Annotated in this window: 99 protein-coding genes and 1 riboswitch (1 of these 100 only partly in view); of the genes, 51 read left to right on the plus strand and 48 right to left on the minus strand. The window is 71.7% G+C overall.

Annotated features, from left to right (window positions below):
* The 4 genes from BMW88_RS23610 to BMW88_RS23625 all read left to right on the plus strand — a co-directional run.
* A protein-coding gene (locus tag BMW88_RS23610) for a S8 family peptidase (protein WP_425434680.1) crosses the window boundary here: on the plus strand, positions 1 to 1,136 show its 3' portion. It extends 34 nt beyond the left edge of the window; 1,136 of the gene's 1,170 nt are visible here — the last part of the coding sequence; its start codon lies beyond the left edge, outside the window; its stop codon occupies positions 1,134 to 1,136.
* A 256-nt stretch (positions 1,137 to 1,392) separates the two neighbouring features.
* Positions 1,393 to 3,177, plus strand: coding sequence for an aspartate--tRNA ligase (gene aspS, locus BMW88_RS23615; protein ID WP_089953905.1), 1,785 nt, complete (start codon positions 1,393 to 1,395; stop codon positions 3,175 to 3,177).
* Positions 3,178 to 3,462: 285 nt separating this feature from the next.
* Positions 3,463 to 4,635: a hypothetical protein gene (locus BMW88_RS23620; protein WP_089953907.1), complete on the plus strand. Its 1,173-nt coding sequence runs from the start codon at positions 3,463 to 3,465 to the stop codon at positions 4,633 to 4,635.
* Between the two features lie 53 nt (positions 4,636 to 4,688).
* Complete coding sequence (locus BMW88_RS23625) at positions 4,689 to 5,465, plus strand: SGNH/GDSL hydrolase family protein (protein WP_245778005.1); 777 nt, start codon at positions 4,689 to 4,691, stop codon at positions 5,463 to 5,465.
* 24 nt (positions 5,466 to 5,489) lie between these two features.
* On the opposite strand, the gene BMW88_RS23630 is transcribed toward BMW88_RS23625, so the two are convergent.
* Both BMW88_RS23630 and BMW88_RS23635 read right to left on the minus strand, forming a co-directional pair.
* Positions 5,490 to 6,881, minus strand: a complete 1,392-nt coding sequence (locus tag BMW88_RS23630; protein WP_089953909.1) for a sensor histidine kinase — start codon at positions 6,879 to 6,881, stop codon at positions 5,490 to 5,492.
* Positions 6,859 to 7,584 (minus strand): response regulator transcription factor, encoded by a 726-nt coding sequence (locus BMW88_RS23635; RefSeq protein WP_281249437.1) that lies wholly within the window; start codon positions 7,582 to 7,584, stop codon positions 6,859 to 6,861. Before BMW88_RS23635 ends, BMW88_RS23630 begins: the two co-directional genes overlap by 23 nt.
* A 171-nt stretch (positions 7,585 to 7,755) precedes the next feature.
* Between BMW88_RS23635 and BMW88_RS23640 the strand changes: the two genes are divergently transcribed.
* The 3 genes from BMW88_RS23640 (at position 7,756) to BMW88_RS23650 (ending at position 10,283) form a co-directional block, all read left to right on the plus strand.
* Positions 7,756 to 9,405, plus strand: a complete 1,650-nt coding sequence (locus BMW88_RS23640; RefSeq protein ID WP_483868434.1) for a bifunctional metallophosphatase/5'-nucleotidase — start codon at positions 7,756 to 7,758, stop codon at positions 9,403 to 9,405.
* A gap of 74 nt (positions 9,406 to 9,479) precedes the next feature.
* On the plus strand, positions 9,480 to 9,935 hold the full coding sequence (locus BMW88_RS23645) for a hypothetical protein (RefSeq protein WP_089953914.1): 456 nt from the start codon (positions 9,480 to 9,482) through the stop codon (positions 9,933 to 9,935).
* A 9-nt stretch (positions 9,936 to 9,944) separates the two neighbouring features.
* Complete coding sequence (locus tag BMW88_RS23650) at positions 9,945 to 10,283, plus strand: sunset domain-containing protein (protein ID WP_089953916.1); 339 nt, start codon at positions 9,945 to 9,947, stop codon at positions 10,281 to 10,283.
* Positions 10,284 to 10,564: 281 nt separating this feature from the next.
* On the opposite strand, the gene BMW88_RS23655 is transcribed toward BMW88_RS23650, so the two are convergent.
* Positions 10,565 to 11,053 (minus strand): HAD domain-containing protein, encoded by a 489-nt coding sequence (locus BMW88_RS23655; RefSeq protein ID WP_245778007.1) that lies wholly within the window; start codon positions 11,051 to 11,053, stop codon positions 10,565 to 10,567.
* A gap of 38 nt (positions 11,054 to 11,091) precedes the next feature.
* On the opposite strand from BMW88_RS23655, the gene mug reads away from it, so the two are divergent.
* Together mug and BMW88_RS23665 are read left to right on the plus strand one after the other, a co-directional pair.
* The gene (mug, locus tag BMW88_RS23660; protein ID WP_177221250.1) at positions 11,092 to 11,586 is read left to right on the plus strand and encodes a G/U mismatch-specific DNA glycosylase; all 495 of its coding nucleotides are present in this window, start codon (positions 11,092 to 11,094) and stop codon (positions 11,584 to 11,586) included.
* A 191-nt stretch (positions 11,587 to 11,777) separates the two neighbouring features.
* Complete coding sequence (locus BMW88_RS23665; protein ID WP_089953921.1) at positions 11,778 to 14,606, plus strand: AfsR/SARP family transcriptional regulator; 2,829 nt, start codon at positions 11,778 to 11,780, stop codon at positions 14,604 to 14,606.
* A 1-nt stretch (position 14,607) separates the two neighbouring features.
* Here BMW88_RS23665 and BMW88_RS42045 read toward each other — a convergent pair whose 3' ends face one another.
* The gene (locus BMW88_RS42045) at positions 14,608 to 14,751 is read right to left on the minus strand and encodes a hypothetical protein (protein WP_177221262.1); all 144 of its coding nucleotides are present in this window, start codon (positions 14,749 to 14,751) and stop codon (positions 14,608 to 14,610) included.
* Between the two features lie 166 nt (positions 14,752 to 14,917).
* On the opposite strand from BMW88_RS42045, the gene BMW88_RS23670 reads away from it, so the two are divergent.
* The 3 genes from BMW88_RS23670 (at position 14,918) to BMW88_RS23680 (ending at position 16,763) form a co-directional block, all read left to right on the plus strand.
* Entirely contained in the window at positions 14,918 to 15,388 is a 471-nt protein-coding gene (locus BMW88_RS23670) for a hypothetical protein (protein WP_089953923.1), read from the plus strand.
* Between the two features lie 44 nt (positions 15,389 to 15,432).
* Positions 15,433 to 16,191 carry an LLM class flavin-dependent oxidoreductase gene (locus BMW88_RS23675; RefSeq protein WP_089953924.1) on the plus strand — a complete coding sequence of 253 codons (759 nt, stop codon included), beginning with the start codon at positions 15,433 to 15,435 and terminating at the stop codon, positions 16,189 to 16,191.
* A 125-nt stretch (positions 16,192 to 16,316) separates the two neighbouring features.
* Positions 16,317 to 16,763, plus strand: coding sequence for an SRPBCC family protein (locus BMW88_RS23680; RefSeq protein ID WP_089953926.1), 447 nt, complete (start codon positions 16,317 to 16,319; stop codon positions 16,761 to 16,763).
* Between the two features lie 323 nt (positions 16,764 to 17,086).
* Here the strand turns inward: BMW88_RS23680 and BMW88_RS23685 are convergent, their stop codons facing one another.
* From BMW88_RS23685 to BMW88_RS23695, 3 genes are read right to left on the minus strand one after another with little or no spacing between them, the layout of a single operon-like run.
* Complete coding sequence (locus BMW88_RS23685) at positions 17,087 to 18,625, minus strand: phytoene desaturase family protein (protein WP_089953927.1); 1,539 nt, start codon at positions 18,623 to 18,625, stop codon at positions 17,087 to 17,089.
* Positions 18,622 to 19,485, minus strand: coding sequence for an NAD-dependent epimerase/dehydratase family protein (locus BMW88_RS23690; protein ID WP_089953929.1), 864 nt, complete (start codon positions 19,483 to 19,485; stop codon positions 18,622 to 18,624). The genes BMW88_RS23685 and BMW88_RS23690 overlap by 4 nt, the downstream gene beginning before the upstream one ends.
* Positions 19,482 to 20,021, minus strand: coding sequence for a hemerythrin domain-containing protein (locus BMW88_RS23695; protein WP_089953930.1), 540 nt, complete (start codon positions 20,019 to 20,021; stop codon positions 19,482 to 19,484). The genes BMW88_RS23690 and BMW88_RS23695 overlap by 4 nt, the downstream gene beginning before the upstream one ends.
* Before the next feature lie 239 nt (positions 20,022 to 20,260).
* Here BMW88_RS23695 and BMW88_RS23700 point away from each other — a divergent pair, with 239 nt between their 5' ends.
* Positions 20,261 to 21,466 carry an ABC transporter substrate-binding protein gene (locus tag BMW88_RS23700; RefSeq protein ID WP_177221263.1) on the plus strand — a complete coding sequence of 402 codons (1,206 nt, stop codon included), beginning with the start codon at positions 20,261 to 20,263 and terminating at the stop codon, positions 21,464 to 21,466.
* A 55-nt stretch (positions 21,467 to 21,521) separates the two neighbouring features.
* Here the strand turns inward: BMW88_RS23700 and BMW88_RS23705 are convergent, their stop codons facing one another.
* Complete coding sequence (locus BMW88_RS23705) at positions 21,522 to 23,840, minus strand: Tex family protein (protein ID WP_089953933.1); 2,319 nt, start codon at positions 23,838 to 23,840, stop codon at positions 21,522 to 21,524.
* Positions 23,841 to 23,888: 48 nt separating this feature from the next.
* On the opposite strand from BMW88_RS23705, the gene BMW88_RS23710 reads away from it, so the two are divergent.
* Together BMW88_RS23710 and BMW88_RS23715 are read left to right on the plus strand one after the other, a co-directional pair.
* Entirely contained in the window at positions 23,889 to 24,980 is a 1,092-nt protein-coding gene (locus BMW88_RS23710; RefSeq protein ID WP_245778008.1) for an alkaline phosphatase family protein, read from the plus strand.
* Positions 24,981 to 25,026: 46 nt separating this feature from the next.
* Positions 25,027 to 25,887, plus strand: coding sequence for a patatin-like phospholipase family protein (locus BMW88_RS23715; protein ID WP_245778009.1), 861 nt, complete (start codon positions 25,027 to 25,029; stop codon positions 25,885 to 25,887).
* Here the strand turns inward: BMW88_RS23715 and BMW88_RS23720 are convergent.
* Complete coding sequence (locus BMW88_RS23720; RefSeq protein ID WP_218148180.1) at positions 25,876 to 26,790, minus strand: aminoglycoside phosphotransferase; 915 nt, start codon at positions 26,788 to 26,790, stop codon at positions 25,876 to 25,878. The two genes, BMW88_RS23715 and BMW88_RS23720, sit on opposite strands and share 12 nt — an antisense overlap.
* A 69-nt stretch (positions 26,791 to 26,859) precedes the next feature.
* On the opposite strand from BMW88_RS23720, the gene BMW88_RS23725 reads away from it, so the two are divergent.
* Genes BMW88_RS23725 through BMW88_RS23735 form a run of 3 tightly spaced genes read left to right on the plus strand, consistent with a single transcriptional unit; the run spans position 26,860 to position 29,205 of the window.
* Positions 26,860 to 27,438, plus strand: coding sequence for an RNA polymerase sigma factor (locus BMW88_RS23725; protein WP_089953936.1), 579 nt, complete (start codon positions 26,860 to 26,862; stop codon positions 27,436 to 27,438).
* Positions 27,435 to 28,247 (plus strand): hypothetical protein, encoded by an 813-nt coding sequence (locus BMW88_RS23730; protein WP_089953938.1) that lies wholly within the window; start codon positions 27,435 to 27,437, stop codon positions 28,245 to 28,247. The genes BMW88_RS23725 and BMW88_RS23730 overlap by 4 nt, the downstream gene beginning before the upstream one ends.
* A 43-nt stretch (positions 28,248 to 28,290) precedes the next feature.
* Complete coding sequence (locus BMW88_RS23735; protein WP_089953939.1) at positions 28,291 to 29,205, plus strand: alpha/beta fold hydrolase; 915 nt, start codon at positions 28,291 to 28,293, stop codon at positions 29,203 to 29,205.
* An 11-nt stretch (positions 29,206 to 29,216) separates the two neighbouring features.
* On the opposite strand, the gene BMW88_RS23740 is transcribed toward BMW88_RS23735, so the two are convergent.
* Positions 29,217 to 30,803, minus strand: coding sequence for a WS/DGAT/MGAT family O-acyltransferase (locus tag BMW88_RS23740; protein ID WP_245778010.1), 1,587 nt, complete (start codon positions 30,801 to 30,803; stop codon positions 29,217 to 29,219).
* Between the two features lie 222 nt (positions 30,804 to 31,025).
* Between BMW88_RS23740 and BMW88_RS23745 the strand changes: the two genes are divergently transcribed.
* The gene (locus BMW88_RS23745) at positions 31,026 to 31,841 is read left to right on the plus strand and encodes an esterase/lipase family protein (RefSeq protein WP_089953943.1); all 816 of its coding nucleotides are present in this window, start codon (positions 31,026 to 31,028) and stop codon (positions 31,839 to 31,841) included.
* Positions 31,842 to 31,844: 3 nt separating this feature from the next.
* Here BMW88_RS23745 and BMW88_RS23750 read toward each other — a convergent pair whose 3' ends face one another.
* Complete coding sequence (locus BMW88_RS23750) at positions 31,845 to 32,633, minus strand: helix-turn-helix transcriptional regulator (protein WP_089953944.1); 789 nt, start codon at positions 32,631 to 32,633, stop codon at positions 31,845 to 31,847.
* Positions 32,634 to 32,701: 68 nt separating this feature from the next.
* Between BMW88_RS23750 and BMW88_RS23755 the strand changes: the two genes are divergently transcribed.
* Entirely contained in the window at positions 32,702 to 33,439 is a 738-nt protein-coding gene (locus BMW88_RS23755; protein WP_089953946.1) for an SDR family oxidoreductase, read from the plus strand.
* Between the two features lie 18 nt (positions 33,440 to 33,457).
* On the opposite strand, the gene BMW88_RS23760 is transcribed toward BMW88_RS23755, so the two are convergent.
* Together BMW88_RS23760 and BMW88_RS23765 are read right to left on the minus strand one after the other, a co-directional pair.
* Positions 33,458 to 33,724: a hypothetical protein gene (locus BMW88_RS23760; protein WP_089953947.1), complete on the minus strand. Its 267-nt coding sequence runs from the start codon at positions 33,722 to 33,724 to the stop codon at positions 33,458 to 33,460.
* Positions 33,725 to 33,790: 66 nt separating this feature from the next.
* Positions 33,791 to 34,759 carry a DUF2332 family protein gene (locus BMW88_RS23765; protein WP_089953949.1) on the minus strand — a complete coding sequence of 323 codons (969 nt, stop codon included), beginning with the start codon at positions 34,757 to 34,759 and terminating at the stop codon, positions 33,791 to 33,793.
* A gap of 102 nt (positions 34,760 to 34,861) precedes the next feature.
* Here BMW88_RS23765 and BMW88_RS23770 point away from each other — a divergent pair, with 102 nt between their 5' ends.
* Positions 34,862 to 35,620 carry an enoyl-CoA hydratase/isomerase family protein gene (locus tag BMW88_RS23770; protein WP_089953950.1) on the plus strand — a complete coding sequence of 253 codons (759 nt, stop codon included), beginning with the start codon at positions 34,862 to 34,864 and terminating at the stop codon, positions 35,618 to 35,620.
* Here the strand turns inward: BMW88_RS23770 and BMW88_RS23775 are convergent.
* The 7 genes from BMW88_RS23775 to trxA all read right to left on the minus strand — a co-directional run bounded on the left by BMW88_RS23775 (position 35,617) and on the right by trxA (position 39,241).
* A complete protein-coding gene (locus BMW88_RS23775; RefSeq protein WP_089953952.1) occupies positions 35,617 to 36,216 on the minus strand; it encodes an MBL fold metallo-hydrolase in 600 nt (199 codons plus the stop codon). The two genes, BMW88_RS23770 and BMW88_RS23775, sit on opposite strands and share 4 nt — an antisense overlap.
* Positions 36,216 to 37,304 carry an S-(hydroxymethyl)mycothiol dehydrogenase gene (locus BMW88_RS23780; protein WP_089953954.1) on the minus strand — a complete coding sequence of 363 codons (1,089 nt, stop codon included), beginning with the start codon at positions 37,302 to 37,304 and terminating at the stop codon, positions 36,216 to 36,218. The genes BMW88_RS23775 and BMW88_RS23780 overlap by 1 nt, the downstream gene beginning before the upstream one ends.
* Positions 37,305 to 37,317: 13 nt before the next feature.
* Positions 37,318 to 37,836 (minus strand): VOC family protein, encoded by a 519-nt coding sequence (locus BMW88_RS23785; RefSeq protein WP_089953955.1) that lies wholly within the window; start codon positions 37,834 to 37,836, stop codon positions 37,318 to 37,320.
* A 66-nt stretch (positions 37,837 to 37,902) separates the two neighbouring features.
* Positions 37,903 to 38,172 carry a DUF4235 domain-containing protein gene (locus BMW88_RS23790; RefSeq protein WP_089953957.1) on the minus strand — a complete coding sequence of 90 codons (270 nt, stop codon included), beginning with the start codon at positions 38,170 to 38,172 and terminating at the stop codon, positions 37,903 to 37,905.
* Positions 38,169 to 38,456: a DUF3618 domain-containing protein gene (locus BMW88_RS23795; protein ID WP_089953958.1), complete on the minus strand. Its 288-nt coding sequence runs from the start codon at positions 38,454 to 38,456 to the stop codon at positions 38,169 to 38,171. The genes BMW88_RS23790 and BMW88_RS23795 overlap by 4 nt, the downstream gene beginning before the upstream one ends.
* On the minus strand, positions 38,453 to 38,842 hold the full coding sequence (locus BMW88_RS23800) for a phage holin family protein (RefSeq protein ID WP_089953961.1): 390 nt from the start codon (positions 38,840 to 38,842) through the stop codon (positions 38,453 to 38,455). Before BMW88_RS23800 ends, BMW88_RS23795 begins: the two co-directional genes overlap by 4 nt.
* A 33-nt stretch (positions 38,843 to 38,875) precedes the next feature.
* Positions 38,876 to 39,241: a thioredoxin gene (gene trxA / locus BMW88_RS23805; protein ID WP_089953963.1), complete on the minus strand. Its 366-nt coding sequence runs from the start codon at positions 39,239 to 39,241 to the stop codon at positions 38,876 to 38,878.
* Between the two features lie 132 nt (positions 39,242 to 39,373).
* On the opposite strand from trxA, the gene BMW88_RS23810 reads away from it, so the two are divergent.
* Genes BMW88_RS23810 through BMW88_RS23825 form a run of 4 tightly spaced genes read left to right on the plus strand, consistent with a single transcriptional unit; the run spans position 39,374 to position 43,513 of the window.
* On the plus strand, positions 39,374 to 40,276 hold the full coding sequence (locus BMW88_RS23810) for an ABC transporter substrate-binding protein (protein ID WP_089953968.1): 903 nt from the start codon (positions 39,374 to 39,376) through the stop codon (positions 40,274 to 40,276).
* Complete coding sequence (locus tag BMW88_RS23815) at positions 40,266 to 41,102, plus strand: amino acid ABC transporter permease (RefSeq protein WP_089953970.1); 837 nt, start codon at positions 40,266 to 40,268, stop codon at positions 41,100 to 41,102. Before BMW88_RS23810 ends, BMW88_RS23815 begins: the two co-directional genes overlap by 11 nt.
* Positions 41,089 to 41,847 (plus strand): amino acid ABC transporter ATP-binding protein, encoded by a 759-nt coding sequence (locus BMW88_RS23820; protein WP_177221264.1) that lies wholly within the window; start codon positions 41,089 to 41,091, stop codon positions 41,845 to 41,847. The genes BMW88_RS23815 and BMW88_RS23820 overlap by 14 nt, the downstream gene beginning before the upstream one ends.
* 1 nt (position 41,848) lies before the next feature.
* Positions 41,849 to 43,513, plus strand: a complete 1,665-nt coding sequence (locus tag BMW88_RS23825; protein ID WP_089953976.1) for an aminotransferase class V-fold PLP-dependent enzyme — start codon at positions 41,849 to 41,851, stop codon at positions 43,511 to 43,513.
* Here the strand turns inward: BMW88_RS23825 and BMW88_RS23830 are convergent.
* From BMW88_RS23830 to BMW88_RS23840, 3 genes are read right to left on the minus strand one after another with little or no spacing between them, the layout of a single operon-like run.
* Positions 43,491 to 43,700, minus strand: a complete 210-nt coding sequence (locus BMW88_RS23830; protein ID WP_342715179.1) for a DUF397 domain-containing protein — start codon at positions 43,698 to 43,700, stop codon at positions 43,491 to 43,493. The two genes, BMW88_RS23825 and BMW88_RS23830, sit on opposite strands and share 23 nt — an antisense overlap.
* Positions 43,701 to 43,709: 9 nt before the next feature.
* The gene (locus tag BMW88_RS23835) at positions 43,710 to 43,892 is read right to left on the minus strand and encodes a DUF397 domain-containing protein (protein ID WP_089953978.1); all 183 of its coding nucleotides are present in this window, start codon (positions 43,890 to 43,892) and stop codon (positions 43,710 to 43,712) included.
* The gene (locus BMW88_RS23840) at positions 43,867 to 44,706 is read right to left on the minus strand and encodes a helix-turn-helix domain-containing protein (RefSeq protein WP_089953980.1); all 840 of its coding nucleotides are present in this window, start codon (positions 44,704 to 44,706) and stop codon (positions 43,867 to 43,869) included. Before BMW88_RS23840 ends, BMW88_RS23835 begins: the two co-directional genes overlap by 26 nt.
* A 168-nt stretch (positions 44,707 to 44,874) precedes the next feature.
* Here BMW88_RS23840 and BMW88_RS23845 point away from each other — a divergent pair, with 168 nt between their 5' ends.
* From BMW88_RS23845 to BMW88_RS23865, 5 genes are all read left to right on the plus strand, one after another.
* Positions 44,875 to 47,160 (plus strand): chitobiase/beta-hexosaminidase C-terminal domain-containing protein, encoded by a 2,286-nt coding sequence (locus tag BMW88_RS23845; protein ID WP_089953983.1) that lies wholly within the window; start codon positions 44,875 to 44,877, stop codon positions 47,158 to 47,160.
* Positions 47,161 to 47,230: 70 nt separating this feature from the next.
* On the plus strand, positions 47,231 to 47,620 hold the full coding sequence (locus BMW88_RS23850; protein WP_089954160.1) for a TIGR03618 family F420-dependent PPOX class oxidoreductase: 390 nt from the start codon (positions 47,231 to 47,233) through the stop codon (positions 47,618 to 47,620).
* A complete protein-coding gene (gene cbiE, locus BMW88_RS23855; protein WP_089953985.1) occupies positions 47,601 to 48,746 on the plus strand; it encodes a precorrin-6y C5,15-methyltransferase (decarboxylating) subunit CbiE in 1,146 nt (381 codons plus the stop codon). Before BMW88_RS23850 ends, cbiE begins: the two co-directional genes overlap by 20 nt.
* On the plus strand, positions 48,743 to 49,483 hold the full coding sequence (gene cobM, locus BMW88_RS23860) for a precorrin-4 C(11)-methyltransferase (RefSeq protein ID WP_089954158.1): 741 nt from the start codon (positions 48,743 to 48,745) through the stop codon (positions 49,481 to 49,483). Before cbiE ends, cobM begins: the two co-directional genes overlap by 4 nt.
* Entirely contained in the window at positions 49,480 to 50,190 is a 711-nt protein-coding gene (locus BMW88_RS23865) for a cobalt-precorrin-6A reductase (protein ID WP_089953988.1), read from the plus strand. The genes cobM and BMW88_RS23865 overlap by 4 nt, the downstream gene beginning before the upstream one ends.
* Here BMW88_RS23865 and BMW88_RS23870 read toward each other — a convergent pair.
* From BMW88_RS23870 to BMW88_RS23880, 3 genes are read right to left on the minus strand one after another with little or no spacing between them, the layout of a single operon-like run.
* On the minus strand, positions 50,162 to 51,613 hold the full coding sequence (locus BMW88_RS23870; protein WP_089953992.1) for a precorrin-2 C(20)-methyltransferase: 1,452 nt from the start codon (positions 51,611 to 51,613) through the stop codon (positions 50,162 to 50,164). The two genes, BMW88_RS23865 and BMW88_RS23870, sit on opposite strands and share 29 nt — an antisense overlap.
* Complete coding sequence (locus tag BMW88_RS23875) at positions 51,610 to 52,230, minus strand: precorrin-8X methylmutase (RefSeq protein ID WP_089953994.1); 621 nt, start codon at positions 52,228 to 52,230, stop codon at positions 51,610 to 51,612. The genes BMW88_RS23870 and BMW88_RS23875 overlap by 4 nt, the downstream gene beginning before the upstream one ends.
* Complete coding sequence (locus tag BMW88_RS23880) at positions 52,227 to 53,222, minus strand: hypothetical protein (protein ID WP_089953995.1); 996 nt, start codon at positions 53,220 to 53,222, stop codon at positions 52,227 to 52,229. The genes BMW88_RS23875 and BMW88_RS23880 overlap by 4 nt, the downstream gene beginning before the upstream one ends.
* Positions 53,223 to 53,230: 8 nt before the next feature.
* A riboswitch (cobalamin riboswitch) is annotated at positions 53,231 to 53,365 on the plus strand.
* A 35-nt stretch (positions 53,366 to 53,400) separates the two neighbouring features.
* Here BMW88_RS23880 and cobN point away from each other — a divergent pair.
* A complete protein-coding gene (cobN, locus tag BMW88_RS23885) occupies positions 53,401 to 56,964 on the plus strand; it encodes a cobaltochelatase subunit CobN (RefSeq protein WP_089953998.1) in 3,564 nt (1,187 codons plus the stop codon).
* Between the two features lie 85 nt (positions 56,965 to 57,049).
* Here the strand turns inward: cobN and BMW88_RS23890 are convergent, their stop codons facing one another.
* A complete protein-coding gene (locus BMW88_RS23890; protein ID WP_089954000.1) occupies positions 57,050 to 57,553 on the minus strand; it encodes an EF-hand domain-containing protein in 504 nt (167 codons plus the stop codon).
* Between the two features lie 408 nt (positions 57,554 to 57,961).
* Here BMW88_RS23890 and BMW88_RS23895 point away from each other — a divergent pair, with 408 nt between their 5' ends.
* A complete protein-coding gene (locus BMW88_RS23895; protein WP_143116212.1) occupies positions 57,962 to 60,586 on the plus strand; it encodes a helix-turn-helix transcriptional regulator in 2,625 nt (874 codons plus the stop codon).
* On the opposite strand, the gene BMW88_RS23900 is transcribed toward BMW88_RS23895, so the two are convergent.
* The 3 genes from BMW88_RS23900 to BMW88_RS23910 all read right to left on the minus strand — a co-directional run bounded on the left by BMW88_RS23900 (position 60,540) and on the right by BMW88_RS23910 (position 62,528).
* On the minus strand, positions 60,540 to 60,986 hold the full coding sequence (locus BMW88_RS23900) for a LapA family protein (RefSeq protein WP_245778011.1): 447 nt from the start codon (positions 60,984 to 60,986) through the stop codon (positions 60,540 to 60,542). The genes BMW88_RS23895 and BMW88_RS23900 overlap by 47 nt on opposite strands.
* A 51-nt stretch (positions 60,987 to 61,037) precedes the next feature.
* Positions 61,038 to 61,388 (minus strand): DUF742 domain-containing protein, encoded by a 351-nt coding sequence (locus BMW88_RS23905; RefSeq protein WP_177221265.1) that lies wholly within the window; start codon positions 61,386 to 61,388, stop codon positions 61,038 to 61,040.
* A gap of 216 nt (positions 61,389 to 61,604) precedes the next feature.
* Positions 61,605 to 62,528, minus strand: a complete 924-nt coding sequence (locus BMW88_RS23910; protein ID WP_089954007.1) for an anti-sigma factor RsbA family regulatory protein — start codon at positions 62,526 to 62,528, stop codon at positions 61,605 to 61,607.
* A 101-nt stretch (positions 62,529 to 62,629) separates the two neighbouring features.
* Here BMW88_RS23910 and BMW88_RS23915 point away from each other — a divergent pair, with 101 nt between their 5' ends.
* Positions 62,630 to 63,457: a MerR family transcriptional regulator gene (locus BMW88_RS23915; RefSeq protein ID WP_089954009.1), complete on the plus strand. Its 828-nt coding sequence runs from the start codon at positions 62,630 to 62,632 to the stop codon at positions 63,455 to 63,457.
* A gap of 30 nt (positions 63,458 to 63,487) precedes the next feature.
* Here BMW88_RS23915 and BMW88_RS23920 read toward each other — a convergent pair whose 3' ends face one another.
* From BMW88_RS23920 to BMW88_RS23930, 3 genes are read right to left on the minus strand one after another with little or no spacing between them, the layout of a single operon-like run.
* A complete protein-coding gene (locus tag BMW88_RS23920; RefSeq protein WP_245778012.1) occupies positions 63,488 to 64,120 on the minus strand; it encodes a GTP pyrophosphokinase in 633 nt (210 codons plus the stop codon).
* Between the two features lie 16 nt (positions 64,121 to 64,136).
* The gene (locus tag BMW88_RS23925; RefSeq protein ID WP_089954011.1) at positions 64,137 to 65,138 is read right to left on the minus strand and encodes a D-cysteine desulfhydrase family protein; all 1,002 of its coding nucleotides are present in this window, start codon (positions 65,136 to 65,138) and stop codon (positions 64,137 to 64,139) included.
* 19 nt (positions 65,139 to 65,157) lie between these two features.
* Positions 65,158 to 65,688 carry an NUDIX domain-containing protein gene (locus tag BMW88_RS23930; protein ID WP_089954015.1) on the minus strand — a complete coding sequence of 177 codons (531 nt, stop codon included), beginning with the start codon at positions 65,686 to 65,688 and terminating at the stop codon, positions 65,158 to 65,160.
* A 234-nt stretch (positions 65,689 to 65,922) separates the two neighbouring features.
* On the opposite strand from BMW88_RS23930, the gene BMW88_RS23935 reads away from it, so the two are divergent.
* The gene (locus BMW88_RS23935; protein WP_089954018.1) at positions 65,923 to 66,213 is read left to right on the plus strand and encodes a hypothetical protein; all 291 of its coding nucleotides are present in this window, start codon (positions 65,923 to 65,925) and stop codon (positions 66,211 to 66,213) included.
* Positions 66,214 to 66,440: 227 nt separating this feature from the next.
* Here the strand turns inward: BMW88_RS23935 and BMW88_RS23940 are convergent, their stop codons facing one another.
* Entirely contained in the window at positions 66,441 to 67,802 is a 1,362-nt protein-coding gene (locus BMW88_RS23940; RefSeq protein ID WP_089954020.1) for an IucA/IucC family protein, read from the minus strand.
* 22 nt (positions 67,803 to 67,824) lie between these two features.
* On the opposite strand from BMW88_RS23940, the gene BMW88_RS23945 reads away from it, so the two are divergent.
* A complete protein-coding gene (locus tag BMW88_RS23945) occupies positions 67,825 to 69,279 on the plus strand; it encodes an IucA/IucC family protein (RefSeq protein WP_089954023.1) in 1,455 nt (484 codons plus the stop codon).
* On the opposite strand, the gene BMW88_RS23950 is transcribed toward BMW88_RS23945, so the two are convergent.
* From BMW88_RS23950 to BMW88_RS42050, 3 genes are all read right to left on the minus strand, one after another.
* Positions 69,263 to 70,255: a methyltransferase gene (locus BMW88_RS23950; RefSeq protein WP_089954025.1), complete on the minus strand. Its 993-nt coding sequence runs from the start codon at positions 70,253 to 70,255 to the stop codon at positions 69,263 to 69,265. The genes BMW88_RS23945 and BMW88_RS23950 overlap by 17 nt on opposite strands.
* Before the next feature lie 95 nt (positions 70,256 to 70,350).
* A complete protein-coding gene (locus tag BMW88_RS23955; RefSeq protein WP_177221266.1) occupies positions 70,351 to 70,698 on the minus strand; it encodes an anti-sigma factor antagonist in 348 nt (115 codons plus the stop codon).
* A 248-nt stretch (positions 70,699 to 70,946) separates the two neighbouring features.
* On the minus strand, positions 70,947 to 71,510 hold the full coding sequence (locus BMW88_RS42050; protein ID WP_177221267.1) for a TetR/AcrR family transcriptional regulator: 564 nt from the start codon (positions 71,508 to 71,510) through the stop codon (positions 70,947 to 70,949).
* Positions 71,511 to 71,622: 112 nt separating this feature from the next.
* Between BMW88_RS42050 and BMW88_RS42055 the strand changes: the two genes are divergently transcribed.
* From BMW88_RS42055 to BMW88_RS23975, 4 genes are all read left to right on the plus strand, one after another.
* Positions 71,623 to 72,057: a DUF6069 family protein gene (locus BMW88_RS42055; protein ID WP_177221268.1), complete on the plus strand. Its 435-nt coding sequence runs from the start codon at positions 71,623 to 71,625 to the stop codon at positions 72,055 to 72,057.
* Positions 72,058 to 72,226: 169 nt separating this feature from the next.
* The gene (locus tag BMW88_RS23965; protein ID WP_089954033.1) at positions 72,227 to 72,817 is read left to right on the plus strand and encodes a (2Fe-2S)-binding protein; all 591 of its coding nucleotides are present in this window, start codon (positions 72,227 to 72,229) and stop codon (positions 72,815 to 72,817) included.
* Positions 72,814 to 73,788, plus strand: coding sequence for an FAD binding domain-containing protein (locus BMW88_RS23970; protein ID WP_089954035.1), 975 nt, complete (start codon positions 72,814 to 72,816; stop codon positions 73,786 to 73,788). Before BMW88_RS23965 ends, BMW88_RS23970 begins: the two co-directional genes overlap by 4 nt.
* Positions 73,785 to 75,959, plus strand: coding sequence for a xanthine dehydrogenase family protein molybdopterin-binding subunit (locus BMW88_RS23975; protein ID WP_089954038.1), 2,175 nt, complete (start codon positions 73,785 to 73,787; stop codon positions 75,957 to 75,959). The genes BMW88_RS23970 and BMW88_RS23975 overlap by 4 nt, the downstream gene beginning before the upstream one ends.
* 283 nt (positions 75,960 to 76,242) lie before the next feature.
* On the opposite strand, the gene BMW88_RS23980 is transcribed toward BMW88_RS23975, so the two are convergent.
* Entirely contained in the window at positions 76,243 to 76,692 is a 450-nt protein-coding gene (locus BMW88_RS23980; RefSeq protein WP_143116213.1) for an ATP-binding protein, read from the minus strand.
* A 176-nt stretch (positions 76,693 to 76,868) separates the two neighbouring features.
* Between BMW88_RS23980 and ligD the strand changes: the two genes are divergently transcribed.
* Complete coding sequence (gene ligD / locus BMW88_RS23985; RefSeq protein ID WP_342715180.1) at positions 76,869 to 77,864, plus strand: non-homologous end-joining DNA ligase; 996 nt, start codon at positions 76,869 to 76,871, stop codon at positions 77,862 to 77,864.
* 145 nt (positions 77,865 to 78,009) lie between these two features.
* Entirely contained in the window at positions 78,010 to 78,702 is a 693-nt protein-coding gene (locus BMW88_RS23990; RefSeq protein WP_245778013.1) for an ANTAR domain-containing protein, read from the plus strand.
* A gap of 46 nt (positions 78,703 to 78,748) precedes the next feature.
* Here the strand turns inward: BMW88_RS23990 and BMW88_RS23995 are convergent, their stop codons facing one another.
* From BMW88_RS23995 to BMW88_RS24015, 5 genes are all read right to left on the minus strand, one after another.
* Positions 78,749 to 79,480 carry a GAF and ANTAR domain-containing protein gene (locus tag BMW88_RS23995; protein WP_089954044.1) on the minus strand — a complete coding sequence of 244 codons (732 nt, stop codon included), beginning with the start codon at positions 79,478 to 79,480 and terminating at the stop codon, positions 78,749 to 78,751.
* A 40-nt stretch (positions 79,481 to 79,520) separates the two neighbouring features.
* Entirely contained in the window at positions 79,521 to 80,219 is a 699-nt protein-coding gene (locus BMW88_RS24000) for a GAF and ANTAR domain-containing protein (protein WP_177221269.1), read from the minus strand.
* 62 nt (positions 80,220 to 80,281) lie between these two features.
* Entirely contained in the window at positions 80,282 to 81,727 is a 1,446-nt protein-coding gene (locus BMW88_RS24005) for a sensor histidine kinase (protein WP_089954049.1), read from the minus strand.
* On the minus strand, positions 81,724 to 82,395 hold the full coding sequence (locus tag BMW88_RS24010; protein ID WP_089954052.1) for a response regulator: 672 nt from the start codon (positions 82,393 to 82,395) through the stop codon (positions 81,724 to 81,726). Before BMW88_RS24010 ends, BMW88_RS24005 begins: the two co-directional genes overlap by 4 nt.
* Before the next feature lie 432 nt (positions 82,396 to 82,827).
* A complete protein-coding gene (locus tag BMW88_RS24015) occupies positions 82,828 to 83,163 on the minus strand; it encodes a winged helix-turn-helix transcriptional regulator (RefSeq protein WP_089954174.1) in 336 nt (111 codons plus the stop codon).
* A gap of 380 nt (positions 83,164 to 83,543) precedes the next feature.
* On the opposite strand from BMW88_RS24015, the gene BMW88_RS24020 reads away from it, so the two are divergent.
* Positions 83,544 to 83,897 (plus strand): putative quinol monooxygenase, encoded by a 354-nt coding sequence (locus BMW88_RS24020; protein WP_177221270.1) that lies wholly within the window; start codon positions 83,544 to 83,546, stop codon positions 83,895 to 83,897.
* 50 nt (positions 83,898 to 83,947) lie between these two features.
* Here the strand turns inward: BMW88_RS24020 and BMW88_RS24025 are convergent, their stop codons facing one another.
* Complete coding sequence (locus tag BMW88_RS24025) at positions 83,948 to 84,304, minus strand: winged helix-turn-helix transcriptional regulator (RefSeq protein ID WP_177221271.1); 357 nt, start codon at positions 84,302 to 84,304, stop codon at positions 83,948 to 83,950.
* A 125-nt stretch (positions 84,305 to 84,429) separates the two neighbouring features.
* Entirely contained in the window at positions 84,430 to 84,768 is a 339-nt protein-coding gene (locus BMW88_RS24030) for a winged helix-turn-helix transcriptional regulator (protein ID WP_218148181.1), read from the minus strand.
* A gap of 65 nt (positions 84,769 to 84,833) precedes the next feature.
* Here BMW88_RS24030 and BMW88_RS24035 point away from each other — a divergent pair, with 65 nt between their 5' ends.
* The 6 genes from BMW88_RS24035 (at position 84,834) to BMW88_RS24060 (ending at position 89,893) form a co-directional block, all read left to right on the plus strand.
* The gene (locus BMW88_RS24035) at positions 84,834 to 85,910 is read left to right on the plus strand and encodes an alkene reductase (RefSeq protein WP_089954059.1); all 1,077 of its coding nucleotides are present in this window, start codon (positions 84,834 to 84,836) and stop codon (positions 85,908 to 85,910) included.
* Position 85,911: 1 nt separating this feature from the next.
* Positions 85,912 to 86,640, plus strand: a complete 729-nt coding sequence (locus tag BMW88_RS24040) for an SDR family NAD(P)-dependent oxidoreductase (RefSeq protein WP_089954062.1) — start codon at positions 85,912 to 85,914, stop codon at positions 86,638 to 86,640.
* A 142-nt stretch (positions 86,641 to 86,782) separates the two neighbouring features.
* Positions 86,783 to 87,010: a hypothetical protein gene (locus BMW88_RS24045; RefSeq protein ID WP_089954064.1), complete on the plus strand. Its 228-nt coding sequence runs from the start codon at positions 86,783 to 86,785 to the stop codon at positions 87,008 to 87,010.
* A gap of 214 nt (positions 87,011 to 87,224) precedes the next feature.
* Positions 87,225 to 88,925 carry an amidohydrolase gene (locus BMW88_RS24050; RefSeq protein WP_218148182.1) on the plus strand — a complete coding sequence of 567 codons (1,701 nt, stop codon included), beginning with the start codon at positions 87,225 to 87,227 and terminating at the stop codon, positions 88,923 to 88,925.
* A gap of 110 nt (positions 88,926 to 89,035) precedes the next feature.
* Entirely contained in the window at positions 89,036 to 89,380 is a 345-nt protein-coding gene (locus BMW88_RS24055) for a hypothetical protein (RefSeq protein WP_089954069.1), read from the plus strand.
* Between the two features lie 84 nt (positions 89,381 to 89,464).
* On the plus strand, positions 89,465 to 89,893 hold the full coding sequence (locus BMW88_RS24060; protein WP_089954072.1) for a nuclear transport factor 2 family protein: 429 nt from the start codon (positions 89,465 to 89,467) through the stop codon (positions 89,891 to 89,893).
* 70 nt (positions 89,894 to 89,963) lie between these two features.
* Here BMW88_RS24060 and BMW88_RS24065 read toward each other — a convergent pair whose 3' ends face one another.
* On the minus strand, positions 89,964 to 93,047 hold the full coding sequence (locus tag BMW88_RS24065) for an AfsR/SARP family transcriptional regulator (protein ID WP_089954074.1): 3,084 nt from the start codon (positions 93,045 to 93,047) through the stop codon (positions 89,964 to 89,966).
* Positions 93,048 to 93,194: 147 nt separating this feature from the next.
* Entirely contained in the window at positions 93,195 to 93,518 is a 324-nt protein-coding gene (locus tag BMW88_RS24070; protein ID WP_089954077.1) for a nuclear transport factor 2 family protein, read from the minus strand.
* Positions 93,519 to 93,605: 87 nt separating this feature from the next.
* On the opposite strand from BMW88_RS24070, the gene BMW88_RS24075 reads away from it, so the two are divergent.
* Both BMW88_RS24075 and BMW88_RS24080 read left to right on the plus strand, forming a co-directional pair.
* Positions 93,606 to 94,106, plus strand: a complete 501-nt coding sequence (locus BMW88_RS24075) for a winged helix-turn-helix transcriptional regulator (protein ID WP_089954080.1) — start codon at positions 93,606 to 93,608, stop codon at positions 94,104 to 94,106.
* Positions 94,107 to 94,317: 211 nt separating this feature from the next.
* Positions 94,318 to 95,523 (plus strand): amidohydrolase family protein, encoded by a 1,206-nt coding sequence (locus BMW88_RS24080; RefSeq protein ID WP_218148183.1) that lies wholly within the window; start codon positions 94,318 to 94,320, stop codon positions 95,521 to 95,523.
* A 60-nt stretch (positions 95,524 to 95,583) separates the two neighbouring features.
* On the opposite strand, the gene BMW88_RS24085 is transcribed toward BMW88_RS24080, so the two are convergent.
* The gene (locus BMW88_RS24085) at positions 95,584 to 96,258 is read right to left on the minus strand and encodes a LuxR C-terminal-related transcriptional regulator (RefSeq protein ID WP_177221272.1); all 675 of its coding nucleotides are present in this window, start codon (positions 96,256 to 96,258) and stop codon (positions 95,584 to 95,586) included.
* Positions 96,259 to 96,561: 303 nt separating this feature from the next.
* Here BMW88_RS24085 and BMW88_RS24090 point away from each other — a divergent pair, with 303 nt between their 5' ends.
* Positions 96,562 to 96,966, plus strand: a complete 405-nt coding sequence (locus BMW88_RS24090) for a hypothetical protein (RefSeq protein WP_143116214.1) — start codon at positions 96,562 to 96,564, stop codon at positions 96,964 to 96,966.
* Positions 96,967 to 97,126: the final 160 nt, after the last annotated feature.

Consider the following 97,126-nt stretch of genomic DNA (forward strand, 5'->3'; position numbering starts at 1 on the left):
GTGCGGCGAGCCTCGCCGTGTCGGTTCTGATGGTCCCCTCGGCCGCCGCGGCGGAGGGTGAGGTGCTCTCGCTCGCCTCGCCCGACAAGATCGCCGGCAGCTTCATCGTGAAGCTGAAGGAGGGCAAGGGATCCTCGCACTCCCTGGCGTCGCGGTTCGGCGCGACCGTCGAGCGCGACTACGCGAGCTTCGGCGGCTTCAACGTGAAGCTGTCGGAGAAGCAGGCCAAGCGCCTCGCCGCCGACCCGTCGGTCGAGTTCGTCGAGGCCGACCAGGTCGTGCGCACGCAGGCCACGCAGACGAACCCGCCGTCGTGGGGTCTCGACCGCGTCGACCAGCGCGACCTGCCGCTCAACCAGTCCTACAGCTACACCTCGACGGGCTCGGGCGTGACCGCCTACGTCGTCGACACCGGTGTGCGCATCAGCCACTCCACGTTCGGAGGCCGCGCCACCAACGGCCGTGACTTCGTCGACAACGACGCCGTCGCGCAGGACGGCAACGGCCACGGCACGCACGTCGCGGGCACCATCGCGGGCTCGCAGTACGGCGTCGCGAAGGCCGCGCGCATCGTCGCCGTCCGCGTGCTCGACAACAACGGCTCCGGCACCCTCGCGGGCGTCGCGGCCGGCATCGACTGGGTGGCGGCCAACGCGGTCAAGCCGGCCGTCGCGAACCTGTCGCTCGGCGGCGGCGCCAACACCACGCTCGACACGGCCGTGCGCAACGCCGTCGCCAAGGGCGTGACGTTCGCGGTCGCGGCGGGCAACTCCAACGCCAACGCGTCCGGCTTCTCCCCGGCCCGCGTCACCGAGGCGATCACGGTCGGCTCCACCGACCGCACCGACGCCCGGTCGTCGTTCTCGAACTACGGCACCGTGCTCGACATCTTCGCGCCCGGCCGCGACATCACCTCGTCGTGGCACACCTCCGACACCGCCACCAGCACCATCTCCGGCACGTCGATGGCCACCCCGCACGTCGCGGGCGCCGCGGCCCGCTACCTGTCGACCAACCCCGGTGCGACGCCGGCCCAGGTCTCCTCGTACCTGGTCGGGCAGTCGACGCCGTCGAAGGTGACGAACCCGGGTTCGGGCTCGCCGAACCGCCTGCTGCACCTCGCGCCGAGCGCGTGAGCTGACCGCACGGGGAGGGCCGCGACCGGAGGTCGCGGCCCTTTCCGCGTCGTGGGGCGGTTTCCGCGATGCCGGGCGGCACCGCGCTGATCCACGGGCCGCCGGAGGACCGTCGCCACCACGTCGCGCAGGCGGCCTCTGGCCGCCCGGGACGTGGGCGGAAGCGGGGCCCGCCATCCGCCCTGCCTGAAAATGTGTCGGTGGCTCCGGCTAGCCTTGACGGCAAAGCTGACTTCGTCTACAAGGAGCCACCACCGTGTTGCGCACGCACGAGGCCGGATCACTCCGGGCCGAGCACGCCGGGCAGTCCGTCACCCTCACCGGGTGGGTCGCCCGCCGGCGGGATCACGGCGGTGTCATCTTCATCGACCTGCGCGACGCGTCCGGTGTGGCCCAGGTCGTGTTCCGCGAGGGCGAGATGGCCGAGCGCGCGCACCGGCTGCGCTCCGAGTACGTCGTCAAGGTCACCGGCGAGGTGAGCAGGCGTCCCGAGGGCAGCGAGAACCCCGACCTCGCGACCGGCGCGATCGAGGTCTACGTGAGCGACCTCGAGGTCCTCAACGAGGCCGCGCCGCTGCCGTTCCAGGTCGAGGCGGAGGGCGAGATCGGCGAGGAGGCCCGCCTCAAGCACCGCTACCTCGACCTGCGCCGCAGCGGCCCCGCCAAGGCCATCCGGCTGCGCAGCGAGGTCAGCCGCATCGCCCGCGAGGTGCTGCACGGCGAGAAGTTCGTCGAGGTCGAGACCCCGACCCTGACCCGCTCCACGCCCGAGGGCGCGCGCGACTTCCTGGTGCCGGCGCGGCTGCGCCCCGGCTCCTGGTACGCGCTGCCGCAGTCGCCGCAGCTGTTCAAGCAGCTGCTCATGGTCGGCGGCCTGGAGCGCTACTACCAGATCGCGCGCTGCTACCGCGACGAGGACTTCCGCGCCGACCGCCAGCCGGAGTTCACCCAGCTCGACATCGAGATGAGCTTCGTCGAGCAGGACGACGTCATCGCGCTGACGGAGAAGCTGCTCGCCGCGATCTGGAAGGAGACCAAGGGCGTCGAGCTGCCGCTGCCGTTCCGCCGCGTCTCCTACGCCGAGGCGATGTCGAAGTACGGCTCGGACAAGCCCGACCTGCGCTTCGAGCTGGAGCTGACCGAGCTCACCGAGTACTTCAAGGACACGACGTTCCGCGTGTTCCAGGCGCCGTACGTCGGCGCCGTCGTCATGCCGGGCGGCGCCTCGCAGCCGCGCCGCACGCTCGACGCGTGGCAGGAGTTCGCGAAGCAGCGCGGCCACAAGGGTCTCGCGTACGTGCTCATCGCCGAGGACGGCACGCTGGGCGGCCCGGTGGCGAAGAACCTCACCGACGCCGAGCGCGACGGCCTGGCCAAGGCCGTCGGCGCCAACCCCGGCGACTGCGTCTTCTTCGCCGCGGGCGAGGCGCGCGACGCCCGTGCCCTGCTGGGTGCCGCCCGCGTCGAGATCGCGCACCGCGTCGGCCTGGTCGACGAGAACGCGTGGGCGTTCGCCTGGGTCGTCGACTTCCCGATGTTCGAGGCCGTCGACAAGCTCGAGGCGGGCGACGTCGCGGTCGGCGGTGGCAAGTGGACGGCGCTGCACCACGCGTTCACCTCGCCGACCCCGGAGTGGATCGACAACTTCGAGTCCGACCCGGGCAACGCGCTGGCCTACGCCTACGACGTGATCCTCAACGGCAACGAGCTCGGCGGTGGCTCCATCCGTATCCACCGCGCGGACGTGCAGCAGCGCGCGTTCACCGTGATGGGCATCGGCGCCGAGGAGGCGCAGGAGAAGTTCGGCTTCCTGCTCGACGCGTTCAAGTTCGGCGCTCCGCCGCACGGCGGCATCGCGCTCGGCTGGGACCGCCTGTGCATGCTGCTCGCGGGCGTCGACTCGATCCGCGAGGTCATCGCGTTCCCGAAGAGCGGCGGCGGCTACGACCCGCTGACCGCGGCCCCGGCGCCGATCACCGCCCAGCAGCGCAAGGAAGCGGGCGTCGACGCCAAGCCGCAGGACAAGTCCGAGAAGGCCTGACGATCTTTTTGACGCGCGGGAGCAACCCACCCGGTGCTCCCGCGCGTCCCAGAGCATGAGACCGGTTCGCCCGATCGAGCAGCTACTTGATCGGTATTGAGGTGTGCGCCGCGAGTCAGCCGCTTGATCGGTGCGCAGTGGACGGCGGAAGGTGTTTCCACACGTCCACACCTCGGCGGGAGATCCGGGAACGCGGCGAGCCGTTGTCAACCAGTGGTGGTGGTCGCAGCCTGGCCGGATTGGCGTCGGTCGGGCTCGGCGACATGGGGAGTAGGGTCGGAGGGGATGAGCGTGGAGATCACCGCGGGCTCTCCCGGAACGACTTCACCCGAGATCGTCGAAGCCGTCGGGGCCGCCGAGCGAGTACTGACCAGGCGACTGGGCGCACAGGTGCGCCTGGCGGACCCCGAGGCTCTCGGGGGTACCGGTCGTTCCGTCGTCATCCGCGTGAGAGTCGCCGCCTCGCCGTTCTCCATGCCCCGCACGCTGGTCGTGAAGCGCTACCCGGCCGCGTCCGGTGACCGCGATCCGTGGGCCCACGAGGCCGTCAGCCACCAGCTCCTCACCGCCCTTCCCGCGGAAGAGCGCGCCGCGCCGGAGCTCTTCGCCCACGACGCGACGTCGCGCCTGGTCGTGCTGGAGGACCTGGGCCGCGCGCCGCGGCTCTCCGAGAAGCTCGACGCCAAGGACGCGCGCGCCGCGGAACGTGGCCTGCTGTCGTGGGCGCACGCCATGGGCCGCCTGCACGCCACGACGGCGGGCCGGGACGCCGACTTCGACGCGTTGATGCGCCGGGCGGGCGCGCAGTGCTGCCAGGACCCGATCGCGGTCGACGTGCATGCGGCGATCGCGGGCTTACCGGCGCTGCTCTTCTCGACGCTGGGCGTCGAGATGTCCTCGCAGACCACCGACTTCGTCGCCGCTGCCGCCCGCGCGTTCAGCACCTCACGCCGCCGCGCGTTCAGCCCGTCGACGTCCTGCCCGGACAACCACCTGGTCACCTCGCGCGGTGTCCGGTTCGTCGACTTCGAGGGCGGCTGCGTCCGCGACATCGTGTTCGACGCCGCGGCCCTGCGGGTGCCGTTCCCGTCCTGCTGGTGCGCGTGGGGCCTGCCGCCGGGGATGTCCGAGGCCATGGTCGCCGCGTGGCGGGCGGAGGTCGGGTCGGTGTGGCCCGAGATGGACGACGACGCGGTGCTCTTGCCCCGGCTGCTGGAGGCCCAGCTCCTCTGGGTGTGGCTCGCGACGTGGCGGGCGCTCTCCAAGCCGATGCCGACCGTCGTGAACGCGCCGCCGCGCAGCGTCGTGCTGGCCGGCCGGTGGGTGCGGCTGCGGTCCGACGCGCTGGTCCTCGGCGAGAAGACGGTCGCCTCGCACGCGGACGCGGTCGTCGGCGCGCTGGTCGACCGCTACGGCGCCGAGGTGCTCGAACTCCCGCTTTACCCAGCATTTCGCTGAACCGTTCCCGCACGGTCATTCCGGGCTCACCGGGCCCGCTGATCCTGGGGTATGTGCTGGTGTTACTCGGTGACTCGACAGCCGTCGGGATAGGCGACCTCGTGCCCGGCGGCTGGCGCGGCTTCGGGCCGATCCTCGCGTCCGCCTTCGAGGACAACGGCTACCGCAACTACGCCGTCTCCGGCGCGCGGCTCGCCGACGTCCGGCGCGCCCAGCTGCCGCGGGCCCTGCGCGACAGGCCCAGCGCGGCCGTCGTCATCGCGGGCGTCAACGACACCCTGAGGTCGGACTTCTCCGTGCCGCGCATGCACGAGGACCTCGACCACATCTGCCGCGAGCTGACGGCCGCGGGCGTCTCCGTCGTGACGGTGCGCTTCCACGACCAGGGCCGCGTGTTCAAGCTGCCCGGCAGGCTGCGGCGGGTGCTCAAGGACCGCATCGACGAGTACAACCGCGTGATCGACGTCGTCGTCGCCCGGCACGGTGTCCGGTGCGTCGACCTGCACACGCTGCCCGGCGCCTACGAGCTCCGGACGTGGGCCGTCGACCGGCTGCACCCGTCCGAGCGCGGTCACCGGTTGCTGGCGAGGGCCTTCGCCGCCGAGCTGCGCGCGGCCGGGCACGCCGTCGGCGACGTCAGCCTGGAGTGCTCCGGCGGCCGTGAGCTGACGGTGTGGCACCACATGGCGTGGCTGCTGGTGAAGGGGGTCCCGTGGCTGTGGCGGCGGGGCGCGGACCTGCTGCCGTTGCTGTGGGCCGGCGAGGCCGTGGACGAGGTGGTGGGGCCGGTGCCGGGCGAGGTGCTCCCCGCCGACACCGGCCGCCTCTGAGGGGCTCTCCGGCCACGTGACGGCCTATCCCGGGCCGGTTGGGCGTTCGCGTGGTGCCGCTGCTCGCAGCGAGACGGTGAACGTCGTCCTGCCCGGTTCGCTCGTCACGGACACCTCGCCGTCGTGCGCGCCGACCACGGCGGCCACGATCGCGAGCCCCAGGCCGGTGCCGCCCGCGGCACGCGACCGCGAGCTGTCGCCGCGGGCGAACCGTTCGAACACCTCCAGGCCGTGGGGGATGCCCGGCCCGTCATCGGTGACGGTCAGGTGGGCGCGTCCGTTGTGGACGGCCAGCCCGGTGGTCACCGTGGTGCCCGGCGGGGTGTGGGCGCGGGCGTTGGACAGCAGGTTGCCGATCACCTGGTGCAGCCGCGGCACGTCACCGGGGACGACCACGGGGTCCCGCGGCAGCGCGAGCTTCCACCGGTGGTCCGGGCCCGCGATCCGGGCGTCGCCGACGACGTCCAGCACCAGCCGGGAGAGGTCGACCTCCTCGCTGGCGAGCGGGCGGCCCGCGTCGAGGCGGGCCAGCAGGAGCAGGTCCTCGACCAGCGAGGTCATCCGCAGCGCCTCCGACTCGACCCGGCCCATCGCGTGCGCGACCTGCGGGGGCACGTCCCCGGCGCTGCGCCGGCTCAGCTCGGCGTACCCGCGGATGGCGGCGAGCGGCGTCCTGAGCTCGTGCGAGGCGTCGGCGACGAACTGCCGGACCCTGGTCTCGCTGGCGTGCCTGGCCTTGAGGGCCTCGTCGACGTGGCCCAGCATCCGGTTCAGCGCGAGGCCGACCTTGCCGACCTCCGTCGCCGGATCGGTGTCCTCCTCCGGCACGCGGTCGGCGAGCGCGACCTCGCCCTCGTGCAGCGGGAGCTCGGCGACGCGGGCCGCGGTGGCGGCGACCCGGTCCAACGGCACCAGAGCGCGCCGCACGACCACCCGGCCCGCCAGCGCGACCACCACCGAGCCCGCCACGATGAGGCCGGCGAGGATCCGGACCATCTGCCACACGACGTCCGTCACGGGTGCCAGCGACAGGCCCTTGATCCTCAGCCGGTCGGTGACCACGCGGAACTCGCCCGCCTCGCCCAGGTCGGCGGTGTGCGGTCCCGGCGGCCCGGACACCAGCACCGCGATCTCGTCCTCGGTGAGCGGGCGCGGGCGCTGCCAGCCGGGCAGCTCGACCGTGCCCTCCACGGTGCCGTCGAGGTGGATGACCGCGTTGACACCGGGGGAAGAGAAGGACGAACCGGGCGGCGGCGGCCGGAGGTTCGTGACCTCGCGGTCGAGGTTGGCCAGCAGGAACGAGTGCAGGGCGAGCACCGCGACCCCGCCGATCACCAGGCACAGCGCGGTGAGCAGGACGATCTGGCCGCAGACCAGCTTCGCCCGCAGCGTCCTAGGTCGCAGGCTTGAGGACATAGCCGGCGCCCCGCATGGTGTGGATCATCGGAGCGCGCCCCGCGTCGATCTTCTTGCGCAGGTAGGAGATGTAGAGCTCGACGATGTTCGCCTGGCCGCCGAAGTCGTAGCTCCACACGCGGTCGAGGATCTGGGCCTTGCTCAGCACCACCCGCGGGTTGCGCATGAGGTAGCGCAGCAGCTCGAACTCCGTCGCGGTCAGCTCGATCGAGTCGCCGCCGCGGTCGACCTCGCGCGTCTCCTCGTTCAGCGACAGGTCGCCGACGAGGAGCCTGGTGCCCGCGCCGGCGCCGGTCACGCCGGTGCGCCGCAGCAGTGCGCGCAGCCGCAGCACGACCTCCTCCAGCGAGAACGGCTTGGTGACGTAGTCGTCGCCGCCCGCGGTGAGCCCGGCGATGCGGTCCTCCACCGCGTCCTTCGCGGTGAGGAACAGCACGGGCAGCACGGGGGACTCCACGCGCATCCGGCGCAGCACCTCGAAGCCGTCGAAGTCCGGCAGCATCACGTCGAGCACCACCACGTCCGGGCGGAACTCGCGCGCGGTCCGCACCGCCGTCCGGCCGTCCAGCGCCGTGCGGACGTCCCACTTCTCCATGCGCAGCGCCAGCGTCATCAGCTCGGCCAGAGTGGACTCGTCGTCCACCACGAGCACCCGCACGGGCTGCCCGTCCGCCCTGCGGAGATCGGTCTTCATCGCGCGCATGGCTCCCATCGTGAACGCCGATCCTGTGTACCACCTGTGCGCGCGACGCACAGGAACAGGCGGGCCACTGTCATGCGCTGGCTGCTTGGTCAAGTGTGAGTGGTTATGGTCGGGTTCAGGGCCCGACCACAACCGGAGGTGAGCGGTCTGCGCACGTTCACGCTGACTGTGTTGGGCACAACGGACCTGCACGGGAACCTCTTCAACTGGGACTACTACCTCGACCGCGAGTTCGACGACTTCGCGCACAACGACGTCGGGCTCGCCAAGATCTCGACGCTGGTCTCACAGGTGCGTGCCGATGTGGGGCGGCATCGGACGTTGGTGCTCGACGCCGGTGACACCATCCAGGGCACACCGCTCGCGTACTACTACGCGAAGGTCGAGCCGATCACGCGTGCCCACGTGCACCCGATGGCCGCCGCGATGAACGCGATCGGCTACACGGCCGCGGCCGTTGGCAACCACGAGTTCAACTACGGGCTGCGGGTCCTGCGGACGTTCGAGCGGCAGCTCGAGTTCCCGTTGCTCGCGGCGAACGCGGTCGACGTGACCACCGGGCTGCCCGCGTTCCAGCCGTACGTGGTCAAGACCGTGTGGCGGACGGGCGGGCCGCCGGTGCGGGTGGGGATCCTCGGGCTGACCAACCCCGGGATCGCGGTCTGGGACCGGGCACACGTCGAGGGGGTGCTGACCTTTCCCGGCCTGGTGGAGCAGGCGCTGCACTGGGTACCGGAGGTGCGGGCGAAGTCCGACCTGGTGGTCGTGGTGGCGCACTCGGGGGCCGACCTCTCGTCGTCGCTGGGCGACCAGGTGCCGTTCCCGGAGAACTGCGCGGAGCTGGTGGCCGAGACGGTGCCGGGCATCGACGCGGTGCTGGTCGGGCACGCGCACGTGGAGATCCCGCAGCGGTTCGTGGTGAACAAGGTGACCGGGCGGCCGGTGCTGCTGACCGAACCGCTGTTCTGGGGCAAGCGGATGTCGCTGATGGAGTTCGACCTGCGGCACGACGGGCGCTGGGAGCTCGTCGCGTCGCGGTCGTCGGTGCTGCCGACGGCCTCGGTGCCCGAGGACCCGCGGATCGTGCGGCTGCTGCGGCACGACCACGACAAGGTCGTCTCGTACGTCAACGCGCGCATCGGCACGTGCGCCGGGGCGATGTCGGCGGCCCGATCGCGGTTCGAGGACACGCCGGCGTTGCGGTTCATCAACCACGTGCAGGCGCTGGAGGTCGCGAAGTCGACGTCGCTGCCGGTGGTGTCGCTGTGCGCGCCGTTCAACCGCGCGGCGGCGATCCCGGCGGGCGAAGTGTCCTTCCGGGACGTCGCGGGGCTCTACATCTTCGACAACACGCTGGTCGGCGTCCGGCTGACCGGTGCGCAGCTCCGCGATCTGCTGGAGGAGTCGGCCCGGTACTTCCGGCAGGTGCCGGACGCGGGACCGTTCTCGGCCGCCGAGGTGTCGGCCGACGTGCCGGACTACAACTTCGACATCGCCTACGGGCTGACCGCGCCGCTGACCTACGACATCGACATCTCGCGGCCTGCGGGGTCGCGGATCGTGGGCCTGGCGCACGACGGCGTCCCCGTGCCGGACTCGTTCGAGTTCGCCGTGGCGGTGAACAACTACCGGCAGGCCGGTGGCGGCGACTTCCCGCACATCGCCTCCGCGCCCGTGCTGCACGACCAGCGGCAGGAGATCCGCCAGCTCCTGATCGACTGGGTGAAGGCGGCGGGCGTGCTGGACCCCGCCGACTTCACCGGGGTGGACTGGCGCCTGGTGGCCGGCGGGGTGCCCGTCGAGATTTCCACGAACGAGTGAAATAGCCCGGCGTGTCCTGCGGCTTCCGCGCCGGGCGGTGGCACGGGCTCGTCCGGATGAGGTAGGTCAGGCGCGTGCAGTTTCCGCAACGCGTCTTCGTCGGCGCCCTCGTCGTGCCCGCGTTGCTCGCCTCGGTGGGGCTCGCGTCCCGCCCCGCGCCGGACGTGGCGCCGGGTCAGCTGGTGTTCGCCGTGCGCTCGTCGGAGATCGTGCTGGCGGGCACCGCCTCCTCGGCCGCGGAACGCCAGGACGTCGTCGACGCCGTGCGCGCCCTGACCGCCGCACACCGGATCACCGACATGATCACCCCGAACGCCGACCAGCGCGTGCCCGTACCGCCGGCCGTGGCCGCGTCGCTGCTCGGGGTGGTGCTGGACCAGGGCGTCACCGAGTTCACCGGCGTCATCCACAAAGGACACCTGACCGCCTCGGCACGCGTAGCGGACCCGGACCGCGCGGGCGCGCTGAGCGACGCCCTGCGCGCCGCCGCGCCGGACCTCCGCGTCGACGAGGACTTCACTTCGGACTAGGAGCGTTCGTTGCTCGGGTTCTTCTTCCAGATGTTCCTGCTGTGCGCGGGCGCGTTCCTCGCCGGCGTGCTGCTGACGTGGCTGACCATGCGCTCGCGCACCCCCGGCGACACAGGCCTCGCCGCCGGTTCTGCCGCCGGTTCCGCCGCGCCACTGCCGATCATGGAGGAGCCGCCGGCCGCGGCGCCCGCCATCAAGGCGAACTCGCGGACGATGATGTTCCACACCCCCGAGTCGCCCTACTACAAGCGGATGAAGGGTGACGCGTTCTTCCACTCGCCGGAGGACGCCCGCCGTGCGGGCTACACGATGTGGACGCCTCGGCCGCGGGTGCCCGCGGCTGGGTAGCGGTGCGGGCAGGCGCTGCCGCCGCGTGGGTTCGTGGTCGGGCGGGTGTCGTGCCGCCTCGGGGCCGGGGTGAGGTCCGGCTGCCGTGAGCACGGGCGTCGGCGTGGTCGCCAGGCGGACATGTCGTTGGGCCGGGGTGTCGTGCCGCCCCCGGAGTCCGTGTCAGGCCCGGTCGACCGTGGACACGGGCATCGGTGCTGCCGTTAGGTGGCTACGTCGTCCGACGGGTGGCGTGCCGCCCCAGAGCCCGCGCCAGGCCCGGCCGGCCGTGAACACGGGCCTCAGCACGGCTGCCGGGCGCGCAGCCAGGCGTCGAGCGCCAGGTAGTCGGTGTCGGTGAGGCCGCGGCGCGGGTCCACCCGGTGCAGCAGGGCCTGGGGGTGGTGCCGCGCGGTCCAGGCGCGGTCGTTCTCGCCGATCTCGTCGTCGACCCAGGCGAACGGCCTGCCACCCGCCCACGCGGCCAGACCCCTGGTCTTCCAGTGCAGGCCTCGGCGTGCGTCGGCGGTCTCCGCCTCCCGGTCGTCCTGCCACGTCACGACCGGGAGCCTCGGCAGGCCGAGCAGCGGCACGAGGAGGTCGTTGGCGTCATCCATCCAGGTCGTGGCCCACACCAGCTCGCACGGCAGCGCCGCGAGCCATGGGCCGTGCATCGGATCGAGGCGGGCGAGCAGCGGGTTGGCGTGATCGGGGCCGTGGTGGGCGATGTCGCCCCCGAAGGGCAGGAGCGGGCCGTCGACGTCGAGGAACAGCAGGGGCAGTACCGCCACGCCGGGCAGCGTATGCCGCACCTCGTAGGCTTGACCACGTGATTCCCGACGTGATCAAGCCCGGCCTGGACGTGCTCTTCTGCGGTATCAACCCGGGGCTCGTGTCGGAGGCGACCGGGCACCACTTCGCGCGGCCGGGAAACCGGTTCTGGCCCGCCCTGCATTTGTCCGGGTTCACGCCCCGGCAGTTCGCGCCCGCCGAACAGCGGGAGCTGCTCGAACTCGGGCTCGGCATCACGAACGTCGTCGCGCGGCCGTCCGCCAAGGCCGACGAATTAACAATTGACGAGATGAAAGCCGGTGGGATCGAGCTCGCGGAGAAAGTCGAGCGGTATTCACCGAAGGTTCTCGCGGTGCTCGGCGTGACGGTGTACCGGGCGGCGTTCGGCCGGAAGAAGGCGCAGGTCGGGCCGCAGCAGGACACGGTGGGTGGCGTGCGGGTGTGGGTGCTGCCCAATCCGAGCGGGCTGAACGCCCACTGGCAGCTGCCGGGGCTCGCCGAGGAGTTCGCGCGGCTCAAAGCGAGTCTGTGAACGAAACGGCAGATCGCATTCATGCCTGCTGAAAGCAGGCTGGACGTGATGAACTCCGGTCTGGTTGCATCCAGATCTGCGTCCATTCGAGTGGCTTTCACCCGGAAGTGGAACTCGGGAGCGTCGGGCTGCGTCAAGACTTGGCGATGCCGCGCAGAACTCGGTGAATCTTCAACGCTGGTGGGGGCGCAGTGGAGGTCAGGATTCTGGGGCCGGTCGAGCCGTCCGTGCCGCCGAAACCCGCGCAGATCTTGGCCGTCCTGGCCGTCGAGTGCGGCCGGGTCGTGCCCGTGGAGCGGCTCATCGACCTCATCTGGGGCGAGCAGCCGCCGCCGCAGGCGCGCAAGTCGCTGCAGGTGCACATCTCCACGCTGCGCCGGGCCGGGCTGCCGGTCGAGCACCGGGCCGCCGGGTACGTGCTCAACGCCGCGCCCGAGGACGTCGACCTGCACGTGTTCCGCCGGTTGGTCGCCCGAGCCGGGGACGAGCCCGACCTCAGGGCCAGGGCCGAGGCGCTCACCGAGGCGCTGCGGCTGTGGCGCGGGACGCCGGTGGTGTTCGCGCAGACGCTCGACGTGCAGCGGCTCGCCGCCGCGGAGGCGCTGGTCGACGCGGAGCTCGCGCTGGGGCGGCACGCCGAGATCGTCGAGAAGCTCGGGGCCTACGTCGCCGAGTACCCGCTCGCGGAACGGCTGCGCGGGCAGCTCATGACCGCGCTCGCACGAGCGGGGCGGCGGGCCGACGCGATGCGGGTGTTCCGGGAGACGCGCAAGGTGCTCGTCGACGAGCTCGGCGTGGAGCCCGGCGAGCAGTTGCAGCAGCTCCACCGGGACGTGCTGGAGGGCGCGCGGGACAGCAGGCGCAACTACCTGCCGCGCGACGCCGGTGACTTCACCGGGCGCGACGCCGAGCTGAGCAGGCTGCTCGACAGCGACGGCGGTGTCTGGTGGATCGAGGGGCCGGCGGGCGTCGGCAAGTCGGCGCTGGCCGTGCACGCGGCGCACCGGCTGGCGGACCGGTATCCCGACGGGCAGCTCTTCGTCGACCTGCACTCGCCGTCCGGGGCGCTCGACGCGGTGCTGCGGGCGATGGACGTGCCCAGCGAGCGGATTCCCGAGCCGGCCGAGGAACGGGCGGCGCTGTGGCGGGCGACGGTCGGCGGGCGGCGCGTGGTCATCGTGCTGGACGGCGTCACGAGCGTGTCGCAGGTGCGGCCCCTGCTGCCGGGAAGCCCCGGCTGCCTGACGCTGATCACGAGCCGCAGCCGGTTGTGCGGGCTCGAAGGCGTGCGCCGGATCCCCTTGGACGTGCTGAGCAGCGACGAGGCCGTCACCCTGCTCCAGCGGATCCTCGGTGACGAGCGGGTGGCGAACGAGCCGGGCCAGGCCGCCGAGGTGGCGCGGTTGTGCGGGTACCTGCCGCTCGCCGTGCGGATCACCGGCGCGCGGCTCGCCGGGCGGGCGCACTGGCCGGTGTCCAAGCTCGTCAAGAGGCTCTCCAGCGAACGGAGCAGGCTCGACGAGCTGGTCGCGGACGACCTCGCGGTGCGGTCGAGCCTGGAGCTCACCTACCGGGCGCTCGACGAGAACGTCCGGCGCGCGTACCGGGCCTTCGGCTTCCTCGGGCTGTCCGAGGTGCCGAGCTTCCTGTGGGGGCACCTGCTCGACGAGGACGCGCTCGACCAGCTCGTCGACGCGCGGCTGCTCGACGTCATCGGCAGCGCGCGGTACCGGATGCACGAGCTGGTCCGGCTGCACGCCCGGGAGCTGGCCGAGGCGGAGGACCCGCCGGCGGACCGGGAGGACGTCGTGCGCCGGGCGGTCGTCGCCGCCCTGTCCACCGTGGACGGCTTGACGGAGCACCTCTTCCTGGCCGTGCCGCGGATGCAGGACTCGCTGGGCGTCGTCCCGACCGTGGCGCGCCCGGCGGACAAGGACGCCTGGTTCGCGCGCGAGGAACCGTTGCTGACGAAGCTGGTGGAACGGGCGGCGGAGCTCGGCCTGGCGGAGGTCGCGTGCCAGCTGGCCGAGGTGCTGGTGTTCGCCTGGTTCGGCCTGCGCAACCGCTACGAGGCCTGGGAACGCTCGCACACGGCGGCGTTGGAAGCCGTGTGGCGCAAGGGGAACCTGCGGCTGGAGGCGGTGCTGCGGTGCAGCCTCGGGCAGATGCACTACAAGCGCGACAACCTCGTCGAGGCGCGGTCGTGGTTCGAGACCGCGCAGACGTTGTTCGTCAACATCGGGGACAAGCACGGCGAGGCCGTCGCGATGAACGGCATCGGCATGGTCTGCCGGGAGCTCGGCGAGTACCCGTCGGCGCTGCGGGCGCTCGGCCGGGCCCGCGAGCTGCTGGAGTCCGACGACCCGGAGGGCGTCGCGCACGCGCTCTACGGAATCGGCTCCATCCAACGGGATCTCGGCGACGACGCCGGCGCGTTCGAGACGCTCGCCGGCGCGGAGGCCGGTTACCGAGCGGCGCGCAGCCGGCGCGGCGAGGCGCTGGCGGCCCGCGGGATCGGGCTCGTGCACCGCGCCCGCGGCGAGCTCGACCTGGCGGAGGAGCACCTCGTCCGCGCCCACGAGATGGTCACCGGCACCGGGGACGAGCTGCTCGGCTGCTACACCGCCCAGGCGTTGGCGAAGGTGCTGCTGCGCAAGGGTTCGCTGGACCGGGCGGAGCGTCTGCTGCGGCAGGCGATGGACGGCTGCCGCGACGTCGGCGACCGGTTCGGCGAAGCGCTCGTCCGCCGCACGCTGGGGGAGTGGCGGCTCGTGGCGGGCGACCACGCCGGTGCCGGGGTCCTGCTCACCGAGGCCGTCACGTCGTGGACCGACCTCGGCCTGCCGCTGTGGCGGGCGCGCACGCTGCGCGACCTGGGTGCGGTCCACGCCTGCCAGGGGGACGCGGCAGGCGCGGACCGCTGCTGGGACGAGGCGACCCGGCTGTTCACGCGACTGGGCACCCGTGAAGCGGGGGAGGCGCGCCAGTGGCCCGCTCAGTGGGGCCTCGCGGTCAGCTGACTCAGCCGCTGCCCTCCTCGTGGATCCACGCGGACGTCTTCGCGGAGTCCGCCCACTCCTCGAACAGCTTCACGTGCCGTTGCGCAGGATCCATGTCGCCCGGCTCGAGGTCCGCCCACGAGATCTCCGTAGCGATCTCGTCCAACAGTGGACTTGGTGTGGCTGGTCATGAGCTTCCAGCTCCGATCGGTCGGTGATGGCCGGAACTGTCCACGGCGGGGCCAAAGATCGGCCAAAGGCCGGTTTAGGCGTCCCTTTACCGCTTCTCCCTAGCGTCGCCGCACCTCGCTTCGGGCATAAGGAGAAAGAGCATGTTCGTTCGCACTACCGCATCGGTGGCCGCGATGTTCGCCGCTCTGCTGATGGGCGCGTCGGTCGCTTCGGCGGCCCCGGCCAAGTACACCCACTCGCAGGCGACCGCGCAGCTTCGCGCCGCCGGCATCAGCTGGGACTCCAGCGGCAACTGCAGCAACCGCAACCAGCCGAACTGCACCTCGTTCGAGCAGATCAACCAGACGACCATCGCGGGTGCCAAGACCTTCAAGAGCGCGTCGGGCTGTGCGCTGACCATCACCGGCGGTACGGAGACGGGCCACGCGTCGGGCACGTACTCGCACTGGAACGGCTACAAGGTGGACTACCGGCTGTCGAGCTGCGTCACCAACTACATCAGGGGCAGCTTCTCGTCCATCGGCGGCAACAAGTGGAAGTCGAACGCGGGCAACATCTACTACCTCGAGTCGAACCACTGGGACGTCACGTACCACAACTGCGGGTGCTGAGAGCCTGTTGCCGAACCACGGCCGGGGCCGGTAGTAGTTGACGGGTGATCACACTCGGCGCCGTCTACCGGCCCCAGCTCCCTCCGGAGAACCTGCGCTCCGTCGTCCTGGCCGCCGAGGAGTCCGGTGTGGACTCGCTGTGGCTGTGGGAGGACTGCTTCCTGGAGAGCGGCATCGCCTGCGCCTCCGCCGCACTCGCCTGGACGTCCCGGCTGAAGGTCGGCGTAGGGCTGCTGCCGGTGCCGTTGCGCAACGTCGCGCTGACCGCGATGGAGGCCGCGACGCTCGACCGACTGTTCCCCGGACGCGTGTCGATCGGCGTCGGGCACGGCGTGCAGGACTGGATGGGCCAGGTCGGCGCACGGGTCGCCTCGCCGCTGACGCTCCTGCGCGAGTACACGGGTGCGTTGAAGGCGCTGCTGGCCGGGGAGCGCGTCACGACGTCCGGCCGGTACGTGAACCTGACGGGCGTCGCGCTGGACTGGCCACCCGCCGCGCCCATGCCGGTCTACGTGGGCGGCCTGGGGGCGAAGACGCTGGACCTCGCCGCCGAGGTCGGCGACGGCACGATCCTGGACGCGTCCGCCGACCTCGACCGCGTCAGGGCGACCAGGGCGTCGCGCGAGCACCCGGTCGTCGTCTACGTCGAGACCGACTCGCGGGACCGCGCGTTCGTCACCGACCTCGTCTCCTCGGTGGCCGAAGCGGGCGCCACCAGCGTGGTCCTGCAGCAGTCGGCCGCGAGTGAGGACGCGGAGGGCTTCGTCCGCTTCGTGGGCTCGCTCGGTGGGGCGAGTGCCTAGCGCGACCACCGGACGCGATCAGACGCCGGGACGAAGTCGCTGATCAGGACCGGCGCCGCGGCCGAGGCGCGTGCTCGCCGCGCCGCCTGTTGATTGCGCTCCGGCGCAGGGGGTACCTCAACGGGGTGGCTGAGGTATCTCTGGACGTCGAAGCACCCATCGACACCGTGTGGGCGGTACTCGCCGACGGGTGGTCTTACGCGGCGTGGGTGGTGGGCGCGTCCCACATCCGCGCGGTCGACGACGGCTGGCCCAAGGAGGGTGCGCGCATCCACCACAGCGTCGGGCCGTGGCCGCTGACCATCGAGGACACCACCGAGGTGGTGCGCCTGGAGCCGTCCAGGGTGCTCGAGCTCGACGCGCGGCTGTGGCCGGCCGGTGCCGCGCGCATCACGTTCACCCTGGTGCCGCGGTCCGCGGACGTCACGGAGGTGCGGATGGCCGAGAGGGTCCAGCGCGGGCCGGGCGCGTTGCTGCCGAAGGTGGTGCAGGACGCGATGCTGGTCCCGCGCAACCGCGAGACGCTGCGCCGGTTGGGCGCGCTGGCCGCCGGGAAGAGCCACGGGCAGTAGGCGTCCGGCTCGGCAGAGCTGCCTCACCGGGCCGGTAAGGCGCGGGCGGTGGACGGCCGGGCGGTGCCCGGCTCGGCAGAGCGCCTACCGAGCCGATAAGGCGCTGGCCGCGCTGCCTCCACCCAGGAAACCCGCCGAGCGGGTGGTAAGCGGCCGGTCGGTGCCGCGGCTCGGCGGAGCTGTTCCTGCCAGGCCGACAAGGCGGCGGCCGCGCTGACCCCGCCCGGGAACCCGCCCAGCGGGCAGTGCCCGGCTCGGCAGAGCCCATTACCGAGCCGAGAAGGCGCTGGCCGCGTTGCCCCTCCGGGAAACCAGCCGAGCGCTCAGTAGATCGCCTTGTGGGCCCCCTGGATCAACGCCCGGTACAGCCCACCCGCCGCACCCCAGCGGGCCAGCGCCGCCCGTGCCGCGTTCGCGCCGGCGGCGCCGTGCACGCCGCCGCCCGGCCACGCCGAGGACCCGGTCAGGTACAGGCGGTCGAACGGCGTGTCCGCGCGGCCCAGCCCCGGCACGGGCCGGAAGACGAGCTGCTGGTGGATCGCCGCCGTGCCGCCGTTGACCGAGCCGATCTCGTCGGGGCCCAGCACCGAGCGACCGACGATGCGGGAGCGGAAGCCGGGTGCGTGGTCCTCGATCATCAGCTCCAGGCGGTCCGCGCGGCGCTTCAGCCGGTCCGTCGACCAGTTGCCGCCCAGCGGCACGTGCGTGTACGCCCAGGCGGCCTCGGTGCCCGCGGGGGAGCGGGTCGGGTCGGTCGTCGTCATCTGGCCCAGGATGACGAACGGGTTGCGCGGCACCTTGCCGCACGCCAGTTCGTGGGCTGTGGTGGCCAGGCCGTTCACGTCACCGCCGAGGTGGACGGTGCCCGCCCGCGACGCTTCCGGGTTGGCCCACGGGATCGGGCCCGACAGGGCCCAGTCGATCTTGATCGTGTCGCTGTCCCACTGGAACCTCTCCAGGTCGCCGACGAGCTTCGACGGCAGTGCGTCGGCGCCGATCAGGTCCAGGTAGAGCGACGGCGCGGGCACGTCGGCCAGGACAGCGCGGCGTGCGCGCACGACTGAGCCGTCTGCCAGACGCACGCCGACGGCGACACCGCGGGCGTGCAGCACCTTGGTCACTTTTGCGTTCGTCTCGATGCGTCCGCCGAAGCGTCGCACCAGGGACGCGGTCAGCTGCCCCGCCCCGCCGCGCGGTACCGGGTTGCCGATGTCCTGCCCGAGCATCGCGAGCAGCCAGCCGAAGCCCGCGCCGCCGGCCTGGTCGGGGCCGAGGTCCGTGTGCATCGTGTTGCCCGCCAGCAGGACGCGGGCGCCCTCGCCGGCGAACAGCTCCTCGCCGAGGCGCCGCGCGGGCAACGTCAGCAGCCGCACCAGCCGCAGCGCGTCACCGGGGCCGAGCGCGCGCAGCAACGACGCACCGCCGCGCACGGGCGGGAACGGTCGCAGCAGGCTCTCCAGCACGGCGTCGCGGACCTGCCGCCAGCGGGCGTGCTCGGCCTGCCACGCCTCGGCGTCCGAGTCCGCGAACGCGCCGACGGACTTCGCGGTGACCTCGACGTCACGGGAGAGGAGCGCGACACGGTCGTCGGGCAGCACATGGGCGAGCACGGCAGGTGCGTGCTCCCAGTGCACGTCGAGGTTCAACGCGCCGAGGACCGGCGAGCCGAGCCCGAGGGGGTAGAACGCGCTGTAGACGTCGTTGGTGAAGCCCGGTGCCGTTGTCTCCGCGGAGGCGACGGCACCACCGGGGGTGGCGCGCTGCTCCAGCACCAGCACGTCCCAGCCCGCGTCGGCGAGCAGGGTCGCGGCGACCAGTCCGTTCGGGCCGGAGCCGATGACGATCGCGTCGACCTCTTTCACGCACGTCCTCCCATTGCCGTAACCACCTCACGGAGCACATCACGTGCGTCGTGTTCGGGCCACCATTCCAGATCCTCGTGTGCTCGTGTGGTGCGCACGAGCGGTGCCTGATCGGCCATCCGGACCCATTCCGGGCTCAGCGGCTGCAAACCCAGCCGTGCCGTCGCGCCCGCCAGCTTCTCGATCACCGGGTAGGGCACCGGTATCCGGCCGGCGCCGACGCGATCGGCGATCATCGGCGCGGTCAGCACCGGCTCGGACGCGAGGTTGAACGCTCCGACCGCCTTGCGCCGCACGATCTCGACGATCGCCCGGGCCACGTCGTCGGCGTGCACGAGCTGCAGCCGCAGGTCGTTCCACAGCGGGATCGGCAGCATCGGCAGCAGCTTGGGCGGTAGCAACGGGCTGAGCAGCCAGCGGCGGATCTGCTCGGCGGCCGACGCCTGCCCGATGCCGCACGGGCGGATCACCGCGCACGGCAACGGGTAGCGTTTGATCATTTCTTCCAGCCGCACCTTGTGCGCGCTGTAGGTGTTGCCGGGGATGCCGGTCAGCGCCCACGACTCGTCGACCCTCGACCAGCGCGGCGCCGGCCCGTACGCCGCGACGGACGACGCACAGACCAGGTGACCGACCTCTTCTTTCACACACGCGGCAAGCACGTGCTCACTGCCGTCGATGTTCGTGTCGCGGTCCGCCGGCTTGATCGCCCACGCCAGGTGCACCACGACGTCGGCACCGCGGATGGCATCCCGCAACGACGACAGCGCGCGCACGTCCACACCGACGTCCTCGAACGGGAGGAAGCGGCGGAGCGCGGTGCCGACGTTGCCGGAGCCGCCGGTGACGACGATCCTCACCCGAGCACCTTGCGGATCGCGTCCCGTGCCTTGTCCACGACGGCCACTACCGGGCCGAGCGCCATGTTCGCGATCGGGCTCTCGACGCCCGGATGCGGGCGCGTCGGCGCGATGGCCTCGGCGGCGCGCACGGCCTTGGCCATGCGCTCCAGGCGTTCCTGGTCGTACTTCTCGCGCAGCAGCGGGAACTCGGTCTGCTCCTCGTGTTCCGCGTGGGCGAGCACGTCGTCGCGCAACTGCACGAGCAACGTGTCGAAGCCCTCGGCGTCGGGCCCGATGCGGTCCATCGTGCTGAGGAGTTCCTTGGCGCGGTGCTCCTCGGCGACGCGCGCGTCCACGATCGGCTCGCCGCCGTCCACGCGTTTGACGGCGGGGTGGACGATCTCCTCCTCCGCGGTCTCGTGGATGGAGAGCAGCCGGACGAGCTGGTACCACGCTTCCTTGCGTTCGTCGCCGGTCGCGGTCTCCAGTTCGGTGAACAGCGTCCGGATTTCGGCGTGCTGGCGGTGCAGCAGAGTGATCACGTCATCAGCCATGTGCCCCGGATACCCGAAATGTGATCGGCAACCCCGCATCTCATTTCGTTCGGCACCGAAGGGCTAGCACACTCCGTGGTTCATAGGAAGTCACATGAACCTTACGCATCTGTGTTCCGTAGCACATAAGGGGCCATTGGGTGAGGCTCCGCCGAATACTGAGCTACCGCTTAGTACGCCTCGATCATCTGGACAAGGACTGCTGAATGACCCTCCGCCGCCGTGTACTGCCCACAGTCTTGGCGCTCGTCCTCCTCGTTGCCGGCTGCGGCGCTCAGGGTGACGAGAAGGCCCAGGTCAAGACGGGACCGGGTGTTACCGACGACACGATCTCCCTCGGCATCCTCACCGACATGACCGGGCCGTTCAAAGCCTCCGCGCTGACCAGGATGAAGGGCTACGAGCTCTACCTGAAGCAGGTCAACGACCGCGGGGGCATCTGCGGCCGCCGGGTCGAGCTCAAGCAGAAGGACCACGCGTACGACGTGCAGAAGGCGCTCGACGCCTACTTCGACCTGGAACCGCAGGTCCTCGGCCTGCTGGAGCTGGCGGGCACCCCGATGACCGCCGCCATCGAGCCCGACATCATGCAGACCCGCACGCTGACCGCGCCCGCCTCGTGGGCCGCGTCCCTGCTGGGCAACCCGCACATGATGATCGTGGGCACCACGTACGACCTCGACGTCATCAACGGGCTCGACCACTACAAGCGCCGCGGGGTGATCAAGGAGGGCGACACCGTCGGCCACGTGTTCGCCTCGGGCAGCTACGGCGACAACGCGGTCGAGGGCAGCCGGTTCGTCGGCCAGCAGTGGAACATGAAGATCGCCGAGCAGGCGATCGGCGAGACCACGGCCGACCTCAGCCAGCAGATCGCCGCGCTGAAGGCCGCCGGCGCGAAGGCCGTCGTGCTGAGCACCACGCCCGCCCAGACCGCCGCGGCGGTGGGGGTGGCCGCCGCGCTCAAGTGGGACGTGCCGTTCATGGTCAACGTGGTCGGGTTCGACACCGCGATCCTCGACTCGCCCGTCGGCGCCGCCGTCGAGAAGCAGGTGTCCGTGGTCACGTCGGTGGCGCCGTTCACCGGCACCCAGGAGGGACCGCGCGAGGTCGCTGCGGCGTTCAACGAGAACTACCCGAACGACAAGCCGGCGATCTACGTCGACCACGGCTACACGGTCGCGATGGTGTTCCTCGCGGTCGTGGAGAAGGCCTGCAAGAACGGCGACCTCACGCGCGACGGCGTGCTGAAGGCGTTCCACGACACCAACGGCCTGGACACCAAGGGGCTGACCGGCGCGCTGCACTACTCGCTGGTGGGACGGCCCTCCGCCACCCAGTCGTACGTCACCAAGGTGGACAGGGCGGCGCCCGGCGGTCTCACGACCGTCGAGGAGCTGTTCGAGTCCGAGCTGGTGAAGGCGAAGGGCACGCGCGCCAAGTAGGGCTGACGCGGAAGGGGCCTCTCCCGCGTCGGGAGAGGCCCCTTCCGCGTGTCGCCTACTTGCCGAACCCGGCCTTGCGGAGCGCGTCCGCCATCGACCCGCCGGCGGGCGGGGGCGAGGTGCGGTTCTGGCCGCCTCGCTGCGGCTGCCCGCCGCGCTGCGGCCGGCGGTCCCGGCCGCCGCCGCCCTGCTGCTTCGGAGCGGGCTTGCCCGGCTCGTCGGTCAGGCGCAGCGTCAGGCCGATCCGCTTGCGGGCCTCGTCGACCTCCAGCACCTTCACCCGCACCACGTCACCGGACTTCACGACGTCGCGCGGGTCCTTCACGTAGGTGTTCGACAGGGCGGAGATGTGCACGAGGCCGTCCTGGTGCACGCCGATGTCGACGAACGCGCCGAAGGCGGCCACGTTCGTCACGACGCCCTCCAGCACCATGCCGGGCTTGAGGTCGGCGATCTTCTCGACGCCGTCCGCGAAGGTCGCCGTCTTGAAGGCCGGGCGCGGGTCGCGGCCGGGCTTCTCGAGCTCCTTGAGGATGTCCGTGACGGTCGGCAGACCGAACTGCTCGTCGACGAACTTCTCCGGCCGCAGCTTCGTGAGCACGGCGGTGTTGCCGATCAGCTCGGCGCCCGCCTCCGCCTGCATCCTGCGCACGACCGGGTACGCCTCGGGGTGCACCGAGGAGGCGTCGAGCGGCTCGTCGCCGCCGCGGATCTTGAGGAAGCCCGCGCACTGCTCGAACGCCTTCGGGCCGAGCCGCGGCACGTTCTTCAGCGCCGTGCGCGAGGTGAACGGACCGTGCTGGTCGCGGTGCAGCACGATGTTCTCCGCGAGACCGGCGGTGATGCCGGAGACGCGGGCCAGCAGCGGCACGGAGGCGGTGTTGAGGTCGACGCCGACCGCGTTCACGCAGTCCTCGACCACCGCGTCGAGCGACCGCGACAGCTTCGCCTCGGACAGGTCGTGCTGGTACTGGCCCACGCCGATCGACTTCGGGTCGATCTTCACGAGCTCGGCCAGCGGGTCCTGCAGTCGCCGCGCGATCGACACCGCGCCGCGGATCGACACGTCGAGGTCCGGCAGCTCCGAGGACGCGTACGCCGACGCGGAGTAGACCGACGCGCCCGCCTCCGACACGACGATCTTGGTGAGGTTGAGCTCGGGGTGGCGCTTGATCAGGTCGGCGGCCAGCTTGTCCGTCTCGCGCGACGCCGTGCCGTTGCCGATCGCGATCAGGTCGACCTTGTGCTGCCTGGCCAGTGCCGCGAGCTTCGCGATCGACTCGTCCCAGCGGTTCGCGGGCACGTGCGGCTGGATGACGCCGTGCGCGACGACCTTGCCGGTGGGGTCGACGACCGCGACCTTCACGCCGGTGCGGTAGCCGGGGTCGAGGCCCATCGTGGCGCGCGTGCCGGCCGGGGCGGCCAGCAGCAGGTCGCGCAGGTTCGAGGCGAACACCTTCACGGCCTCGTCCTCGGCGAACGCGCGCAGCCGGCCGCGCAGGTCGATGCCCAGGTGCACGAGGATCCGGGTCCGCCACGCCCAGCGCACGGTGTCGGTGAGCCACTTGTCGGCGGGACGGCCGCGGTCGTCGATGCCGAACCGGGCCGCGATGCGCGTCTCGAACGACGACGGCCCGTCCTCCCTGGGCTCCTCCGGCTCCAGGACGAGGTCGAGGACCTCCTCCTTCTCGCCGCGGAACAGCGCGAGGATGCGGTGCGAGGGCAGCTTCGAGAAGGGCTCGTCGAAGTCGAAGTAGTCGGCGAACTTGGCGCCCTCGGTCTCCTTGCCCTCGCGGACCTTGGAGACGACGCGGCCGCGCGTCCACATCTGCTCGCGCAGCTCGCCGATCAGGTCGCCGTCCTCGCCGAACCGCTCGACCAGGATGGCCCGCGCGCCCTGCAGGGCGGCCGCCGCGTCGGCGACCTCCTTGGCCGGGTCGACGAACTTCGCGGCCTCCTCCTGCGGGTGCAGCGAAGGATCACCCAGAAGTGCGTCGGCGAGCGGTTCGAGACCGGCTTCCTTCGCGATCTGGGCCTTGGTGCGGCGCTTGGGCTTGTAGGGCAGGTAGAGGTCCTCCAGCCGCGCCTTGGATTCGGCGGCGAGGATCTGCGCTTCCAGCGCCTCGTCGAGTTTGCCCTGCTCGCGGATCGAGGTGAGAACCGCCGTGCGGCGCTCCTCCAGCTCGCGCAGGTAGCCGAGCCGCTCCTCGAGCGTGCGCAGCTGCGCGTCGTCAAGACCGCCTGTCGCCTCCTTGCGGTACCGGGCGACGAACGGGACGGTCGCGCCACCGTCGAGCAGTTCGACAGCAGAGCTGACCTGGCCGCTGGCCACGCCGAGCTCGTCAGCGATCTTCTGGTGGATGAGCGTTGTCACAGCGCGCCATTCTGCCCGTTGCCGGTTTCGGCGTGGCACGGTGTCCGGGTGACCATCGCCGAGGTCGTCCCCTCACTGCTGTCCGGCCTGGAAGTGCCGGGTGCCGACAACACCCTGGACCTGCCCGCCGCCCGGCGTGTCGTCCTGCTGCTCGTCGACGGGCTGGGCCACGAGCTGCTGCGCGAGCACGCCGATCACGCCCCCTTCCTGTCCGGGTTGGCCGGCCGGGACATCTCCGCGGGTTTCCCGTCGTCGACCGCCACGAGCCTCGCCTCGATCGGCACCGGGCTGCTCTCCGGCGAGCACGGCATCGTCGGCTACACGTTCGCGGTCGGCGACGAGGTGCTCAACTCGCTGACCTGGTCGCGGGCCGGCGACCAGCACCACGACCTGCGCAAGGCGCTCGTGCCCGAGGTCGTGCAGCCGCACCCGACGCTGTTCGAGCGCGCGGCGGCGGCCGGGGTCGCGGTCAGCGCGGTCGCGCCGCTCGCCCACCGGGGCAGCGGGCTGACGCGGGCGGTGCTGCGCGGCTCGTGGTTCCGCGGCGCCGCTGGCTTCGGCGACCTCGCCCTCGGCGCCGTCGCGGCGGTGGGCAAGGACCGCTCGTTCTGCTACGCCTACCACCCGGACCTCGACACCATCGGCCACCTCTACAGGCCCGGTTCGCCGGAGTGGCTGCTGCAACTGGAGTTCGTCGACGCGCTCGCCTCGCGCATCGCGTCCCGGCTGCCCGCCGGCGCGGTGCTCGTCGTCACGGCCGACCACGGCATGGTCACCGCGGGCGAGCGGATCGACTTCGACACCGAACCCGCGCTGTGGGAGGGGGTCCGCGTGATCGCGGGTGAGCCGCGGGTGCGCTACCTGCACACCGGCAGCGACGAGGTGCTGGAGGTGTGGCGGGAGTTCCTCGGCGACCGCGCGGAGGTCCTCGCGCGGGAGGACGCCGTGCGGGCCGGGTGGTTCGGGCCGATCAGCCCGCTCGCGGTGGACCGCATCGGCGACGTCGTCGTGGCGATGAAGGGCTCCGCGGTCGTCGTGCGCAGCCAGGCCGAGCCGTGGCTCAGCAACCTGACCGGCTTCCACGGCTCGCGGACGCGCCGGGAGCTGGCGATCCCGCTGCTGGTGCACATCGCTCAGTGACTTCAGTGTAGACCAAAACCAGCTCTCCTCCCGAGGACCGCGGAACGTGACGATCGAACTGCCCCGACCCATCGGCTTCGTGCTCGGTGGCGGGGGAAGCCTGGGCGCCGCGCAGGTCGGCATGTTGCGCGCATTGCGGGACCACGGCGTGCGACCGGACGTCGTCGCCGGCACTTCGGTCGGCTCGGTCAACGGCGCGTTGCTCGCCCTCGACCCGGACCGGGCGGCCGAGCGCCTGGCCGTGCTGTGGCAGGGCATGACGCGTCAGCGGGTGTTCCCCGGCGGACCGATCGCGCAACTGAGGTCGTTGCGCACCAACAAGACCTACCTCTTCCCGAACACGGGCCTCGCGGCCGTGCTGTCCGAGGGCCTGGACGGCAGCGCGGACTTCGCGGACCTGACGTTGCCGTTCGGCGCGGTGTCGGTGGACTGCGTGACGGGCGAGGCCGTGAACATCACCACCGGCCCGCTGGTCCCGGCCATCCTCGCCAGCGCGGCGATTCCCGGCGTCTACCCGCCGGTCCGCATCGACGACCGGGTGCTCTACGACGGCGGTGTCCTCGCCAACGTGCCGATCCGCCAGGCCCTCGCGATGGGCGCGAAGTCGTTGGTGGTGCTGGACTGCGCGTTCCCCGGCCACCTGCCGGGGGTGCCGGGGACGCTCGCCGAGACGCTGCTGTTCTGGGCGACGCTGGGCATGCGCAACCAGGCCGTGCTGGAGGTGGAGCTCGCCTCGCAGCACGCGCCGGTGCTATACCTGCCGGGACCGCCCGTGCAGGCCGTGACGCCGCTGGACTTCTCGCACACCGCGGAACTGGTCGAGGCGTCCTACCTGGCCTCGGCCACGTTCCTGACGACGCTGGAGATCGCCGGCGCCGGGCTGTACGGCCACCCGTCACACGGTTAGGGCGGCCAAGAGGCGCTCGATGTTGTGCTCGGCGATCTCCCGCATCGCGTCCCGGTGCGGGAAGCCGCCGTCCAGCAACCGCAGCGGACCCTCCACGAGGGACAGGTGCTGCGCCGTCCGGTACAGGTCCATCCGCGCCGGGTCGAGGTTCTCCACCGGGCGGTGGTGCGGGCCGAACCGCAGCTCCAGGAACACGTGCTCCCACTCGACGTCGAAGAACATCGCGCCCTCGATGTCGATCAGCACGGGCCGGCCGTCGGCCACGAGCACGTGGTCGGGGCCCAGCTCGCCGTGGAGCAACGCGTGTCCGCCGCGGGGTTCGACCAGCTCGTGGCGCTGCCACAACAGGGTTTCCAGGCGGTCGCGGGCCTCGGCGATGCGCGGAACGCGGTCGGAGCAGGCGGCGAGGTGGCCGAGGGCCCGCCGCAGCACCACGTCCGGCACCGGGGGCGCGTCCGCGGGCTGGAGCGCGCCGGGGCGGCCGTACCGCGGACTGAGGTGGCTGTGCATCGCGCCGACGTCGTCCCAGAACCGGTCGAGCACCTCGGTGCCGTGCTCCAGCAGTTCCTCCAGGAACTCGCCGCCCAGGTCCTCGACCACGACCACGTCGCGGTCGACCAGCACCAGGCGCGGCACGCACGCGCCTGCCTCGGACAGCGCGGTGTGCGCGGTCAGGAACAGGTCGCGCCCGCTCGCGTTGCCGAACAACGGATCCGGTTCGTGCGTGGGCCAGTAGCCCTCCGAGCTGCGCCACACGTACGCGATGCCCGTGGTGCCGTCGTCGAGCGTCAAGCGGTAGACGCCCTTCTTGCTGCCGCCACGCAGACGGGCCACGTCGCGCAGTTCACGGCCGTACGCCGCGTGCGCGATGTCCGTCAGGTCGGCCACCCCCAGATGTGCCACGCTCCCAAGGTAGGGGCGGGCGCGTGAAACTGGTGCCAACACATCCGGCGTGAGCGGACACGAACAGGCATGACGACCGAGGACCCGGACGACCGCGCGTTGTGGTCGCAGGCCGCCGGGGGCAGTGCGCACGCCTTCGGGGTGCTGTTCGACCGGCACGCGAAGGCGGTCTACAACCACTGCTTCCGGCTGACCGCGTCCTGGGCCGAGGCGGAGGACCACCTGCAGGCGACGTTCCTGCTGGCCTGGCGCAAGCGCGGTCAGGTGGCGAAGCTCGAACGGGAGTCCGCGCTGCCGTGGCTGCTCACGGTCGCGACGAACGTCGTGCGCAACGAACAGCGGTCGTTCACCCGCCGCCTGAAGAACCTGCGGCGGCTCAACGAGGACACCGCTGTGCCCGATCACGCGGACATGGTCGTGGCACGGCTCGACGACCAGCGACGGATGCAAGAGCTGCTCAAGGCGGTGGCGACACTTCCTCGCAACGAGCAGGAGGCGCTGGCTCTGTGCGTGTGGTCCGGGGTGTCCTACGAGGATGCCGCGGCCGTGCTCGGCATCGCCGCGGTGAGCGTGCGGGCGCGGGTCAGCAAGGCCAAGGCGAAGCTCCAGCAGTTCCGCGAGCTCGTGCACACCGGGGAGGACCGATGACCGCCACGCTCCCACCCGCGCGCGACCTGCCGCCCGGTCGCCAGGGCGAGATCCGGGCCGCGCTCCAGCGGTCCGCCACCCGGCGGCGGCGCTCGGCGCGGTTCGGCACGGTGGCGGTGGCCCTGGCCGCCGCGGCCACCGCCGTGGTGCTCGTGCTGCCGGACGAGCCGACGAGCGGCTACTGGTCCGCGCGGCCCTCGGCGATCTCCGGGCTCCCGCCGGAGCGGGTGGAGGAGATCGAGGAGGGCTGCTGGAAGTCCTCGCGCGTTCCCGAGCGGCCGGTGCTGCACCGCTACCTGGAGGACGCCTCCGGGGAGCTCGCGCTGCTCTACACCCGCACCGACGCGCTGGCGTGCGATCTCGACGAGTCCGGCGGCTACTACTCGGGCGTCCACAACCCCGGCAGGAAGGGCTTCGACACGCGGTGGCTCACCGGGCACTTCTCCGTCGACCACCAGACCCAGCGGAGCGGGGACCGCGCGACCAAGCCGGGCAACCAGACGGTCGCGGGCCGGGTGGACTCGCGGGTCGCGCGAATGACCTACACGGTCTTCGGCAGGACCGTCGACGCCGAGGTCGGCGACGGCACGTTCGTCGTGCGGATCCTGCATCCCGTGGATTGGGACTTCCCGAAGGAGATCGACCCCGACGAGTCGCTGAAGGCCTATGACGCCGAGGGCAACCTCATCGGGGACAGCCGCGACACGAGGGGGAAGTGCTACGTGGACTGGGAGGGCGAAATCGTCTCCGGAACCTGGGACCCGGGGCAGAAGCCCGGCGACTGCCTGCCGGCGCAGCCCTGGCGCTGACGGCGGCTGCCGACCCGCCCGGACAAGCGACATACTGGTCGGTATGACGACTGTGGCGGACTTCGGCGGCACCGGCCGGTACGCGGACCTCGACGGGCCGGTGCACTGGGTCGACTTCGGCGGGCCGCAGGACGGGCCGCGGATCGTGCTCGTGCACGGGCTCGGCGGCTCGCACCTGAACTGGGCGCTGCTGGCGCCGTTGCTCGCGAAGAGGGCCCAGGTCTCGGCCGTCGACCTCGCCGGGCACGGCCTGACCCACCCGGAGGGCCGCCAGACCACCGTCGCGGCCAACACCGCGCTGCTCGGCCGGTTCATCGACGAGGTCGTGGGCGAACCGGTGGTGCTGATCGGCAACTCGATGGGCGGCATGATCTCGCTCCTGCACACCGCCGGACGCCCCGACCACGTCAGGGGTCTGGTCCTGGTCGACCCGGCGCTGCCGATGGTGCTCGGCACGCGTCCGGACCCCACGATGCTGAGCACGTTCTTCCTGTACGCGGTGCCGGGGCTGGGGGAGCGGTTCCTGGCGAAGTCGCGGGCCGTCCCCGCGCGCAGGCAGGTCGACCGCGTGCTGGAACTGGTCTGCGCCGACCCCGCGGTCATCCCCGAGGAGCTCAAGCAGGCCTCGGAACACCTGATCGGCAGGCGCGCCGAGGTCGGCGGGCTCGACGCGGCGTTCCTCGCGGCGGCGCGCAGCACCGTCCTCACCACGTCCAAGCGCGGCGCCTGCTACGCGGCGATGGCGAAGGTGCGCGTGCCGGTGTTCCTGATGAGCGGCGACCGGGACCGGCTGGTCAACGTCGCCGCCGCCCGGTACGTGGCCCGCAGGCATCCGCACTGGCGTTACGACGAGTTCGCGGGCGTCGGGCACGTGCCCCAGATGGAGATCCCCGAGGTCGTGGCCGAGCGGGTGCTGGAGTGGATGGACGCCAACCGGTTGGGCCGCGCGGTCGGCTGAGGCGGCCGCGATCAGCGCGGTTCCGGGCTGCTCGGCGTCGGTTTCGCGGCCCTCGGCTTGCGAGCGGGCTTGGCAGCGCCGGACTTGGCAGCGCCGGACTTGGCAGCGCCGGACTCGGCAGCGGCGGTGGCGGTAGCGCCAGTCTTGGCAGGGGCGGACCTGGCGGCGACGGGAGTGGCAGCAGCCCCAGTTCGCGTGTCCACCACTTCTGCCTCCGCCGCCTCGGCGGCCAGCGCCACCAGCTCGTCGAAGCCCGTGCGGATGCCGTCGGCGAGGAGTTGGACGTCCGGCACGCCGTCGAAGTCGGCGTTGATGCCGAACGTGATCCTGTCGAGGTAGGAGAAGATGCCGACGGTGATCCGGATCGTCGAGGCGATCGGCACGTACGGGAACATCTCCACGAGCGGGCGGCCGAGCATGTAGAGCGGGATGCGCGGGCCCGGCACGTTCGTGGTGACGGTTTGCAGGATCTGCTGCGGGAACCGCATCGCGGTCCGCGAGCCCAGCGCCATCAGCGTCGGCGCGGCGAAGTTGCCGAGATTGGTGATCACGTCGGCGCCGGCGGCCTGGCGCGAGCTCTTCAGGTCGTCCATCTGCGCGCGGATCGACGCCAGGCGCTGCACCGGGTCCGCTTCTCCGACGGGCAGGTTCACCAGCACGGCGCTGACGCGGTTGTTCAGTTCGTTGTGCTGGTTCGCTTTGCGCATCGACACCGGCACCATGGTCCGCACGACCATGCCGTCGGTCAGCTCGCCGCGCTTCTCCAGCAGGTCGCGGAACCCGCGGGTGACCGCCGCGAGGATCACGTCGTTGACCGTGCCGCCCGCGGCCCTGCGGATCTGCTTGATCTCAGCCAGGTTCGCGCGCGCCCACACCCACCGGCGGTGCGGGCCGATGGGGCCGTTCAACGACGTCGCGGCGCGCGTGACGAGACGGCGTGCGGTACCGGGGAGACTGCTGAGGACGGACTTGCCGAAGTCGACGATCTCGTTGAGGGAACGCAGGTTCCGCGCGAGCGCGGGCAACGCGGCGAGGTGCTGCACGGGTGTAGCGACGGCGTCACGCACCCCGTCCACCACCAGGTCGATGGTCGACGGCGGGGGTGCCGGTTGCCACTCGCGGGGCTCCGGGAGCGTGCTCTCCCGGCGGAAGTCCAGCATGAGCTGCAACATGTCCGATCCGGACACGCCGTCGATCATGCAGTGGTGGACCTTGGAGATGATCGCCCAGCGGCCGCCTTCGAGGCCCTCGACGAGCCAGGCCTCCCACAACGGCTTCGAGTCGTCGAGCTTCTGCGCGAAGATCCGGCCCGCGAGGTTGCGCAGCTGGTCCTCACCGCCCGGCGACGGCACGGCGGTGTGCCGCACGTGGTACAGGACGTTGAAGTGGTCGTCGTCGACCCAGACCGGGCGGCCGACGTGGAACGGCAGGGTCCGCACCTTCTGCCGGTAACGCGGAACCTGGTCCATGCGCGCCAGGAAGAGGCGGATCACGTCGCCGTAGGACGGGACCGGCCCGTCGAAGACCAGGACGGAGCCGACGTGCATCGGCACGTTCTCGTCCTCGATGAAGTAGAACCCCGCGTCCAGTGAGCTCATCCGATCCACTCGAAAAATGCTAGAGGAACGGAAACTTGCGGATCGACGTCCATGCAGGTGAGAGGCACTGCACAGCTGTGAGGTCGCCAACGCGTTACCTGCACGTGGCGAATCGAGACTCGAAAGTGCTGGCGAAAAGATCGTCCGCGAAACATCATGGACCCACTGGGCAAAGCCGCCCGGAGCGCCGACTCGGGGTTGTCGACGGGTGGGGAGGCACTGATGTCCGCCGTACCTTCGGACGAAGTCTTCGGAACTGCTCCTTCGCCGCTGCACCTCGTCAGAGGATCCGCGCCCGGCCTCTTCTGGTACCTCACCGAGCCCACCCGGTGCGCCTTGGACGTCGGCGAGTTCGTCGCCACGCGTTCGATGTTGCGCGGTGCGCCGTCCGGTGACGGTCACCCGGTCCTGGTGTTCCCCGGCCTCGGCGCCGCGGACCCGTCCACGGTGATGCTGCGCCGGTTCCTGACCGGCCTGGGGTACCGGGTGCACCGCTGGTGCCTGGGCACCAACATCGGCCCGACTCGCCGTGCCGTCGACGGCATGCACGCGTTGGTGAAGAAGGTGTCCGACGACTTCGGCGGTCCTGTGTCCATCGTGGGCTGGTCGCTCGGCGGGATCTTCGCGCGCGAGATGGCGCGCGACCACCCGCGCCGGGTCCGCCAGGTGATCACCCTGGGATCGCCGTACAACATGAGCGATCCCGTGCAGTCACGGGCGATGCCCGCCTTCGCGTTGTTCTCGCGCCTGCACATCCCGCGCGAGGAGTTCCCTCCGCCGGAGTCGTCGCGGCCGCCGATCCCGGTGCCCGCCACGTCGATCTACTCCAAGACGGACGGGATCGTCTCGTGGGAGTCGTGCGTCGAGGAACCGGGGCCGCGGCGGGAAAGCGTGCAGGTGTCGTCCTCGCACCTGGGGTACGGCTTCAACGCCACCGTGCTGTGGGTGGTGGCGGACCGGCTGGCGCAGCCGGAGGGCACGTGGGCGCCCTTCGCCGCACCGCCGGGCATGGCGCGGCTGTACCCGCGGGCCGCCTGAGGCTCAGCAGGGCCGCGCGTCCGAGTAGATCACCAGCGTCTGGTCGGGCTGCTCGGCGGGGTGCAGCGCCGCGTAGGCGTAGTCGACGGCCCCGAGCCGGGGGTGCCGCAGCCTCTTGCGGCCGGTCGGCCGCTGGGCCCTCACCTCGTAGTGGGGCCACCAGGAGCGCACCTGCGGGCTGGCCTCGTGCAGCTCGTCGACCAGCCGGGTGAACCGCTCGTCGCCGGGGTGCCTGCTCGCGAGGGTGCGCAGCCGGGCGAGCAGGGCGCGCGCCTCCGGTTCCCAGTCGATCACGACGTGCCGCGCCCGCGGGTCGGTGAACGTCCAGCGCGCGAAGTTCGGCTCGTCCGCCGCGAGGACGTCCTCGAAGAGCTCGCGCGCCGCCTCGTTGTGGCTGAGCACGTCGTAGGTCGCGCCGACGACGTACGCCGGGTGCGGGTGCACCAGCGCCGGCACGGCGGCCACCTCCGCGCTCACCGCCTCCGCTTCGCGCGGCCCCGCCGGTGCGCGCCCGGCGAGCCGGAACAGGTGGTCCTCCTCCGGCCGGTCGAGCGCGAGCGCGGACGCCAGCGCGCGGAGCACCTGGTCGGACGCCTGGACGTCCCGGCCCTGCTCCAGGTACGTGTACCAGGTGGCGCTGATCCCGGCGAGCACCGCGAGCTCCTCGCGCCGCAGCCCCGGCGTCCGCCGCCGGGACGTGCGCGGCAGACCCGCCTCGGCCGGGGTGAGCCGCTCCCGGCGGCTGCGCAGGAACAGGCCCAGCTCACGGCGCTGATCAGCCGGCTTTCCCATGCTGGCACCTCCGGTACCAGCATAAGCCCGCTCTGGATACCAGGCTGCGCTCGCCGCAGGCTGGGGTCATGTCAGCAATCAACGGCAAGGTCGTGGCCATCACCGGCGCCAGCAGCGGGATCGGCGAGGCGACAGCACTGCTGCTCGCGGAACGCGGCGCGCGCGTCGTGCTCGGTGCCCGCCGCTCCGACCGCCTCGCGGACCTGGTGGCGCGCATCGAGAAGGCCGGTGGGACGGCCGTGCACACGCGCACCGACGTGACCCGGCGCGAGGACCTGCATTCGCTGGTGGCGCTCGCCCGTGAGCGGTTCGGCCAGTTGGACGTGCTGGTGAGCAACGCGGGCGCGGGCCCGATCTCGCCGCTCGACGACCTGCGCGTCGACGAGTGGGACGAGATGGTGGACGTCAACATCAAGGGCGTGCTGCACGGCATCGCCGCCGCGCTGCCGGTGTTCCGGGAGCAGCAGGCGGGGCACTTCGTCACCACCGCCTCCACCGCGGCGTTCACCGTGGTGCCGTCCATGGCGGTCTACGCGGGCACCAAGGTCGCCGTCCGGGCGATCTGCGAGGGCCTGCGCCAGGAAGCGGGCCCCGCGCTGCGGGTCACCACCGTGTACCCCGGCTTCGTGCACACCGGCTTCGCCGAGGCGTCGACCAACGACGAGGTGCGGGCGCGCATCGCGGACATGCGGGACCGGATCGCGATTCCCCCGGACTCGATCGCCCGCGCCGTCGCGTTCGCGGTCGAGCAGCCGGCCGACGTGGACGTGAACGAGATCGCCGTCCGGCCGACTGCCCAGAGCTAGCCGTTGCGGGTCAACGGCTCAGCGGAAGGCGTTGCGGTGAGGCTGAAGCTGCTCTTGTTCGCGAACGATGCGAAGGTCTCGGAGTTGTTGCGGCGCCCACATCCCGCCCGCGGCGAAGGTGTCGACCAAGCGGTGGCCTACGTTGCGGTCGTTGCCGCTCGACGGGGCCTCACCGGGGGCGGCGGGGTGGCCGTCGGTCAGCAGCAGCGTGCCGTCGACGGTCTCCGCGCCGTCGCGGTACGGCGACCCGGCGGGCACGTAGGAGCAGAAGTCGTTGTGCGCCACCGTGATCGCGGATTCGAGAGGTAGTCGGCGTCCAGGGGGCGCTGATCGTTCTCACGACGCCGGAACCTAGCTGTAGATGGTGACCACCAGGCGGGGGCTCGAGCGAAAATCGGTCGACTCGTAGGCAACGCGCGCGAGTGGCATCGACCCCGCCGCCGCGGTCAGCGTGGTCTCGATCTCGTTGCGCTCGTCCTCGGTCAGGTACGGCCAGAACGAGCTGTGCCAGACCACGGTGTACGCGCCGCGCTCCGCCGGCGGCACGAGGTTCTCGCGCAGCCACCGCCCGGCGGGGGAGCGGTCGACCTTCACGCCGACCTCGGCGGCCAGCTCGATGGCGTCGTCGAGGTCCCACCGCAGCGCGTCGTGCTCGGGCGGGATGAACGAGTGCAGGATCATCGCGTGCTTCGGGTCGGCCGGGTCGCGCGGGTGCAGGTCGCACCCGGCCCGGTCGACGATCTCCAGCTTCGGCGGCTGCGGTCCCGTGGCGGCCAGGCGCACGGGGGAGTCCTGGTCGCCCCACTCCCAGCCGAGGCCGAACCAGCGGTAGCGGTCGAGGATCAGGTTGAGGCCCGCGCAGGCGCCCAGCTCGAGCAGCCGCACCCGCGGAGCGCCGATCATGGTCAGGCCGCGCAGCAGGAACCCGGCGGTCTTCGGCTGGTGCTGCTGCACCGTGCGGTCCAGCGCCGCCAGGATGTCGCCCGCGTTCTCGATGATCGCGCGCCGTGCCGCTAGCCAGGCGAGCAGCGCGGCCGAGTCCGGCTCGCCGGCCATCGCGGCGGCGTGCGCGCTGGTGAAGCGCTGGCTCAGCTCCGGGGCCTTGCCCGACAGCATCAGCAGCCGCACGCCCGCGAGCGCCTGGACGCCGAACAACGGGCTGTGCACGGCGCTGTGCGAGCAGAGCAGGTCGGCCACCGGCCCGCCGCGGTCCAGCTCGCTCGCGAGCTCGGAGAGGATCCGCGCGGAGACCGGGGCGCTCGTGCGCAACCGGACCGCGAAAGTGCGCAGGGTGGAGGCGCCGATACCGGCAGCGGTCACGTTCCCTCCCCTCTCCCACGGGCGACTTTACAAGGACGTGACCGCGATCCCACCCGTGCGAGACCTCCGTGGCGCCGCGAGGCGGTGGGTATCGTGCGGCCTGTGAGCGAGTTCCTGGAGCTGTCCGCGACCGGTCCGGTCGCCACGTTGACGATCAACCGCCCGGCGAAGCGCAACGCGATGAGCTACGAGATGTGGTCGGCGCTGCCGGGGTTGATGGCTCGTGTTGCCGCTGATGAGGGCATTCGGGTGCTCGTGGTCCGCGGCGGCTCGCACTTCTGCGCCGGCGCCGACATCGCGGAGTTCTCCTCCCTGCGCCGGGGACCTGAGGGCGCCGCGCGCTACGGCGAGGCCGTGCACGACGGGGAACGCGCCATCGCCCGGCTGGACAAGCCCACCATCGCGGCGATCTCCGGGTTCTGCGTCGGCGGCGGGTGCGAGATCGCCCTCGCCTGCGACATCCGGGTGGCCTCGCCCGACGCGCGGTTCGGGATCACGCCGGCGAAGCTCGGCATCGTCTACAACTTCACCTCCACCAAGGCGCTCGTCGACGCGGTGGGACCGGCGTGGGCGAAGCAGATCCTCTTCTCCGCGGACCTGGTCGACGCCGGGACCGCGTTGCGCATCGGGCTCGTGAACGAGGTCGCCGAGTCGCTCGACGCCCGCGTGAAGGAGCTGTCCGAGCAGATCGCCGGCCGCGCGCAGGTCTCCGTGCGGGGCGCGAAGAAGATCATCGCCTCGATCGTCGACGGCGGGCACGAGGACGACTCCGTGCGGGCGCTGTACGCGGAGGCCGCCTCCAGCGCCGAGTACGCGGAAGGCGTGTCGGCGTTCCTGGAGAAGCGGCCTCCGCGGTTCTAGAACACCTCGGCGGCGATCGTGGTGTCCGCGCCGTGGCCGGTGTGCACCACGGTGTCGCCGGGCAGCGTCAGCAGCTTCTCCCGGATGGACCTCTCGATCGTCGGCCGGTCCGAGAACGACCGCCCGGTCGCGCCCGGTCCTCCCTGGAACAGGGTGTCGCCGGTGAACACGGCACCCAGCGACGGCACGTGGAAGCACACCGCGCCGGGGGAGTGGCCCGGCGTGTGGATCACCCGGACCTCCTCGCCGGCGACGGTGAGCACCTGGCCGTCTTCCAGCGCCAGGTGCGGGAGCACGCCGGTGTGGGTCAGCGACCACACGATGTGGTCGTCCTGGTGCAGGGCCATGGGCGCGTTGGTCGCGTGGGCCAGGTCAGGCGCGACGCGGACGTGGTCGTCGTGCGCGTGGGTCAGCAGGATCGCCACGACGCGGCGGCCGTTCACGACCTCCAGGATCGCGTCGACGTCGTGCGGGGCGTCGATCACGACGCACTCGGACGAGTCGCCGACGACCCACACGTTGTTGTCGACGTCGAAGGTCTCGCCGTCGAGCGAGAACGTGCCGGAGGTGACGGTGTGGTCGACTCGCAGGGTCATCAGAAGACCACCACCGAGCGCAGCACCTCGCCGCGGTGCATCTTCTCGAAGGCGCCTTCCACGCCGTCCAGCGGGATCTCCTCGCTGACGAACGCGTCGAGGTCGAAGCGGCCCTGCCGGTACAGGTCGACGAGCATCGGGAAGTCGCGCGAGGGCAGGCAGTCGCCGTACCACGAGGACTTGAGCGAGCCGCCGCGCGAGAAGAAGTCGATCAGCGGCAGGTCCAGCCGCATGTCCGGCGTCGGGACGCCCACCAGCACAACGGTTCCGGCGAGGTCGCGGGCGTAGAAGGCCTGCTTCCACGTCTCGGGGCGGCCCACCGCGTCGATCACCACGTCCGCGCCGAACGAGTCGGTGAGCCGCTGGATCTCGGTGACCACGTCGTCGACCTCGCGGGCGTTGACGGTGTGGGTGGCGCCGAAGCCCTTGGCCCACTCCAGCTTCTTCGCGTCGGTGTCCACGGCGATGATCTTCGCGGCACCGGCGAGGCGGGCGCCCGCGATCGCGCCGTCACCGACGCCGCCGCAGCCGATCACGGCCACGGAGTCGCCGCGCGTCACGCCACCGGTGTTCACGGCGGCGCCCACGCCGGCCATGACACCGCAGCCCAGCAGGCCGACCGCGGCCGCGCGGGCCGACGGGTCGACCTTCGTGCACTGTCCTGAGTGGACGAGCGTCTTCTCCGCGAACGCGCCGATGCCCAGCGCGGGTGAGAGCTTCGTGCCGTCCGCCAGCGTCATCGGCTGGGAGGCGTTGAACGTCGAGAAGCAGTACCACGGCTTGCCGCGCCGGCACGCCCGGCACGTGCCGCAGACGGCGCGCCAGTTCAGCACGACGAAGTCGCCGGGCTCCACGTCGGTGACGCCCTCGCCGACGGACTCCACGACACCCGCGGCCTCGTGGCCCAGCAGGAACGGGAACTCGTCGTTGATGCCGCCCTCGCGGTAGTGCAGGTCGGTGTGGCAGACCCCGCACGCCTGGACCTGAACGACGGCCTCGCCGGGACCGGGATCGGGCACCAGCACCGAGGTCAGCTCGACGGGGAGACCTCTGCCCCGGGCGACGACGCCCTTGACCTCTTGCGCCACTGCGACTCCGTTCTCACTTGATCAGGGTCGTGCCTTCGAACTCGCCGAGCTCTTCCCGGTAGAACTCAATCCCTACACCGTTGGGGTCGCGGATGTACAGGCTGTCCTCGACGCCCCGGTCGGGGCCCAGGTACTCGATCCCGGCGGCGTCCAGCTTGGCCTTGATCTCGTCGAACCGCTCGGGGGAGGTGGACAGCGCGAGGTGCTGCACCGCCCCGATCGTCTCGGAGAACGGCGGGTGGTCGTGGCCGGGGAAGTCGAAGAACCCCAGCAGGTTCTTGCTGCCGAGGTCGAAGAAGAAGTGGCTGGAGCCGCGGTAGTCGCGGTTCTCGACGAGCTCCACCAGGGGGAAGCCGAGGAACTCCTGGTAGAACTTGATCGTCTCCTCGACGTCCTTGCAGATCAGCGCGATGTGGTGGACGCCTCGCGTCGGCGAGCCGCCGCGCTCGGCGAGCGGCTTCACGTACTGTTCGCGCAGTTCGTCGCGCTTGGCCCGGATGGCGGCGAGCTCTTCACCCTCTGGCTGTGGCATGTCAGCAGGGTAGTTGAGGCTTCAAGCGCCCGCAGGTTCAGCTCGCACGCCATCCGGGCACGGCGGTCAGTCTTCCTCGTCGCCGGGCCATTCGCCGGTCAGCTTCTGGAAGCCCTTGGCGCCGCCGCGGTCGATCGCGGCCTTCACGAGGCCGAAGATGGCGCCCTGCAACGCCGCCGCCAGCAGCACCTCGCTCCAGGCGCGGTTGCGCATGGTGGCGCTGGGCGCTTCCTTGTCGCCCGCCACGAGCTTCCAGATCTGCCCGAAGATCGCGGTGGCGAGGTAGCCTCCCAGCGCTCCGACCAGCATGCCCAGCGGGCGGTACAGCAACTTCATCCGTTCCTCCTGGTGAGCTTCCAGATCACGAGGACGAGCGTGATCAGCACGGCCGCGATGGCCGCGGGGTGCCGGCGGGCCTTCTCGACCTGCTCCGCCACGGGGTCGGGCAGGGAGTCGATCGCCTGGTTGGTCGCGGCGGTCATCCGCACGACCGTCTCGTGCGCCTGCTCCTTCACCCGGCCGGGCACGTCCACCTTGTGCGCCAGCGCCTCCACGGTCTCACCCAGCTCGCGGCGGGTGCGCTCGACGTCGCGCTGGAGCTGTTCCTTCGGGTCGGTCATCGGTGCGCACTCTCCTTGATCGTGGCGATGTCCCGCTGGACGTTGTCCATCGCCTGCCGGGGCACCGGGGGCGCGGCCTGCTTGACCTGCCCCTTGCCCACGAGCGCGAAGATGCCCGCGAACAGCAGAAGGGCGGCCGCGACGATCAGTGCGGCCGCCCACGGCGGTACTACGAGAGCCAGCAGCAGGATCAGGCCCGCGACGACGCTGAGCCCGCCCCACCACGCGAACACGCCGGCCACGCCGAACAGTCCGGCGCCGACACCGGCGTGCTTGCCCTTGTCCTTCAGCTCGGCGACGGCGAGACGGATCTCATCGCGCGCGAGCCTGCTCACCTGCTCGGACAGCTGGTTCACCAGCTGTGCGGTCGACGTGTCGGTGTTCATGCACGTCAGGTACCCACAGCCGGGTTTGGCCAATCAGCCCTGCTGGGCTTCCTTGACCTTCGCGTGGACCTCTTCCATGTCCACCTTGCGCGCCTGGTCGATGAGGTCGTCCAGCGCGTTCGCCGGCAGCGCGCCCGGCTGCGAGAACAGCACGACGCCCTCGCGCACGATCATCAGCGTCGGGATGGAGCGGATGTCGAACGCGGCCGCGAGCTGCTGCTGCGCCTCCGTGTCGACCTTGCCGAACACGATGTCCTCGTTCTTGTCCGACGCTGCCTCGTAGGTGGGCCCGAACGCGCGGCACGGACCGCACCACTCGGCCCAGAAGTCGACCAGAACGATGCCGGAACCACCGACCACGTCGTCGAAGTTCTCTGTGGTCAGCTCGACCGTCGCCATGTGGTCCTCCTCGTTTGCCGGTTCTCCCCCTCCAACGGAGCGGGTACCGGTGGAATTCCCCGAGTGCCTCCGGTCACGCCTGTCTTCAACTTTTTGTGGACGTCTTCAACTCGACGTTGTACGGTCCCCGCCATGAAGCCGCGCCTGCTCGTGACCTCGCTGCTCGTACTGGGGCTCGCCGCCTGCGGGTCCACGTCTGACACCACGCAGACGTCCACGCCTCCGTCGTCCGACCTGGGCTCGGTCAAGAAGGACGACAAGCTCGCCGCGATGCTGCCGCCCGAGATCGCCTCGGCCGGCAAGCTGCGGGTCGGGTCGAACATCCAGAACCCGCCGAACAACTTCTACGACCAGGACGGCAAGACGCCGCTCGGGTCCGAGGTCGACCTGATCAAGGCGATCTCCGCGAAGCTCGGGCTCACCGCCGAGCACAGCGACATGGCGTTCAGCTCGCTGATCACCAGCCTCGAGACCGGCCGCGTCGACGTGACGATGGCCGCCATGAACGACACCGCCGAGCGCCAGCAGAAGATCGACTTCGTCGACTACTTCACCTCCGGCATCACGATCATGGTGCAGAAGGGCAACCCGCAGGGCGTCAAGTCCGTCGACGACCTGTGCGGCAAGGGCATCGCGGTCAACCTCGGCAGCTCGCAGGAGCAGTTCGCCAAGGAGCAGAGCGAGAAGTGCAAGGCCGCGGGCAAGCCCGAGGTCCAGCTCAGCGTCACCGACAGCGACACCGGCAACCAGAACCAGCTGCGCACCGGCCGCGTCGCCGCGATCCTCAACGACCTGCCGACCGCCGTCTACGTCTCGAAGACCGCCGGTGACGGCCAGTACTTCGAGGTCGTGCCGCTCCCGCCGATCAACGGCGGCCCGTACGGCATCGGCGTGAACAAGCAGAACACCAAGCTGTCGGAGGCGATCAGGGCCGCCCTCCAGTCGCTGATCGACGACGGCACCTACGACAAGATCCTCACCGTCTGGGACATCAAGCAGGGTGCGATCACCAAGGCCGCGATCAATGGCAAGTGATCTCCGCACCGCCGAGGGCGTACGGCCCTCCGAGCTCGTCGTCGTGCCGCTGCGCCACCCCTGGCGGTGGGTCAGCGGTGCGGTGATCCTGCTGGTCATCGCGGGCATCGGCTGGGCGATGGCCGAGGCGCGGATCCAGTGGGAGGACGTGCCGGGGTTCTTCACGCACCCCGCGATGCTCGAAGGCGTTGTCAACACCATCGTGCTCGCCGTCGCCGCGCAGGGCGGCGCGATCGTGCTCGGTGTCGTGATCGCGCTGATGAGGCTGTCGGCGAACCCCGTCGCGCGGTGGTTCGCCGTCGGCTACATCTGGCTCTTCCGCGGCCTGCCGGTCCTGCTGCAGATCCTGATCTGGTTCAACCTCGCGCTGGTGTTCCAGAACATCACCATCCCGATGTTGTTCTCCGTGCCCACGAACGTGGTCATGACCGCGTTCGTGGCGGCGCTGCTGGGCCTGGGGCTCAACGAGAGCGCCTACATGGCCGAGATCGTCCGCGCGGGCCTGAGCAGCGTCGACTCCGGCCAGACCGAGGCGGCCAAGTCGATCGGCATGACGCCGATGACCACGTTGCGCAGGGTCGTGCTGCCGCAGGCGATGCGCGTGATCATCCCGCCGACCGGCAACAACTTCATCAACATGATCAAGGGCACCTCGATGGCGTCGGTGATCGCCTTCCTGGAGCTCATCCACGCCGCGAACAACATCTCGTCGCGCAACCTGGAGATCATGGAAACCCTGTTCGCCGCCGCGGCCTGGTACCTCGTGATGGTCTCCCTCGCGTCGATCGGGCAGCACTACCTGGAGCGTGCTTATGGCCCTCGTTGAGGCGATCGGTGTCCGCAAGTCGTTCGGCCACACCGAGGTGCTCAAGGGCATCGACCTGGAGGTCGAGCGCGGCGAGGTCGTGTGCCTGCTCGGCCCGTCGGGCGCGGGCAAGTCGACGTTCCTGCGGTGCGTCAACCACCTGGAGACGATCGACGCCGGCCGGATCTGGGTCGACGGCGTGCCGGTCGGGTTCCGCTCGGCCGGCGGGAAGCTCTACGAGCTGCGCGAGCGCGAGGCCGCCCACCAGCGCCGCGACGTCGGCATGGTGTTCCAGCGGTTCAACCTGTTCCCGCACCGCACGGCGCTGGAGAACGTCATGGAGGGCCCGGTCCAGGTGCTCGGCCGAGGCCGCGCGGAGGTGCGCGCGGAAGCGGTGGCCCTGCTGGAACGGGTGGGGCTCGCCGAGAAGGCGGGCGCCTACCCCGGGCAGCTCTCGGGCGGTCAGCAGCAACGCGTCGCCATCGCGCGGGCACTGGCGATGAAGCCCAAGCTGATGCTGTTCGACGAGCCCACGTCCGCGCTGGACCCGGAGCTGGTCGGCGAGGTGCTCGACGTGATGACCTCGCTGGCCCGCGACGGCATGACGATGATCGTGGTCACGCACGAGATCGGCTTCGCCCGCTCGGTCGCCGACCGGGTGGCCTTCCTCGTCGACGGCGCCGTGGTGGAGACCGGCACCCCGGCCGACGTGCTGGACAACCCGCAGCAGCCACGGACGCAACAGTTCCTCGCAAAGGTGCTCTGACTTGATCGACGCCTCGTACCTCGCCCAGTTCCGCGAACCGGAGGGGTATCTCGACTTCGCCCGCTTCGGCCCGCCCTCCGTCCCGGTGGTGGCGGCGACGTCCCGGTTGATGGAACAGGCCTCGCTCGCCGGTCCTTCCACAGTGGACACGCTGATGCGCGAGGAGCAGCGGGTGAAGGCCGCCGTCGCGCGGTTGTGCCGGTCCGACACCGACCACGTGGCGCTGGTGCCGAACACGTCGATCGGCCTGTTCCAGGCGGCCTTCGGGTTGTCCGGCACGGTCATGTACTCGGCGGCGGAGTTCCCGTCCAACACCTACCCGTGGGTGCGGGCGGGGTTGCCGTCGGTGGTCCTCGACGGCCCCGTGACGCCCGCCGCCGTCGCGAGCCGGCTGACCGGCGAGGTGTCCGCGCTGTCGGTGTCCGCCGTGGACTTCCGCACCGGCTACCGCGCCGACCTGGCGGCGTTGCGCGAGGCCGTGGGCGACCGGCTGCTGGTCGTGGACGGCATCCAGGGCTTCGGTGTCGTCGACGAGCCGTGGGAGGTCGCCGACGTGCTCGTCGTCGGCGGCCAGAAGTGGCTGCGGGCCGGGTGGAGCACCGGTTTCGCGGTGCTGTCGGACCGCGCGCTGGAACGGCTCTCGCCCGTGCTGTCCGGCTGGACCGGCGCGGTCGACGCGGGACTGTTCGACAACTCCGTGCACACCGCCTCGCCCGACGCCGCCTCCTGGAACATCACGAACCTCTCACCCGTGGTGTCCGGCGCCTTCGCCGAGGCGCTGGAGCTGGTCGAGCTCGCCGGGGTCGCCGAGCTCGACGCCGCGGTCGGCGAGGTCGTGGCGGAGCTGGAGGAGATCGTGCTGTCCTGCGGCGGCCAGGTCGTGTCCGCCCGCGACCGCCGCGCGGGGATCCTCGCGTTCACGATGCCCGAGGCCGCGCCCGTGGTGGGGGAGGCGCTCAACGCCTTCGGCGTCACCGCGACGGTCCGGCCGGAGCACGTCCGGCTCTCGCCGCACGCCACCACCACGCACGGGACCCTGGAACGGGTCAGGGCCGCCCTGAAGTCGTTGTCGACCTCGGCCACCGCGCCGGTGCCGCCGGCGTTGTCGGCGCTGGTGCCGACGGTCGACAGCCTCGCCTCGGCACTGGGACCGGACACCGAGGTCGTCGTGCACGACCTCGCGCGGCTGCCGAACTCGATCATCGCCATCGCCGGGTCGCTCACCGGCCGGCAGGTGGGCGGGCCGATGACCGACCTGCTGCTGGGCCTGGTCCGGCGCGGCACGACCACGGACATGCCTGGCTACGAGACGTACGCGCCGGACGGGCGGGCGATCTGGTCGTCGACGACGTTCGTGCGGGACGCCTCCGGTGTGGCCGTGGGCTGCCTGTGCGTCAACAAGCTGGCGGCGCACGAGGCGTCCGGGCCGGTCGAGTCGTTCCCGCAGGACGTGGACACGCTCCAGCGCGTGCTCGTCGAGAAGGCGATCGCCGACGTGGGCGTGCCCGTCGAGCTGATGAAGAAGGTGCACAAGTCGCAGGTCGTGCGGGTGCTGGACGAGGCGGGCTTCTTCCTGATCCGCGACTCCGTCGACCACCTGGCGGGTGTCCTGGAGGTCACCCGCTACACCATCTACAACTACCTCAACGAGAACCGAGGGACCTGATCAGTGCGGTCCAGGCGGGGGTGGAGAACGCGAGGACGTCGCCGCTCGCGTTCTTCGAGTCCCTGATGAGGGCGTTGTGGGTGAGCGACACCTCGACGCAGTTGCTGTCCTCCGCTCCGCCGCTGTAGCTGCTTTTGCGCCAAGTGCGGTCCTGAGGCATGGAGGTCCTCTCGCAGTCGGCCGACATGCTCCGGTTTCAACGAGAACCGAGGAATCTGATCAGCGCGGTCCAGGCAGGGGTGGAGAACGCGAGGACGTCGCCGCTCGCGTTCTTCGAGTCCCTGATGAGGGCGTCGTGGGTGAGCGACACCTCGACGCAGTTGCCGTCCTCCGCTCCGCCGCTGTAACTGCTCTTACGCCAAGTGCGGTTCTGGGTCATGGAGGTCCTCTCGCGGTCGGCTGACGTACTCCGCCAGCATGCTCCGCGATTGATCAGCACTCAAGGCGACTTCATCCAGACGGCCGAAGAAGAGCCTTGTGCGTGCGATGGCGCCCGGATCCTCCACGAAGACGTTGGCCAGATTGGTTTCGCTGAAGACGAGCGGTCGTACCTTGGCGAATTCCCAGAGCACGAAACCGGAGGCGACGATGGGCGCGTCCTTCGGGACGATCCGGATCGTGTGCGTGTTGAACAGCAGGCGCGCGTACTGGTCCTCCATGACCTCGCCGTCGCCGACCTGGAGCTGCAACGCGTGCTCATGGACGAAGAACAAGCAAGTCGGCCGATCGTGTCGTTGCAGAATCGTCTGACGTTCGGTCCGGTACCGGACGAGGTCCGGGATGCGATCCTCCGCCACCAGGCCGGTCATCCGGTAGATGCCGTCGGCGTACTCCGGTGACTGCAGGAGTCCCGGCACGGCCAGCACGTCGTAGCTGGTGATCGTCCTGGCGGTCGACTCGGCCATCGCCATCGTGCGGAGGTTGCCCGACACCTGCACCCGGTACTCGTCGAACGCGTACTGGTAGCGGCGCTTGAACTCCACGATGAAGTCGATGTCCTTACCGCACATCGACAGGTACTGGACGAGGTCGATCTCGCTGGCGCGCGCCTTGCCGTGCTCGATGGTGGAGACCTTGCTCGGGTCCCAGCCGAGCTTCTCGGCGAGCTTGGTGCCGCTCAAACCGGTGCAGGTGTCCCGCAGTCTGCGGAGCTCATCGCCCAGGTCCCGGCTGTACGCGGTGGATGGAGTCATGCATCGACGCTATGACTTGCAGCCACTCCATGAATCTGCTCGTTCGGGTGAAAACGGTGTGGCTCGGGGTTCGCGGGCCGGTGGAGCCGCCGTTCTTTCCCTGAACTTGCCTCTTCCTCAAAAGTGCATCGGCCGCTTACCGTGCCAGGTGTGAGAGCGCTCTCAAGGATGAGATGGCTGGCCGTTACGGCAGCCGCAGCGATTGCCCTGTCGTCATTCGCGTCGTCCTCCGCCGCCGTCGCGGCCGAGGACTACACGCAGAACGTGACGGCGCTGGACGCCACTCAGGCACGGATCAACTTCACGCCGACGACCCCTGCCCTGTACGTCGACGTGCACTACCTGATCTCCGGTGCGAACCAACAGAACTTCCGGATGACGAACAACGCCGGGACCTGGCAGAAGACCGTCGGGTCGTTGTCGTCCGGCACGCAGATCGAGTACTGGTTCACCTACGAGAAGGGTGGGCCGCAGTACGGCAGCCCCCACTTCACCTACACGCACGGGAGCACGCAGGCCCCGGTCGCGACGCCGACCTTCAGCCCGCCGGGCGGCGCGTACACGTCCGCGCAGACCGTGACGATCTCGACCGGCACCTCGGGCGCCACGATCCGGTACACAGTGGACGGTTCGACGCCCACCGCGTCGTCGCCGGTCTACAGCGGGCCGATCTCCGTGACCAGCAGCCGGACCGTGAACGCCATCGCCGTCAAGGCGGGCCTCGCGAACTCCGCGGTCGCGAGCGCCACCTACACGATCGGCGCGCAGCAGGGCTGCGTCCAGTCGAACAACCCGGACTTCGGCCCGAACACGCGCGTCTTCGACCCGAGCATGTCCGCCGCGAGCATCCAGACGCAGCTCGACGCGGACTTCAACATGCAGAAGGACACCCTCACGGCGCAGATGGCGCCGCGCCGGGTGGCGCACCTGTTCAAGCCGGGCACCTACAACGTCCACGACAACGTCGGCTTCTACACGTCCGTCGCTGGCCTGGGGCGCAACCCCGGTGACGTCGTGATCAACGGTGACATCACCGTGGACGCGTTCAACGAGTCCGACAAGGGCGTGGCGCTGCAGAACTTCTGGCGCTCGGCCGAGAACATGGCGGTCAACCCGAGCAACGGCACCAACCGCTGGGCCGTCGCGCAGGCCGCGCCGTTCCGCCGCATGGACATCCGCGGCAACCTGGCGCTGTACCCGGCGTCGTACGGCTTCGCGAGCGGCGGCTACACGGCCGACACCCGCGTCTCCGGCCAGACCGCCTCGGTCTCGCAGCAGCAGTGGTACACGCGCGACTCCAACTACAGCGGCGGCTGGAACGGCGGCGTGTGGAACATGGTGTTCTCCGGAACGCCCGGCGCTCCGGCGACGACGTTCCCGAACCCGCCGTCGACCAACCTGGCGACCACGCCGATCTCGCGCGACGTGCCGTACCTCTACTTCGAGAACGGCTCCTACCGGGTGTTCCTGCCCTCGTTGCGCACCAACGCCTCCGGCGCCTCGTGGGTCAACGGCGGCACGCCCGGCACCTCGCTGCCGATGAGCCAGTTCTACGTCGTGAAGTCCGGCGACACCGCCTCGACGATCAACGCGGCGCTGGCGTCCGGGTGCAACCTGTTCTTCACGCCCGGCATCTACAACGTCAACCAGACGATCAACGTCACGCGGCCCGGCACCGTCGTGCTGGGCATCGGCTACGCGACGATCGTGCCGCAGAACGGCGTGACGGCCATGCAGGTCGCCGACGTCGACGGCGTGCGGATCAAGGGCGTGCTGTTCGACGCCGGCACGACGCTGTCGCCGTCGCTGCTGACCGTCGGACCGGCCGGTTCGTCGGCCTCGCACGCGGCGAACCCGACCACGTTGCAGGACGTGTTCTTCCGCGTCGGCGGGGCGATCGCGGGCAAGGCGACCAACAGCCTGGTCGTCAACAGCCACAACACGATCATCGACCACACCTGGATCTGGCGCGCCGACCACGGCAACGCCGGGACCTGGGGCTGGGACGAGGCGATCGGTGACACCGGTCTCGTCGTGAACGGCAACGACGTGCTGGCCACCGGCCTGTTCGTCGAGCACTACCAGAAGTACCAGGTGATCTGGAACGGCGAGCGCGGGCGGACCATCTTCTTCCAGAACGAGATGCCGTACGACGTGCCGAACCAGGCGGTCTGGAACAGGCCGAACGGCCAGGCCGGGTACGCGGCCTACAAGGTCGGCGACAACGTCTCCACGCACGAGGCGTGGGGGCTCGGCAGCTACTGCTTCTTCAACGTCAACCCGTCGGTGCGGGCCGAGAACGCGTTCGAGGTGCCGAACCGGTCCGGGGTGCGGCTGCACAACCTGCTGACCGTGTCGCTCAACTACCAGGGCACGATCACCCACGTCGTGAACAACGTGGGTGGGGTGACGCCGCCGGGCACCGTGCCGGTGAACGTCGTCAGCTACCCGTAGCACAGCGATCGAGGGCCCGCCGGTGCACGCCGGCGGGCCCGATTTCGTTTCCCGGGTCCCGCATTGCATGATGCGTGCCATGTCGATCGAGCGTGGCGCCGAGTTCGCCGAGTTCTGGGCCGAACGGCACCTGTGCACGTTGTCCACCGTGCGTCCGGACGGCACGCCGCACGTGGTGCCCGTGGGTGTCACGCTCGACCTCGAGGCCGGGATCGCGCGGGTCATCACCGACGGCGCGTCGTGGAAGGTCAAGCACGCGCGCAAGGCCGGCTACGCGACGGTGTGCCAGGTGGACGGTCGGCGGTGGTCGGCGCTGGAGGGGCCCGCCGTCGTGCGCGAGGACGCCGAGTCCGTGCGGGAGGCCGAGCGGCGCTACGCGCTGCGGTACCGGCAGCCTCGGGTGAACTCGAACCGAGTGGTGATCGAGATCCAGGTGCGGCGTGTCACCGGAACCGTCTGACGTCGTTGTCGTCGGCATCGGCGCCGACGGGTGGGACGGGCTGTCGCCGGCCGCGCGCCACGCGGTCGAGGGCGCGAAGGTGCTGATGGGCTCGCAGCGGCAGCTCGACCTGGTGCCGGGGGACTTCGAACGGGTCGCGTGGCCGTCGCCGCTGGTACCGGCGTTGCCCGCGCTGTTCGAGAAGTACCGCGACGTGTGCGTGCTCGCCTCCGGCGACCCGATGTTCCACGGCATCGGCACGACGCTGGTCCGCCTGCTCGGGCCGCGGGTGACGGTCGTTCCGCACCCCTCGTCGGTGTCGCTGGCGTGTGCGCGGCTCGGCTGGGCGCTGAACGAGGTCGAGGTCGTGTCGCTGGTGGGGCGGTCAGCCGACCTGCTGCGCCCGGCGCTCACGCCGGGCCGGCGCGTGCTCGTCCTGGGCGGCGACCCGGCCGTGGTGGCCGGAATCGCCGGACCGGTGACCGTGCTGGAGCAGCTCGGCGGGCCCGCGGAGAAGGTGTACCGGTGGGCGGGGGAGACCGCGGACCCGCTGTGCGTCATCGCCGTGGAATACGCCGGAGATGCGTATTCTCGCGTGCCAGGACTGCCGGACGACGCCTACGAGACCGATGGCCAGCTGACGAAGCGTGAGGTGCGGGCGATTTCGCTGTCGAGGTTGGCACCGCTGCCCGGGCAGGTGCTGTGGGACGTCGGAGCCGGGTCGGGCTCGATCGCGATCGAGTGGGCGCGGACGCACCCGACGTGCCGGGCCATCGCCGTGGAGCAGTCGGCCGAACGCGCGGAACGGATCGTGCGCAACGCCGCCGCGCTGGGGGTGCCCGGCGTCGAGGTCCACATCGGACGTGCGCCGGAGGCGCTGGAGGGGCTGGAGAAGCCCGACGCGATCTTCATCGGCGGCGGGCTCACGGTGCCGGGCGTGGTGCAGGCGTGCTGGGACGCGCTGGCGTCCGGCGGGCGGCTCGTGGTGAACGCCGTGACGCTCGAGTCCGAGGCCGTGGTGGCGCAGTGGTACGCCCGCCTCGGCGGCGACCTGGTGCGGATCGCGGTCAACCGGGGCTCGGCGGTCGGCGGGTTCACCGGCTGGCGGCCGCACATGCCCGTGACGACGTGGAGCGTGACCAGGTGACCGTGCACTTCATCGGCGCGGGGCCCGGCGCCGCCGACCTGATCACGGTGCGGGGACGGGACCTGATCGCGTCCTCGCCCGTGTGCCTGTACGCGGGCGCGCTGGTGCCCGTGGAGCTGCTGGCCTTCTGCCCGGACGGCGCGCGCAAGGTCGACACGGCGTCCCTGACGCTGGACGAGATCGTGGCGGAGCTGGTCGTGGCCTCGGAGCAGGGGCTGGACGTGGCCCGGTTGCACTCGGGGGACCCGGCGGTGTTCAGCGCGATGGCCGAGCAGATGCGCCGGCTCGACGCGCTCGGGATCGCCTACGACGTGACGCCCGGCGTGCCCGCCTTCGCGGCCGCGGCGGCGTCGTTGCAGCGCGAGCTGACCGTGCCGGGCGTGGGGCAGACGGTGATCCTCACGCGCACGTCGCAGCGCGCCACGCCGATGCCCCCCGGCGAGGACCTGGACACGCTGGGCCGCAGCCACGCCACGCTCGTGCTGCACCTGGCCGTGCAGCGGATCGCGGACGTGGTCGCGGAGCTGCTCCCGAACTACGGCGCCGACTGCCCCGTGGCGGTGGTCGCGTACGCCTCCCGCCCGGACGAGGTCGTGCTGCGCGGAACGCTGGACGACATCGCCGCGCAGGTCGAGGCGGCCGGGATCAAGCGGACCGCGGTGATCGTCGTCGGCCGGGTGCTGGGGGCCACGCAGTTCCCCGACAGCCACCTGTACTCGCCGACGCGCGTCCGATGATCCTGCTCCTCGGCGGAACCGGGGAGGCGAGGGAGCTGGCCCGCCGGCTGGCGCCGCGGCCGGTCGTCTCCTCCCTGGCCGGTCGGGTGAGCGACCCGGCCCTGCCGGTCGGCGAGGTCCGGATCGGCGGGTTCGGCGGGGTGGACGGCCTCGTGCGGTGGTTGCGCGACCACGACGTCCGCGCCGTGGTCGACGCCACGCACCCGTTCGCACGGCAGATCACCGCCAACGCCTTCGAGGCGTGCGGTCGCGCCGGCGTGCCGTTCCTGGTCCTGCGGCGTCCGGGGTTCCCGCCGCAGCCCGGCTGGCACTGGGTGGACAGCGTCGCCCGGGCGGCGCGGGAGCTGCCCGGTTCGCGCGTGTTCCTGACGACCGGGCGGCAGGACCTCGCGGAGTTCGCCGGGTGCCCGCAGTGGTTCCTGGCGCGGATGGTCGAGCCGCCGGAACCGCCGCTGCCGCAACACATCGAGGTGCTGCTCTCGCGCGGGCCGTTCACCGTGGACGGTGAGCTGGAACTGATGCGCTCGCGGTCGATCGACGTGCTGGTGACCAAGGACAGCGGTGGGGAGATGACCTCCGCCAAGCTCGAAGCCGCCCGGCGGCTGGGGATTCCGGTCGTGGTCGTGCGGCGGCCACCGCTGCCACCCGCGGACGTGGTGGCAACGGTGGAGGAAGCCGTCAGCTGGTTGGGTACCGCCGGGGTGTGAACACGACGCCGCGGGGGGTCACCACGGTCTGGGACGAGCCGATGATCAGCAGGCAGCGCATGTCGATCGTGGCCGGGTCGAGGTCGCCGAGCGTCAGCACGCGGATCTCCTCCTCCGGGCCGCCGACGTCGCGTCCGACCACGACCGGCGTCTCCGGGGAACGGTGCCGGAGCAGCACGTCGCGCATGTCCGCGACCTGGTGCGTGCGGGCCTTCGACGCCGGGTTGTAGATCGCGATCACCAGGTCGGCCTTGGCGGTGGCGGCCAGGCGTTCGGCGATGACGTCCCACGGCTTGAGGCGGTCGCTCAGCGAGATCACCGCGTAGTCGTGGCCCAGCGGCGCACCGGCCTTGGCGGCCACGGCGTTCGCGGCCGTGACGCCGGGAACGATCCGCACCGGCACGTCCGGGGTCTCCGCGGCGACCTCCAGGACCGCCGTGGCCATCGCGAACACCCCGGGGTCGCCGGAGGACACGACGGCCACCCGCGCGCCGCGGCGGGCGAGGTCCAGGGCGAACGCGGCACGTTCCGACTCGACCTGGTTGTGCGAGGAGTGCCGGTTCTGACCGGGGCGCAGCGGGACGCGGTCGAGGTAGGTCGAGTAGCCGACCAGCTCGTCGGCGGCCTCCAGCTCCTGGCGGGCCTGTGGCGTGAGCCAGTCGCGCGAGCCCGGCCCGAGACCGACCACCACGACCTCGCCCTTGCGCGGTGCCGGCTTGGAGCCGCTCGGCAGCAGCGCGATCGAGAAGTACGGGACCGAGCCGGGGTCGACGTCGGCCAGCCGCGACGTCTTCTGGCGGCCCGTCGTGGCGCGCTCGACGTACCAGGCGCCGTCGAGCCGGCCGGAGTCCTCCAGCGCCTGCCTGACGTTGCCGAACGTGCGGCCCAGCTTCAGGATCGCGGCCGAGTCGGTGTCGGCGAGGCGGGCCGCGAGCTCGGCGGGCGGCAGGGTGCCGGGCAGGACGGTGAGGACCTCGTCGCGTTCCACGAGCGGTGTGCCGAGGACCGCGCTGGCGCCGCTGACCGACGTCACGCCGGGCACGACCTCCCACTCGTAGCGGTGGGCGAGCCGCTTGTGCATGTGCATGTAGGAGCCGTAGAAGAACGGGTCGCCCGCGGCCAGCACCACGACGTCGCGACCGGCGTCGAGGTGCGCGGCCAGCCGGGCGGCGGCCTGCTCGTAGAACGCGTCGATCTCGCCCTGGTAGTCGTCGGTGTCCTCGGTGGTCACCGGGTAGACGAGCTGTTCGACGAGCTGGCCCTCGCGCAGGTACGGCTCCGCGATGGTCCTCGCGACGCTGCGGCCGTGCCGGGCGCTGTGGAACGCGACCACGTCGGCTTCGGAGATGAGGCGCGCGGCCTTGACCGTCACGAGTTCCGGGTCACCGGGACCCAGGCCGACGCCGTAGAGCTTGCCCGTCATTCTTCCTCACTAGCGATCGCGTTGATGGCCGCCGCCGTCATGGCGCTGCCGCCGCGCCGGCCGCGCACCACGAGGTGCTCCAGATCCGTTGCGGCCAAGGCTTCCTTCGACTCCGCCGCGCCGATGAACCCGACCGGGATGCCGAGCACGGCGGCCGGTCGCGGGGCTCCCCGCCCGATCAGGTCGATCAGGTGGAACAACGCGGTGGGGGCGTTGCCGATGGCGACCACCGCGCCCTCGAAGCGGTCCGCGAGCAGCTCCAGGGCGGCGGCGCTGCGGGTGTTGCCGATCCGCGCGGCCAGCTCCGGCGTGCGCGGGTCCTGGAGGTGGCACAGGACCTCGTTGTCCGCGGGCAGCCGACGACGGGTCACCCCGGACGCGACCATGTTGGCGTCGCAGAGGATCGGGGCACCGTTGCGCAACGCCTCACGCGCGCTGCGGACCACTCCGGGGGAGAAAGCTATGTCGTCGGGCAAGTCCGTCATGCCGCACGCGTGGATCATGCGGACCACGACTTTCGCGACGTCGTCGGGGAACCTGGTGAGGTCCGACTCCGCGCGAATGGTGGCGAAGGACTGGCGGTAGATCTCCGCGCCGTCCTTGATGTACTCCGTCACCGGATCTCCTCATAGCCGTCGCCGGTCGCGACGAACTCGATCACATCGCCGGCGGGACGACCGCAGCGGCGTGCACAGCCAGACCAGTGCACCGGGCGGCTGTGCGGGGTTCCCAGCCAGGCGCGCGCGTCGGCGCGCACGTCGGAGAGCGACTTGGCGCAACCGGGACGGCCGGTGCAGGCGCTGACGCCGTGCCACGGCGAGGCGGGGTCGGTGATCAGCCCGGAGACGTCGGTCCCAGCGGGCACGACCACGCTGCGCCACGGGGTGAGCCGGAGCGCGACGCCGGGGAGCTGGGTCGCGTCCAGCCGGCCCAGCGGGACACCGGGTGTCACGGCGGAAGGTGCGACCGGCGTCACACCTGGGGTGATGCGCTCGGTGGCCGAGGCGCCGAAGTGGGCGGTGATCTTCCGCACACCGTCGTCCACTTCGGACAGGCGCCAGGCCGTGCCGCGCATCCGCTGGAAGAGCCGGGCCGCGGTCACGACGGCGTCGACCGGGTCCTGGACGCGCACGCCCACATCGGTTCCCGCGAGCAGCAGAACGTCGCCGACCAGGCCGAAGTCGCCACCCAGCCCGCTCACCGAAGCCCCGACGGTGACCAGGAAACGCCCCGGCAGACCGGCCAGCAGCGGATCGGCGCACAGGGCGGCGTCCAGCGCGTCGACCAGCGCCTGGTTGTCCTCCAGCGGCGCGGCGATGACGTTGCGGATGCGCTCGTGGGTCAGCGACGGCAGCAGGCCAGCGGCACGCAGCCGCGCACCCAGCTCCACGCCGTCCGCGAGGCCCCTGATCTGGAGGTTCGCCCGCGAGGTCAGCTCCACGGAGCCGTTGCCCAGCTCACCGGCCGCGGTCCGCACGACGTCCCACTGAGCTGCGGAGAGGGTGCCGCCGGGGACCCGGATGCGCGCGAGCCCGCCGTCGGCCGCCTGGTGCAGCTCGACGGCGCCGGGGCAGGCGTCCGCGTGATCCCGATAAATCCCACTGGGCATAGGTCGGACTGTAACCCGCCGGTTAGGGTGAGCCCGAACGACGAAGCACAGGAGGAAGCCGGTGTGAATCCGGCGCGGTCCCGCCACTGTGACCAGCGAACACCGCTGGGAGTCAGGAACTCCGCTTCGCCAGTCACCCGCAACCTGGGGCGAGGACCCCACGAGGGATGGAGCCTGCGTGATCCTGCTGCTGTCGACCTCCGACACCGACCTGCTGTCGGCCCGTGCGAGCGGTGCCGAGTTCCGGCTCGGCAACCCGGCGCGCACCACGGCCGACGACCTCCCCGCGCTCACCCGGGACGTGGACCTGGTGGTCGTGCGCATCCTCGGCGGGCGCCGGATGTGGGAGGAGGGCCTCGACTGGCTGCTCGCGAGCGGCCTGCCCGTGGTGGTGCTCGGCGGCGAGCAGCAGCCGGACGCGGCGCTGATGGAGCTGTCGACGGTGCCCGGCGGTGTGTGCGCCGAAGCACACCTCTACCTCGCGCACGGCGGTCCGGCGAACCTGGCGGAGCTGCACAAGTTCCTGTCGGACACGGTGCTGCTGACCGGCCACGGCTTCGCGGCGCCCGCGGCCACGCCCACGTGGGGTCTGCTGGAGCGCGAGCCCGCGGGAGAAGGCCCCACGGTCGCGGTGCTCTACTACCGCGCGCACCACGTGGCCGGGAACACGGCGTTCGTGCACGCGTTGTGCGACGCGATCGAGGCCAAGGGCGGCCGGCCGCTGCCGGTCTTCTGCTCCTCGCTGCGCACCGCCGAACCGGAGCTGCTCGACACGCTGCGCCAGGCCGACGCCCTGGTCGTGACGGTGCTCGCGGCCGGGGGCACGAACCCCGCCGCCGCGTCCGCCGGTGGTGACGACGACGCGTGGGACGTGGGCGCGCTGGCGGCGCTGGACGTGCCGATCCTGCAGGGGCTGTGCCTCACGTCGAGCCGCGAGTCGTGGGACGCCAACGACGACGGACTGTCTCCTTTGGACACCGCGACCCAGGTCGCGATCCCCGAGTTCGACGGCCGGATCATCACGGTCCCGTTCTCCTTCAAGGAGATCGACTCCGACGGCCTGACCGTCTACGTCGCCGACCCGGAGCGGGCGCTGCGCGTCGCGGGCATCGCGGTCCGGCACGGCCGGCTGCGCCACATCCCGGTCGCGGAGCGCAAGATCGCGGTGATGCTGTCGGCGTACCCGACCAAGCACTCCCGCATCGGCAACGCGGTCGGGCTCGACACGCCCGCCTCCACGGTCCGGCTGCTCAAGGCCATGAAGGACCACGGCTACGACATCGGCGACGAGCTGCCGGGCGTCGACGAGCTCGACGGCGACAAGCTGATCCACGCCCTGATCGCCGCCGGCGGCCAGGACGCGGACTGGCTCACGCAGGAGCAGTTCGAGAGCAACCCCGTGCGCATCGCGGCGGCCGACTACCGGGAGTACCACGACACGCTGCCGGAGGACTTCCGCGAGTCGATGCGGGAGCACTGGGGCGAGGCGCCGGGCTCGCTCTTCGTCGACCACTCCAGGTCGAAGGACGGCGAGATCGTCCTGGCGGCGCTGCGGTCCGGCAACGTCACGGTGATCGTCCAGCCGCCGCGCGGGTTCGGCGAGAACCCGATCGCGATCTACCACGACCCGGACCTGCCGCCGTCGCACCACTACCTGGCGGCGTACCGGTGGATCGAGTCGCAGTTCGGCGCGGACGCCGTGGTGCACGTCGGCAAGCACGGCAACCTGGAGTGGCTGCCCGGCAAGACCGTCGGCATGTCGGCGTCCTGCGGCACGGACGCGGCGCTCGGCGACCTGCCGCTGATCTACCCGTTCCTCGTCAACGACCCCGGTGAGGGCACGCAGGCGAAGCGCCGTGCGCACGCCACGCTGGTCGACCACCTGGTGCCGCCGATGGCGCGGGCCGACAGCTACGGCGACATCGCGCGGCTGGAGCAGCTGCTCGACGAGTACGGGAACATCTCCGCGATGGACCCGGCCAAGCTGCCCGCGATCCGCGCGCAGATCTGGACGCTGATCCAGGCCGCGAAGCTCGACCACGACCTCGGCCTGGACGACCGGCCGCACGACGCCGAGTTCGACGAGTTCCTGCTGCACGTCGACGGCTGGCTGTGCGAGGTCAAGGACGTCCAGATCCGCGACGGCCTGCACGTCCTCGGCGAGGCGCCGACCGGCGGCGTCCGCGTGAACCTCGTCCTCGCGATGCTCCAGGCCCGGCAGATGTGGGGCGGTCAGGTCGCCGCGCTGCCGGGACTGCGGGAGGCGCTGGGGCTCACCACGACCACGCGCGAGGACGTCGACGCCGTCGAGGAGCAGGCGCGCGCACTCGTGCAGGCGATGGAGGACGCGGGCTGGGACCCGGCCGCGGCGGCGGGCCTGCACGAGTCCGAGGACGTGCGCAAGATCCTGGAGTTCGCGGCCGTCGAGGTCGTGCCGAGGCTCGCGCGCACCACGGACGAGATGACGAACGTGCTGCACGCGCTGGACGGCGGCTACATCCCCGCCGGTCCGTCGGGGTCACCGTTGCGCGGCCTGGTGAACGTGCTGCCGACCGGCCGCAACTTCTACTCGGTCGACCCGAAGGCCATCCCGTCCCGCCTCGCCTGGGAGACCGGCCAGGCGATGGCCGACTCGCTGCTGGAGCGCTACCGCTCCGAGAACGACGGCGAGTGGCCGCCGTCGGTCGGCCTCTCGGTCTGGGGCACGTCCGCGATGCGCACGGCCGGCGACGACATCGCCGAGGTGTTCGCGCTGATGGGCGTGCGGCCGGTGTGGGACGACCAGTCGCGCCGCGTCACCGGCCTCGAGGTCATCCCGCTGGAGGAGCTGGGAAGGCCGCGCGTCGACGTCACGGTCCGGATCTCCGGCTTCTTCCGCGACGCCTTCCCGCACGTGGTGTCCCTTGTGGACGACGCGGTGCGGCTGGTGGCCGCGCTCGACGAGCCGGCGGAGCAGAACTTCGTGCGGGCGCACACCCTCAACGACCTGGAGGAGCACGGCGACGAGCGCAGGGCGACGCTGCGGATCTTCGGCTCCAAGCCGGGCGCGTACGGCGCCGGCGTGCTGCCGTTGATCGACAGCCGCAACTGGCGCGACTCGTCGGACATCGCCGAGGTGTACGCGGTGTGGGGCGGGTACGCCTACGGCCGCGGGGTCGACGGTGTCGCGGCACGCCAGGACATGGAGTCGGCGTACCGGCGGATCGCCGTGGCGGCCAAGAACATCGACACCCGCGAGCACGACATCGCCGACTCGGACGACTACTTCCAGTACCACGGCGGCATGGTCACGATGGTGAAGGCGTTGACGGGCAAGGCGCCCGCCGCGTACGTCGGTGACAGCACGCGCCCGGAAGCCGTCCGGACCCGCACGCTGACCGAGGAGACCTCGCGGATCTTCCGCGCCCGCGTGGTGAACCCGCGCTGGGTCGGCGCGATGCGCCGGCACGGGTACAAGGGCGCGTTCGAGCTGCAGGCGACGGTGGAGTACCTGTTCGGCTACGACGCCACGACCGGCGTGGTCGCGGACTGGATGTACGAGAAGCTGACCGAGACCTACGTGCTCGACCCCGAGACGCGGAAGTTCCTGCAGACCAGCAACCCGTGGGCGTTGCACGGCATCGCCGAGCGCCTGCTGGAGGCGGCCGAGCGCAAGATGTGGGAGCACCCGGAGCCGTCCACGCTGGACGCGCTGCGGGCGGCCTACCTGGAGACCGAGGGCGACCTGGAGGACGGCGTCTGACGCCGGGCCAGCTCCGGACGCGGCAGTGGCCGGGGCGAGCCTGGCAGCTCGCCCTGACCCCGTCCACCAGGATGCTCGTGCGCTCCTAGAGAGGCCCGAAGACGTGGTTGCCGGCGGCGGACGCGTCGTCGCCCGCCCAGAACTCGAGCCACAGCCGGGCGAACTCCGCGCGCGACAACCTGCCGTCACCGTCGTGGTCGAGCGCGGCGAAGTCGGTGGCGCGGTCGTGCCCGAGCCAAGCGGCGATCATCATCTCGTACTCGTCGGAGGAGATGTAGTCGTCGCCGTTCTCGTCCACGGCGCCGAACATCGCGTCCGCGGTGCCGGTGACCGCCTCGGGGGCCTTCGGCAGCGCGTCCACGATGGTCAGGACGTCGTCCACCGCCACGCGGTCCCGGCCCGCGGCGGCCGACAGGGTCGCCCACCAGCCCATCATCACCTCGGACAGCAGCTCGTCGTCACCGCCGCGCAACGACATCCAGCGCGAGGTGAGCGCGCGGAAGTCGCTCTCGTCCAGGTAGCCGTCGCCGTTGGCGTCCATCGCGCCGAACACCACTGACACCTTGCGTCGTTGCAGGTCGCTCGCCATGCGCAGGACGATAGGCCGAACGGCGCAACGCGGACCATCGGCCGAACGGGTCGGAGCAGCTCCGGATCGGGTGCAATCGAGCTGTGCCCCTCGGACTCCGGCGAACTGCTCATCGCCTCGGCTGAAGGCGCCGCGTCCGGCTGGTTTTCCACGGTGGACTTCGCGATCCGCGGCGGAAAAGGATCAGCGAATTGCTGCGCGGAAAGCACGGCACTTGCCGAGGCAAAACCTTCTGCGCTATGGGAGTCTCAACAGGGACGCCTCCGCGTATGATCCGCCGGGCGGTCTCGCGGAGATCATCCCGGTCATCCCCGGCGGCCAGGCCGACCGCGGCGGAACTGATCGCGATGCGGTCGTCGTGGTGACGCGACACGTGTTCTCCGCCGCCGCGGAGCGAAAGGAAGAACAGTGCCGGGGAATCGGGACGCGATGTTCCGCGGCCGTGCGGGAGAACGGGAGCTCGTCGACGGCGTGCTGGACGCGGGCACCGGTGTGGTGCTGGTCGACGGGGCCGCGGGTACCGGGAAGACGCGGTTGCTCGCGGAGGTGGCCGCCGGCGCCGCGCGCCGCGGTGTCGAGGTCGTCACCGCGCGGGACGAGCTGGACCAGCCGTTCCTGCTGGCGCGGCTGGCCGAACGCGGACCCGGCGGTCCGGCGCTGGTGGTGCTGGACGACCTCCACCTGGCCGAACCGGCGACCCTGGCGGCGTTGCGGGAGCTGCTGCCCGCCTCCGCGCACGCGAAGGTCGTCTGGCTGCTCGCGCGCCGCGGCGGTGAGGGCGCGGACCGCCTGTTCGCCGCCGCCGTGCAGCGCGGCGCCCTGCGGATCGAACTGGGACCGCTGCCGGACGACGTGGTCGCGGACCTCGTCACCGACCTGGCCGGCGCGGTTCCGGACGACGACCTGCGCGCCCTCGCCTCGACCGCGCGGGGCGTCCCGGCGGAGCTGGCCGCCCTGTTCCAGGCCCTCCGCGCGGACGACCACCTGGTGGTCGCCGCCGGGCAGGCGTCGTTGCGCACCGACCGCACGCCACGGCACACCGAGGCGCTGCTGCGCGGCCGGATCAGCGCGCTCAGCGGCGTGGCGAGGCACCTGCTGCAGGTCGCCGCGGTGCTCGGGCCGCGCTTCGACCCCGGTGACGTCGCGGAGGTGCTGGCTTCCAGCACCGCGGTGCTGCTGCCCGCGCTGGACGAGGTCATCGCCGCCGGGGTGGTCACGTCGCTCGACGATCGGCTCGCGTTCCGGCACGAGCTGCTCTGGCGGCTCGTCGCCGACGCGGTCCCGCCGCCCGTGCGGTGCGCGCTGCACCGCGAGGTGGGCGAGATGCTGCTGCGGCGCGGGGACTCCGCCGTCGTCGCGGCCGAGCACCTGCTGCACGGCGCCCAGCGCGGTGCCGCCCGGTCGATCGACGGCCTGGTGGCGGCGGCCAAGGCCCTGCTGTGGACCGCGCCGGACGCCGCAGCCGAGCTCGCCGGGCGGGCGCTCGAGCTCACCGACCAGGCGTCGCCGTCACTGGCGGACCGCACGGTGGTCGCGGTGCGGGCGCTGGTCGCCGCGGGCGATCTCACGGCCGCGCAGGCGTGTGCGCGGGACGCGTTGACCCGCCAGGTCGCCCCGGCGCCCGCCGCCGAGCTGCGGCACTGCCTGGCCGCCACGACGTTGCTGCGGGGACAGCACGCCGAGTCGGTGGAGATCTCCGAGTCGTTGCTGGGCGAGCCCGACCTGCCACCGGAGCTCGTGCCGTGGGTGGAGATCATCCGGATGACGGCCCTGCTCGGCCACGACCGCGACCGCGCGCAGGAGCTGGCGGAGGACGTCGTGCGCACCCGCACCGGCTCGCCGGACGACGTGCGCGCCACCGCACTGGCGGTGCTCGCGGCGATCGCGCGCGACACCGGGCAGCCCGGCGCGGCGCTGGAGCTCGCCCGCGCCGCCGCGCGGTCCGCCGCCTCCCACGACCTCTCCGCCTACCCGCCGCTGCTGCTCGCGACCGTGCTCTCGGGCCTGCGCGAGTTCGCCGACGCCGACAGCGTGGTGCGGCGGGTGCGCGGTGGGGCGTCCGCGGTGGTGGCGCGCAGGATCACGACCACGGCCGTGCAGGCGCGGATCTCGTTGCAGGCGGGGCGGATCGAGGAGGCCGCGGCCGAGGCGCGCTCCGCGGTGGCGGTGGCGGAGGAGACCGGCCACACCGCGTTGCTGGCGCCGGGACTGGCCGTGCTCGCGATGGTCGCGGTGCACACCGGCGACCTCCCTGCGGCGCTCGGCCACGTCGAGCGCTGCCGCGAGCACGTCCCGGTGGACGGGCTCGTCTTCTCCCGCGCCTACTACCAGTGGATCGACGTGCTGGTGTCGTACGTCGGGCACGGGACCGGCAAGGCCCTGGCCCTGCTCGGCGACGAGTACCCGGGGCTCGTGTCGTCGGGGCTCTTCGCGGAAGAACCCCGCGCCGCCGGGTGGTTCGTGCGCCGGGCGCTGGAGGCGGGGGACGAGCGGCTCGCCGAGGCCGTCGTGGCCCACGCGGAACGGCTGACCGCGGAGAACCCCGGTCTGCGCGCGCTGGCGACGGCCGCGCTGCACGCGCGCGGCCTGGCCCGCGGCGACGCCTCGTCGCTCGAACTGGCCGCCCGGCAGCACCAGGACCCGTGGGCGCGGGCCAACGCGGCCGAGGACCTCGGCGCGCTGCTGGCGGCGGGGCCCGACCGCGCGGCGCCGGTGCGGGCGCTGGAGACCGCGCTGGAGCTGTACCGGGAGATCGGCGCCTCCCGCGACAGCGCGCGCGTGCTGGGCCGGCTGCGCAAGCTGGGCAGGCGGCGGCGTGCGGAACCGGCGCGTCCGGAGTCCGGGTGGGCCGGCCTGGACGACACCGAACGGGCGATCGTGAACCTCGTGGCGAAGGGTCAGACGAACCGGCAGATCTCCGCGCAGCTGTTCATGTCACCGCACACGGTGAACTTCCACCTGCGCAAGATCTTCCGCAAGCTCGGGATCAGCTCTCGCGTCGAGCTGGCGGCGAGGCCGCCGGGCGATCGGTGAGCCGCTTCGCCTGGCGGCGGAGCTGGAGGATGCGGGCCGCGCCGATGACCGCGACCAGCAGCGCGCCGCCGATCGCCGCGAACAGCAGCGAGACGCCCAGCGGCAGGCTGAACTGGCCCCACAGGAAGTGGATCGTCGTGGTCCCGCCGTTCTGCAGGATGAAGACCAGCAGGAAGATGAGCACGACGATCGCGACCAGCACCGCGATCCAGGTGCCGCTGATCCGGGTGGGCCGCGGCTTCTTCGGCGCGGCCGGTGGTGCCGACGACGGCCGCGTCGCCGGCGGGGCGGTCGCCGGTGCCGCCGGCGACGCCGGTGCCGCCGGGATCGGCTCGGTGATCGGCGTCTTCTGAGTCGTCTTCTGGGGTGTCTTCTGGGTCTCGTCGCTCGGGGTCGCCACGGGGAAATTATCGGCGACCCGGCCTGATCCCGCAGGTTGGCGAACGGGTGGCTACAACCTCCGCAGGCCCGAGAGGACCCGTTCGAGCAGTGCCATGTTCGGCTTGTCGCCCGGCTCGTGCACCGCGACCAGGTCGAGCGTGATCAGGTCGCTGAGCAGCACCCGCGTGACGCCCAGCGGGATCTTCATGAGCGCGGAGATCTCGGCGACCGACCGCGGCTGCAGGCACAGCCGCATCATCGCAGCCTGGTCGTTGCTCGCCCGGTGCAGCCGGCTCTCGTCCGTGGAGAGCAGGGTTTCCAGGCGCAGGTCGTGGCGGGCCGTGGTGCGGCCGCCGGTGCGGGCGTACGGACGGATGAGTGAGCTGTCCCGCGCGGGGACCGCCGGCTCTTCTTCCTGCATCGGCCACTCCGGTGGCGGTTCCGGTGGGCGTTGGCGCAACGGTTGCTGACGGGGCATTTGTTGCGTCTCCGCGCCGTGTGGGTCTCCACTTCCGTCGGCGCGCAGCCGTCTGCGGGTCGCCGGGGAGCCGAAACGCGCCCCCGTGTAACCGATTTCCGTCGCTCCTTCGTCGTGCACGTGCCCAAGCTATAACGAAGTCGGCCAAATGTATGTCGATCACGTTGCCTTTTTGGCAGCCAGATCGAATCTGACCTGGATCGCAGTGCCGGACGGCGTCGTTTGGGTGCGCACGAGATCCGCCAAACGGTTGACGAGCAACAGTCCGCGACCACCTGGATCGTTTGCGTGAACGGGTGTGCGCCCGGCCAGAACATCGGTGATGTGACCGTTGTCGTTGACTTGGCAAACAATGCTTTCGTTTTCCGACCACACCCGGACCGTGCTCTCGCCGCCGCCGTGCCGGACGCTGTTGGTCGCGAGCTCGGTGACCGCCAGCGCGAAGTCGTCGAGGCGGTCTTGCGCCAGTCCGAACTTCACGGCCTGCTCACGCGCGAACGCCCGCACCGCCGCCATCACGCCGGCACCGGCCAGCGTGCTCGCGGCGTCGACCGGGGCGGGCAGCGGCATCGAGTGCGCGGCGACGACCACCCGCGCGGGGTGGAAGTGGTCGCTGGGGCGGTGCCCGCCGGCGTCGATCACGACCGGGTGGGTCTTCTCGGCGTCGGCCAGGATGTCGTGGGTCAGCGCCGAGGTGTCGTACGGGCACAGGATGCTGAGGTCGCGGTCTCTGAACGCGTAGTTGACCAGCGCCTCGTGCAGCGTGCACGCCGGGTACTCGACGTCGGTGCGCAGGTCCCACACCGGCTCGCTGATGATCCGCACGGCCCCGCGGTGCCGGTCGGCGAACGCGCGCAGGTCGGGGATGATCCGGCCGGGGTTGCGGCCCGTGTCCGCCATGTCGAGGAACGTGACGAGGTGGGCGAACCCGCTCAGCGCCTCCCTGAGCAGCTCCAGGTTCCTGCTGGGCACCGCCACGGCGACGGGTTCGGCGTTCGCCAGGCCCTCCACCACGAACGGGACCGTCCCGTCGATGTAGGACTCCTCATCGGAGTAGAACAACGCCGGATGCGCGAACGCCATGAGCCACCTCTCGTCAACATCCCGGGATCCGCACCCGGTGTGCTGCTCGAACCATCATTTCTTGACCCTCACACCGTGTCAGCCCCTACACAGGAGAAGTCATGTTCACCATCGGAGACTTCGCCCGTCTGGGGCGCGTGTCGGTGCGGATGCTGCGCCATTACGACGCGGTCGGCCTGCTCCTGCCCGCGCACGTGGACCCGTCGAGCGGCTACCGCTCCTACACCGCCGCCCAACTGCACCGGCTCAACCGCCTGGTCGCGTTGAAGGAGCTCGGCCTGACGCTCGACCAGGTGCGCGTGGTGCTCGACGAGCAGGTTTCGGTCGAGCAGCTGCACGGCATGCTGTCGTTGCGTCGGGCGGAGCTGCGGCAGCAGATCCTCGCCGACTCCGCGCGGCTGCGGCGGGTCGAGGCACGTCTCCGCGCCATCGAGAGGGAGGGCGCCATGCCCACCGATGAGATCGTCGTGAAGCAGGTCCCCGCCGTGCGCGTCGCCCGGTTGGGCGCCACCGCGGCCTCGTACCAGTCCGAGGACATCGGGCCGGTCATCCAGCCGCTGTACCCGCAGCTCTTCGAACGGCTGGCACGCGCGGGCGTCGTACCGGTCGGCGGCGGCATCGCCACCTACGAACCCGCCGAGGGCGAGCAGGTGCTGGTGCGGGCGGGGGTGGAGGTGGCGGTGGACGTCGAGCCGTCGGCCTCCCACGACTTCGAGGTCGTGGACCTGCCGGCGCTGGCGCAGGCGGCCACGATCGTGCACCACGGGCCGATGGACGACGTCGACGCCACCTACCAGGCCGTCGCGGCGTGGGTCGAGGCGCACGGGTACCGGCAGCACGGGTTCGCCCGCGAGGTCTACCTGTGCTACGGCCAGGGTGACCCGGCCGGCTGGACCACCGAGCTCCAGCTCGAGATCACCCAGCCGTAGGGACGGGCGGAGGAGTCGCCGCGCCGTCGCTCAGACGTCGTCCTGGCGGATGCGCCGGTGCAGCGACTCCATCCGCTCGTCGAGCTGCGCGGCGATCATCGCCGACGACATCAGCTCGGTCACGAAGTCGGCGGGCGGGCTGTCGTCGTACTTGTAGAAGAGCTTGTGCTCCAGCGTGGCCCAGAAGTCCATCGCGATGGTGCGCAGCTGCACCTCGACCTTCACGTGCTCGACCCGGTCCGACAGGAACACCGGGATCCGCACGATCAGGTGCAGGCTGCGGTACCCGTTCGGCTTCGGGGCGGCGATGTAGTCCTTGGTGCGCAGGATCTCCACGTCGTTCTGGCGCGCGAGCATCGCCGAGACGCGGTAGACGTCGGACACGAACGGGCAGACCACCCGCACGCCCGCGATGTCGTCGAGCACGTCGCCGATCGAGTCGACGTCGAGCGGAAAACCCTTGCGCCGCAGCTTCTCCAGGATGTTCTCGGGCTTCTTCACCCGGTTGGTGATGTGCTCGATCGGGTCGTGCCGGTGGACGTAGTCGAACTCCTCGCTGAGGATGCGGAGCTTCGTCATCAGCTCCTCGATCGCGAACTTGTAGACGAGCAGCCGCCGTTCGAGGTCGCGGAGCAGGCTGAGGTCGTCGGCCAAGTCGGTCACGTCACCAGGGTACTGATCACGCGGGACCGCGACGGCCGGGTGCTCGCCGGAACCGGGCGACGGCTTCCGGCGCGTAGCCGTAGAAGCCGGGCAGCCCACCCGTGTGGAGGAACACGACCGGCACGTCGCCACCGGCCGCGACCTCGCGGAGCTTCACGGCCGCCTTGCCCGTGTAGACCGGGTCGAGGAGCACGCCCTCGGTCTCGGCGAACAGCTTCAGCACGTCCCACACCTCCGGCGTCGGCACGCCGTAGCCCGGCCCGATCGTGTCGTCGGTGACCGTGACGTGCCGCAGGGCCGGAGCGGGCTCGCCGAGGAGCGCCGCCGCCTCGGCCGCGAGGGCGCGCAGCTCCTGCCCGGCCTCCTCGGCGGTGTGCGAGACGCTCACCGCGTGGACGGTGCCGGGCCAGCCGAGCAGCTCGGTGCCGAGCGCGATGCCCGCGGCCGTGGCGCCGCTGCCCTGCGGCACGACGAGGGTGGCGGCGCGAATGCCGCGGTCGGCGAGCTGCCCGGCGAGCTCGGCCGCGGCCGCGACGTACCCGAGCGTGCCCAGCCCGTTCGAGCCGCCGACCGGCAGGGTGACGGCCCTGTCGTGGACGACCTCCTCGTAGGCCGTGGCCGCCTCGTCGGCGTCCGCGCAGATGTGCACGTTCGCGCCGAACATGTGGTCGAGCACGATGTTGCCGGACTCCTCGTACGCCTCGCCCTTCATCGGCACCTTGGCCGTGAGCACGAGCTCGCACCGCAGGCCGAGCTTCGCGCAGGCCGCCGCGGTCTGGCGGCCGTGGTTGGTCTGCAGCGCGCCGAAGGTGATGACCGTGTCGGCGCCCCGCTCGATCGCCTGGCCGAGCAGGAACTCGAGCTTGCGCAACTTGTTGCCGCCCGCGCCGAGGCCGTTCACGTCGTCGCGCTTGACGAGCACCCGCGCTCCGCCGAGCGCGGCGGTGAGCCTCGGCGCGTCCTCCAGCGGGGTCGGCCAGGTGCCCAGTGCGACTCGGGGGAAAGCGCTGAGGTCCATGCCACGAGCTTAGGTGCCGTCAGACTTCGCGCCCGAACTCGGCGTAGCGGGTGGTACCGCTCTCCAGCGCGGCCACGGCGAGGGTGAGCCTGCGGTGCAGCGAGGGGTAGATCCGGGGCGCGGCCCCGTCGAGCGACAGGTACACCACGCCCGACAGCTCGGGGTCGCACGCCACCGCACCGTCCACAACGCCACCGTCGAACACGAACTGGTGGCAGTCGCGCCAGACGCCGTTGCGCGGTGTCCAGTCCACCACCAGCAACGGTCCCAGCGCGACGGTGAGCCCGAGCTCCTCCCGGACCTCGCGGACCGCCGCCGCCTTCGGCGACTCGTCGTCCTCGGCCATGCCGCCGGGGATGTCGAGCACCGCCTTGTAGGTGGGCACCACGAAGAGCACACGCCCGGTGGAATCGCGGATCAGCGCCCCGCCGGCGCACGTCTTGGTGGGCCGGCGCGACGCCACCCCCGGCTCGTGCTCCGGCTCGGCCGGCCCCTCGTCGAGGACGTCGGCGGCGAAGGCGGCGGGATCTCCCGCGTGCGATGCGGACACCTGTCGATGATCACACCAGCGGGTGAATCCCGTGGCGGCGCCGCGCGGGTCCGTCCCAGGTGGGCAGATGTACCAAGAAGACGGAATACGACTGACCGGCGGAGTAGTACGCTGAGTGCTGTAACTCCGTGCGATCAATCGCCGATGTCCACGGCAACATCGGTGGAGGTGACGCCAATGGGGGCAACCGGTGCCGCCAAGCGCAGACAAGACGGTAGATCGGCCCCGTGGTCGGTGGTCGGGCTGACGGTCGTTTTCGTCGTGGTGGCCCAGGTCCAGTTCGCCATCGCGGTCGCGGAGTCGGTCTGGTGGCCGGCCGTGGTCGGGCTGGTCCTGCTGGCGGTCGCGGTCGCGTTCGTGAAGACGGCGCGCAAGCTGCGCTGGGAGGACGGCGACCGGTACGAGGCGCCGCCCGAGGTGGCCAAGCCGCTCCCGGCCCACCACGAGGGCCACGTCGACGCCGACGGAAGCCTCGCCCGTGCGGTCGGCGACGTGGTGCACGCGTCCCGCCGCTGGCGGGCCTGACAGACCTGCGACGAGAAGAGGGGGACCACAGGTGGTCCCCCTCTTCTGCCGTGTCCGCGCCCATCCTCGCGGCTCGCTTGCCCGGAGCCGGTCTGCACCGCGCTCGGGGTGTCACCCGCGGATCCGGCGTCCCGGTTCGACGCGTTTTTCGGTGACCTCGTGTCGCACGACGAAGAAGACCGCGTGCTGCGCTGTTGTCGCCGCGTGGCCGCACCGCGACGCGTCACTCAGGACCTGAACGGGTTGGGCAGGTACGCCCACGCCTTCGTCGCGGGGTCCAGCCGCATCAGCGTGAGCGGCTTGGCCGGCAACGGGTCGTGCAGCAACGCGTGGCGGTCGGGCGTGTCCGGCACGGTTTTCGCCACGACGTCCCACAGTTCGGCGTCCGGTGCGTCGAGCTTCGAGATCAACCCCGTCAGCGCGGTGGCGAAGAACGTCGCGAACGTCTTGGCGCGCAGGGCTTCCGGGCTCGCGTGCAGCCGCGACGGCAGTTCCGCGCGCGGGCTCACGCGGATGTCGGCGAGGTCGCGGTAGACCAACCGGCGCGGCCGGCCGTTCACGAGGCCCACGAGCAGGTTCTGCTCGTGCGCCTCCAGCGCGACGCCACGGGCGAGCAGCGTCATCAGCGGCGGCACCGCCAGTTCCGCGAACTCCGCGAGCCACCCGGCCGGGTCACCGAGCGCGCGGACCGGCGGCGGGGAACCGGCGGTCAGCGCCGCCAGCGGCAGGAGCGTCTCGTCCTGGCGCGGCACGGGTTTGTCGCGCAGGATCACACCCAGCGCGCGGTCCGGCTCGCCGTCGGTGAGGACGGCGGCCGACGCCCGGTTGGGTTGCAGCTCGACGCCCTCGACGACACCGGCGAGGAAGTCCGAGACCGTGGTGGCCGTGGCGATCGAGCTGGCGGAGATGTCCCGCACGGCGGAGGTGATCTGGGCGCTCAACGTCGTCTTGACGTGCCAGTCGCCGGCCGACAGGGTGCGCAGCGCCATCAGCGGGGCGGCGTCGAGCGTGCCGGCGGCGCGGACCCGCAGCCGGTCCGCCTGCCACGGGTGCACCGGGAGCAGGATCCGGTCGCCGTCGCGCAGTTCGGCCGGCCAGTCGCCGAACACGACGTGGTCCTCGGCGGGGTGCAGGCGCAGCGCGACCGCGGGCCGGTGCTCCGGGCCGTAGGCGAGGTGGTCGTGGGCGGTGAACCCGGTGCGGTTGCGGCAGCACGGGTGCAACGGGTGGCCGTCGACCACGCTCTGCTCGTGCTCCTCGAGCGACCGGTCGAGGAACGGGGTCGTCAGCGGGCTCGTCGTGCGGGAGAGCGCCAGTCCGGCGACGCTGTGGGCGACCTCGGCGATCAGGTTCTCCGCCAGGGGCCAGCGCAGCGCGGAGAGGAGGTCGACCGGGTGCGGGTGCTCCGCCGGGTCCACGCCGACCCGTGGCAACGGCTCGATCGCGAAGGCGCGGCACAGGCGCGCGTGAACGGCCGCGCGGGCCGCGGGCAACGCCGCGAGGAACCGCTCGGCTCGGTCACCGTCCAGGGCGGCGGCGAATTCGGCCTCGACCGGCGTTTGCGTCAGAATGACTCGATCCTGACACATCGCCAGAGGGAAGCGGACACCGGTGGAAGCGATCACTGATCCCGACGGCATCACCGCGACGGCCCTGCTCAACTGCCTGGGCCGCGAGGTGGGGGAGCGGGGGCCGGGCGGCACGATCCGCCTGCCGCGCACCGGCGTCCTGCTGCGCGCGCGGGAGGGCCGCTGGCTGTCGGACCCCGAGGTGTTCACCGGATCGTGGCAGCCGCTGTCGTGGCACGAGCTGGCGGTGCTCGTGACCAAGGAGCTGGGCGATCCGCCGCCCGGTTTCCTCGACGAGATCGCGGGCTCGCGGTCGGTGATCGCGGAGGTGCTCGCCGCCCGCCCCGCCCCGCCCGCGGACCTCTACCAGCGCTCCGAGCAGGCGCTGGTCGCCGGTCACCGCTACCACCCCGCGCCGAAGGGCCGCGGTGGCCTGCCGGCGGCGCAGTGGCTGCCGTACGCGCCCGAGGTGCACGCCCGGTTCCCGCTGGCGCGCCTGGAGGGCGAGTTCGTCGACGACGGCGACGTCCCGCTGCCCCCCGGGGTGCTGCCCGCGCACCCGTGGCAGCTGTCCCTGCTGGGGCTCTCCGGCACCGCGGCCGAGCACGACGTCTGGCCGACGTCCTCGGTGCGCACGGTGTACGACCCGGTGGCCGACCTGTTCTACAAGTTCAGCCTCGACGTGCAGATCACCAACGACGTGCGCCGGCTGTGGGCGCACGACCTGCGCTGGATCCCGCCGCTCGCGCGCCTGCTCGGACCGGTGTTCGCCGACCTCTCCGCCACCTACCCCGGCACGGCGTTCCTGGTGGACCGCGGCTACCGGACGTCGCCGGAGGAGTTCGAGGGCCTCGCGGTCGTGGTGCGCGACGGCCTCCGGCAGCACACCCTGCCCGGCGTGACCCCGCTGCTGGCGGCCGGGATCAGCGAGGGGTTCGAGGGCAACCCGCTGGACGGCCTGGACCCCGAGACCGCCTTGCGGTGGTTCCGCCAGTACGTGTCGGTTCTCGTCCCGCCCGTGCTGCACGCCTTCTTCGCGCACGGCGTCGTGATGGAGTGCCACCTCCAGAACGTCCTGGTGGGGGTCGACGCCACCGGGATGCCGGTGCAGGCGATCCACCGCGATCCCGAGGGGATGCGGTTGCTGCCGCGGCACGCCGCCCTGCTGTCCGAAGTGGACGCCTCGGGCGGCTCGCGGGGGGTGTCGGAGGCCAAGGGCTGGGAGCGGCTGCAGTACTGCCTCGTCGTGAACCACCTCGTCGAGATCGCCGGAGCGGTGCTCGCCAGGCACCCCGGCCTGGACGTGTGGGCCGAGGCGAGGTCGGTCTTCCTCGCCTACGCCCGTGAGCACGGACCGCGGGAGCCGCTGACGTCGCTGCTGGCGAGCCCGTCCGTGCCCGCGAAGGCGAACCTGCTGCTGCGCTGGACGCGGGCGGAGGGCGCCGCCGGCCGGTACGTCGACCACCCGAACCCGTTGCGCCTCAACCCCGAAGGGTGAGCTCCAGCGCCATGCGCCCCTCGGACACGGGCACCGCGCGCTGGAAGGTGAGTCCGCACCCCGCTGCCAACGAGGTCAGCTCGTCGACCGTTCGCTCACGCCCGTTGAAGCACATCAGCATGAACAGGTCGATGTCCGTGGCGGCCCCGTAGCCCCGCACCGGTTCGACGAGCACGACGGTGCTGTGCGGGGCACAGGCGTCGCGCACCTGGGTGAGGATCTTCTCGCACGGCTCGTCGTCCCAGTCGTGCAGGATGTCCGACAGCAGGTACGCGTCCGCGCCGGCCGGCAGCGGGTCGAAGAAGCTGCCCGCCACCGTCGAAGCCCTGTCGCCGATGCCCAGCGCGGCGAACCGGGCGGTGGCCGCGGCGGCGGTGGGTGGCAGGTCCACGACCTGGCCGCGCACGGTGGGGTGGGCCGACAGGATCTCCACCAGCAGCGGACCGTCACCGCCACCCACGTCGACGATCGTGGGGAAGCGGCTCCAGTCGAAGTTCGCCGCGATCCGCGGCGCGTGCTCGCGGAACCGCCAGTTCATCTGGGCCTCGAACGACCTGCGCAGCTTCGGCGAGTCGCCGAGATCGTCCCAGAACTGCTTGCCGTAGCGGATCGGGTAGGCGGGCGCGCCGGTCGTGACGGTGTCGAGGAGGTCGACGAACGCGAGCTCGGCACGGCCGCCGGCGCAGGTGATGTCGAGCAGCGGCTTGACGCCCTCGGGAGCGTCGGGGTGCATCTGGGCGCCGAGCGCGGTCGGGCGGTAGCGCCCGGACTCCACCTCGAAGACCTCGACGGTGACGAGGTGGTCGAGCAGGCGCCGCAGCGGACCCGCGGCGGCGCCGGTGCGGCCGGCGAGCTCCGCGGCGGTCGCACCGCCGGTCCCCGCGTGCTCGACCAGGCCCAGGGTCGCGGCCACGCGGATGGCCATCGGGGTAGCGAGATCGGCCAGCGCCATCAGCGGCCGTGGTGGCTGGGACATCGCCCAAGGCTATCGACCACGGCCGGCGGCGATCGGCCGTTCGCCGACCTCCACAGGCAGTGCGGGCCGGACGGCGCCGTGGTGCTCGCCGCGGCTCAGCCGGCCAGCGCCTCGGACACGCTGTCGTGCAGCTCGAGCATCTCGTTCAACGTGGTCGCGCGCAGGGCGCGCAGGACGCTGCCCGCCGGCGCCACCACCCGCAGCGGCGTGCCGCGGTCGACGCCGCGCTGGTGGTACTCGACGAGGACGGAGAGGCCGGACGAGGCGAGGAACGAGACGTCCGTCATGTCCAGCACGATCGCCAGCCCGCGGGCCGACGCGTCGGTGAACACCTCGTCCAGGTGGTCGTGCAGGAGTGGCGCGCTGTAGGAGTCGACCTCGCCGGTGACCCGGAGGACCACCGCGTTCTCCCGCTGTTCTGTTCGCGCCTCGAGTGGTGTCACGCTGCCTCCGTCCTGTCGCCCCTCTTGCCAGCCTGGCAGGCCGGGCGGCCGTTGTCGATCATTGGCCGGGGTGTGCCGCCGGATGGCCGACCGCGCGGCTCACCCTCGGAGTTGACGACCTCCATGGTAGGTGCGAGATCACGCGGTGCACTTCGGGGCGGCCAGGCGATCGTCCCTCTTCGGGCTGCCGTGGGGGCGCGAGAACACACCTCCGGGGTTCCGCGTTCCCGTGGAGCACCCGATCGCCGCTACTCCGGCCGGTGCCCGCGGAGGAACCGCCGCACGACGGTCTCGGGATCGGCGGGCGCCTGGGTGGCCCGCTGGTCGACCCGCCGGGCGATGGCGCGCATCATCAGCGGCCCGACCAGGGCGAAGAAGGTGTGCCGCGGCGGCTCGACGACGAGGGCCCCTCGCCGCTGGTGGTGCAGGATGACCTCGTCCACCTTCTCCAGCAGCGACTCCGGCTCGGCGAGCACGGCCGCCACCTCCTTGCTGAACTTCGCCTCCCTCATCAGGGTGAGCACCACGCCGCCGCGCGTCTCGTAGAGCCGCGAGTAGTAGTTCACGATCGTGAGCAGGTCGGCGGCCACGTCGTCACCCGGCGCGTCCAGGTCGAGCGCGAACCCCGCGAAGTTGCCGCGCACGGCCTGCCGCAGCAGGTTCTGCTTGGAGGTGAACCGGCGGAACAGCGTCGCCTCGTTGATCCCGGCGGCGTCGGCGATGGCGCGGGTGGTCGCCCGTTCGTACCCCTGCTCGGCGATCACCTCCAAGGCCGCGTCGAACACCGCCTTGTCGGCCACACGACCTGCCACGCACCCTCCTCGACGACGCCAGCAATGCAAGTGGCCACTTGCATCAGCGGGGCCCAGGGGGCTACCGTAATTGCAAGTGACCGCTTGCATCAGCCTACCGAAGGCAGGGCTCATGGCCGACACCAGCCTCTCCACCCGCCCCGCGGGTCTCGAGCCGACCGCCGCGGAGATCGCCGTCGGTCTCCTCGGCGCCGCGGTGGCCTCGATCGCGGTCAACTCGTTGATCGCACTCGTGGCCGGCAAGTTCATCCCCGCCGGCGTCGAGCGCATGGGCCTGACCCTGGCGGAGTACGCGCCGGCCACCGCGATCGGCATCGTGCTCGGCGCGCTCGGCTGGTGCCTGGTGCGCCGCTTCGCGCGTGACCCGCGGCGCGTCCTGCGCGTCCTGGTGCTCGTCGTCCTCGCGCTCTCGTGCATCCCGGACCTGGGCATCCTCGCGGGAGGTGCCGTGGTGGTGAACTCGCTCGCGCTGATCGCGATGCACCTCGTCATCGCCGCTGTCACGGTGCCGGTGCTGTCGCGGGTTCTGCCGCTCGACGCCAGGTAGTCCGCGGGCGCAGCGGGGCCTGAGCCGGTCGGGATGGTCCACCCCCCCGCCCGTCACTCCTATATCGGCGTTATGCCGGGACTTGCCACCGTTAGGTGACCCAGGTTACGTTATCGACGCTACGAGCTGAACGGTAGCGCCGATAACGCAACTGAGCCGGGGAGGCAAAGTGGCCGAGCACACGCGCAGAACCGTGCTGAAATCCGCCGCCGTGACCGCGGGTGGCGCGGCTCTCGCGGCGAGAGCCCCGGCAGCCGCCGGAGCGGCGGCGGTGAGCATCCAGCCCGCGCAGACCGCCGAGATCACCCTGTCCGTCAACGGCAGGCGGCGGGCCGTCAGCGTCGAAACCAGGGTCACGCTGCTCGACGCCCTGCGCGAGCGGCTCGGGCTGACCGGGACGAAGAAGGGCTGCGACCGGGGCGAGTGCGGCGCGTGCACCGTTCTCGTCGACGGTGAGCGCGTCAAGTCGTGCCTGACGCTCGCCGTGATGCGGCAGGGCAGCGAGATCACCACCGTCGAAGGGCTCGCCGACGGCGACCGCCTGCACCCCGTGCAGGAGGCGTTCATCCGGCACGACGCCTTCCAGTGCGGAGGCTGCACGCCCGGCCAGATCATGTCCGCGGTGGCCTGCATCGAGGAGGGGCACACCGGTTCGGACGAGGAGATCCGGCAGTGGATGAGCGGCAACCTCTGCCGTTGCGCCTGCTACCAGAACATCGTCGCCGCCGTGGCCGACGCCGCCGGGGAGGTGCGGCGGTGAAGCCCTTCGGGTACACCGCGGTGCGCGACACCGGGGAAGCCGTCCGGCTGGCGAGCCGGACGCCGGACGCCGCGTTCGTCGCGGGCGGCACCGACCTGCTGAACCTGATGAAGGACGGGGTCGCGCGGCCCGGCCACCTGATCGACGTCAACGGGCTCGACCTGGCGGAGGTCACCGAGACCCCGGCCGGGCTGCGCATCGGCGGGCTGGCGCGGATGCGGGCGGTGGCCGGGCACGCCGCGGTCCGGCGCGGCTGGCCGGTGCTGGCGGAGGCGCTGCTCGCCTCCGCGTCGCCGCAGGTGCGCAACATGGCCTCCATCGGCGGGAACCTGTTGCAGCGCACCAGGTGCGGCTACTTCCGCGACACCGGTTCGCCGTGCAACAAGCGCGTTCCCGGCAGCGGCTGCCCCGCTGTCGAGGGGTGGAACCGCGGGCACGCGGTGCTGGGCGGCAGCGACGCGTGCATCGCCACCCACCCGTCCGATCTCGCGGTGGCACTGCTCGCGCTCGACGCCGTCGTGCGCGTGCGCGGAACCGCCGGGGAGCGGAAGGTCCCGATCGGCGACTTCTACCTCCGCCCCGGCGCGACCCCGCACGTCGAGAACGTGCTGCGACCGGCGGAGCTGATCACCGCGGTCGAGGTGCCGCGGAGCGCCACCGCGCGGAGGTCGCGCTACCTCAAGCTGCGTGACCGCGCGACGTTCGAGTTCGCCGTCGTGTCGGTCGCGGCCGCGGTGGACCTGCGCGGCCGGCGCGTGCGCGACGTGCGGCTGGCGTTCGGCGGCATCGGGACGACGCCGTGGCGGTCGCCGGAGGCCGAGGCGGCGCTGCGGGGCAACGACCTCACGGCGGAGTCGGTCGCGCGGGCCGGCCGGGCGCTCGTGCGCGACGCCGAACCGCGGCACGACAACGAGTTCAAGGTCGAGCTGGTGCAACGCGCGCTGGCCGAGCTGCTGGAGGAGCTGCGATGACCGAGCTGGTGGGCAGGTCGGTCGCGCGCGTCGACGGCCGGGCCAAGGTGACCGGTGCCGCGCGGTACGCCGCGGACCAGCCGGTGCCGGGTGCGCTGCAGGCGTTCTTCGTGCTGAGCACGGTGGCCAGGGGAGAGGTGGTGAGCATCGACGCGTCGGCGGCGCTGGCTCACCCCGGTGTGGTCGCCGTGCTGACCCACCGCGACCTGCCGCGGCTGACCGTGCCGGCTTTTCCCTACTTCCGGCGGTTCCTGCCCATGCAGGACACGGCGGTGCACCACGTCGGCCAGCCGGTCGCGATCGTGCTCGCCACCACGGTGGAGCAGGCGCAGGAGGGCGCGGCACTCGTAGCCGTCGGCTACCGCGCCGCACAGCCGCGCGTGGTGATCGAGGACGCACGGGAGCCGTCGTACCTGCCGCCACCGTTCCGGAACCTGCCCAACGAGATCCGGCGCGGTGACGCGGAGACGGCGCTGGCGGGGGCGGAGGTCCGGCTGGAGGCGCGGTACTCGAGCGCCACCCGGCACCACAACCCGATCGAACCGCACACGACCACCGCCCAGTGGGACGGCGATCGCCTGACGCTGCACGAGTCGGCGCAGGGCGTGCTCGCCACTCGTACCGTCGTCTCGGCCGCGTTCGGGCTGCCGCCGGAGGCCGTCCGGGTGGTGGCGCCCTACCTCGGCGGCGGGTTCGGCGCGAAGGGACCCGTCTGGCCGCACACCGTTCTCACCGCGGCGGCGGCACGCGTGCTGCGGCGGCCGGTGCGGCTGGTGCTCAGCCGCGCCCAGATGTACACCCTGACGGGGCATCGGGCGGAGTACCGCCAGCACCTGCGGATCGGCGCCACCCGGACGGGCGAGCTGACCTCGATCATCGAGACGTCGACGGCGCAGCTGAGCGCGACCGAGGAGTCGGTCTTCAACCGCAGCGACTCGACCGTCGAGCTCTACGCCTGCCCGAACCTGCACGTCCGGTACGAGGGAGTGCGGCTGGACGTCGCCACCTCCAGCTACATGCGCTCGCCGGAGACCACGTCCCACTTCGGGCTGGAGACCGCGCTCGACGAGCTGAGCTGGCAGCTCGGCATCGACCCGCTCGAGCTGCGCAGGCGCAACCACGCGGAGTTCGACCAGGAGACCGGCGAACGGCTCACCGGCAAGCACCTGCTCGACTGCTACGCGCTGGCGGCCGACCGGTTCGGCTGGGCGGCCCGGTTGCCGAGGACCGGCGCCACGAAGGACGGGGACGAGTACGTCGGGTGGGGCATGGCCACCGAGACGCACACGTTCAACGCCATGCCCTCCACGGCCTCGGTCACGGTCGGTGTGGACGGCAAAGCCTTGGCGCAGTTGGCAACGCAGGACATCGGCACCGGCACGTACACGGTCATCAGCCAGATCGTCGCCGACGCGCTGGGCGTCCCCATCACCGACGTGCAGGCCCAGATCGGTGACAGCGCGCTGCCACCGGCGGGCATGTCCGTCGCCTCGGCCACGATCGCCAGCATCAGCGGCTCGGTGGACCAGGCGGCACGGGCGGCCCGCGCCGCGGTGGTGGACCTCGCCGTGGCCGATCCGAGCTCGGCGTTGTTCGGCGCTGCGGCGTCCGAGGTCGAGACGAGCAACGGCCACCTCGTCCACGTCCGCGACAGGCAGCGGCGCGACACCTACCGCGCCGTCGTCGGGCGGGCGGGCCGCCCGGTGCAGAGGACGGCGACGGTGCTGAACAAGGCAGGCCACTCCTACGGCGTGGTGTTCGTCGAGGCGCGCGTTCACGCACGGCTCGGCTCGGTGCGGGTGACGAGGGTCGTCACCGCGCACGACATCGGCCGGGTGATGAACCGCAGGACCGCGCGGGGCCAGGTGCTCGGCGGTGTCACGTGGGGCATCGGCCACGCGCTGATGGAGCACACGGTGTTCGACCGCAACATCGGCAGGGTGGTCAACCCCAACCTGTCCACCTACCTCGTGCCGGTGAACGCGGACGCTCCGCCGGTGGTGGAGACGTTGTTCGTGGACAAGCCGGATCCCGCGAGCACGGCGATGGGTGCGCGGGGCTTCGGCGAGACCCCGATCACGGGCGTGCCCGCCGCCATCGGCAACGCGATCTACCACGCCACCGGCAGGCGCGTCCGCGACCTGCCGATCACGCAGGACAAGCTGCTGTAGGGCGGCACGGTGCTCGAACCGGCGGACCGGCTCGCGGAGTGGCGGCGGCAGCGCCGCCGCTGCACCCGTGGCCACGGTGGTGCCGTAGCCGGGCGAGGCGGTGGGCGCCGTCCACGAGCTGTGCCGCGAAGCGCCGGCAACCGGGGAGCCAGGCACGGGTTCGGCTGGTCGGCGTTCGCGGTGGGTGGCCGCCGCCGCGGCGCTCAGGCGGTGGCGGCGGACGCCCGCCGGGAAAGCCGGCGGGGCACGCCCCGTCCGCGCGCACCGGCGTCCGGAGAAGGGGTCAGGGGGTGGCCGGGCAGGGCACCACGGCCCACACGCACTTCCCCACCGCACGCCGGGCCACGCCCCACTGCTTGGACAGCTGGTCGACCATGATCAGCCCCCGTCCGCGCACCGAGCCGGGTGTGGACGGGCGTAGCTGGGGCGGTACCGACGAGGCGTCCTCGCTGACGATGTCGACCGCACAGGGCGCACCCGACCTGCGCAGCTTCAGCCGCGCCGGGAGGCGCGCGTGGTCGTACACGTTCGACACCAGCTCGGTGACCACCATCAGCACGTCGAGCAGGTCGTCCTCGTGCAGGTTCGACAGCACCGACCGGGTCCAGCGCCGGACCTTCCCGGTGTCGGGATCGGCGTCGACGAGTTCCAGCGTGTGCCACCCGTCAGCAGGATCTCCGTTCGCCACGATCGGGCTCCGTTCTGCCGACATCATGTCGCTGAAATACCTCATCTGGATGGATCGAAACCCACGGCCGGCCAAGCCGGTCCCCCTCCCGGCCCGCACCTGCGGGTGGCGACGCTGCGTGACGGGGCGGATCCGGTCGGCGAATTTCGCGGACTCGTGTCGCGACCTGGCCGATTCTCGCTGACGATGACTGGCGGGGACGGGTGCGGAGGAGGCGGCAGGTGGGAAACGCGGCACCGGCGGGCCGACCGCTGGACCTCATCAGGCCCATGCTCGCCACACCGGGCGAGGCGCCGCAGGACGACGGCTGGGCCGTGGAGTTCAAGTGGGACGGCTACCGGGGCGTCGCGCACTGCCGGGGCCGCGACGTCCAGGTGATCAGCCGCAACGACCTCGACTTCGCGGGCCGCTTCCCCGAGCTGGGGATCCTGCCCGAGCTGCTGCACCACCGGACCGCCGTCCTCGACGGCGAGATCGTCGCCCTGGACGACGAGGGACGGCCGGACTTCGGCCTCCTGCAGCAGCGCAACAAGATCGGCGCCGGTGTGCGCGAACTGCGGCCGAGCCGGCCGCGCATCGCCTACTTCGTGTTCGACCTGCTGCACCTGGACGACCGGTCGCTGCTGTCGACGCCCTACGACGTGCGGCGGGCGGTGCTCGCCGAGCTGGGCCTGCCCGGCAACCACGCGGTGCAGGTGCCGCCGACGTTCCTGAGCACCGAACCGGAGGACGTCCTCCGCGTCGCGAGCCAGTACGGCTTCGAGGGCATCGTCTCCAAGCGGGTCAAGTCCCGGTACGAGCCCGGCCGCCGGTCACCTTCCTGGGTGAAGACGCCGTTCCGGTACACGCAGGAGGTCGTCATCGGGGGGTGGCGCGCCGGGCAGGGCAACCGCGCCGGCAGGCTCGGCTCCCTCCTCCTCGGCGCCCACGACGGCGAGGGCGGCCTGGTGTACATCGGGCACGTCGGCACGGGTTTCAGCCAGGCGGTGCTCGCCGACCTGCAGCGCGCGCTGGAGAGGCGGGAACGGCCCACCAGCCCGTTCGCCGTCGAGGTGCCGCGCGAGCACGCCCGCCACGCCCGCTGGGTGCGGCCGGAGCTGGTGGGCGAGGTCGAGTTCCGCCAGTGGACGCCGGACGGCCGCCTGCGGCATCCGGCGTGGCGAGGCCTGCGCCCCGATCGGGACCCGTCCAGCGTGGTCCTGCCGCCCACGTCCTGAACGCCGCCGATGAACAATCCACAGTGGACTGACGGCCGCGGCGTGCCGGTGGCCGGGCACGGGTGAGATGTCCGCGGGATGTGCGGTGCGGCGGCGGGGTTCGTATCCTGGTAGCTCACGACAGCGCCGGCGCGAAGGGCCGAGGGTGGACGGGCAGCGCCGGAACCGGTTCGAGCGGATGATCGCCGACCGCGCCGCGGGGTCGGAGTGGCCGGCGGCGCTGTGCGCGGTGTGCGTGGAGGTCCTGCCTGGGGTCGACGCGGCGGCGTTGGTGCTGCGTGGTGACGCGCGGGCGCAGGAGGTGGTCAGCGCCAGCGACCCGTGGGCGGTGCTGCTGGAGGAGCTGCAGTACACGCTGGGGGAGGGGCCGGGGGTGCAGGCCGGTCGCGGTGGTGGGCCGGTGCTGGTGCGGGACGTGCACGCCGAGCAGGCCCGCTGGCCCGGGTTCGCGGCCGCGGCCGCGGAGGAAGGGCTGGCGGCGGTGTTCGCGTTCCCGTTGCAGGTCGGTGGTATCCGGCTCGGCACGCTGGACCTGTACCGGCGCCGACCCGGCAGCCTGCCCGCCGAGGGGATCGCGGACGCGGCCGTGCTGGCCGATCTGGCGGTGCTCGCGTTGCTGGAGAACGAACTGGCCGCGGACGAGGACGAGCTGCGGGTGAAAATGTCCTATCAGGACGTGCACCTCGCGACCGGCGTGCTGGCGGCCAAGCTGCGCATCGGCCTCGACGACGCCTTCGCGCGGCTGCGGGCACACGCGTTCGCCGAGCGGCGGTCACTGCTCGACGTCTCGCGCGATGTGCTCGACCAGCGGATCTCTCCCGACCGGCTGGCGGACTGAACCCACCCGTGAGCACGGGTGGGAGCACGCGGACCGCGGCAGCGGGTCAGCCGGGCGTGCCGGGGTCACCGAACCCCGTCACGTCGACCGTGCCGGCGACGACCGCCTCGGCGACCGAGCTGAGGCGCTGGTTGTGGCTGCGCGAGTAGCGCCGGAGTGCCTCGAACGCCGGGCCCATGCCGATCCGCATGCGTTCGGCCAGCACACCTTTGGCCTGTTCGACGAGCACCCTGCTCCGCAACGCGCCCTGGAGCTGCTCGGCGAGCAGCTCCTGCTGGTCGAGCAGCTTCGCCTGCAGCAGGCCGATCGTGGCCACGTCCGCCATCGCCTGCGCCACCCGCAGCGTCGGCGTGCCCAGCACGCCCGGCGTGGCGGTGAACAGGTTCAGCGCGCCGATGGTCTGCTCCCGCAGCCGCATGGGCAGTGCGTGCACCGCGCGGAACCCGGCCTCCGCGGCGGCCGCGGAGAACTCCGGCCATCGTGGCGGCGGCTCCGCGATGTCGGCGACGGTCACGGGCGCGCACGTGAGGTAGCACTCCACGCACGGACCCCGGCGGTGCCGCAGCTCGGCCAGCTCCACCAGTCTGGCACGCTCGCTGGAGGCTCCGACGACGTGCAGCCCGCCGTGGTGATCGGCGAGGAGGATGCCCGCGGCGTCGACCTCCAGGGTGTCGACGCACCGGTCCGCCAGCAGGTGCAGGAACTCGACCGGGTCGAAGTCGGCGACGAGGGTGTCGGCGAGCTGGACGAACGCCTCGGCCACGTTCTCCACTGACATGGGGTCACCTCTGCTGGTCGGTCGCTGGACGGCGGTCTGATCACGCGGGATCGGGCCGGGCTTGCGGGGTCAGGCGCAGCCGCCGGGTCACCACGTCGCGCGCGACGTCGGCCACCGGCCTCCGCTCGGCGAACGCGTGCGCCCTCAGCCGCACCAACGCCTCCTCCACGCCGATCCCGAGCTGGACGGACAGCATCCCGGTGGCCTGGTGGACCTCGGCCCGGCGCAGCGGCAGCAGCGCGGTGTGCTCGGCCAGCAGCAACGACAGCACGACGTCGGCGAGGATCCGGGTGACCGAGAACTGCTCCTGCGTCAGCGGGCCGGGGCGCGTGCGGTGCAGGACGAGAACGCCCATCCGGACAGCGCCGCTGCGCAGCGGGAACGCGAACACCGCCCGCGCGCCGATCGCGAGCGCGGCGGGCACGAACAGCGGCCACCGCGCGTGGTCGTGCCCGCTGCCCAGCTCGTCGGCCAGCACCGGCGCGCCCGTGCGGAACGCGTCCGCGCAGGGGCCCTCTCCCAGGGTGAACCGCAGCTCCTCGAGCCGGGCGGCCACCTCGTCCGTGGCGTACCGGGACTCGCCGAGGTCCTGGCTGCTCATCAGCGTGAGCCCGACGCCGCTCACCCCGGCCAGGCGGACGCCGGCGTCGCACGCCGCCTCGCTGGACACCTCGGTGCCGCGAGCCGCCGCGTCGGCGGCGAGGTGCGCGAGGACCTCGGCCAGCCGCTCACCGCTCACCGTCCCGCCTCCCGTGATCAGGAGCATCCCGTGCCGGGACCGCCACGGGAGGTACAGCCACCCTAGCCCCTCGGAGCGGGCCGCGACGGGGTCGTCGCGCGCGTCACCGGCTGGTGCTCGCCGAAGATGAGGTCCCACTCCAGCTCCGGCCCGGCAGCCGGGCGTGGTTCGGGGAGGCGGCCGTGCGCCGGGAGGATCGAACCGTTGAGGAACTGCCACACGTCGTCGCCCACGCGGTGGTGCCGCGCCGCGACGGCGGCCTTCCTCGGGTGCGGGACGCCCGTCGGGATCGTTGCCACGAACCGGATCCCGCGGAACCCTTCGGCGTCGGTGGCCTCGAGCGTGCCGTGGTGCCTGGTGGCGATGCGGCGGGCGATGGCGAGCCCCAGACCGGCGCCGCCCGCGGCGCGGGTGCGGGCCTCGTCGAGCCGGGTGAACCGGTCGAAGACGCGTTCCCGGTCCGCTTCGGGGATGCCGGGGCCGTCGTCGACGACCTCGAGCGTCGCGAACGGCCCGCCGCGCAGGCGCACGACCACCTCGGTGCCCGCGTGGCGTTCGGCGTTGTCCAGCAGGTTGCCGAGCAGCCGGGAGAGCTGGGCGCGCCGTCCGGGGACGAGCACGTGGTCGTCGGCCTGCAGGGTGACCGTGCCCCGGCGGGAGACTTCCCGCCGCACCACGGCGCTGAGGTCGACGGTGTCCTGTTTGTCCAGTGCGTCGGCGTCCAACCTGGCCAGCAGCAACAGGTCCGTGGTCAGCTCCTGCAACCGTTCGGTGTCCTCCAGCGCCGCTTTCACGACGGTGGGCCAGTCCGCCATGTGCGGGTGCGACAACGCGATCTCCAGCTCGGCCCTCAGCGCGGCCAGCGGGCTGCGCAGCTCGTGCGAGGCGTCCGCGACGAACCGGCGGGTGTCCTCGACGGTGCGGTGCACCCGGTCGAGCGTCTCGTTCAGCGTGGCGCCGAGCTGCGCGATCTCGTTGTCGGAGGACGGCACGCGCACGCGCCGGGTGAGGTCGTTCTCGTTGATCTCGGCCACCTCGGCGCGCATGGTCTCCACCGGGCGCAGCACCCGGCTGGCCGCGGCCAGCACGGTGACCGACACCAGTGCGGTGATCGAGGTGAGGACGGTGAGCAGGGTCATCGTCACCCTGTTGAGCTGGAGCTGCGCCCCGGAAGCGGTCGCCCGCGCCTCCTCGTCGCTGCGTTGCGGTCCTCTTCCGAGCGACAGGTACGGCGTCTCGTCCAGGTCGGTGAACGGCCACAGCGACAGTTCCGGCCGCACCTCGGTGCTGGCGTAGTAGACGTGCGTTCCCGGTGTGGCGGCAGGCTTCTGCGTGTCCAGCTCGACGCAGTTCAAAGGCGCGCAGGCGAAGTGCCGGCGCGAGCTGTCCGCGGCCTGGGAGGTGATCTGCTGGCGTTCCGACACCAGCATCAGCGCCCCGATGAGGCCGATCAGCACCGCGGTCACCACCGTGGCGAGAACGGTCACCCTGACCTGCAAGGACTTCATCGGTCCACCAACCGGTAGCCGACGCCTCGCACGGTGGTGATGCTCCGCCGGTCGAACGGTGTGTCGATCTTGCGGCGGAGGGCGCTGATGTAGACCTCGACGAGGTTGGGGTCCGGGTCCTGCGCCGCGTCCCACACCCCGTCGATGATCTCCGACTTGGTGACGACCTCGTTGGTGTGCCTGAGGAGGAAGCTCAGCACCGAGAACTCCTTCGCCTTCAGGTCGATCCGCGTGCTGCCCCGGTGGCACTCCCGGCTGACCGGGTCGAGCACCAGGTCGCCGGCTCGCAGCAGCACCGGCTGGGCGGTGCGCGAGCGCCGGGCCAGCGCCCTGAGCCGGGCCACCAGCACCACGTAGGAGAACGGTTTGGTCAGGTAGTCGTCCGCGCCGGTGTCCAGGCCCTCGGCCTCGTCGAACTCGCCGTCCTTCGCGGTGAGCATGAGGATCGGCGTCCACACGCCCGCCTCCCGCAGCTCCGCGCAGACCCGGTAGCCGTTGAGCCCCGGCAGCATGATGTCCAGGACGATCACGTCGTAGGCGTGCTCCCTCGCCCGCCACAGCCCGTCCGTGCCGGTGCGCTCCACGTCGACGGCGAACCCCTCGGCGGTCAGGCCGCGGGCGAGCAGGTCGGCGAGACGGGGGTCATCCTCCACCACGAGCACGCGCATGTGGCCAGCGTGCCGCATCGATCATGAACAGTCCTGAAATCCGGTTCAGGATCTTTCAGCGTCCCTTCAGGTTCACCCTGGCAAGCTCTGCGGCGTGGACGAGGGGGGTCCACGCCGGGGGAGGAGGTGGCGGCACTGCCAGGGGGAGCAGCGCTGCCACCTCCTGTTCGGCCGTCGGCGACGCCCCGGCTCCGGATCGGGGAGGTCCACGCGAAGGGGAGCAACGGTGTTCGCCCACGCGATACTCGGGCCGGCTGAGGATCGGCGGCCGGGCGGCGCGCGGGTCAGGGTGCCTGTTCGGGCCAGGGGAACCGGCCGCGCCGGCCCTCGGCCATCGGTGACGAGCGGACCGAGGTCTTGCTGTTCGCCGGGCATCCCGCCGGGAGCCTGCCGACGGGCGCCTGACCGCCCCGGCCGCGACAGTCCGGCCGATCAGCCCCGGTCCTGTCCTCCCGCGCGCCGCTCGCACCAGCGGAACAGGGGCTCCATGGCGTCGAGCAGCTCCCGCCCGGCGGGGGTGGGGCGGTAGAGGATCTGCACGGGCGTCGAGGCGATGACCTCGCGGGAGAGCAGCCCGGCGGCTTCCAGCTCCTTCAACCGGCGGGACAGCACGCGGTCGGAGATGCCCTCGACCGCCAGGCGGTACTCGCCGAAGCGGCGGGCGCCGCGGTCGCCGGCCCGCAGGATCGTCCCGGACCACCGGCGGATGACGACGTCGAGGACCTCCTCGACCCGCTCGTGCTCCACCCGGGAGGAATCCGCCGTCATCCCCCCACCGTAGCGGCCCGCCGCGGTGGAGCGGTCGCGCACACCGCCACTGCCGGTCGAGTCGTCGAATTCGTCCGCAGCAGCGCGGGAAAGGCCGGCCGGTAGTCGCTGGCAAATGGTTAGCAAGTTCTCCGCTCTTTGCCGGGGATCAATTCGCTGGCGACGATGAACCGGCCCGGCCGGACCGACGCGGTGGTGGAGGAGCCGGGCGGCGTTCGCCGTGGCCCACCGCTCCGGAGAAGCCGGGAACGACCACCGGGCTGCCCGCACCTGTCGCGACACCGTCCAGCACTGGCGCGCGTCGTGACCGAACCACCGCCGGCGCGCCTTCCCGGTCCACCGGCGTGGCGCGAAACACCTTCAACCGAAAGGAACTCATGATGAGCGAATCCGGAGACGCCGGTTCCAGCAGCCTGGCACCGGCGGAGGTCCTGGCCTCGGCCGGACCGGTCGGCGTCCTCTCCGTGGGGCGCTTGAAGCCGGGCGCGGACCACGATCGGGTCCGCAGGCTGGCGGAGCTGACCCTGCCCGTGGCGCAGGCGGAGCCGGGCTGCGAGCACTACGCGATCCACGCCAGCGTCGGCGAACCGGGCGTCTACGTGTTCTACGGGCGCTGGTCGAGCGGTCCCGACGTCCTCGGGCACCTGCAGAACCCGGGGCTGCAGGACTACCGCACCGAGACCTTCGCGAACCTCGACTTCGAGACGACCTGGTTGCGGTCCTTCGAAGCCTGATGCCCGGCGGCACCGTCCCGGCTGCCCGACGAGGAGGCCGGGACGGTGCCTCAGGCCTCTTCCGGGGCGAGGTGCTGCCCGCTCCAGGCGGACACCGGCCGGATCGCGCGGATGAGCTGCTCGGCATCGGCTGTCAGGCGGTAGGTGCTCTGCACCGGGGTGCTGGGGACGACGGTGCGTTCGACGAGCCCGCGGACCTGGAACTGCTTGAGCCGCAAGGTGAGCTGGATGTCGGAGATCTCCGGCACTAGGGTGCGGTACTCCGTGAACCGGCGGGCGCCGCGGGCCGCGGCGATGAGGATCCGGCCGGTCCAGCGGACCCCGAGGACGTCGGTCGAGCGCGGGATGCGGTGGCAGCTCTCCTCGTTGTCCGGTGGAGGGGTGGGCTCCCCGAGTGCTTCGTTCACCGGCGACGGTAGGCAGCCGGCTGGCTCACTGCACGGACCATGCCCTTTCGGACACGGATCGTCGCCCTGGGAAGCGCTCTCCGGACTCGGCCGCCCGGCTCTGCCCCCGGCGCGCACCCCGGCGCTCAGCCCTGTTCGTGCGCCCACCGGGTGATCGCGTCGACCGGGCCGATCAGGCTCCACCCGCGATCGGTCAGGTGGTAGAAGACCTGCACGGGCATGCTCGGCACCACCTCGCGGTGCACCAGGCCGTGCTGTTCGAGCTCGGCCAGGCGCACCGACAGCATGCGGCCGGAGATGCCGCCGACCATCCGCCGGTACTCCCCGAACCGCCGCGCGCCCCTCGCCCCGGCCAGCATGATCGCCGAGGTCCAGCGCCGCGAGACGAAGGCCATGATCCCGCCGGCGGCCTCGCAACCGGCCGAGTCGATGACGCCGGTGTCTGCCTCAGTAGAGATTGTCACTAACCCACAGTAAGTAGGTTACCGGCTCGTTGGCAAGTGAGCTCCTCCGCTGGAAGCTCGAAACCATGAGTGATATCAACGCTTTCTCGCCGCTCCGAGTCGGCGCCACGACCATCGCCAACCGTCTGGCCATGGCTCCGATGACCCGCAGCCGCGCCACCGAGGACGGCCTGGCCACCGCCTCGATCGCCGAGTACTACCGCCAGCGCGCGGGTGCGGGCCTGATCGTCACCGAGGCCACCCAGATCAGCCTGCGCGGCAAGGCCTACCCGACCACGCCCGGCATCGGCACGCTCGCGCAGGCCCAGAGCTGGCAGCAGGTCACCGACGCCGTGCACGAGGCCGGCGGCACCATCCACCTACAGCTCTTCCACGGCGGCCGCACCGGGCACCCGAGCATGCGGGGCGGGCTGGACGGGCACGCGCCCTCGGCGGTGGCCGCACCCGGCCAGACCTTCACCCCCGACGGCATGAAGGACCACCCCGCGCCCGCGGCCATGACCGCCGAGGAGATCCAGGAGACGATCCGCGAGTTCGCCGTGGCCTCGGCGCTGGCGGTCTCCGCGGGCTTCGACGGCGTGCAGCTGCACGCCGCCAACGGCTACCTGCCGCAGCAGTTCCTGTGCCGGGACACGAACCTGCGCACCGACGAGTGGGGCGGCAGCACGGAGAACCGCATCCGCTTCATCGTCGAGACCGTCCGGGCGATGGCCGGCGCCGCCGGTGCGGACCGGACCTCGCTGCGGATCTCGCCCGCCAGCACGATCCAGGGCATCAACGAGCACAACACCGAGGAGCTCTACGAAGCGATGCTGGGCGAGCTGGCCGGGGACGGCCTGGCGTTCCTGGACGTCTCGGAGACCCCTGGCCACCGCGACCTCACCGCGATGCTGCGCAAGTCCTGGCCGGGCGTGCTGGTGCTGAACCCGCACCGGGTCGCCGAGCCGGAGGCACCGCACGACCGGGTCGCCGACGGCCTGGCAGCGGGCGCGGACGTGGTGGCGCTGGGCGCGGCCTGGCTCGCGAACCCGGACCTGGCCGAGCGCATCGCGCGGCGCGGCCCGTACAACGAGGCGGACAGCTCGACCTTCTACGGTGGCACCGACCAGGGCTACCTCGACTACCCGCTGCTGGCGGCCTGAGGTGGGCAGGCTGGCGGACCGCACCGCGGTCATCACCGGCGGCACGGCGGGCATCGGCCTGGCCACGGCCCGCCGCTTCGTCGCCGAGGGCGCGCACGTGCTGATCACCGGCCGCCGCGCCGGCGTGCTGGCCGAGGTCGTGGCCGAGCTGGGTCCGGCGGCCACCGGGGTGTGCGGCGACGCGAGCGACCCGGAGCACCTGACCGAGCTGCTGGCGGCGGTGCGCGCGCGGGGGAGGGGGCTGGACGTGCTCTTCACCAACGCCGGAGGCGGTACGTTCACGCCGTTCGGGCAGGTCAGCCCGGAGACCGTGGACGAGGTGCTGGCGCAGAACCTCCGCGCGCCCTACCTCACCGTGCAGACCCTGGCTCCGGTGCTCAACGAGCACGCCTCGGTGGTGCTGATGTCCTCCATCGGCGCCACCGCGGGCCTGCCCGGCCTGGGCGTGTACTCCGCGGCGAAGGCCGGCGCCCGTGCGCTGGCCCGCACCCTCGCCGTCGAACTGGGTGAGCGGGGCGTGCGCGTGAACGCGGTGAGCCCGGGCTACATCGAGACCAGCACCGACCCGCAGGTCCTCGAGTACCTGCGGACGAACGCCTCGGCCATCCCGCTGGCGCGGGTGGGACGGCCGGAGGAGGTCGCCGCGGCGGTGCTGTTCCTGGCCTCCGACGACGCCGCCTACGTCACCGGCTCGGACCTGTTCGTCGACGGCGGGCGGAACCAGGTCTAGCCGGGCGATCCCCGGTGACCACGGCCGGAACGGGTCCGTGGGGGCGGAACTGCGCGCCCCCAGGGGCCCTCCTGGCCGATCACGCCGGGTGCCCGCGGCTCGGCGTTGTCAGCTTGGCGCACGGACACGGGAGACGGGACCGATGACTGCGTCGCTGGAAGAACTGCTGCAACAGGTGCGCGGCCGGATGCTCCGCGCCGGCCGCCACGAGATCGCGGCGGGGGTGACCGGCCTGATCGCGGCGAGCGTCGCGCTCGACGAGCTGAACGCCGCGGTGAGGCGGGAGGACGAGGAAGCCGTCGCGTTCCACGCGGAGCTGCTCGCGCGGCTTCTGGCCGATGTCGGGACTTCCGGCTTCCCGCCGCCATGACAGTCCATTGTGGATGGTCCGGCACCGGGCTCCGCGGCGTACCGCGCTGATCGACTCCTGGCACCGGCGGTCCCCGTCGTCGACGACACCGGCGACCCGGACACGCGGTACCACGGCCCGATCGTGGGCGCGAGTGCAGACAATTCGGGCCGGAAAGTGCCGACCGCCGGGAAAGCCATGTCCCGGCGAACCCGTGGAGAGGTAACTGTTCGCTGTGACCAATGAACAAGGGATCGGCCGCAGGCGCCTGCTCGGGATGTTCGGGCTGGGTGCGACGGCCACGACGGCGCAGGTCCTGATGGCGGACCCCGTCCTGGCGGCGACTCTGGGGCACGACGAGCGCACCGGCGTCTCCGCCGCCTCCTACCAGCCGCCGCGCGGTCTCGCGAAGAGCAGCCCGGCCAAGGACACGGCACTGGCCTGGATCAACGCCAACCGCTCGGCGATCACCGGTCTGAGCGACCGGATCTGGCAGTTCGCGGAGCTGTCGCTGCGCGAGTGGAACTCGGCCCTGGCCACCGCCGAGCTGCTGCGGTCCAACGGGTTCACCGTCGAGTGGGGCTCGGCCGGGCTCCCGGCGGCGTTCGTGGCGACGTACGGGTCCGGCGGCCCGGTGATCGGGTTCAACGCCGAGTACGACGCCTTGCCCGGCCTGTCCCAGAAAGCCGGCGTGGCCCGGCACGATCCCCTGGTCTACAACTACGACGCCTACGGTCCGACGTACGGGCCGGGGCACGGTGACGCCCACAACGCTCTGGGAGCGGGTTCCACCGCGGCGGCGATCGCGGTCGCGCAGGCGATCCGAGCGCACGGCCTGAAGGCGACGGTGAAGCTGTTCGGATCGACCGGTGAAGAGCAGCTCGTCGGCAAGGCGTACGCGGTGAAAGCCGGTGTTTACAACGGACTGGACGCCTTCCTCGACTGGCACCCCTTCAACACGACCGTGCCGTTCTGGAACACGACCAGCGCGCTGATGTCCGCCACCTTCACGTTCCTCGGTGCGTCCGGGCACGGTGGCGTGCCGTTGGGCAACCGCAGCGGTCTCGACGGTGCGCTGCTGATGGCGACCATGTCCGAGTACCTGCGGGAGAAGAACGTCGCCCCGTCGGGGCGGTTCCACTACTCGATCATCAACGGCGGTGGCGCGCCGAACGTCACGCCGGACATGTGCTCGATCTGGTACTTCGTCCGCGAAGGCAGCCCCGCCCGCGCGAAGGTGCTCTACGACAAGATCGTGGAGTGCGCGAACGCCGCCGCGCAGGCCAGCCAGACCCGGCTGGTGCACCGGTTCCACTCCGGCACGTGGAACCTCCTCGCCAGCAAGAGCGGCGCGGAGCTGTTGTACGACAACATGCTCACGATCGGTCCGCCCGCGTTCACGGCCGAGGACCAGGCACTGGCCAAGGAGTTGCAGAAGTCGCTGGGCAAGCAGGACACCGGGTTGCCGACGACGATCGCGCCGCTGACGCCGCCCGCCGCCTCCTACACGGGCGGCCTGGCCACCGACACGGCGGACGTGAGCTGGCAGGCCCCGACCGCGGTGCTGCTCGCGACGACGTTCCCGCCCAACCTCCCCAACCACAACTGGAGCGCCACCGCGACCGCGGCGACGAACATCGCGCACCAGGGCCTGCTCTCCGCGGCCCGCTACCTCGCGGCGGGAGCGGTCGACCTGATCACCCAGCCCGCGCTGCTCGACGGGATGAAGCGGGAGTTCCAGGAGCGCAAGGCGGGGGTGACCTGGACGAGCCTGATCCCGGACGGCACCCAGCCACCCCTGTACCAGCCGCCCGCCGACTTCCTCGCCAAGACGGGCCAGCAGTGGCCGCCCGCCGGCGTCACCTGGCCCGTGCCCCAGATCGTGGCCGCCGAGCAACTCGGCACCACCGGGCCGCCGTTGCCGCCGGTGACGTGATGCGCACCGCCGGGGCGAGAGCACCCGGCGGCAGCGGTTCGTCCACTTGCGACAAAGGTTCGCCCACCACCTGTCATGAGGTTCTGCCACAACCTGTCAGGAGACATGTCATGACCAAGTACGTCCTCGCCGCGGTCACCGCTCTGGCTGCGGCGCTCGCCATCACGCCGGGCGCGGCGCAAGCGTCGGCCTCCTCGCCGCAAGCCGCGGCCTGCCGTGCGGGGCTCGCCTGCTTCTACGACTCGGTCTGGGCGAACACCACGCCGAAGACCTACGCCGACCCCGGCACCGCTTGCACGGCTCTGCCCTTCGTCGCCAAGGCGCTCATCAACGCCACGGACCGCCGGATCGCCCTCTACGGCGACGCGGGCTGCACCCAGCTCCTGCTGGTCGAGCCGGCGAACAACTTCCACAGCTACCCGAGCCACGAAGTGCGCGCGTTCCGCGCGCTCTGAACCACCGCCGGAGCGCCGCTCACCGTGAGCGGCGCTCCAGCGCCGTGGTCGCCCATCTGGTGATCGACCCGAGCAGGAGCAGTTGTGGCTGAGGAGAGCACGACCTCGAACGCCCACCGGTCCGACTGGACCGACGCCTTCGCGGAGAAGTCGTCCGCCGCGTTCGGCGCGGCCTTCGCCGAGGACGTCGTCCTGGAGGCGAGTGTGCTGCGCCGCCCGATCACCGGGCGGCGGCAGGTCGCCCACGTCCTCGAGGTGGCCAGCGGGATCTACGAGTCGTTGACGTTCGAACACCAGACCGTCGACGGTGACCGCACGTACCTCGAGTGGGAAGCGGTGGCGCTGGGCGGGACCGTCCTGCGGGGCGTCACGGTGCTCACCAGGAACAGCGGCGGTCTGGTGACCCGGGCCGCGATCCACCACCGTCCCCTGGACGCGGTCCTGGCCTTCTCCGCGGAGGTGGCCCGGCGGACGAGCGGTGTGGTGGAGGCGAGCTACTTCGCTTCGCACTGATCGACCGTGGCCGCCGTTCCGCGTGCCTTCGCGCCTCGGCGGGATCCTCACCCGTGCCGGCGCGGGGTCGTCAGGCGCCGGTCGAGCAGCGGGCAGCCCGCGCCTTGGCGAGCGGGAGCTGGTTGCCCTTGCGCAGTTCGACGAGGTAGTGGAAGGTGCCGGTCGGCGCCATCAGGGCGGCGAGGTCTTCGACCACCTCCACGCTCGCCGCGAACCAGGCGTGGTCCGGCTCGCTCCCGGCGAGGACGTCGAGGTTCGCGAGTGCTTCGCCGACGCGGGCGCGGTCCGGGTGCTGGGACGCCACCGGCCGGTGGTGCTTGACGAACAGCTCGTGGAGCCGCTTGAGCGCCTCCCGCTGGACCGCCATCGCCCTGGCGTCGTCGCCGGCCAGGTAGAGCGTGCGGGCCAGCAGGAAGCTCACCCCGGTGAACCTCTCCTCGAACCCGTACGGGAACCGCGCCCACTCGGAGCCGGTGATCTCCAGGATCACCTTGAGCGACAGCTCGTGCAGCTCGGCGGACTTCCGGTACTCGCCCAGCTCCTCGTAGGCGGCCGACAGGTGCTCGATCTTGCGCAGCAGGTCGATCATCGAGCCGGAGTCGTAGTCCGGCGCCAGGCTGCCGCGCAGGGTGGCGACCACGTCGCGGTAGCGCCCCGCCTTGATGTGGGCGAAGGCGGTGACCTCCCGCAGGACCTCCTCCTGTTCGCGGGAGTTCGTCTCCTGGAACAGCGCCCGCGCCAGTTCCGCCCGTTCGAGCCCGGCTTCGACCCGGCCGGTGTAGATGAGCCAGTTGGCCGCCTGCGCGTGCGCGTAGCCCTCCGCCCGGCGGGCGCCGGCCGCCCTGAACGCCTCCACGGCGGCGTCGAGGTGCGCGGCCGCCCCGTCCGCGTCGTCGAGCATCGCGGCGGCGCGGGCGAGGCTCCTGTGCGTGTACCCGACGCCTTGCAGGTCGCCGGCCGCCTCCGCCCGGCGCAGGGCGACCTGGTTGATCGCCGCCATGTCCTCCCACAGGAACGCCGAGTCCAGGTAGAGCCGCAGGTACCAGGCGAGCTGCCAGGAACGCGACTCGGTGCCCCGCCCGGCGGCGGAGTCGACCAGCGCGAGCAAGGTGCCGTGCTCGGTCGTGAACGTGGCGAGCGCCGACCTCAGGTCGTCGACGGGCTGCTCGGTCACGCCGGGCGCGATGGACGGCAGGTCGGGCAGGTCGTCGGTCGGCTTCAGCCGCAGGGACGCGTTGCGGGCGAGGAGGAGGTAGTGGTCGACCAGGCGCCGGCGCGCCGCCTGCTGCTCGCCGGCGTCGACGGTGTCCGCCAGCAGCTCGGCCGCGTACTCCCGCAGCAGGTCGTGCCAGGTGTACTGGCAGGCCTGGCCCTCGTTCACCAGGCAGAGGGTGCTCAGCTCCCGCAGCACCGCGCCGGTCCGCGCCAGCGGCAGCGCCGCCAGGCTCGCCGCCGTGGCCGTGGTGGTCCGGCTCAGCGGTAGCAGGGCGAGCAGCGTGAACATCCGCGCGGCCTGCGGGCTCAGGGCGCGGTAGGACCACGACAGCACCGAGCGGACGTCGCTGCGGGGGTCGTCGGTGCAGAGGAAGTCCAGGCCCGGTTCGTCCTCGCGGGTGAGCTGGAGCGCGATGTGCGACAGCCGCAGGTCGGGGTTGCTCGCGATCCGGGCGCTCGCCACGGCCAGGGCGAGGGGGAGGTGGGCGCACGCGGTCGCGATGGCCCGCACCGCGGGCAGTTCGTCGCGCACCCGCCGGTCGCCGAGGCGCAGTGCCATCAACGCCACCGCCTCGTCCGTGTCGAGCAGCCCCAGCTTGACCGAGTGCGCCCCCGTCGACGCGACCAGCGCGGTCAGCTCCCTCCTGCTGGTGATCACCACGACGCAGCCGGGTGCCTCCGCCAGCAGGGGCAGCACCTGCTGGCTGTCCCGCGCGTTGTCGAGCACGAGCAGCAGCCGCCGGTCGGTCAGGGCGCCGCGGTACAGCCTGCTCAGGCCGTCGAGGTCGGAGGGCCGGTGGGCGGCAGGCACTCCCAGCGCGTCCAGCAGCTCGCGCAGCACCTCGTCGGGTTCCCGGGCAGCGCCCTGGGACTCGAAGCCGCGCAGGTTGACGTAGAACTGCCCGTCGGGGAACAGCGAGGCGACCCGGTCGGCCCACTGGACGACGAACGTGGTCTTGCCGACCCCGGCGGTGCCGTGCACGACCACCGTCCTGACCGCCGCCGGGTCGGCCAGAACCGCGTTCAGCTCAGCCAGCTCCGCCTCACGACCGGCGAACACGGTCAGCGCCGCCGGCATCGGTGCCGGACGCGCCGATGGCGCGGGGTGGTCGTGCGCGACCGCGGCCGGCGAGGACAACGCCGGATCCTCGCGCAGCACCCGCGCGTGCAGCTCGCGCAACGCGAGACCCGGGTCGACGCCGAGTTCCTCGCGCAACGCGGCGCGGACCTTCTCGTACACCGCGAGGGCCTCCGCGGGCCGTCCTTCGCGGCACAGCGCGAGCATCATCAGCTCATGGACGCGTTCGCGCAGGGGCTCCGCCTCCGCGACCGCGGTGAGCAGGTCCAGCACGTCGATCCGGCCGTCGAGACCGAGCTGCTGCTCGGCCAGCAGCTCGACGGTCCGCACGGCGAGCCTGCCGAGCCTGCGCCGTTCCGTCTCGGCCCACTCGCCGGGGATGCCGAGCAGCGGCTCCTCCCTCAGCTCCTCCACGGCCGCCCGCAACATCGCCACGGCCTGCCGGCGCTCGCCGGCGGCCACGGCGGACTCCGCGGAGCGGACCGAACCCAGGAACCGGCTCAGGTCGAGCTGCTCCTCGGTGAGCACCAACCGGTAACCGACCCCGTCCGAGCGGAGCACCGCCTCGTCCGGCTCGGCGCCCTCGTCCAGGAGCTTGCGCAGCCGGTAGACGTAGGTGCGCACCGTGCCCCTGGCCGCCGGGGGAGCGTCCTCCCCCCAGATCGCGCGGATGATCTCGGGTATCTGCACCATCCGGCCTTCGGCCTGCAGGAGGACGGCGAGGGTGAGCCGCTGCTGCGGTGACCCGACGTCCAGCTCGGTCCCGTCCCGCCAGGCGCGCACCACGCCGAACACCGTGAAGGCCAGCCCCGGCCTGCTTCCGGCGACCTCTTCGGTGGAGCATCGGACAAGAGGCCACATGCGCGTGATGATAGTGCGAGCCAATCGAGACGTGTCCGATGTGGAACCGGGCGCGCACACCGCGTGGTCGCACTTCGCATCGCGCCGTGAAGTCCTGGCCGGCGCAGGTGCCGCGTGGCTGCCGGCAACCGGGCGTGAGGTGCCCGTTCACGGGCGGATGCGCAGAACCTCGATGGTGTCCTCGTCGAACTCCTCGAAGTGGTGCTTCAGGCCGGCGAAGGGACTCCCGGGGAAGTCGCCGGTGATCGTGCAGGTCACGGTGACCCCCTGGGCGGCAGGTTCGACGTCCGTGATCGTGTAGGTGACGGGCGGGACCTCGGCGCGCCAGGCGCGGATGGCGTCGATCCCCCGGTGCTCCCTGCCTTCGTCCTCGACGAGGGCGTCCGCGGCGAACAGGGCGAAGTACGCCTCCCTGTCCTGTCCCCGGGCAAGGTCGAAGTACCGCTGGATGATCTTCGGTGCGTCGGTCATGGCTGTGCTCCACCATTCTGCGGCAGGTTACTGCTAAAATCGAAGTAAGTAGCTTCGACTTTAGCAGTAACTCGGGAGGGGTGCCACGTGGCGGCGAAGATGCGACTGGAGGACCGCGAGTGCCCGTTGTCCACGGCGCTGGGGTACGTGGGTGAGTGGTGGACCTTGCTGATCCTGCACGACTGCTTCGACGGCTACCGCCGGTTCGACCAGTTCCAGGAGAACCTGGGGATCTCCACCAGCATGCTCACCAGCAGGCTCAAGTCGCTCGTGGCGAACGGGCTGCTGGCGAAGGAGCCCTACCAGGACAACCCGGTCCGCTACGAGTACGTGCTCACCGAGCTCGGCCGGTCCCTGCGGCCGGTCATCGTGGCGCTCGCGGCGTGGGGCAACGCCCGGCTCGCCCCGGCCGAGCGCAGCATGATCCTCGTCGACGCGGCGACGGGGGAGGAGGCGGAGCCCGTTCTCGTCGACCGCAGGTCGGGCCGCCGGGTCGACGGCGACGACTTCGTCTTCACCGCCGGTCCGGCCGCGAGCGCGGCTTTCCGCGACCGCTACTCCGCGGACGCACCGCCCCGGCGGCCGTGAGCGGATCGCCGCTGCCGCACCGGGTTCCACCCCCGGTCCACTGTGGATCGGCGCGCGACCTGTTCGCGAGTACCGCGATTCGTGCCCGCAGGTGAACGAACGCCCGGATGAGCCGTCGGGCCGGCGTCACCGGGGGCACGCTGGCGGAACTGATCAAGAGCGGCGTGCTTGCGGCCGCTCGGTGGGACGCAGAGGGAAGTGGGGCAGTGGCGTGAGCGGTGGTGCTTTCGCACTCGTCGGCGAGAAGCTCTTCGACGGCAACGAGTTCCGGGAGGGCCCGGTCAGCGTCGTGGTGCGCGGCGGGGTGATCGAGGAGGTCGGCTCCACGATGCCGGAGGGCATGCCCGTGGTCCGCCTGGGGCAGGACTCGTGCCTGCTGCCGGGGCTCGTCGACACGCACGTGCACCTGGCGTTCGACGCCGGTCAGGACCCGGTGGGGTCGGTGCGCGAGGCCACCGACGCGGAGCTGTACGCGTCGATGCGGCGAGCCGCGTTCCGGGCCGTGCAGGCCGGTGTGACGACGGTCCGCGACCTGGGGGACCGCCAGTACCTCTCGCTCGACCTGCGCGACGAGCTGGCCGAGGACCTGCTGGCGGGGCCGGAGCTGCTCGCCGCCGGACCGCCCATCACCACGCCGGGAGGGCACTGCTTCTTCCTCGGTGGTGAGACCGCCGCTGATCCGGCGGCGCTGGTCGCCGCCGTCCGGGAGCGGCACGCCAGGGGCTGCGCGGTGGTCAAGATCATGGCCAGCGGTGGTGCCATGACCGCGGGCTCGCTGCCGCACGAGTCCCAGTTCACCAGGGAGCACCTGCGCGTCGTGGTCGACGAGGCCCACCGCCTGGGCCTCCCGGTGGCAGCGCACGCCCACGGCGTCCGGGCGATCGAAGACGCCGTGTCCGCCGGGGTGGACTCGATCGAGCACGCGACGTTCCTCGACGGGCACGGCGGTGCGCCGCAACCCGGGTTGCTGGAGGCCCTCGCGGCCAGCGGTGTCGTGGTGAGCGCGACCCTCGGGTTCGACCCGGCCGGGATGGCCGAGATGGTGCGGAACAACAGCCCCGAGCAGGCGGAACGCCTGGAGGCCATGAAGGCGGCGCAGGCGGCGGCGATGCGTGGCCTGCGCCAGCACGGGGTGCGGGTCACCGTGGGAACCGACGCGGGGATCGCGCCGCACAAGCCGCACGACGTCCTGCCCCACGGACTCGCGGAGCTGGCCGGGTACGGGTGGCCGGCCGCGGAGGCGCTGACCGCCGCGACGCGGGACGCCGCGAAGCTGTGCGGTGCCGCCGGGCGGAAGGGCGAGGTGGTCGCCGGGGCGGAGGCCGACCTGCTCGTCGTGCGCGGCAATCCCGTGGAGGACCTGGGGCACCTGCTCGACGTTCGTGCCGTGTTCCGGAGGGGGCACAGGGTCCGGTGAGGCCGGTCCGGCGGCCTGGCTCCGGTGGGCAGCCGTGGAGCAGCGAGCTGCCCGCGGAGGTCAGATGGCTCCCACGCGGAGGGCGTAGGAGACCGCGTGCGCGCGGTTGCGGAGCTTCAACCGGCTCATGAGCTCCTGCGTGATCTTCTTGATCGTGCGCTCGGAGTAGTTGAGCTGCCGGGCGATCTGAGCGGTGTCGTCGCCCTGGGCGACGAGCTTGAGCACGTCGACCTCGCGGGTGGTGAGCCCGCCGGCGGCGAGCCCCTGGCTCGCGAGGAGGTTCGTCTGGAGGAAGCGGATCTCGTCCGCGAGCCACCGGGTGAGCTTGTCCGGCAGGACGGCGCGGCCGTGGGCGGCGGCGATGAGCGCGTGGGCCACCTGGCGGGGGAGGACGTCCTTCCTCGGCAGGATGGCCACGACGCCGGCGGCGAAGATCTGCGGCAGGTGCCGTTCCCGCAGGGGACCGGCGATCAGCACGGTGCGCTGCGCCGGGTTGGTGGCGCGTTCGGACAGCGCGGTGAGCGCGTCGGTCACCGTGTCGGTGACGAGCTCGGTGAGCACCAGCGCGACGTCCGCGACCGCGCTGTCGGCGGGGGCGGCGATCCTGAGCTCCGGCGCCGTGTTCAGGGCGGGCAGCAGGTCGTCGGCGACCCGGCGGTCGTGGACGTGCACGGCGACCGAGACCCGGTCGTGGCTGCGGTACGGGTGTGCTTCGGAAACGGTGCAAGTGCTCACGGTGACGGCCTCTCGTCCAGCTGCGGTGCTCCGCCAGCCAAACAGGCACGCGTCGACACCCTGTCAACGTCGCGTCGACAGGCGTGGACGAGCAGGTCACAGTGGTGTCCGCTTGGAGGCAGTCTAGTTCCGGTGCCAGTGGCCGCGGGTGCTCTGGACTGTTCACTTCCGGTCACGCCGCAGAAGTTCGGGCACGAACCAGCGGCGTTCGTCACACCGTCTGCGTTGAACTGTTCCCGATCGCTTTCCGTGTGCTGGGTGGCGGCCGGGAGATCGCAGCGCCGCAACGACTACAGGGAGGCGATGGTTCGCATGTACATCGTCGGTGGCAGAGACGTCGGGGACGAAGGCGCTGTCCCGTTGCGGGAGACCGTCAGCTCGGGTCAGGTGCAGCTCGACCCGGCCGCGGGCGAGGAGCTCCGCAAGCAGTTCCAGGCCCAGATCGACCAGGTCGACTCGTGGATCGAGCGTGCGAACAGCAGCATCGCCCGTCCGGCGCCGCTGGGTGCGAACCCGGTGGGCGACAAGATGCGCGACAAGTTCACCCATCGGGCCGAAGGTGAGCAGTACTCGTTCGTCAGCGTCATGACCGCGTACCGCGCGGTGCTGGAGCAGACGAAGAACTCGATCGTGGCGGCGATCGAGAACTTCACCCGTCTCGACGAGGAACACCAGGCCGAACTGAAGAAGCACATGGGTACCAGCTGAGCTGCGGCCGGCTGGTGCCACCGACGTGAGAGGCGAGGCGGTCATGCCCCCCGAGACCGACCCCGGTCGAATCGAGAACGTCCCGGTCCTGACGGACCCGCAGAACTGGGCGTCGCGATCGCACCCCGAGCTCTACGCCGCGGTGCACAACAACAACGAT

The organism is Lentzea xinjiangensis (assembly GCF_900110955.1).
GTDB lineage: Bacteria > Actinomycetota > Actinomycetes > Mycobacteriales > Pseudonocardiaceae > Lentzea > Lentzea xinjiangensis.

Coding starts and splice junctions, on each gene's coding strand:
- BMW88_RS23620 (WP_089953907.1), top strand. CDS start 3,463: ATGAGCGTGGAGATCACCGCGGGCTCTCCCGGAACGACTTCACCCGAG.
- BMW88_RS23630 (WP_089953909.1), bottom strand. CDS start 6,881: ATGTCCTCAAGCCTGCGACCTAGGACGCTGCGGGCGAAGCTGGTCTGC.
- BMW88_RS23635 (WP_281249437.1), bottom strand. CDS start 7,584: ATGCGCGCGATGAAGACCGATCTCCGCAGGGCGGACGGGCAGCCCGTG.
- BMW88_RS23670 (WP_089953923.1), top strand. CDS start 14,918: ATGTTCGTTCGCACTACCGCATCGGTGGCCGCGATGTTCGCCGCTCTG.
- BMW88_RS23695 (WP_089953930.1), bottom strand. CDS start 20,021: ATGGCTGATGACGTGATCACTCTGCTGCACCGCCAGCACGCCGAAATC.
- BMW88_RS23725 (WP_089953936.1), top strand. CDS start 26,860: ATGACGACCGAGGACCCGGACGACCGCGCGTTGTGGTCGCAGGCCGCC.
- BMW88_RS23730 (WP_089953938.1), top strand. CDS start 27,435: ATGACCGCCACGCTCCCACCCGCGCGCGACCTGCCGCCCGGTCGCCAG.
- BMW88_RS23735 (WP_089953939.1), top strand. CDS start 28,291: ATGACGACTGTGGCGGACTTCGGCGGCACCGGCCGGTACGCGGACCTC.
- BMW88_RS23740 (WP_245778010.1), bottom strand. CDS start 30,803: ATGAGCTCACTGGACGCGGGGTTCTACTTCATCGAGGACGAGAACGTG.
- BMW88_RS23745 (WP_089953943.1), top strand. CDS start 31,026: ATGTCCGCCGTACCTTCGGACGAAGTCTTCGGAACTGCTCCTTCGCCG.
- BMW88_RS23750 (WP_089953944.1), bottom strand. CDS start 32,633: ATGGGAAAGCCGGCTGATCAGCGCCGTGAGCTGGGCCTGTTCCTGCGC.
- BMW88_RS23755 (WP_089953946.1), top strand. CDS start 32,702: ATGTCAGCAATCAACGGCAAGGTCGTGGCCATCACCGGCGCCAGCAGC.
- BMW88_RS23775 (WP_089953952.1), bottom strand. CDS start 36,216: ATGACCCTGCGAGTCGACCACACCGTCACCTCCGGCACGTTCTCGCTC.
- BMW88_RS23785 (WP_089953955.1), bottom strand. CDS start 37,836: ATGCCACAGCCAGAGGGTGAAGAGCTCGCCGCCATCCGGGCCAAGCGC.
- BMW88_RS23790 (WP_089953957.1), bottom strand. CDS start 38,172: ATGAAGTTGCTGTACCGCCCGCTGGGCATGCTGGTCGGAGCGCTGGGA.
- BMW88_RS23795 (WP_089953958.1), bottom strand. CDS start 38,456: ATGACCGACCCGAAGGAACAGCTCCAGCGCGACGTCGAGCGCACCCGC.
- BMW88_RS23800 (WP_089953961.1), bottom strand. CDS start 38,842: ATGAACACCGACACGTCGACCGCACAGCTGGTGAACCAGCTGTCCGAG.
- trxA (WP_089953963.1), bottom strand. CDS start 39,241: ATGGCGACGGTCGAGCTGACCACAGAGAACTTCGACGACGTGGTCGGT.
- BMW88_RS23810 (WP_089953968.1), top strand. CDS start 39,374: ATGAAGCCGCGCCTGCTCGTGACCTCGCTGCTCGTACTGGGGCTCGCC.
- BMW88_RS23815 (WP_089953970.1), top strand. CDS start 40,266: ATGGCAAGTGATCTCCGCACCGCCGAGGGCGTACGGCCCTCCGAGCTC.
- BMW88_RS23820 (WP_177221264.1), top strand. CDS start 41,089: ATGGCCCTCGTTGAGGCGATCGGTGTCCGCAAGTCGTTCGGCCACACC.
- BMW88_RS23830 (WP_342715179.1), bottom strand. CDS start 43,700: ATGTCGGCCGACTGCGAGAGGACCTCCATGCCTCAGGACCGCACTTGG.
- BMW88_RS23835 (WP_089953978.1), bottom strand. CDS start 43,892: ATGACCCAGAACCGCACTTGGCGTAAGAGCAGTTACAGCGGCGGAGCG.
- BMW88_RS23840 (WP_089953980.1), bottom strand. CDS start 44,706: ATGACTCCATCCACCGCGTACAGCCGGGACCTGGGCGATGAGCTCCGC.
- BMW88_RS23845 (WP_089953983.1), top strand. CDS start 44,875: ATGAGATGGCTGGCCGTTACGGCAGCCGCAGCGATTGCCCTGTCGTCA.
- BMW88_RS23850 (WP_089954160.1), top strand. CDS start 47,231: ATGCGTGCCATGTCGATCGAGCGTGGCGCCGAGTTCGCCGAGTTCTGG.
- BMW88_RS23865 (WP_089953988.1), top strand. CDS start 49,480: ATGATCCTGCTCCTCGGCGGAACCGGGGAGGCGAGGGAGCTGGCCCGC.
- BMW88_RS23870 (WP_089953992.1), bottom strand. CDS start 51,613: ATGACGGGCAAGCTCTACGGCGTCGGCCTGGGTCCCGGTGACCCGGAA.
- BMW88_RS23880 (WP_089953995.1), bottom strand. CDS start 53,222: ATGCCCAGTGGGATTTATCGGGATCACGCGGACGCCTGCCCCGGCGCC.
- BMW88_RS23890 (WP_089954000.1), bottom strand. CDS start 57,553: ATGGCGAGCGACCTGCAACGACGCAAGGTGTCAGTGGTGTTCGGCGCG.
- BMW88_RS23905 (WP_177221265.1), bottom strand. CDS start 61,388: ATGCAGGAAGAAGAGCCGGCGGTCCCCGCGCGGGACAGCTCACTCATC.
- BMW88_RS23910 (WP_089954007.1), bottom strand. CDS start 62,528: ATGGCGTTCGCGCATCCGGCGTTGTTCTACTCCGATGAGGAGTCCTAC.
- BMW88_RS23915 (WP_089954009.1), top strand. CDS start 62,630: ATGTTCACCATCGGAGACTTCGCCCGTCTGGGGCGCGTGTCGGTGCGG.
- BMW88_RS23925 (WP_089954011.1), bottom strand. CDS start 65,138: ATGGACCTCAGCGCTTTCCCCCGAGTCGCACTGGGCACCTGGCCGACC.
- BMW88_RS23940 (WP_089954020.1), bottom strand. CDS start 67,802: ATGTGTCAGGATCGAGTCATTCTGACGCAAACGCCGGTCGAGGCCGAA.
- BMW88_RS23950 (WP_089954025.1), bottom strand. CDS start 70,255: ATGTCCCAGCCACCACGGCCGCTGATGGCGCTGGCCGATCTCGCTACC.
- BMW88_RS42055 (WP_177221268.1), top strand. CDS start 71,623: ATGGCCGACACCAGCCTCTCCACCCGCCCCGCGGGTCTCGAGCCGACC.
- BMW88_RS23975 (WP_089954038.1), top strand. CDS start 73,785: ATGACCGAGCTGGTGGGCAGGTCGGTCGCGCGCGTCGACGGCCGGGCC.
- BMW88_RS23980 (WP_143116213.1), bottom strand. CDS start 76,692: ATGAGGTATTTCAGCGACATGATGTCGGCAGAACGGAGCCCGATCGTG.
- BMW88_RS23995 (WP_089954044.1), bottom strand. CDS start 79,480: ATGTCAGTGGAGAACGTGGCCGAGGCGTTCGTCCAGCTCGCCGACACC.
- BMW88_RS24005 (WP_089954049.1), bottom strand. CDS start 81,727: ATGAAGTCCTTGCAGGTCAGGGTGACCGTTCTCGCCACGGTGGTGACC.
- BMW88_RS24010 (WP_089954052.1), bottom strand. CDS start 82,395: ATGCGCGTGCTCGTGGTGGAGGATGACCCCCGTCTCGCCGACCTGCTC.
- BMW88_RS24015 (WP_089954174.1), bottom strand. CDS start 83,163: ATGACGGCGGATTCCTCCCGGGTGGAGCACGAGCGGGTCGAGGAGGTC.
- BMW88_RS24020 (WP_177221270.1), top strand. CDS start 83,544: ATGAGCGAATCCGGAGACGCCGGTTCCAGCAGCCTGGCACCGGCGGAG.
- BMW88_RS24035 (WP_089954059.1), top strand. CDS start 84,834: ATGAGTGATATCAACGCTTTCTCGCCGCTCCGAGTCGGCGCCACGACC.
- BMW88_RS24045 (WP_089954064.1), top strand. CDS start 86,783: ATGACTGCGTCGCTGGAAGAACTGCTGCAACAGGTGCGCGGCCGGATG.
- BMW88_RS24055 (WP_089954069.1), top strand. CDS start 89,036: ATGACCAAGTACGTCCTCGCCGCGGTCACCGCTCTGGCTGCGGCGCTC.
- BMW88_RS24065 (WP_089954074.1), bottom strand. CDS start 93,047: ATGTGGCCTCTTGTCCGATGCTCCACCGAAGAGGTCGCCGGAAGCAGG.
- BMW88_RS24070 (WP_089954077.1), bottom strand. CDS start 93,518: ATGACCGACGCACCGAAGATCATCCAGCGGTACTTCGACCTTGCCCGG.
- BMW88_RS24090 (WP_143116214.1), top strand. CDS start 96,562: ATGGTTCGCATGTACATCGTCGGTGGCAGAGACGTCGGGGACGAAGGC.